This is a genomic window from Bacillus sp. FSL P4-0248 (assembly GCF_038593305.1).
In the GTDB taxonomy this organism is placed as follows: Bacteria; Bacillota; Bacilli; order Bacillales; family Bacillaceae; genus Bacillus; species Bacillus safensis.
This window is the reverse complement of the sequence record NZ_CP151983.1, coordinates 920,751-1,036,093: the sequence shown is the minus strand read 5'-3', so window position 1 is coordinate 1,036,093 and position 115,343 is coordinate 920,751. Positions and strand designations below refer to the sequence as shown.

At 40.9% G+C, this 115,343-nt stretch carries 117 protein-coding genes (2 of these 117 cut by a window edge); 53 read left to right on the top strand and 64 right to left on the bottom strand.

The window, feature by feature from the left end; translation table 11 throughout:
* Positions 1-733 carry the 5' portion of a helicase-exonuclease AddAB subunit AddB gene (gene addB / locus NST65_RS05190; RefSeq protein ID WP_342489343.1) on the bottom strand. It extends 2,777 nt beyond the left edge of the window, so 733 of the gene's 3,510 nt are visible here — the first part of the coding sequence; the start codon lies at positions 731-733; its stop codon lies off the left edge, out of view.
* 152 nt (positions 734-885) lie between these two features.
* Here addB and NST65_RS05185 point away from each other — a divergent pair, with 152 nt between their 5' ends.
* Positions 886-1,332 (top strand): ferritin-like domain-containing protein, encoded by a 447-nt coding sequence (locus NST65_RS05185; protein ID WP_342489342.1) that lies wholly within the window; start codon positions 886-888, stop codon positions 1,330-1,332.
* Positions 1,333-1,528: 196 nt separating this feature from the next.
* Here NST65_RS05185 and NST65_RS05180 read toward each other — a convergent pair whose 3' ends face one another.
* Genes NST65_RS05180 through NST65_RS05170 form a run of 3 tightly spaced genes read right to left on the bottom strand, consistent with a single transcriptional unit; the run spans position 1,529 to position 3,250 of the window.
* Entirely contained in the window at positions 1,529-1,939 is a 411-nt protein-coding gene (locus tag NST65_RS05180) for a DoxX family protein (RefSeq protein ID WP_034282155.1), read from the bottom strand.
* A gap of 56 nt (positions 1,940-1,995) precedes the next feature.
* Positions 1,996-2,835, bottom strand: coding sequence for a M56 family metallopeptidase (locus NST65_RS05175; protein WP_342489341.1), 840 nt, complete (start codon positions 2,833-2,835; stop codon positions 1,996-1,998).
* A complete protein-coding gene (locus NST65_RS05170) occupies positions 2,828-3,250 on the bottom strand; it encodes a BlaI/MecI/CopY family transcriptional regulator (protein WP_034282159.1) in 423 nt (140 codons plus the stop codon). Before NST65_RS05170 ends, NST65_RS05175 begins: the two co-directional genes overlap by 8 nt.
* Before the next feature lie 266 nt (positions 3,251-3,516).
* Between NST65_RS05170 and NST65_RS05165 the strand changes: the two genes are divergently transcribed.
* Entirely contained in the window at positions 3,517-4,662 is a 1,146-nt protein-coding gene (locus NST65_RS05165; protein WP_034282161.1) for an AbrB family transcriptional regulator, read from the top strand.
* Between the two features lie 38 nt (positions 4,663-4,700).
* Here the strand turns inward: NST65_RS05165 and lepB are convergent, their stop codons facing one another.
* Positions 4,701-5,213: a signal peptidase I gene (gene lepB / locus NST65_RS05160; protein WP_034282162.1), complete on the bottom strand. Its 513-nt coding sequence runs from the start codon at positions 5,211-5,213 to the stop codon at positions 4,701-4,703.
* Positions 5,213-5,830 carry a TVP38/TMEM64 family protein gene (locus NST65_RS05155; RefSeq protein ID WP_252050322.1) on the bottom strand — a complete coding sequence of 206 codons (618 nt, stop codon included), beginning with the start codon at positions 5,828-5,830 and terminating at the stop codon, positions 5,213-5,215. Before NST65_RS05155 ends, lepB begins: the two co-directional genes overlap by 1 nt.
* Positions 5,831-5,986: 156 nt before the next feature.
* Here NST65_RS05155 and NST65_RS05150 point away from each other — a divergent pair, with 156 nt between their 5' ends.
* Positions 5,987-6,349, top strand: coding sequence for a hypothetical protein (locus NST65_RS05150; protein ID WP_342489340.1), 363 nt, complete (start codon positions 5,987-5,989; stop codon positions 6,347-6,349).
* 68 nt (positions 6,350-6,417) lie between these two features.
* Here NST65_RS05150 and NST65_RS05145 read toward each other — a convergent pair whose 3' ends face one another.
* The 7 genes from NST65_RS05145 to NST65_RS05115 all read right to left on the bottom strand — a co-directional run bounded on the left by NST65_RS05145 (position 6,418) and on the right by NST65_RS05115 (position 12,790).
* On the bottom strand, positions 6,418-7,371 hold the full coding sequence (locus tag NST65_RS05145; RefSeq protein ID WP_034282168.1) for an LCP family protein: 954 nt from the start codon (positions 7,369-7,371) through the stop codon (positions 6,418-6,420).
* A 138-nt stretch (positions 7,372-7,509) separates the two neighbouring features.
* Positions 7,510-8,454, bottom strand: a complete 945-nt coding sequence (locus NST65_RS05140) for a siderophore ABC transporter substrate-binding protein (RefSeq protein ID WP_342489339.1) — start codon at positions 8,452-8,454, stop codon at positions 7,510-7,512.
* A gap of 22 nt (positions 8,455-8,476) precedes the next feature.
* A complete protein-coding gene (locus tag NST65_RS05135; RefSeq protein WP_041117050.1) occupies positions 8,477-9,235 on the bottom strand; it encodes an ATP-binding cassette domain-containing protein in 759 nt (252 codons plus the stop codon).
* Complete coding sequence (locus tag NST65_RS05130; RefSeq protein WP_041117048.1) at positions 9,226-10,176, bottom strand: iron chelate uptake ABC transporter family permease subunit; 951 nt, start codon at positions 10,174-10,176, stop codon at positions 9,226-9,228. The genes NST65_RS05135 and NST65_RS05130 overlap by 10 nt, the downstream gene beginning before the upstream one ends.
* Entirely contained in the window at positions 10,169-11,119 is a 951-nt protein-coding gene (locus NST65_RS05125) for an ABC transporter permease (RefSeq protein WP_041117046.1), read from the bottom strand. Before NST65_RS05125 ends, NST65_RS05130 begins: the two co-directional genes overlap by 8 nt.
* Before the next feature lie 160 nt (positions 11,120-11,279).
* Positions 11,280-11,555 carry a barstar family protein gene (locus NST65_RS05120; protein ID WP_065214458.1) on the bottom strand — a complete coding sequence of 92 codons (276 nt, stop codon included), beginning with the start codon at positions 11,553-11,555 and terminating at the stop codon, positions 11,280-11,282.
* 65 nt (positions 11,556-11,620) lie between these two features.
* Positions 11,621-12,790 (bottom strand): MFS transporter, encoded by a 1,170-nt coding sequence (locus NST65_RS05115; RefSeq protein ID WP_342489338.1) that lies wholly within the window; start codon positions 12,788-12,790, stop codon positions 11,621-11,623.
* 145 nt (positions 12,791-12,935) lie between these two features.
* Between NST65_RS05115 and NST65_RS05110 the strand changes: the two genes are divergently transcribed.
* A complete protein-coding gene (locus NST65_RS05110) occupies positions 12,936-14,375 on the top strand; it encodes a PLP-dependent aminotransferase family protein (RefSeq protein ID WP_034282181.1) in 1,440 nt (479 codons plus the stop codon).
* 31 nt (positions 14,376-14,406) lie between these two features.
* Here NST65_RS05110 and NST65_RS05105 read toward each other — a convergent pair whose 3' ends face one another.
* The gene (locus tag NST65_RS05105; RefSeq protein ID WP_034282182.1) at positions 14,407-14,889 is read right to left on the bottom strand and encodes a hypothetical protein; all 483 of its coding nucleotides are present in this window, start codon (positions 14,887-14,889) and stop codon (positions 14,407-14,409) included.
* Positions 14,890-15,187: 298 nt separating this feature from the next.
* Complete coding sequence (locus NST65_RS05100; RefSeq protein WP_034282183.1) at positions 15,188-15,766, bottom strand: competence protein ComK; 579 nt, start codon at positions 15,764-15,766, stop codon at positions 15,188-15,190.
* A gap of 289 nt (positions 15,767-16,055) precedes the next feature.
* On the opposite strand from NST65_RS05100, the gene NST65_RS05095 reads away from it, so the two are divergent.
* Positions 16,056-16,292: an IDEAL domain-containing protein gene (locus NST65_RS05095; protein ID WP_008348804.1), complete on the top strand. Its 237-nt coding sequence runs from the start codon at positions 16,056-16,058 to the stop codon at positions 16,290-16,292.
* A 56-nt stretch (positions 16,293-16,348) separates the two neighbouring features.
* On the opposite strand, the gene NST65_RS05090 is transcribed toward NST65_RS05095, so the two are convergent.
* Positions 16,349-17,209, bottom strand: coding sequence for an SDR family oxidoreductase (locus NST65_RS05090; RefSeq protein ID WP_034282185.1), 861 nt, complete (start codon positions 17,207-17,209; stop codon positions 16,349-16,351).
* Positions 17,210-17,350: 141 nt separating this feature from the next.
* On the opposite strand from NST65_RS05090, the gene NST65_RS05085 reads away from it, so the two are divergent.
* The 4 genes from NST65_RS05085 (at position 17,351) to NST65_RS05070 (ending at position 22,450) form a co-directional block, all read left to right on the top strand.
* Positions 17,351-18,883 (top strand): FAD-dependent oxidoreductase, encoded by a 1,533-nt coding sequence (locus NST65_RS05085; protein ID WP_041117038.1) that lies wholly within the window; start codon positions 17,351-17,353, stop codon positions 18,881-18,883.
* A gap of 92 nt (positions 18,884-18,975) precedes the next feature.
* The gene (locus NST65_RS05080) at positions 18,976-20,271 is read left to right on the top strand and encodes a globin-coupled sensor protein (RefSeq protein WP_342489337.1); all 1,296 of its coding nucleotides are present in this window, start codon (positions 18,976-18,978) and stop codon (positions 20,269-20,271) included.
* A gap of 61 nt (positions 20,272-20,332) precedes the next feature.
* The gene (locus NST65_RS05075; protein WP_024426547.1) at positions 20,333-20,917 is read left to right on the top strand and encodes a histidine phosphatase family protein; all 585 of its coding nucleotides are present in this window, start codon (positions 20,333-20,335) and stop codon (positions 20,915-20,917) included.
* A 387-nt stretch (positions 20,918-21,304) separates the two neighbouring features.
* Positions 21,305-22,450, top strand: a complete 1,146-nt coding sequence (locus NST65_RS05070) for a S8 family peptidase (RefSeq protein WP_342489336.1) — start codon at positions 21,305-21,307, stop codon at positions 22,448-22,450.
* 45 nt (positions 22,451-22,495) lie between these two features.
* On the opposite strand, the gene NST65_RS05065 is transcribed toward NST65_RS05070, so the two are convergent.
* Positions 22,496-23,782, bottom strand: a complete 1,287-nt coding sequence (locus tag NST65_RS05065; RefSeq protein WP_342489335.1) for a M48 family metallopeptidase — start codon at positions 23,780-23,782, stop codon at positions 22,496-22,498.
* A gap of 177 nt (positions 23,783-23,959) precedes the next feature.
* Here NST65_RS05065 and NST65_RS05060 point away from each other — a divergent pair, with 177 nt between their 5' ends.
* On the top strand, positions 23,960-24,367 hold the full coding sequence (locus NST65_RS05060) for a sporulation protein (protein WP_342489334.1): 408 nt from the start codon (positions 23,960-23,962) through the stop codon (positions 24,365-24,367).
* 71 nt (positions 24,368-24,438) lie between these two features.
* On the opposite strand, the gene NST65_RS05055 is transcribed toward NST65_RS05060, so the two are convergent.
* The 3 genes from NST65_RS05055 to NST65_RS05045 all read right to left on the bottom strand — a co-directional run bounded on the left by NST65_RS05055 (position 24,439) and on the right by NST65_RS05045 (position 27,900).
* Positions 24,439-25,992: a fatty acid--CoA ligase family protein gene (locus NST65_RS05055; protein ID WP_342489333.1), complete on the bottom strand. Its 1,554-nt coding sequence runs from the start codon at positions 25,990-25,992 to the stop codon at positions 24,439-24,441.
* A 172-nt stretch (positions 25,993-26,164) separates the two neighbouring features.
* Complete coding sequence (locus NST65_RS05050; RefSeq protein WP_024425472.1) at positions 26,165-27,154, bottom strand: lipoate--protein ligase; 990 nt, start codon at positions 27,152-27,154, stop codon at positions 26,165-26,167.
* 2 nt (positions 27,155-27,156) lie between these two features.
* The gene (locus NST65_RS05045; RefSeq protein ID WP_211043018.1) at positions 27,157-27,900 is read right to left on the bottom strand and encodes an MBL fold metallo-hydrolase; all 744 of its coding nucleotides are present in this window, start codon (positions 27,898-27,900) and stop codon (positions 27,157-27,159) included.
* Between the two features lie 156 nt (positions 27,901-28,056).
* On the opposite strand from NST65_RS05045, the gene yhfH reads away from it, so the two are divergent.
* Positions 28,057-28,194 (top strand): protein YhfH, encoded by a 138-nt coding sequence (gene yhfH, locus NST65_RS05040; protein ID WP_008359029.1) that lies wholly within the window; start codon positions 28,057-28,059, stop codon positions 28,192-28,194.
* Between the two features lie 339 nt (positions 28,195-28,533).
* Entirely contained in the window at positions 28,534-29,823 is a 1,290-nt protein-coding gene (locus NST65_RS05035; RefSeq protein WP_034282190.1) for a cation:dicarboxylase symporter family transporter, read from the top strand.
* A gap of 34 nt (positions 29,824-29,857) precedes the next feature.
* On the opposite strand, the gene NST65_RS05030 is transcribed toward NST65_RS05035, so the two are convergent.
* The 7 genes from NST65_RS05030 to NST65_RS05000 form a co-directional block, all read right to left on the bottom strand.
* On the bottom strand, positions 29,858-30,907 hold the full coding sequence (locus tag NST65_RS05030; RefSeq protein WP_211042956.1) for a M42 family metallopeptidase: 1,050 nt from the start codon (positions 30,905-30,907) through the stop codon (positions 29,858-29,860).
* A gap of 143 nt (positions 30,908-31,050) precedes the next feature.
* Positions 31,051-33,360: a YhgE/Pip domain-containing protein gene (locus tag NST65_RS05025; RefSeq protein WP_342489332.1), complete on the bottom strand. Its 2,310-nt coding sequence runs from the start codon at positions 33,358-33,360 to the stop codon at positions 31,051-31,053.
* A gap of 64 nt (positions 33,361-33,424) precedes the next feature.
* Positions 33,425-34,003, bottom strand: coding sequence for a TetR/AcrR family transcriptional regulator (locus tag NST65_RS05020; RefSeq protein ID WP_169510857.1), 579 nt, complete (start codon positions 34,001-34,003; stop codon positions 33,425-33,427).
* A gap of 175 nt (positions 34,004-34,178) precedes the next feature.
* Positions 34,179-35,591 carry a protoporphyrinogen oxidase gene (gene hemY / locus NST65_RS05015; RefSeq protein WP_211042960.1) on the bottom strand — a complete coding sequence of 471 codons (1,413 nt, stop codon included), beginning with the start codon at positions 35,589-35,591 and terminating at the stop codon, positions 34,179-34,181.
* 22 nt (positions 35,592-35,613) lie between these two features.
* Positions 35,614-36,552, bottom strand: coding sequence for a ferrochelatase (gene hemH / locus NST65_RS05010; protein ID WP_024426557.1), 939 nt, complete (start codon positions 36,550-36,552; stop codon positions 35,614-35,616).
* 32 nt (positions 36,553-36,584) lie between these two features.
* Positions 36,585-37,643 (bottom strand): uroporphyrinogen decarboxylase, encoded by a 1,059-nt coding sequence (hemE, locus tag NST65_RS05005; protein ID WP_041117026.1) that lies wholly within the window; start codon positions 37,641-37,643, stop codon positions 36,585-36,587.
* A 125-nt stretch (positions 37,644-37,768) separates the two neighbouring features.
* Positions 37,769-39,904 carry a PBP1A family penicillin-binding protein gene (locus tag NST65_RS05000; RefSeq protein ID WP_041117024.1) on the bottom strand — a complete coding sequence of 712 codons (2,136 nt, stop codon included), beginning with the start codon at positions 39,902-39,904 and terminating at the stop codon, positions 37,769-37,771.
* A gap of 127 nt (positions 39,905-40,031) precedes the next feature.
* Here NST65_RS05000 and NST65_RS04995 point away from each other — a divergent pair, with 127 nt between their 5' ends.
* Entirely contained in the window at positions 40,032-40,517 is a 486-nt protein-coding gene (locus NST65_RS04995; RefSeq protein WP_034282197.1) for an antibiotic biosynthesis monooxygenase, read from the top strand.
* Positions 40,518-40,581: 64 nt separating this feature from the next.
* Here NST65_RS04995 and NST65_RS04990 read toward each other — a convergent pair whose 3' ends face one another.
* Positions 40,582-40,734: a hypothetical protein gene (locus NST65_RS04990; protein WP_224426392.1), complete on the bottom strand. Its 153-nt coding sequence runs from the start codon at positions 40,732-40,734 to the stop codon at positions 40,582-40,584.
* A 283-nt stretch (positions 40,735-41,017) separates the two neighbouring features.
* On the opposite strand from NST65_RS04990, the gene NST65_RS04985 reads away from it, so the two are divergent.
* Positions 41,018-42,205 carry a M20 family metallopeptidase gene (locus NST65_RS04985; RefSeq protein ID WP_046310442.1) on the top strand — a complete coding sequence of 396 codons (1,188 nt, stop codon included), beginning with the start codon at positions 41,018-41,020 and terminating at the stop codon, positions 42,203-42,205.
* Between the two features lie 27 nt (positions 42,206-42,232).
* On the opposite strand, the gene NST65_RS04980 is transcribed toward NST65_RS04985, so the two are convergent.
* From NST65_RS04980 to NST65_RS04970, 3 genes are read right to left on the bottom strand one after another with little or no spacing between them, the layout of a single operon-like run.
* Entirely contained in the window at positions 42,233-42,940 is a 708-nt protein-coding gene (locus NST65_RS04980) for an EcsC family protein (RefSeq protein WP_046310440.1), read from the bottom strand.
* 45 nt (positions 42,941-42,985) lie between these two features.
* Positions 42,986-44,206, bottom strand: coding sequence for an ABC transporter permease (locus tag NST65_RS04975; RefSeq protein WP_046310437.1), 1,221 nt, complete (start codon positions 44,204-44,206; stop codon positions 42,986-42,988).
* Complete coding sequence (locus NST65_RS04970) at positions 44,199-44,939, bottom strand: ABC transporter ATP-binding protein (protein ID WP_046310435.1); 741 nt, start codon at positions 44,937-44,939, stop codon at positions 44,199-44,201. Before NST65_RS04970 ends, NST65_RS04975 begins: the two co-directional genes overlap by 8 nt.
* Before the next feature lie 486 nt (positions 44,940-45,425).
* Here NST65_RS04970 and NST65_RS04965 point away from each other — a divergent pair, with 486 nt between their 5' ends.
* The 3 genes from NST65_RS04965 (at position 45,426) to NST65_RS04955 (ending at position 47,739) form a co-directional block, all read left to right on the top strand.
* A complete protein-coding gene (locus NST65_RS04965; RefSeq protein WP_024425457.1) occupies positions 45,426-45,854 on the top strand; it encodes an HIT family protein in 429 nt (142 codons plus the stop codon).
* Positions 45,855-46,013: 159 nt separating this feature from the next.
* Entirely contained in the window at positions 46,014-47,093 is a 1,080-nt protein-coding gene (gene serC / locus NST65_RS04960) for a 3-phosphoserine/phosphohydroxythreonine transaminase (protein WP_034282206.1), read from the top strand.
* A gap of 127 nt (positions 47,094-47,220) precedes the next feature.
* Entirely contained in the window at positions 47,221-47,739 is a 519-nt protein-coding gene (locus NST65_RS04955) for a tryptophan transporter (RefSeq protein WP_024425455.1), read from the top strand.
* A 49-nt stretch (positions 47,740-47,788) separates the two neighbouring features.
* Here NST65_RS04955 and NST65_RS04950 read toward each other — a convergent pair whose 3' ends face one another.
* Positions 47,789-47,980, bottom strand: coding sequence for a hypothetical protein (locus tag NST65_RS04950; RefSeq protein ID WP_041117013.1), 192 nt, complete (start codon positions 47,978-47,980; stop codon positions 47,789-47,791).
* Between the two features lie 128 nt (positions 47,981-48,108).
* On the opposite strand from NST65_RS04950, the gene NST65_RS04945 reads away from it, so the two are divergent.
* Positions 48,109-48,465 carry a YtxH domain-containing protein gene (locus NST65_RS04945; protein WP_024425453.1) on the top strand — a complete coding sequence of 119 codons (357 nt, stop codon included), beginning with the start codon at positions 48,109-48,111 and terminating at the stop codon, positions 48,463-48,465.
* Positions 48,466-48,652: 187 nt separating this feature from the next.
* Positions 48,653-49,273 (top strand): HTH-type transcriptional regulator Hpr, encoded by a 621-nt coding sequence (locus tag NST65_RS04940; protein ID WP_034282207.1) that lies wholly within the window; start codon positions 48,653-48,655, stop codon positions 49,271-49,273.
* On the opposite strand, the gene NST65_RS04935 is transcribed toward NST65_RS04940, so the two are convergent.
* Positions 49,251-49,595: a YhaI family protein gene (locus NST65_RS04935; protein ID WP_041117011.1), complete on the bottom strand. Its 345-nt coding sequence runs from the start codon at positions 49,593-49,595 to the stop codon at positions 49,251-49,253. The two genes, NST65_RS04940 and NST65_RS04935, sit on opposite strands and share 23 nt — an antisense overlap.
* Before the next feature lie 232 nt (positions 49,596-49,827).
* Between NST65_RS04935 and NST65_RS04930 the strand changes: the two genes are divergently transcribed.
* Together NST65_RS04930 and NST65_RS04925 are read left to right on the top strand one after the other, a co-directional pair.
* On the top strand, positions 49,828-50,349 hold the full coding sequence (locus NST65_RS04930) for a DUF3267 domain-containing protein (RefSeq protein WP_034282208.1): 522 nt from the start codon (positions 49,828-49,830) through the stop codon (positions 50,347-50,349).
* 82 nt (positions 50,350-50,431) lie between these two features.
* The gene (locus tag NST65_RS04925) at positions 50,432-50,617 is read left to right on the top strand and encodes a hypothetical protein (RefSeq protein ID WP_072368131.1); all 186 of its coding nucleotides are present in this window, start codon (positions 50,432-50,434) and stop codon (positions 50,615-50,617) included.
* Positions 50,618-50,668: 51 nt separating this feature from the next.
* On the opposite strand, the gene NST65_RS04920 is transcribed toward NST65_RS04925, so the two are convergent.
* Both NST65_RS04920 and NST65_RS04915 read right to left on the bottom strand, forming a co-directional pair.
* Positions 50,669-50,758, bottom strand: a complete 90-nt coding sequence (locus tag NST65_RS04920; RefSeq protein WP_017360317.1) for a YjcZ family sporulation protein — start codon at positions 50,756-50,758, stop codon at positions 50,669-50,671.
* Positions 50,759-50,903: 145 nt separating this feature from the next.
* Entirely contained in the window at positions 50,904-50,990 is an 87-nt protein-coding gene (locus NST65_RS04915) for a YjcZ family sporulation protein (protein WP_008361129.1), read from the bottom strand.
* 161 nt (positions 50,991-51,151) lie between these two features.
* Between NST65_RS04915 and NST65_RS04910 the strand changes: the two genes are divergently transcribed.
* Entirely contained in the window at positions 51,152-52,036 is an 885-nt protein-coding gene (locus NST65_RS04910; protein ID WP_041117009.1) for a peptidylprolyl isomerase, read from the top strand.
* Positions 52,037-52,089: 53 nt separating this feature from the next.
* Here the strand turns inward: NST65_RS04910 and NST65_RS04905 are convergent, their stop codons facing one another.
* The 4 genes from NST65_RS04905 to NST65_RS04890 all read right to left on the bottom strand — a co-directional run bounded on the left by NST65_RS04905 (position 52,090) and on the right by NST65_RS04890 (position 57,465).
* Entirely contained in the window at positions 52,090-52,320 is a 231-nt protein-coding gene (locus NST65_RS04905; protein ID WP_041089925.1) for a sporulation YhaL family protein, read from the bottom strand.
* 117 nt (positions 52,321-52,437) lie between these two features.
* On the bottom strand, positions 52,438-53,385 hold the full coding sequence (yhaM, locus tag NST65_RS04900) for a 3'-5' exoribonuclease YhaM (RefSeq protein WP_024425447.1): 948 nt from the start codon (positions 53,383-53,385) through the stop codon (positions 52,438-52,440).
* Positions 53,386-53,447: 62 nt separating this feature from the next.
* Complete coding sequence (locus tag NST65_RS04895) at positions 53,448-56,234, bottom strand: AAA family ATPase (RefSeq protein WP_342489331.1); 2,787 nt, start codon at positions 56,232-56,234, stop codon at positions 53,448-53,450.
* A 16-nt stretch (positions 56,235-56,250) separates the two neighbouring features.
* Complete coding sequence (locus NST65_RS04890) at positions 56,251-57,465, bottom strand: DNA repair exonuclease (RefSeq protein WP_081124169.1); 1,215 nt, start codon at positions 57,463-57,465, stop codon at positions 56,251-56,253.
* A gap of 171 nt (positions 57,466-57,636) precedes the next feature.
* On the opposite strand from NST65_RS04890, the gene NST65_RS04885 reads away from it, so the two are divergent.
* Positions 57,637-57,825: a YhzD family protein gene (locus tag NST65_RS04885; protein ID WP_041117003.1), complete on the top strand. Its 189-nt coding sequence runs from the start codon at positions 57,637-57,639 to the stop codon at positions 57,823-57,825.
* Positions 57,826-57,856: 31 nt separating this feature from the next.
* On the opposite strand, the gene NST65_RS04880 is transcribed toward NST65_RS04885, so the two are convergent.
* The gene (locus NST65_RS04880) at positions 57,857-58,630 is read right to left on the bottom strand and encodes an enoyl-CoA hydratase (RefSeq protein WP_081124168.1); all 774 of its coding nucleotides are present in this window, start codon (positions 58,628-58,630) and stop codon (positions 57,857-57,859) included.
* Positions 58,631-58,811: 181 nt separating this feature from the next.
* Here NST65_RS04880 and NST65_RS04875 point away from each other — a divergent pair, with 181 nt between their 5' ends.
* The 3 genes from NST65_RS04875 (at position 58,812) to NST65_RS04865 (ending at position 60,927) form a co-directional block, all read left to right on the top strand.
* Entirely contained in the window at positions 58,812-59,138 is a 327-nt protein-coding gene (locus NST65_RS04875; protein ID WP_235362175.1) for a potassium:proton antiporter, read from the top strand.
* 64 nt (positions 59,139-59,202) lie between these two features.
* Positions 59,203-59,700: a cation:proton antiporter regulatory subunit gene (locus NST65_RS04870; protein ID WP_024425442.1), complete on the top strand. Its 498-nt coding sequence runs from the start codon at positions 59,203-59,205 to the stop codon at positions 59,698-59,700.
* A 3-nt stretch (positions 59,701-59,703) separates the two neighbouring features.
* On the top strand, positions 59,704-60,927 hold the full coding sequence (locus NST65_RS04865) for a cation:proton antiporter (RefSeq protein ID WP_034282218.1): 1,224 nt from the start codon (positions 59,704-59,706) through the stop codon (positions 60,925-60,927).
* Positions 60,928-60,964: 37 nt separating this feature from the next.
* Here the strand turns inward: NST65_RS04865 and NST65_RS04860 are convergent, their stop codons facing one another.
* From NST65_RS04860 to NST65_RS04840, 5 genes are all read right to left on the bottom strand, one after another.
* Entirely contained in the window at positions 60,965-62,239 is a 1,275-nt protein-coding gene (locus tag NST65_RS04860) for a SidA/IucD/PvdA family monooxygenase (RefSeq protein ID WP_065214185.1), read from the bottom strand.
* A gap of 75 nt (positions 62,240-62,314) precedes the next feature.
* Positions 62,315-63,814 (bottom strand): coproporphyrinogen III oxidase, encoded by a 1,500-nt coding sequence (locus NST65_RS04855; RefSeq protein ID WP_046310416.1) that lies wholly within the window; start codon positions 63,812-63,814, stop codon positions 62,315-62,317.
* Between the two features lie 113 nt (positions 63,815-63,927).
* On the bottom strand, positions 63,928-64,794 hold the full coding sequence (locus NST65_RS04850; RefSeq protein ID WP_039177545.1) for a Cof-type HAD-IIB family hydrolase: 867 nt from the start codon (positions 64,792-64,794) through the stop codon (positions 63,928-63,930).
* A 451-nt stretch (positions 64,795-65,245) separates the two neighbouring features.
* Complete coding sequence (locus tag NST65_RS04845) at positions 65,246-65,602, bottom strand: YlbF family regulator (RefSeq protein WP_024425750.1); 357 nt, start codon at positions 65,600-65,602, stop codon at positions 65,246-65,248.
* Positions 65,603-65,723: 121 nt separating this feature from the next.
* Entirely contained in the window at positions 65,724-66,857 is a 1,134-nt protein-coding gene (locus NST65_RS04840; protein WP_065214184.1) for a DUF445 family protein, read from the bottom strand.
* 215 nt (positions 66,858-67,072) lie between these two features.
* Between NST65_RS04840 and NST65_RS04835 the strand changes: the two genes are divergently transcribed.
* The 7 genes from NST65_RS04835 (at position 67,073) to NST65_RS04805 (ending at position 73,351) form a co-directional block, all read left to right on the top strand.
* Complete coding sequence (locus NST65_RS04835) at positions 67,073-68,185, top strand: YheC/YheD family protein (RefSeq protein ID WP_111927072.1); 1,113 nt, start codon at positions 67,073-67,075, stop codon at positions 68,183-68,185.
* Positions 68,142-69,500: a YheC/YheD family protein gene (locus NST65_RS04830; protein ID WP_111927070.1), complete on the top strand. Its 1,359-nt coding sequence runs from the start codon at positions 68,142-68,144 to the stop codon at positions 69,498-69,500. Before NST65_RS04835 ends, NST65_RS04830 begins: the two co-directional genes overlap by 44 nt.
* A gap of 152 nt (positions 69,501-69,652) precedes the next feature.
* Positions 69,653-69,862, top strand: a complete 210-nt coding sequence (locus tag NST65_RS04825) for a YheE family protein (RefSeq protein ID WP_003211787.1) — start codon at positions 69,653-69,655, stop codon at positions 69,860-69,862.
* Positions 69,863-69,882: 20 nt separating this feature from the next.
* Complete coding sequence (locus tag NST65_RS04820) at positions 69,883-70,758, top strand: helix-turn-helix domain-containing protein (RefSeq protein WP_111927068.1); 876 nt, start codon at positions 69,883-69,885, stop codon at positions 70,756-70,758.
* Between the two features lie 143 nt (positions 70,759-70,901).
* Positions 70,902-72,008 (top strand): sn-glycerol-3-phosphate ABC transporter ATP-binding protein UgpC, encoded by a 1,107-nt coding sequence (ugpC, locus tag NST65_RS04815; protein ID WP_024425745.1) that lies wholly within the window; start codon positions 70,902-70,904, stop codon positions 72,006-72,008.
* Between the two features lie 236 nt (positions 72,009-72,244).
* Positions 72,245-72,448, top strand: coding sequence for an alpha/beta-type small acid-soluble spore protein (locus tag NST65_RS04810; protein ID WP_024425744.1), 204 nt, complete (start codon positions 72,245-72,247; stop codon positions 72,446-72,448).
* 285 nt (positions 72,449-72,733) lie between these two features.
* Complete coding sequence (locus tag NST65_RS04805) at positions 72,734-73,351, top strand: NAD(P)H-binding protein (RefSeq protein WP_024425743.1); 618 nt, start codon at positions 72,734-72,736, stop codon at positions 73,349-73,351.
* A gap of 116 nt (positions 73,352-73,467) precedes the next feature.
* Here NST65_RS04805 and NST65_RS04800 read toward each other — a convergent pair whose 3' ends face one another.
* Both NST65_RS04800 and NST65_RS04795 read right to left on the bottom strand, forming a co-directional pair.
* The gene (locus NST65_RS04800; RefSeq protein ID WP_111927066.1) at positions 73,468-75,483 is read right to left on the bottom strand and encodes an ABC transporter ATP-binding protein; all 2,016 of its coding nucleotides are present in this window, start codon (positions 75,481-75,483) and stop codon (positions 73,468-73,470) included.
* The gene (locus NST65_RS04795; protein ID WP_111927064.1) at positions 75,480-77,237 is read right to left on the bottom strand and encodes an ABC transporter transmembrane domain-containing protein; all 1,758 of its coding nucleotides are present in this window, start codon (positions 77,235-77,237) and stop codon (positions 75,480-75,482) included. Before NST65_RS04795 ends, NST65_RS04800 begins: the two co-directional genes overlap by 4 nt.
* A 556-nt stretch (positions 77,238-77,793) precedes the next feature.
* Between NST65_RS04795 and NST65_RS04790 the strand changes: the two genes are divergently transcribed.
* Entirely contained in the window at positions 77,794-78,300 is a 507-nt protein-coding gene (locus NST65_RS04790; RefSeq protein WP_034282233.1) for a universal stress protein, read from the top strand.
* A 45-nt stretch (positions 78,301-78,345) separates the two neighbouring features.
* Here NST65_RS04790 and dat read toward each other — a convergent pair whose 3' ends face one another.
* Entirely contained in the window at positions 78,346-79,203 is an 858-nt protein-coding gene (gene dat / locus NST65_RS04785; protein ID WP_111927062.1) for a D-amino-acid transaminase, read from the bottom strand.
* Positions 79,204-79,499: 296 nt separating this feature from the next.
* Between dat and NST65_RS04780 the strand changes: the two genes are divergently transcribed.
* On the top strand, positions 79,500-80,354 hold the full coding sequence (locus NST65_RS04780) for a polysaccharide deacetylase family protein (RefSeq protein WP_342489330.1): 855 nt from the start codon (positions 79,500-79,502) through the stop codon (positions 80,352-80,354).
* Between the two features lie 40 nt (positions 80,355-80,394).
* On the opposite strand, the gene NST65_RS04775 is transcribed toward NST65_RS04780, so the two are convergent.
* From NST65_RS04775 to NST65_RS04765, 3 genes are all read right to left on the bottom strand, one after another.
* Positions 80,395-81,141, bottom strand: a complete 747-nt coding sequence (locus tag NST65_RS04775; RefSeq protein ID WP_111927060.1) for an NAD-dependent protein deacylase — start codon at positions 81,139-81,141, stop codon at positions 80,395-80,397.
* Between the two features lie 14 nt (positions 81,142-81,155).
* Entirely contained in the window at positions 81,156-82,244 is a 1,089-nt protein-coding gene (locus tag NST65_RS04770) for a mechanosensitive ion channel family protein (RefSeq protein WP_111927058.1), read from the bottom strand.
* A 164-nt stretch (positions 82,245-82,408) separates the two neighbouring features.
* A complete protein-coding gene (locus NST65_RS04765) occupies positions 82,409-82,510 on the bottom strand; it encodes a YhdX family protein (protein ID WP_017360338.1) in 102 nt (33 codons plus the stop codon).
* 305 nt (positions 82,511-82,815) lie between these two features.
* On the opposite strand from NST65_RS04765, the gene NST65_RS04760 reads away from it, so the two are divergent.
* From NST65_RS04760 to crcB (NST65_RS04750), 3 genes are read left to right on the top strand one after another with little or no spacing between them, the layout of a single operon-like run.
* Positions 82,816-83,532, top strand: coding sequence for a glycerophosphodiester phosphodiesterase family protein (locus tag NST65_RS04760; protein WP_046310396.1), 717 nt, complete (start codon positions 82,816-82,818; stop codon positions 83,530-83,532).
* Positions 83,533-83,536: 4 nt separating this feature from the next.
* Positions 83,537-83,932, top strand: coding sequence for a fluoride efflux transporter CrcB (gene crcB, locus NST65_RS04755; protein ID WP_046310394.1), 396 nt, complete (start codon positions 83,537-83,539; stop codon positions 83,930-83,932).
* The gene (gene crcB / locus NST65_RS04750; RefSeq protein WP_034282241.1) at positions 83,933-84,298 is read left to right on the top strand and encodes a fluoride efflux transporter CrcB; all 366 of its coding nucleotides are present in this window, start codon (positions 83,933-83,935) and stop codon (positions 84,296-84,298) included.
* Here crcB (NST65_RS04750) and NST65_RS04745 read toward each other — a convergent pair.
* The gene (locus NST65_RS04745) at positions 84,295-84,687 is read right to left on the bottom strand and encodes a hypothetical protein (protein ID WP_046310392.1); all 393 of its coding nucleotides are present in this window, start codon (positions 84,685-84,687) and stop codon (positions 84,295-84,297) included. The genes crcB (NST65_RS04750) and NST65_RS04745 overlap by 4 nt on opposite strands.
* Before the next feature lie 90 nt (positions 84,688-84,777).
* Positions 84,778-86,160, bottom strand: coding sequence for a hemolysin family protein (locus NST65_RS04740; RefSeq protein WP_041116973.1), 1,383 nt, complete (start codon positions 86,158-86,160; stop codon positions 84,778-84,780).
* A gap of 337 nt (positions 86,161-86,497) precedes the next feature.
* Between NST65_RS04740 and NST65_RS04735 the strand changes: the two genes are divergently transcribed.
* The gene (locus tag NST65_RS04735) at positions 86,498-86,938 is read left to right on the top strand and encodes a MerR family transcriptional regulator (RefSeq protein WP_111927056.1); all 441 of its coding nucleotides are present in this window, start codon (positions 86,498-86,500) and stop codon (positions 86,936-86,938) included.
* A gap of 58 nt (positions 86,939-86,996) precedes the next feature.
* On the top strand, positions 86,997-88,328 hold the full coding sequence (locus NST65_RS04730; protein ID WP_034282244.1) for a hemolysin family protein: 1,332 nt from the start codon (positions 86,997-86,999) through the stop codon (positions 88,326-88,328).
* A 39-nt stretch (positions 88,329-88,367) separates the two neighbouring features.
* On the opposite strand, the gene NST65_RS04725 is transcribed toward NST65_RS04730, so the two are convergent.
* Positions 88,368-88,970, bottom strand: coding sequence for a 1-acyl-sn-glycerol-3-phosphate acyltransferase (locus tag NST65_RS04725; protein ID WP_024425286.1), 603 nt, complete (start codon positions 88,968-88,970; stop codon positions 88,368-88,370).
* Between the two features lie 370 nt (positions 88,971-89,340).
* Between NST65_RS04725 and NST65_RS04720 the strand changes: the two genes are divergently transcribed.
* The 3 genes from NST65_RS04720 to NST65_RS04710 are packed head-to-tail and all read left to right on the top strand — an operon-like array spanning position 89,341 to position 91,161.
* Entirely contained in the window at positions 89,341-89,832 is a 492-nt protein-coding gene (locus tag NST65_RS04720) for a sigma-70 family RNA polymerase sigma factor (protein ID WP_024425287.1), read from the top strand.
* Positions 89,825-90,883, top strand: coding sequence for an anti-sigma factor (locus NST65_RS04715; RefSeq protein WP_046310389.1), 1,059 nt, complete (start codon positions 89,825-89,827; stop codon positions 90,881-90,883). The genes NST65_RS04720 and NST65_RS04715 overlap by 8 nt, the downstream gene beginning before the upstream one ends.
* Entirely contained in the window at positions 90,871-91,161 is a 291-nt protein-coding gene (locus tag NST65_RS04710) for a hypothetical protein (protein WP_024425288.1), read from the top strand. The genes NST65_RS04715 and NST65_RS04710 overlap by 13 nt, the downstream gene beginning before the upstream one ends.
* Before the next feature lie 64 nt (positions 91,162-91,225).
* Here NST65_RS04710 and NST65_RS04705 read toward each other — a convergent pair whose 3' ends face one another.
* Together NST65_RS04705 and NST65_RS04700 are read right to left on the bottom strand one after the other, a co-directional pair.
* On the bottom strand, positions 91,226-92,626 hold the full coding sequence (locus NST65_RS04705) for an amino acid permease (RefSeq protein WP_024425289.1): 1,401 nt from the start codon (positions 92,624-92,626) through the stop codon (positions 91,226-91,228).
* Between the two features lie 452 nt (positions 92,627-93,078).
* Positions 93,079-93,909 (bottom strand): C40 family peptidase, encoded by an 831-nt coding sequence (locus NST65_RS04700; protein WP_041116968.1) that lies wholly within the window; start codon positions 93,907-93,909, stop codon positions 93,079-93,081.
* 353 nt (positions 93,910-94,262) lie between these two features.
* Between NST65_RS04700 and NST65_RS04695 the strand changes: the two genes are divergently transcribed.
* The 7 genes from NST65_RS04695 to garD all read left to right on the top strand — a co-directional run bounded on the left by NST65_RS04695 (position 94,263) and on the right by garD (position 103,420).
* A complete protein-coding gene (locus tag NST65_RS04695) occupies positions 94,263-95,624 on the top strand; it encodes an alkaline phosphatase (RefSeq protein WP_046310387.1) in 1,362 nt (453 codons plus the stop codon).
* A gap of 180 nt (positions 95,625-95,804) precedes the next feature.
* Complete coding sequence (gene kdgD / locus NST65_RS04690; RefSeq protein WP_046310385.1) at positions 95,805-96,731, top strand: 5-dehydro-4-deoxyglucarate dehydratase; 927 nt, start codon at positions 95,805-95,807, stop codon at positions 96,729-96,731.
* Between the two features lie 21 nt (positions 96,732-96,752).
* Complete coding sequence (gene gucD, locus NST65_RS04685; RefSeq protein ID WP_034282252.1) at positions 96,753-98,219, top strand: alpha-ketoglutaric semialdehyde dehydrogenase GucD; 1,467 nt, start codon at positions 96,753-96,755, stop codon at positions 98,217-98,219.
* A gap of 65 nt (positions 98,220-98,284) precedes the next feature.
* Positions 98,285-99,661, top strand: coding sequence for an MFS transporter (locus tag NST65_RS04680; RefSeq protein ID WP_046310382.1), 1,377 nt, complete (start codon positions 98,285-98,287; stop codon positions 99,659-99,661).
* Between the two features lie 27 nt (positions 99,662-99,688).
* Positions 99,689-101,053, top strand: a complete 1,365-nt coding sequence (locus tag NST65_RS04675) for an enolase C-terminal domain-like protein (protein WP_061109608.1) — start codon at positions 99,689-99,691, stop codon at positions 101,051-101,053.
* A gap of 71 nt (positions 101,054-101,124) precedes the next feature.
* The gene (locus tag NST65_RS04670) at positions 101,125-101,829 is read left to right on the top strand and encodes a FadR/GntR family transcriptional regulator (protein ID WP_034282256.1); all 705 of its coding nucleotides are present in this window, start codon (positions 101,125-101,127) and stop codon (positions 101,827-101,829) included.
* Positions 101,830-101,842: 13 nt separating this feature from the next.
* Complete coding sequence (gene garD / locus NST65_RS04665; protein ID WP_342489329.1) at positions 101,843-103,420, top strand: galactarate dehydratase; 1,578 nt, start codon at positions 101,843-101,845, stop codon at positions 103,418-103,420.
* Between the two features lie 38 nt (positions 103,421-103,458).
* On the opposite strand, the gene NST65_RS04660 is transcribed toward garD, so the two are convergent.
* Together NST65_RS04660 and NST65_RS04655 are read right to left on the bottom strand one after the other, a co-directional pair.
* Positions 103,459-104,871 carry a SpoVR family protein gene (locus tag NST65_RS04660; RefSeq protein WP_041116958.1) on the bottom strand — a complete coding sequence of 471 codons (1,413 nt, stop codon included), beginning with the start codon at positions 104,869-104,871 and terminating at the stop codon, positions 103,459-103,461.
* A 76-nt stretch (positions 104,872-104,947) separates the two neighbouring features.
* Positions 104,948-106,147: a globin domain-containing protein gene (locus tag NST65_RS04655; RefSeq protein WP_046310376.1), complete on the bottom strand. Its 1,200-nt coding sequence runs from the start codon at positions 106,145-106,147 to the stop codon at positions 104,948-104,950.
* A gap of 183 nt (positions 106,148-106,330) precedes the next feature.
* On the opposite strand from NST65_RS04655, the gene NST65_RS04650 reads away from it, so the two are divergent.
* Positions 106,331-106,762 (top strand): Rrf2 family transcriptional regulator, encoded by a 432-nt coding sequence (locus tag NST65_RS04650; RefSeq protein WP_024425294.1) that lies wholly within the window; start codon positions 106,331-106,333, stop codon positions 106,760-106,762.
* Between the two features lie 159 nt (positions 106,763-106,921).
* A complete protein-coding gene (locus NST65_RS04645; RefSeq protein ID WP_024426596.1) occupies positions 106,922-108,397 on the top strand; it encodes a catalase in 1,476 nt (491 codons plus the stop codon).
* 110 nt (positions 108,398-108,507) lie between these two features.
* Here NST65_RS04645 and NST65_RS04640 read toward each other — a convergent pair whose 3' ends face one another.
* On the bottom strand, positions 108,508-108,771 hold the full coding sequence (locus NST65_RS04640; protein WP_224426432.1) for a YqzG/YhdC family protein: 264 nt from the start codon (positions 108,769-108,771) through the stop codon (positions 108,508-108,510).
* A gap of 248 nt (positions 108,772-109,019) precedes the next feature.
* Here NST65_RS04640 and NST65_RS04635 point away from each other — a divergent pair, with 248 nt between their 5' ends.
* A complete protein-coding gene (locus NST65_RS04635) occupies positions 109,020-109,268 on the top strand; it encodes a YhdB family protein (protein WP_046310373.1) in 249 nt (82 codons plus the stop codon).
* A gap of 366 nt (positions 109,269-109,634) precedes the next feature.
* Here NST65_RS04635 and NST65_RS04630 read toward each other — a convergent pair whose 3' ends face one another.
* The 5 genes from NST65_RS04630 to glpK form a co-directional block, all read right to left on the bottom strand.
* On the bottom strand, positions 109,635-110,285 hold the full coding sequence (locus NST65_RS04630; RefSeq protein WP_024425298.1) for a response regulator transcription factor: 651 nt from the start codon (positions 110,283-110,285) through the stop codon (positions 109,635-109,637).
* Complete coding sequence (locus tag NST65_RS04625) at positions 110,282-111,427, bottom strand: GAF domain-containing sensor histidine kinase (protein WP_041116952.1); 1,146 nt, start codon at positions 111,425-111,427, stop codon at positions 110,282-110,284. The genes NST65_RS04630 and NST65_RS04625 overlap by 4 nt, the downstream gene beginning before the upstream one ends.
* 155 nt (positions 111,428-111,582) lie before the next feature.
* Entirely contained in the window at positions 111,583-113,328 is a 1,746-nt protein-coding gene (locus NST65_RS04620) for a phospho-sugar mutase (RefSeq protein ID WP_081124152.1), read from the bottom strand.
* Between the two features lie 194 nt (positions 113,329-113,522).
* Complete coding sequence (glpD, locus tag NST65_RS04615) at positions 113,523-115,184, bottom strand: glycerol-3-phosphate dehydrogenase (protein ID WP_034282271.1); 1,662 nt, start codon at positions 115,182-115,184, stop codon at positions 113,523-113,525.
* Between the two features lie 139 nt (positions 115,185-115,323).
* Positions 115,324-115,343 carry the end of a glycerol kinase GlpK gene (gene glpK, locus NST65_RS04610; protein WP_034282273.1) on the bottom strand. Its footprint extends 1,477 nt past the window's final position, so only the last 20 of its 1,497 coding nucleotides appear in the window; its start codon lies off the right edge, out of view — the gene reads right to left on this strand; it ends in the stop codon at positions 115,324-115,326.

Sequence of the window (115,343 nt, the reverse complement as noted above, 5' to 3'; positions counted from 1 at the left end):
GTTTATCATGATAGGAACGATCCACTGTGAAAGCAGCCGTTATTTTCTCAGCATGCAGCAGAAGCTGTTCAATGACGAGAAGCTGCTGCGGTGTAAATTGATAAAAACCATCTATATAAATGTGTGCTCCTTTTATTTCATCAGATAAAGGAATTTGCTCCGTGAGAAGCGTCAAATAGTCTTCTGAGTGCACATATTCATCTTGTAAATGCTGCTCCATCTGCTGATAAAGAACATGCAGATCATGCAATTTCTCGGCTGCCCGTCTTTCTTCTGTATACTCTGAATGCATGCTCGATAATGAAATTTTTTCAATATCCTCAGGCAGCATGCAATATCTCTTGAACTCAGCCATCGTCTTTTCGATTTGCTCGACAAACCCCGGCTTATCACTCGCTTTTTTGAATACCTTAAACTTTTCTTTCTCCTCTTCAATCACTTTTCTTAAAAGCATTTGAATTCCTGTGCTTGTCACAAATTGCCGGTTCGCTCCGCCAGTCTGCTGTAAAATAGACCAAGCAAGACGCGTGAAACTAAATACTTTGGCCCTGATCATCCCGCCAGCTTCAGACGTTTTTGCAAGCTCGTATTCCATTAAGAATGTCATTTGATCCGGGACTAAAAAAATGATTGGCGGACCCAACGGATCAAGCCGAAGCTGTTCTTTGATTTCCTCTAAGATTGCAGTCGTTTTTCCACTCCCCGATCTGCCTGCTAAAAACTGAATCTCCACGCTCCACAACACCTTTCTTATGTACTCATATTCTAGCGAAAATAAAAGTAAATAGCTATTTTCCCCTTCTCCTTCCTAAAAAGATATAGGCACCTTTCCTTACTCTTCTCATATCATAAACCATCATGAACTCAAAGGAGGCTGGCAATATCATGTATTACGGTTATTACGACTACCCGCCATATGACATGCGCCAAAACACAAGAATCATTTCAGACCTTGAAAAAGCAATCAATGGTGAATATTCTGCGATCCAATGCTACGAAAAACTTGCTCAAAGAGCAAAAACTCCTGAGGCAAAAAAAATCATTCAAGAAATACGCCAGGATGAAGTCAGACACTATCAACTATTTTCAAAGCTGTATTATTCTTTAACAGGTAAAAATCACAAACCAAGCGTAACAGAACCTTGTCCAGATCAATTTAGAGAAGGGCTTCTTTTCGCATTTAAAGATGAACAAAGAACGGTCGATTTTTACGTAACGATATCAGATTATGTCCGGGATCAAGGAACAAAAGAGCTGATGAAACGTATCGCTCAAGATGAACAGCAGCATGCGGTATGGTTTTTATATCTTTTAACGCACCATGTGTCTTAGATAGTCCTATTTTAATAGGAGATCGTATGTTCCGTCAAAAAATGAAATCGGCTTTTTGTTCATTCAATCTATCAAATAAAATACTATTCTCAATAAATCCCTCATCTCTTTCACTTTTTCAAACGTGAAAACGACAATTTGAGAAATAAAAAAACTCCTCTGCCACAAATAGCAGAAGGAGTTTTTTCATGATCGTTTAATGAAATTTTGCTTCATTGCTTTGCTGCTGATGTTTTAGCAACCCATCAATGGACAGCATCTTACTGCCGCTGAGTGTTAAATAAAGGGCCATGACAAGCAGCGATAGTTCAAATTCATAACCGCCAACAAATCCTTTAGAAAAACCAACCGTAATAATCGCCACAGCCATAATTGGTACAAATAATGCTGCGAAAATACGTGTTCCTAGACCTAAAATCAAGGCGATACCACCGACCAGCTCAATTGTCTTTACAATATAGGCCATAAATTCCGGTACACCGATTTGTCCAAAGAATGCCGCTGTTCCCCCCAGACCTCCTTGATATGCCTGAAGTCCGTGTAGAAAGAAGATAATACCTAAAATAACACGTACAAAAAGTGTTCCTATTTCTTGATTCGTTTTCATATAGTGATTTCCTCCTGTTTTTACACTACATAATGTAATGTTAATAAGTAAAAAAATTAGTAATTTAGGTTAAGCATAATAATTAAGGCCACCATGAGAATGGTTGATGTGACAATGGGAATGATGGGTACATTGAAAGGAATATTGTATGTTGGATTTAAGATCTTCTGTATTCTTAAATTCAATGCCCGATCTCCAAAGGATACCGCAAACTTCGTTTGTTTTTGAAACTGCGTTCTCTTTTTAATCAGCTTCAAAAGGGCTTGCCCTACTCCAAGCTCAGTGCCTGTCTGCCGAATCGCATAGTCATCTGCGATCACTTCACGAAAAACGGAATAGCTTTGTCTCATATGCTTTAACACTGGAATGTACCAAATAACTTTTGTGAGCATTGAGAATGTGAAAGCCTTTAAAGGATCATAGCTGTATTTGTGGTGTAATTCATGATAAACAACAGCGTCAATCTCCTCTTCATCCAGCACGTCCATGAGAGACGTTGATAAGTAAACCTTTGGGTGAAGCATCCCCATGGCAAAAGCAAGCGGTTCATGACAATGAAACACAATGATGTCATTTGCATATTTCTCAGATAAAGATTCGGTCGAGTTGTAATCGACTGCAAGCATCAGATTTTGCTTGAATTGAATGTACGTTTTGATTTGCTTCGTCATATAGAAAATCGCAAATCCCAGTGTGTAGAGGACTAAAGCATCTAGAAAATATTTCAAAGGAGTGAATCCATAGAATTCGAGAACAGACTGGCATACATGAATAAGATTATATGCTTGATTCCAGCCAAAAAAGCTTGAAAGCACGTAATAACCCATCTGATAAAAAATCGTTAAACCAATCAATATACCGCCTAAAAACAGCAGGCTCGATTTCATTTTATTCATTTTGCTGCTCCTCTTTTTTGGATGCCAGCCTTGCTTCAAGCACTTTGAGTAATTCAGGGTCAGCACTTTCAATTGCATCCACCATATGATTCACTGCCAGTGGACCAAAATCGTCCATCAGCCCTTGGGTAATCCATTTTGTCTGCTCATTTAGAAATTCTTCTTTTGTTAAAATGGGATTATAAATAGATGAACGCCCTTTTGTTTTCTTCTCGACAATTCCCTTTTCGGTTAAGCGGTTCAGCACAGTCATCACCGTGTTGAAATTAATCGGCTTCTCATCTGACAGCTTCTGCTGCACTTCTTTAATCGGCATACCCTCACCTTGATAAAGGATCTCCATAATCCTTCCCTCTAAAGGACCGAAAAAGCGATTCAATCCCTTTTCATTATATTTAAAAGAAGGAATTTTCATGTCATCACCTCACACTAAGGATTGTAGTGTAATTGAAAATGATAGTCAACAGATAACCAAAATAGGGGAAAATCGTTGCATATTACCTTGCTTCTTGGTAAAAATTACGAACCTATTTATATCAATAGGCAATCTGATTCTCGATAAGATAATCTTATGAAATTGGTAAAAAAATTCGTATTTTATTTATAGAGACTTTTGTATTATAGTGAAGATAACAACATTTCACTTACTGAACAAATTTATAGGAAGAAGGTTTACATGTGATGAAACAAGGAAACAGCCTTCGAACCGATCTCATTTTGATCGCGATAAGCGGTTTAGGTGGATTTCTTTTGTCTTTAACAGGAATGTCTATTGGCTGGATGATCGGAACATTAATCACGGCTGCATTTATTGCCATGCGACGCCCCGCCCTGTTTCAGCGTAAAGGAAACAACACCTTGCGTATCCACAGCAGATGGCTACTCCTTGGTCAATTTATTCTCGGAATCGAACTCGGACAGAAAATGAACATGAAAGTTCTTCATATTTTCACTGAACATTGGCTCCCTGTGAGTTTCATGCTCGTTTTTTCTATTCTACTGGCGATGCTCTCTGGCTTTGCCTTATGGAAGCTGAGTAAAACAGATATGCTGACCAGCTTTGTCGGAACAGCACCAGGCGGTTTATCTGCTATGCCAGGGATTGCCCAAGAGGTTGGAGCAAATACAGCCGTTGTCAGTCTCGTACAAACAACACGTGTATTAATGGTGGTACTCACCATCCCATTTACGGTGTTCTATTTAAATACAAAAAATCCAGCGGATGCAGCTGCAACCGTGCAAGGGAGCGCCTTTTCATCCGGCGTTTTCACCCTGTCAAATATCTCGTGGAGTATCGCACTTATTTTAGGTGCCTGGCTTATGTCACGCCTCGCGGTTCGTCTTCATTTCCCTGCCCCTTGGCTGATTGGCAGTATGTTAGGAGTTGCAGCTCTTCAAGTAGGTGCAGGTGCTCTCATAGGTCATGATTTGATTCCTTACTGGCCAGCACAAGCGAATATCGCGTCACAGGTATTTCTAGGTGCAACCATCGGTTCAAAAATGAATAAACAGATGTTTGTCGGGCTAAAAAACACGTTAATTGTGGCCGTCGTCAGCTCAGCTGGACTGATTGCTGCAACGGTTCTCAGTTCAATTGCCATTGCAGAGGTCACAGGCATTTCTGTCATTACAGCCATTCTTGCCTTTTCGCCTGGCGGTATTGCAGAAATGGCAACAACAGCAGTCACACTCCATGAGGACTCAACCTTTGTAGTAGCTGTACAAGTCGTTAGAATCATTCTTGTCATTGCGATGCTGCCACCGTTTTTTCGATTCTTACATCATGTCTGGGCAAAAAGACATCCTGAATATAAAGCCGCAAAATAAAAAAAGAGACGCTTTGCATGTGCAGAGCGCCTCTTCTTTTATTCATTCTGATTTCTTTTGACACCAACTACTTGATCCTTTGAAATCGTTCCAAAATGCCGGCTGTCGAAGCTATGTATTCGGTTATCTCCGATCACGAAGTAATGGTTTTTTTTGATTTTATCTTGTCCTGTGATAGCTTTCAGCTGAAAATCTCCTGTCAGGACATTCCCCATTTTATGTTTTTTCTGCTCTTTTAAATAGGGTTCTTTCCATTTTTCCCCATCGACAAATAACTGATCATCTACATACTTGATCGATTCTCCTGGGAGCCCAATGACCCGTTTGATCAAAATTTGATTTTTGGGTCCGTGAAATAACACATAATCAAACCGGCTAATTTTCGTGAGTTTTGGCGAGAACTTGTTGATTAATAATTCTGTTCCATCTGTAAATGTAGGGTCCATACTAACCCCTTCTACTTTATACTTCACAAACATGAAATTCTTTACCTGGAACAATAAGACGATGCATGTAATAATCATCAACCACAGCAATGGCTTCTTTTTCATTAAGAGCCTCCTTTGTCCTCACGCTTGCTCATTCGAATATTCAACCTATTTTCTACTCTCTTTCCAACATACCATAATAAAACGATAACTAGAACCGCAAAAACACTTCTTAACGGATTCTTTACTAAAGCAGAAAGATCATAACCGATAAAACTAATGATAAAGAGCATGACACACTTACCAGCTAAAGCAGCTAATGAAAATTGCCACATGCTAATTCTTGATAAGCCTGCGACAACATTGACAGCCGCAGAAGGTGTAAAAGGAAAGCAGAGTAAAATAAATAACGGACCAAATCCCCGCTTCTCTACCCAAAGCATCAATTTCTTAATGGAAGGGTGTCTGCTGATAAAGTTCAGCATTCTCATCTGTCCAAATTTTCTGATCAGTAAAAAGACAAGAATAGACCCTGCACTTGCACCGATCCAGGTTAATAAAAAGCCTTCCCAAAGGCCGAATGCATTTGCATTGGCCACCGCAAACGCCACAAGTGGTAAAAACGGAAGAAATGCTTCAATCAGAGGAAGCAATATAGCGACAATTGGTCCAAAAGCCTTGTAGCTTTCAAAAAATGATGTGATATTTTCATGAGTAAATAGAAAAAGAAATGATGTCAACTTGTTTGACTCCTTCAAGGTTTGTCTACATTTCATTTTACATGGAAAACATAAAAATATACAAATGAATCCCACTCGCCCCCTTGAGATTGTTTGACTCATTCGATATAATAAACAAGAACATTTGTTCTATTCATAAAGAAAGCAGGCTTGGACATGACAAGACTATCAAGAATACAGCTTAAGATGATGGAACAGGCCATCTTTCTTCCAATGGTCATCTCCATCCTCAATCGTGACCTGACACACTTAAAACAACATCAAACATTTAAACTAAATGAACCATACATTCAGCTTGTGACCTCTGTGTTAAAGGAAGCACAGAAAGCACTTTACGAACTGAAGCAGCATTTACGTAAAGAAAATATGAAAGTACAGCAAATTGAACACGATGAAGGATTTACAACGTATCTATTTATCATAAATGGCTATGAAGAAAAGCATAAATACTTTAATCCGCGTATACGTCACCGGGTAGAGGAACTGCTGACTGCATATTTTCTGCATCAAGCAAATTAACTTCTTGCTGAAATGCGGCGCGGTACCCATGCAAAAAAAGCCTGCCGCGGCGGCAGGCTCCTTCTTATTTATGATAATTCAAGCTGTTTTCTCAGCTCTGTTCTAACTTCTTCTAATCCTGGTCCATCTAACTCAAAGTAATACACATTCCCAGGCTGATAATCATGGCCCTTTAGCTGAATCGTATCCACTGATTTCAATGAGCTCAGTAATGGAAAAAGACCGATGAACTGTTTCATGGAAAGGTTGGTTGAGACATTATCACCAAGCGTATCAATGATGTTGTCGTATGACGGGATCGAAGAAATCGATTTAGATTTTTCAAAGATGGCTTGAAGTGCTTCCATTTGGCGCTTTCCGCGCATGAGATCACTATCAGCCTTTCTCGTTCTCACAAAGGCCAAAGCTTCTTCGCCATTCAGTCTATGAGTGCCTGTTTGCACTTGAACTTTTCCCTTTGAATCCTTTTCCATCTGTTTTGCGATGCTTTCATCTTCAATCGTTACGTCAATTCCATTTAGCTCATCCACAATGTCTTGAAACGCCTTAAAGTTCCCTGAAATCACATAGTCTACAGGAATGTTCAACAAGTTTTCGACCGTTTTGACTGACAAATCTGCACTCCCAAACGCATGGGCGTGAGCAATTTTATCATATCCTCTTCCCGGTATATCTACATAAGAATCACGAGGAATACTGAGAAGCTTAATGGTTTTGTCTGTTCGGTTCACCGCCGCCAGTAAGACCGCATCACTTCTTGCTTCATCTACCGTTTCACCTGGACGGCTGTCAATTCCAAGCAGCAGCACCGAAAAGCTGTCCTTTCCTGGATCAAAAGCTTTCACACGCTTTTGCGAGGTGTCTCCTCTTTCTAATGATACTTGCGCCTTATTCGACGCTTTTGAAATTTTATAGTATGCGTATCCAGTCACGGACACTGCCATCACCATGACAAATGCCATGATAAACAGCACGGCTTTTACCCAAGGCCTTAGTCTTCTTTTTGATCTTTTTTCCTTCATCCTTTCCGAACCCTCACTCTATCTTAGTCTATCAATGTAGGTTCCACTATAACATATTTTGATGAAAGTTTCCTGCACGCAACATATTTTTATGAATCCACAATAAAAAAGCCGCTCAAGATGAGCAGCTTTCGTTCATTATTTTTGGCTAATACCTTGTTTTACTTCACCAATCATGGCAGATAATGATTCAAGCCCGCCGCCGGATAGATACCACATGTCAGAGTTCAAATACACCACATGGTTGTTTTTGATCGCTTTGACTGATTTCACGTAATCATTCTCAACAAGCTGTTTCGCAGACGTTTCTTCTCCGATCGCTGCGCCTCGATCAACGACAAATAGATAGTCTGGGTTCGTTTTGACCATGTATTCATACGAAATGCTTTGACCGTGTTTATCAGATGGCTCAAGCTTTTGATCTGCCGGTGTGATACCAAACACATCGTGGATGAGACCGTATCTTGACTTAGGTCCGAACGCTGTCATTTTGCTGTCGTTCGCCATGATCACCAGCCCATTTTTCTTTAACTCTTTTGCTTCTTTCTTTAAAGCATCCACTTTTTGATCAATGGCTGCAAGTTCTTCTTTAACTTTGTCTTCTTTATCAAAAACCTTGCCTAAAGTTTTGGCATTCTTTTTAAATGATTCCATATAATTGGCATTGTCTACATCCATATAAATCGTAGGGGCAATATTAGAAAATTCATCGAATGCATCTGCTTGACGGTGCTGGATAATGATTAAATCCGGCTTAATTTCTGCAATTTTTTCAAAGTTCGGCTCTTTTAATCCGCCGACATTTTCATATTTGTCTCCTTCATATTTTGATAAATATTTAGGCACCGCTTGTTTCGGTAAAGCTGTTACATTCACACCTATTTTGTCTAAAGTATCAAGACTTCCCATATCAAACACGACCACTTTTTTCGGGTTTTTCTTGATCTTTACACCATCTTTATTCAGTATGTCTTTTACCGTGACGGTTTCCCCTTTTGTGCCTTCAGTTTTCCCTTGGTTCCCGCAGGCAGCGAGTACCACGATTGCTATTAATATAGTCATCATCCAAGTCCATTTTTTCATACGTAATCACCTCTTCATTTTTTTAAGAAAAATATAAGCAAATGCGCTCACCACGAATAACTTCAATCGGTATGCGCATGTCATAAATTTGTTCAAGTGCATCTGTTTGAATCACTTCGTCCACTCCACCTTCTTTAATGACCTGTCCATCTTTTAAGGCGACGATATGATCGGAATACACAGAGGCAAAGTTAATATCATGAAGAACCACAACAATTGTTTTCCCAAGATCTTTGACGAGCTGCTGAAAGAGCTTCATCATCTCGACAGAATGATTCATATCCAAATTGTTTAAAGGCTCATCTAAGAAAATATAATCTGTATCCTGCGCCAGCACCATTGCAATAAAAGCTCTTTGTCTTTGTCCACCGCTCAGTTCATCTACATATTGATGCTGGATATCGGCAAGCTTCATGTATTGGAGGGACACATCAATCATCTTCTCATCCTCTTTTGTCAGATGACCCTGCGAGTAAGGGAAACGGCCAAAGCTGACAAGCTCCCGAACGGTCAGCCGCACATTCATATGATTGGCCTGCTTTAAAATACTCATCTTCTTTGCAAGTTCCTGCGGAGGGTATGCACTATATGGCTTGTCTTCTAAATAAGCTGCACCTGAGTCTGGCTGAATCAGCCGGCTCATGATGGATAAAAGCGTGCTTTTTCCCGCACCATTCGGACCAATGAGAGACGTCAGCTGTCCCTTTTTCACACTGATCGTTGTGTCGTGAAGCACTGTTTTTCCGTTATACGCCTTACTGACGCCCTTCATCAAGACCATGAACGACTCTCCTTTAACAGTAAATAAATAAAATACAGTCCGCCGACTAAATCAATCAACACACTAAGCGGCGTTTGAAAAGTAAATACCTTTTCTACAAGAAATTCCCCGCCTACAAGGGCAATCACGCTGATAAAAAAAGAGCCTAATAGCAAGTATGTATGCCGGTATGTCCGAAAAAGCTCTCGTGCGACGTTTACGGCGAGTAAGCCGAGGAACGTAATTGGTCCGACAAGTGCCGTTGCGATAGACACAAGGACAGCTATCACGATCAGCATTTTTTTTGTGATGCTGTCGTAGTCAATGCCTAGATTCACCGCATGTTCCTTGCCAAGAGACATGACATCTAATTTGGAGCGGAATGTCCAAATGTAAACACACAGCGCCGCAAATAAAACAGAAGCGATCAGTAAGATGTCCGTGTTCATGTGATTAAAGCTTGCAAAGGATTTATCCTGTACGACCTGATATTCATTCGGATCGATCAGCATTTCCATAAACGAAGAAAGACTTTTGAATAATGTCCCAAACACAATTCCAACAAGCAGAAGTAAGAAAATGTGTTTATTTTTGCGTTTGAACATGACTGTATACAGCAATACAGAAAATAGAATCATCAGCCCAACGCAAAGGAAAAAATTAAGATTCTTATTGACGATCATTAAATGAGTCGACCCAAACACATAAATAATCGCTGTTTGCAAAAACAAGTACAGTGCGTCTAAGCCCAATATGCTCGGCGTTAAGATTCGATTGTTGGTCAAAGTTTGAAAGACAACAGATGAAAAGGCAATCGCGCCTCCCGTTAATGTCATCGCAAGCACTTTCTTTAAACGGCTTGGGACTGTGTACGGCCAGTAGCCCATTTGAAAGGTAATAAAAATTACGATCAACACGGCTGCAATGGCTGCAATCAGACATAATATACGTTTCTTATGCATAGCGTTTCCTCCTTAATAACATGTACAGGAAGATCGCACTCCCGATGATGCCTACCATGAGCCCAACTGATATTTCATATGGATAAATGATCACCCTTCCGAGCACATCACAAATCAGAACAAAAATAGCTCCTAGTAAAGCTGTATGCGGGAGGCTTTTTTTCAAGTGATCGCCGCGGTAGATCGAAACAATATTCGGAATGATTAATCCAAGGAATGGCAGCATCCCGACAGTTAAAATGGTGACAGACGTAATCATTGAAACGATCACCAAACCAACTGCCATCACACGTTTATACGTTAAACCTAAGTTGACAGCAAAGCTCTCGCCCATGCCTGCCACTGTAAAGCGGTCAGCATATAAATACGCAATGATCAATAGTGGAACGCTCACATAGAGCAGTTCATAACGCCCTTGGACAATAAGAGAAAAATCCCCTTGAAGCCATGCTGATACGTTTTGGATCAAATCATATTTATAGGCTATAAACGTAGATATTGAACTGACAATCCCCCCAAACATTAAGCCGACTAATGGTACATAAATCGTATCATTCACCTTGATATGCCGCAGGATTTTTAAGAAAAGAAGATTCCCAGCTAAAGTAAATAGAAACGCAATCCCCATTTTCATAAGCGGATTCGCATGTGTAAAAACAAGCATTGCTGCTAAAATACCAAGCTTCGCCCAATCCATCGTTCCTGCAGTGGTTGGTGAAACAAATTTATTCCTCGTCATGCTTTGCATAATAAAGCCGCATAAACTAAGGCTCATACCAGCAAGCACAATACTCACGAGACGCGGGAGGCGGCTTGAAACTAACGTGTGCACTTGTTCATCTGTTAAATGAAACAGTTCTAAAATGGACAGATCCTGTACACCGACAAACAGAGATATACATGCCAAACATACAAATAACAAACTTAATTGATACAACTTCATACAGGTTTCTCACTTTCTATCAAGCTCTATCCGCCATAAATGATTATCATTATCAATTAAGCGACAGTTCATATATTATCACATCTAGTGAAATATTCAATAGCGGTATAAAAAAGACGAAAACTCAAAAAACAGCCTGCGGCAGCGGCTGCTTTTTCTCTTATTGAATATTCAATTGAAATTGTCCATTCAGTTCTTCTTCTGCTTCTTGAAATAACTGACGCAAGTTCTCAGCATAATCACCAAGAGCGTCTTTGCTCGTTTGAAAATTCACCCATGTCAGTTCAACTGGAAGAGTCACCTCGCCTGTCAAACAGTCCCAAAGGGCATCAAGATTTTTTCCGTAATAGTCAGGAAGGTGTAAAACTGTTTTTAGCTGGTCATGAAGCTCTTCTTGCGACCTGCACGCTGCGCCATCAAGCTGCACTTTTTTCATGTTCATCTTCCCCTCTCTTGCCTATATTTTAAACGAATTGGAAGAGAAAGAGAAAGATGGACATCTTACTTTTGTTTCTGCCTGACCCCTGAGATCAAGAGAATGAGGCAGGCAGCCAAAACGATCAAGAGAAAGAGGGTTAACACGATCTGAGTACCGTATATATCAGCAAAGAGTCCAACAAAAACACTCGGAATACCAAGTCCTAAATAGGCAAACAAGTAATACCCTGCAACGGCTCTAGCCGCCTCCTTTTTCCCTCGCTCAACAATGAGCTGAAGGCCACCTAAATAAGTAAATCCATAGCAGGCAGTACCCGCCAGCATCGTTCCGGCAAGTACAAGGAAAATAGACCCGCTGCTTGCACCGTATAGTAAGAGGCCATATCCGCACGGAAGACAGATAACCCCCAAAAGGAGCGCTGTGCTGCTATTCATCTTGCGCACAAAGGGCTGCATCAGGACACCTGCCATATTAATTAAAAAGAGCGCTGGCCCTACCCACAATTCATAACCATTTAGTTTAAGCTGTGCTGGCAAAATTGAAATGACAAGGCCGCACACCGACCATGCGATAGCAATGGCTGCATTCGCCGGCATTGTTCCTTTTGGAAATCTTGGCATGTTCATCATCGGTTTACCTGAATCTCCTTGGACAGGCGGCACGAAAAAGAAGACACCCACAATGGTTAAGATCAAAAAAGCCAGCACAATCCAATAGCTAAGCGGCGTGAGGGACACACGCTGAAAAGAAAGAAGTGCCGTAAAAAGAGCACCGCCCCCAAATCCAACCGAACTGCATAGTGCAATAAAAGTTGGAATCCAGCCTGACTTCTCTGGATATAAAGCAATCAAATATGCGGTGCATGTTCCAACACTAAGACCAAGTCCGACACCTTGCAAGAGCCGGGCAGCAAAGAGCATCTGTATGGAAGGGTGGATAATCATCAACAAGGTGGCACATAACGAAAAGCTAAGCGCAACCAATAAAATCGGTTTGCGTCCAACCCGGTCAGAAATGCCGCCAAGAAAAAGCAAAACTGGAATAAGTCCGAAGACATACGCGGCAAATACAAGTGCTGTTGCCGCCTTTCCGTACCCTGCGTGTTCTGCATACGCCGTATAAAGGGGCACTTGCAGATTCACAGCAATCGTAATCATAAAAAGACCAAGTAAAACGAAAATAAACGGGATGATGGATAAGTGTGCCGTTTCCTCTTTGGATGCTGGGATCATTTGACTCTCTCCTCTATGTCATTGCATATGAGAACAGTGTACACACCATTTGGCTTACTTCCTACATCCAAAAATGACACTATTGACCAGTCCATAATTCAGTGTCATCATCAACTTATGATGTGAAAACGAGAGAAGGTGCACGATGTATATTCATTTAGACCGTTCAAGCGCTACTCCGCTCTGGCAGCAAATCGTGACTGAGATCATTCAAAAAATTCATACACAAAAACTGCATCCTGACGATCAGTTAACACCGACAAGAGTGTTAGCACAGGAGCTTAATGTATCAAGATCAACCGTACAGCTTGCCTATGATGAGCTGCTGGCAAGAGGTTACGTGAGCACATCTAGAAGAGGCGGTACCAAGGTCATTTCAAGCGATCAATATACAGCTTCCCCTCCCTATCAAAGTGAACCGCCTTTTTCACCTCCGACAAGACCTCACTTTGAAGAAGCCGAAAAACAAATGGATCATTGGCTGTCAGCCAATCAATTTCATGAGAAGCTTGATATTGATTTTCGTCATCAGGAGCCAGCCATCGATGCACACTTTCAAAACATATGGAAGCGCTCGCTCATGAAAGCATTACAGCGATTAGATATGAAGGATTGGGGCTATTCCTCACCGCATGGATTATGGGAGGTGCGTTCAGAAATACGCCAATATTTATCTGTTGAACGCGGGATTGATGTAGAAGAAGATCAAATGGTGTTAACAGGTGGTACGCAGCAAGCCATTGATTTGATTTCACAGGTATTGCTTAAAAAAGGTGATACAGTGGCTGTTGAAGATCCAGGTTTCCCTGGGGCAAGGCTGTCGTTTATGCATCGCGAAATGAACATTCACCCCGCACCAGTTGATGAAGAAGGAATGGTGGTGAACACATTGCCCCGGCGAACAAAACTGATTGCTGTGACGCCCTCCCATCAGCGTCCAACTGGAGTATGTATGAGTGTAAACAGAAGGCAGCTGCTGCTGAAGTTTGCTGTCAGCCATCAGTCTTATATATTAGAGGATGATTTTGATGGGGATTATCGTTACCATGGCGGGCCGCTCCCTTCCCTATTTTCAGAAGCACCCGAGCATGTGATTTACATCTTAAGCTTCTCAAAAGTGCTGGCACCTGGCATCCGCCTGGCTGCCATTGTCGGCTCCAAAGCAGTCATGAAAGAAATTGCCGCACTGCAATCACTCATTCAAAGGCAGCTGCCCATTATGGAACAAATCACACTCGCTTCTTTTTTCAAAGAAGGAGAATTCACGCGGTATGTCAGGCGAATGAGACAGTTGTATAAAAAAAGACAGGCAGCCATGATGGAAGCCCTTTTGACACATCACTTTGACAAACACTTCCGTATCTACGGAACCGATACGGGCCTTCATGTCTTTTTAGAAGGAGCGCAAGACTTTGATGAAAAAGGAAGCATTGAGGCAGCAAAAGCAGCTGGCGTTGGCATTTATCCATTAAGTCCTTATTGTTTTGAAAGCAATCGAAAGGGATTACTGCTAGGATTCGCCTGTACGGACGAAAGCATGATTCAAGAGGGCGTTCGCCGTTTAAAGAAAATCCTTCACATCTAAAAAAGTCTGGAAGGTTTACTTCCAGGCTTTTTTAGGATGATTGCTGAATCTGACCTACTTCTTCCATAAATGCGGCTGTCTGCTGCAAGCCATCCTGAAAATGATGGGTAGCGGAAATAAACAGCTTTTCTTGATCGGGATGCTTCAAGAGCTTTTCCACCTTACTGATCCCTTTTTCAAATGAAGCAAGGCCTGTCTTTAATTGTTGATCGGCCTTTTGGTAAGCAGCTGGAACTTCTTGATGATCAAGCCCTTTTTGAATCACACGATCAAATGCTTTCGTCGCTTCTGTCAATTTTTTATTTGTTTGGATCTTTCCATGTCCATCTGAGATAAACTGACCGGTCATATTTTCATATGCTTTATTTAACTCATCCATATAAGACTGCACCCATTGTTCATAAGCAGCTTCTTTTGTGTCTTGCTTTGAAGGCGGCTGACCTGCTTGCTGACAGGCTGCTAGTAATGTCAAAGTTAGGATAAATAGCAGCACCAAATGTGATTGTTTTTTCATACAGAGCCTCCATTTCTTCATCCCATTCGTTCATATCGGTCAAATATAAGCATCCTTTACCACATAAGATTTCTTTTATTGTAACAGACAAGCTCGTGTCTCTTCTGTGATTTATGGATAAATGAATGAAAATATGTCTAAGGATTCACATTTCCCTGTCATTTCCCAAACAACCAATAGACGACGAGACATACGTATTTGGTTTCAATGAATTCTTCTTTATGATGTAGCGGCGCCTTTTTGCATTTCATTCATGCTGGATAAGAGGTCCAGCGGCTGCTCTGCCGCTGGCTTTTGACTAATATTTGTTTCGAAGCTCCCTTAATATAAAATCGTATACGAGATTGAGCTGCTGTTCTTTTGGATACAGCATAAATTCTTGTTTCTTCGGAAGACCTCCATCGAGACGATCTTGAAATTTCGTTCGGAGATATGCTGTCCGGTGCACCTGACTCTCAAATGATTTATATGAGACATCAAGTTTGACGGTTTGCTCGTTTGTAAAGGTGACCACCGTGTCTCCGAGGGATGATTCTTGGAAGGTATGAATGTATTTGTGGGAGATCCAGCCGCACTGAGGACGGTTGGATGAATAGGTTGGGAAAAAATACAGATGATTGGATGAGTCAATCACAATTGGGGGTTTGTGAGAAATTCCTGTTACTTCGTATGTTCCCGCCTTTCTGCCTGCATAGCTTGAGCCGAAGAATCTGCAGCTGCGTTCAATAATTTGCAGGGGCTTTAATTCAACGTAAAAGCTTGTCTCTCTTTCTATAACTTTTGAATATACTCTTTTTCCTTCTTCAACTGGAAGGACCGCCATTGTTGTTTGATTAATGACGTATGAATCTAAAGGTGTTTCACTAATTCCTGACACTTCATTTCCTCCTGTGTTAATATTTGGTTATTTGAGATACTATTAATCTATCACCAACATATAAGAAACGACAGGATTTTTTCAAAATTTATTAAAAATCATCTTTTTATCATATTTTTTAGTCCATTCGATCTATCGAAAAGCCATTTTTAAAGATATATCACATCCTGTCGATTGGACAAGAGGTGTCGATTCTGCTCAAAAATAAATTGTCTAAAAATTATAAATTCTTGTTGATTTTTTCTCCGCCAATCCATATACTATAAAAAAGGCATCGGGGGGATTCTTTATGAAAGAGAAAAAAACGTATGCTGAGCTCATGAAGTCCCGCAACACCCAAAAAACCGAAGAAAACGGCGTCACCATTTTAGACATCTATATTCAAATGGTTTTAGATGAGGCGCTTTATAAACAGCGCTTAACCTTCCTAAGAGAAGAGATTGATAAGGCACTGGATCAGCGTGATGAAAAGCGATTCAATGACTTGTCAGCTCAATATGCAGAACACTGCTTACATCAATCATGATGATTTTACTTGCGGCAGAGAGACAGTAACTCGTCTCTTTACCGCAAGTTTTTTGTTTATCCATTTAAAATGGTCCCGCCATTCACATGCAGCATTTGTCCATTCATATAAGATGAGTCTTCGCTCGCTAAAAATAAATAACTTGGCGCAAGCTCTACTGGCTCACCAGGACGTTCCATTGGGACATCTCCGCCAAATTCAGAGACTTCTTTTTCCGTAAAGGTTGAGGGAATCAGCGGTGTCCAAATAGGACCGGGAGCTACTCCATTCACTCTAATCCCTTGTTTAATGAGCGATAAAGATAATGATCTCGTAAAGGTGACGACCGCCCCTTTTGTGGATGAATAATCGATCAATGTTTCATGCCCTTTATAGGCGGTGACAGAGGCTGTATTAATGATACTGCTTCCTTTTTTTAAATGAGGAAGAACAGCCTTTGTTAAATAAAACATGGCAAAAATATTCGTTTGAAACGTCCGAAGAAGCTGATGCGAGGTAATTTGCTCAATGCTTTTTTGTGGATGCTGTTCCCCGGCGTTATTCACCAAAATATCAATGGAACCGAAGGCATCTTTTGTTTTTTTGACGACCTCATTAGAAAAAGCCTCATCCCCTAAATCACCTGCAATTAAGATGACACGGCCTCCCGCTTTCTCAATATAGTCCTTCGTCTCCTCGGCATCACGATGTTCACTTAAGTAAACAATGGCGACATTGGCACCTTCCTTCGCAAATAAAACAGAGACTGCTCTTCCAATCCCGCTGTCTCCACCTGTCACAATGGCTGTTTTTCCTGCTAACTTTTTATTCTGCACCTCACGATCAAAGACAGGTCTAGGGTTCATTTTATATTCAAGACCCGGACGTTCATTTTGGTGCTGAGGCGGTAATGTTTTCTTCGGCTGCTTTGTTGACACGTTAGTCCACTCCTTCCTTTTATCTTGTTTATTTTTATGTGCTGGCTGCTTTTTTATGTATGACGCCCCTGTTTCCTTTCAGATGTATGATTTTCAGCATTGTGGAAAAATTATACACAACAAATCATTGGAGGCGACAACATGGAACAAGAACATAAAGGAATGGAACAGGCAAAATCGTTATGGCTGGCGGATAGTCAGAAGCATTCTTTTCCTGCTGTCAGTGAAGATCTCACAGCAGATGTGATCATTGTCGGCGGCGGTATTACCGGTATCGCTGCGGCGTTTGAAATGACAGAGCGAGGACTAGATGTGATCATCATTGATGCCGAACAATTGCTGCAAGGCACGACCGGACACACAACGGCTAAAATCACCTCACAGCATGATGTGTACTATTATGAGCTGATTCAACAAATTGGGATGCCAAAAGCACGTTTGTATGTAGAAGCAAATGAGAAAGCAAAAGACCTCATTCAAGCTCGTATCAAAGAGCACGACATCGATTGTCAGCTAGAGATAAAAGATGCTTACCTTTATACAAAGGAAGAAAGCGGTGTAAAAAAGTTAAAGAAGGAATTAGATGCCTACAAACAGCTTGGTATTGACCGGGAATGGAAAACAAAGCTTCCTTTTGACGCTGACATTAAAGCAGCCCTTGCGATGACCAATCAGGCACAGTTTCATCCCCTTCATTATCTCAATGCGCTAATCGACAAGCTCCTAGAGCGAGGTGTACGTATCTTTGAACAAACAACCGCTGTTGATGTAAAAGAAGGGAACCGCCCTGCTGTCGTCACAAAAAGCGGATATCATCTGACAGGGCGCTATGTCATTTCATGCTCACACTTTCCTTTTTATGATGGAAAAGGACTTTATTTCACCCGTATTCATCCAGAGCAATCCTATGTCGTAGCAGCTAAAACAACCAAACCACTCACAGACGGAATGTACCTAGGAATTGACCAGCCTGCTCACTCTTTAAGAACGGCAGAATGGGACGGAGAAGAAGTAGTCCTCATCGGAGGAGAAGGCCATAAAACAGGACAAGGCGGAGATGAATCCGCTCACTATGAAGGACTAGAAACGTTTGGAGACGCCACCCTTGGAATAGAAGAAGTGCTGTATCGCTGGTCAACCCACGATATGGTCACAATGGATCAAATCCCTTACATTGGCCGCCTGACCAAACACCACCAGAATATCTTTGTAGCAACCGGCTTTAGAAAATGGGGCATGACCACAAGCCACGTCGCAGCCACTCTTATCGGTGATTTAATTGAAGGAAAATCGAATCCATACGAATCAATCTTTACGCCATCAAGACCTGTTACTGACTCTTTCGTCAAAGATTTCGTTAAAGAAAATGCCAATGTCGCTGCCAAGCTGATCAGTGGTAAATTCAAACGAACTGATCAAACAATCGATGATTTAAAACCAGGCGAGGGCGGCATTATCTCGTATGAACATAAAAAGTGCGGCGCCTATAAATCAGAGGATGGGAATGTCTTTCTAGTCGATACAACATGTACTCACCTAGGCTGTGAAGTGGCTTGGAATAATAGTGACCGCACTTGGGATTGCCCGTGTCACGGTTCACGTTTTTCCATTACTGGAGAAGTAGTAGAAGGCCCTGCTAAAAAACCACTAAAAAGGTCATATAAAGAACAGTAAAATTTCACTCGTCCCCCCTTTAAAAAATCCAATATTATCCGATAAAAAACATAAAGTCTGATATTTTTGATGATTATGGGGGGACAAACACATTGTTATTTAAAAAAGAACCGAAAAGAAAAAACACTGCTTTTTTCACACAGCAGGATGATGGGATAAAACGAATCAACTTCTCGAACAATACGGACATCGCGAAACAAATCAAAATGATTGACCTGACGCAGCATGACCTATTGATATTAAAGCAGCTCAATCCAATTGTTCAGGATGATATTGCACATATTGTTGATAAGTTTTATAAAAATTTAGAAGTCGAGTCTTCCTTGATGCATATCATTCAAGACAATAGTTCTGTCGATCGTTTGAAAAAAACACTCCGCATTCATATTAGCGAAATGTTTGCAGGCGTGATTGACGAAGCCTATGTGGCAAAACGCGTTAAAATTGCGCAAGTTCATTTACGGATTGGACTCCAGCCTAAATGGTACATGGCAGCATTCCAAGACCTTCTGCTATCAATTATGGATTTATTCGCTAACCATATCCAAGATTTCAAAGAATATCAGACAGCGGTCAAAGCGACGACGAAAATTTTAAATTTAGAGCAGCAGCTTGTCCTAGATACATTCCAAAATGAATATTCTAAAATTCGTGATGAAGCAGAAGAGCAGCAGCAAGAGCTTCATACAAAAATCACAGAGACTTCAAATTCGCTTGCTTCGCTCTTCTCAAACACAACAAGTGCGGTCGACAAGCTTGTCTCAAAATCGGATGAGATGGCGGACATGTCACAAGCTGGAACACAAATTTCAGCACAGGTCGAAGAAAAATCAATCGGCGGTAAAAAAGAATTAGAAATTCAGCAAACACAAATGAATCAGATTGATGGCAGCATGACGAAGATTGAAACAGAAATTAAGCGTCTTGAGGAAATCGCCAAACAAATTGAACAAATCTTTGGGATTGTCACAGGCATTGCAGAGCAGACGAACTTGTTATCTTTAAATGCTTCAATCGAATCTGCACGAGCAGGAGAACATGGAAAAGGCTTTGCTGTCGTTGCAAACGAGGTGCGCAAATTATCAGAGGACACAAAGAAAACGGTTTCAACTGTATCTGAACTTGTCAACAATACCAATTCACAAATCGCCATTGTCTCTCAGCACATTGCGGACGTGAATTTACTTGTGACAGACAGTAAAGAAAAAATGACACAAATCAATTCACTCTTCGATGATATCGTCAGCAGCATGAACTTAAGCAAAAACCAAAACGGAAAAATTGAAATTGACCTTCAGACTTTCCTTAACGAATTGAAGGAAGTCAAACAAACGGTGTCTCAAGTCGCAAGCTCCGTCGAATCCTTAACAAGCCTGACAAATCGCTAATACAGTCTTTTTTCTTCTGCTTTAGTATAATAGAAGAAAAGATAGAAAAGGCGGGATTTGATTGACAACAATTTGCCTAGTCAGACACGGGGAAACAGATTGGAATGCAGCGAAACGAATTCAAGGACGAACAGATATCCCTTTAAACGACACAGGTAAATGGCAGGCTGAACAAACTGGACTTTACTTAAAGGATGTCCATTGGGATGTTGTCATTTCCAGTCCACTAACAAGGGCAAAAGAAACGGCACACTTGATTTTAAATCATGTCCATGCTCCACTTGTCATCATGGATGATTTTATAGAACGAGATTATGGTGACGCTGAAGGCATGTCGTTTGAGGAGCGTCAGAAGCTGTTTCCAGATAAACAGTATCCAAATATGGAACCAATTGAGACGATTCAAAACCGAATGCTAGAAGGTATTGAGAAAGTCAGAGCCGCCTATCCAGATCAACATGTCCTGATCGTGGCTCACGGAGCTGCTATCCATGCTTTACTCACCACTTTGGCAGATGAACATATGGGTCTACAGAACACGAGACTTGTTAATGCTTGCTTAAATTATGTGGAATGGTCAGATGGTAAATGGAAGGTCCGTGATTACAACGTGGTCAGCCATTTAACTCAATCCGCCCCTTCTTAAAGAGCCTGTTATCTTAGCAGGTTCTTTTTTATGGCAAAAACAATGATAAAATAATATTTTTTTATATCGAAATTCGAAATAGATGCTAGACGATTCTACCTATTTTATGGCTTTTCGGGTATCGAATATTTAACCGGAAATGGATCATGAGAAAAAAAGCACACTCCCTTTTTAATAGAACATCGCTGAAATGATAGAATAAACATATTTTACCACCAGTTCCAAGTGACTTAATTCCCCAATTTTCGCTAGGACTTTCACAAAAATTCGGGTCTACTCTTATTTGCCTACTTCCCTTAAACTGAATATACAGAATAATCAAACGGTTCATTCTTATAGACTACGGATGATTATTCTGAAATAAGAAAAAAGGGATGTGGAATGTGCGTGAAAAAGAAAAATGTGATGACAAGTGTTTTATTGGCTGTCCCTCTTCTGTTTTCAGCAGGGTTTGGAGGATCCATGGCAAATGCCGAAACGGTCTCCAAAACAGATAGTGAAAAAAGCTATATTGTTGGTTTTAAAGCCTCTGCCACCACAAACAGCTCTAAGAAACAAGCTGTCATTCAAAATGGTGGAAAACTAGAAAAACAATACCGCCTCATTAATGCTGCACAAGTGAAAATGTCCGAACCAGCCGCCAAGAAACTTGAACATGACCCTAGCATTGCTTACGTAGAAGAAGACCATAAAGCAGAAGCATATGCACAAACCGTCCCTTATGGAATCCCTCAAATCAAAGCTCCAGCTGTACACGCTCAAGGTTATAAAGGTGCTAATGTCAAAGTAGCTGTCCTTGATACTGGAATCCACGCTGCACACCCTGACTTAAATGTTGCAGGCGGTGCGAGCTTCGTCCCTTCAGAGCCAAATGCCACCCAAGACTTTCAATCACATGGAACTCACGTAGCAGGAACCATTGCTGCCCTTGATAACACAATTGGTGTTCTTGGGGTCGCTCCAAGCGCTTCCCTATATGCTGTGAAAGTATTAGACCGTAATGGCGACGGACAATACAGCTGGATTATTAGCGGTATTGAATGGGCTGTAGCGAATAACATGGATGTCATCAATATGAGCTTAGGCGGACCAAACGGCTCCACAGCGCTTAAAAATGCTGTTGACACAGCGAATAACCGCGGAGTAGTTGTCGTTGCCGCAGCAGGAAATTCAGGTTCATTTGGCTCTACTAGCACCGTTGGCTATCCAGCAAAATACGATTCTACAATTGCTGTTGCCAATGTAAACAGTAACAATGTCAGAAACTCATCTTCTAGCGCAGGTCCTGAATTAGATGTTTCTGCACCTGGTACTTCTATTTTAAGTACGGTGCCAAGCAGTGGATACACTTCTTATACTGGAACATCTATGGCGTCTCCTCATGTAGCAGGAGCAGCAGCGCTTATCCTTTCTAAGTATCCGAATCTATCAACTTCTCAGGTTCGCCAGCGCTTAGAAAACACGGCAACACCGCTTGGTGACTCATTCTATTACGGAAAAGGGTTAATCAACGTTCAAGCGGCTTCTAACTAATCCAAATGTGATAATAAAAATCCGGCTGATCCAGCCGGATTTTATTTATTCCTGCTTTTTCGGCGTTTTCTCTTTTTCCGCTGCTTTTTCCATATCCATAATTCTTTCCATCATGGTCGGGTGTCCATAGCGGAAAATCTTCACTAGAAATGGTGGATTCACCTGGGAGAGCCCTGATTTTGCAAGCTTTTGAAAAGACGTTACGCCTGCATTCCCGTCTTTTGTCATGTTCACCGCATATTCGTCGGCTGCCCGTTCTTGATGCCTTGACACTGCATTTGTAAAAGGTGAAGCTGCAAATGACAGCATGGATACGATGATTAAAAGAAGCGGAAGAGCAGCGATGTCGTTAGACACCTTGAGTCGAAATGAGGCTGCTCCTTTTTGATAAAGATAAAAATAAAGACGGTCGATTACAAAAAATCCGGCCAGTGACAGCACTAAATATCCTGCTAGACCGATATACACATGCTTCATCACGTAATGCCCCATTTCATGCGCCATGATAAATAAAATTTCGCGGTCTTTCAGCTTTTGAAGTGTTGTATCCCATAAAACAATACGCTTATTTTCACCTATTCCGGTGACATATGCGTTCATCGTGTTCGTTTTCTCAGACATATTGACCTCATATACATGATCTGCTGGAATATGCGCTTTGTCTGCCAGCGTTAATATCTTCTTCTCTAGGGCTTGATCCTTTAGTGGATAAAAATTGTTATATAACGGATCAATGACGACCGGCTGTATAAAGAAGAGAAACAGCGTAACTGGGACTGTCAAACACCACGCATACAGCCACCAGCGCTTTCTTCTCTTTTGAATCAGCCAAAAGAACACAATAGCACAAAGGGCAAGGAGCGGATATTGAATCCAAAAATCCAGTGTTTGATCTTTCAACCAGCTTGCCGTACTTTGTGAAGATACTCCGTAGTGTAAAGACAGCTGATAGCCAATCCATTTAATTGGGAATGAAATGATCATTGTTAAAAGTGACAGCACAAACACATACACAAGTTTGCTTAAAAACTTGAAACGGGCTGCTGCCAAGCTCCAGTCTGCTATTTTCCGTGAAAACCCTGAAATGAGCAAAAGAAAAAAGACATACCAATCTAATGGGATGGTTATGAAATACAGCAGGTTCCGTATGTTCGAGAAATTCTCACTGATCACAAGCTCATGGCTTGACATAAAAGTATGCGGATCTGCACTTGTCTCTTTTATACTTTCAGGTACCGATGAATCCCCCATTAGAAACAAATACGAATAAATAAAAAGACCGTACAATATGTATGCTAAAGTTACAAGAGCTATCCATTTACGTACTCGCACAGGTCAGCCTCCTTTCCATCCCTCTCTCTATTCTAGTCGCGCATTTTTTCGTTTAGAACCTGTCTCATGTGGCTCCATCATAGCATGCCCCATCTGAAAAAGCTTTCGCGAAAAAAATGATTATGCGGCTCAAAAATCGGAGAAGCTACATGTAAAACAGTAAGTTGGAGGATCAAAATGAAGAAAATCCTTGCAGGAGTTGTGATTTTTGGACTTTTATTAATCACTTTCTTTTATGTGTTCAGCCGGACGAGCGAAATCTTTGATGAGAATCGAGCAGAAAAATTGCTGCTCTCACCTGCGAATGAATCAATCTCTTATGAAATAGATGATAAGGACACAGCAGAAGATTTAATTGAAGAATTAAATAAAGGCAAACAAACAAGCAATCATTTCAAGAAAAATTTAAAAAAGCCTGATTATATCGCCAAGGTGATGTTCGGACGAACAAACGGCACCACCTTCCAGCTTTGGACCAACCGATCACAGGTCGTTTTTTTAGTTGATGGAACGTTTTATGAACTGAATCAAAAACAGTCGAATTCTTTTCAGAGACAGTTAAAAGAAGCCATTCAAAAGAGCTAAAATGTCTTTGAGAGAAAACCTTGAAGTGCGGGGATTTGTAAGGGAGCCTCCTCATCAGAGACTCCCTTTTTTTATTTACTTTCTTCTGCTTGATACTTTTCTCTTAGCGCTCTTCTTAAAATTTTACCTGTTGTGTTTTTAGGAATATCATCTATGAAATGGATCGTTTGGGGCTGCTTATATTTTGCTAAATAGCGTGAACAATGTGTGATGATGTCTTCTTGATTGATGTGAGCATGTTTCTTAGGGGAAATGTAACAGACGACTGCCTCTCCTGTGTTTGGGTCTGGCACACCGATGACAACGGCTTCTGCTACACCTTCATGTTGATATAGTACTTCTTCTACTTCTCTTGGATATACATTATAACCGCCAACAAGAATCATATCCTTTTTCCGATCGACAATGTAAATATATCCGTCTTCATCTCTTCTCGCCAAATCGCCAGTATACAGCCAGCCGTCTCTTAGTGCAGCTTCCGTATCTTCTGGCATTTGATAATAGCCTTTCATGATGTTTGGCCCTTTTGCTATCAGCTCTCCGACTTCATTAGGACCGACTTCTTCTCCAAGTTCATTCACAATTTTATTCTTCACATTCATAATGTCAGTTCCGACAGAACCCGGTTTTCTTTTTCCGTCAAGAGGATTGAATGCAGTCACTGGAGATGCCTCTGATAACCCATAGCCCTCAAGGACCGTAACTCCGAACTTTTTCTCAAAGCCATGCAGTAAGGCAACAGGCATTGAGGCACCGCCTGATATACAGATCCTCACAGATGACATCGCTTCATTATGCCCCTCCTGTCGGTACAAATAGTTATACATGGTGGGCACACCAACAAATAGCGTTGGCTTCTCTTTTTCCATCATGCGCAAAAGCTCTGACGGGCTGAAATGCGGCAAGACATAAATCGTCGCACCATGAATCAACGGCGCATTCATACAGACTGTTAAACAAAATACATGGAACATTGGCAAAGCGGCAATGACCTTGTCCTTTTTATCAATCGATAAATACTCAGCGACATCTCTGGCATTTGAATAAAGGTTGAAATGAGTCAGCATGGCACCTTTTGGTTTTCCTGTCGTGCCAGATGTAAATAAAATAACAGCGGTATCATCTGACTGAATGGAAGGGTGTACGTTTTCATTCGCAGCACCTGTCACAAGCTTTCCAAAGAAAACAAGCCGATCAGATACTTCCTTGAAGCTTGATCTGCACGCCGCTTCATTTTCTGCACAAATAATGACTCTTTCAATGGAAGGAAGCTGCTCATACACCTGCTCGTACACTGGCAGAAGCTGTTCAGGCGCAACAATACCTTTAACATCACCTGTGATGAGCATATATCCAATTTCACTAGGTGTGTATGTTGGGTTAATAGGCACAACGACAAGCCCTGCCTTTAATGCGCCAAAAAAAGAAATGACGAAATGCGGTGAATTTCCTAAAATAAGCGCGATATGATCCCCGGCTTGAAACCCTTCGCTCACTAATCCATCTGCAAAACGCTCGATACTTGTCATCAGCTCTCGATAGGTCCACTTCTTTCCTTCAAAGATCAATGCGATATTTTCTCCCTTCGTCATCGCCGTCTGCTGAAGATTTTTGATCAAATCCATTCTCCCACCCCTTACATGTCATCAATGAATGAATGGCCATTCATTTTATGGCCGAACATTCCTCCTTTCTATTATAATCGACAATCGAAAAAATCCACAAGATCAAATGTAAATCGCTTTCATTTCCTTCAATCAAAAAAGCACTGCTATGCCTAGCAGTGCTTTCCCGCGATTAATAAATCAAATCAAGAAAATCCTCTTTTGATACGTTGCCGAAATAGTGACGCATGTCCATATCTTCTAAGACGTCACTGATCGTTTTACGATCATATTGCTGGCCAATGAGCCGCTTCTCAATATCGGCAATATCTCCTACGCCAAAGAAATCACCAAAGATTTTGCAATCCTGGATCATCCCTTTTTTCACTTCTAATCGCAAATCAATGGAGCCTGCAGGGAATCTCTTAGAATGCTGCAAATTAAATTTCGGTGAACGGCCATAGTTCCATTCCCATTTTTGATAGCGATCTCGGGAAATCTCGTGAATCTTTTCCCAATCCTTTTCAGTCAGACGATATTGAGGCACGTCCCCATTTGTATCAAAAATGTAGCTTAAAAGAATTTTTCTAAACTCTTCTGTTGTCATTTTTTGATCCATCAGTTCACTAATATTGGCAACCCTGCTTCTAATTGATTTGATGCCTTTTGATTCAATCTTTTCTTTTTTCACATTTAAAGCCGAAACGACATGTTCAATTTCTGAATCAAATAGCAGTGTGCCGTGGCTGAAAATACGTCCTCTTGTTGCGAACTGGGCATTTCCAGAAATTTTACGTCCATCTGCCATGATGTCATTTCTGCCGCTCAATTCAGCTTTAACGCCTAGCTTTTCAAGCGCTTTGATAACTGGCTCTGTGAACTTTTTAAAGTTATGAAAGCTGTCTCCATCATCTTTTGTGATAAAGCTGAAGTTTAAGTTCCCTTTGTCATGGTAAACTGCACCACCGCCGGATAAGCGGCGCACGACTTTGATTCCATTGTCTTCCACATACTTTGTGTTGATTTCTTCTATTGTATTTTGGTTCTTTCCAATAATGATCGACGGCTGATTGATGTAAAACAGCAAATATGTTTCTTCTGGATCTAAATATTTTAAGCAATATTCTTCAATTGCCAAATTAATCATTGGATCATAATGTTGTTCGTTATCGATAAACAGCATCTCTATCTTCCTTCCTTGTTCCATCTAAGCCCTGAATGGGCAAGCTGTATACTGCCAGTATATAACGCCTGTGCTTCATTGACTAGGTCTTTATGACGTCCAAAATGGGGCAGATGGGTGATGATAAGTTCCCCAACATTTGCTTCCTTTGCAATTTTCCCTACTTCCGTACTGTTCATATGTCCGGCACCTGATCCATCTTGTCCAGCGTAAAAATTGCTTTCGGCAATGAGCAGATCTGCCCCCTTGCTAAATGGAATAAATGCCTCCTGATAGCTTGAGTCTGCAGTATACACGACCACAGCATCTTCTGCCTGAATTCTCATCGCATAGCATTCTGCCGGATGAACCGTTTTCAAAAAATCAATTTGAAAGGGTCCGAGTTCAATCCTTTCTTCTGGCTGGTAAGGCTTTGCCTTTGTATGTACATCATCAGAAAGCCGCCCAAATGCTTCTTGATCACCAGTATGTCCATAGATCGGAAGCGGGCCGCTGCTTTTTCCTAAATGATATCCCACTAGCTTTGCATATTGGAGTGGTCCGATATCAGCAATATGATCGTGGTGATAATGAGAAAGGAGAACAGCATCTAGTTCTTCTATATCAATGTATTGCTGCAGCTTTGAAAGAACACCGCTTCCGCAGTCTACAAGAAGACGAAAGCCATTTGATTCAAAAAGGTAGCCTGATGTCGCTTCACCAGCTGCCGGAAACCCTCCATAGCATCCAATCACGGTTAAGTTCAACGTCATTTTTCCCTCCTTTTCTAAAAATCCCCTTCTTACAATATACCCATTTTTCAAGGAAAAAGCATTCTTCCTGCCTATTGTTACAAAACAGATTGACAATTATTAATCTGTTATAATACAATAATAGCAACAAATCGTATTGGAGGATGACAAATGCTAGGAAAAATCACAGAGTTTTTTAGAAATTTGCCCTCAAAGAAATGCACAAAATGTGGAAATGATTTAATGGAACAGCACGAGTGTTACGGTAATGAATGTGAGGAATGCTCACAAGTAAGTTATCTTAAATAAGGGAATAAATTGAATAAAAAAGCACTTTTTTCCTCCGTCATCAGTTGGAGTCAAAGGTGCTTTTTATTTTTTCTGAAAAATAGGTAAAAAGGTAAAACCCTCGTCACAAAAGGTTTTTTTAGTATTTTCATATGATGACTTTTAGTTCTGAAGGCACTTTTTATTGACTCGAAACAATGGAGGGGGTTCTAAATGTCTATTTTTTCTAATAATTTTGTATTTTCTTAATATAATTTAATCGTGGACGAACCTCTTTAAATTTAGTTATACTTTAATTCATATATTAAAACTTAATATGGTGGGAATATTCCTTTAATGAATATGTTAGGGAGGAAATCTATGAAAAAATTAAAATTTGGATTGGCTACTCAAATCCTAATCGGTCTTATTCTCGGTGTTGTTGTTGGGGCAATCTTTTTCGGTAACCCAGGTGTCGAGACATACTTAAAACCAATTGGAGACTTCTTCTTAAGGCTCATAAAGATGATTGTCATACCAATTGTCGTATCCAGCTTAATTTTAGGTGTTGCAGGTGCGGGTGATGGTAAAAAAGTAGGGAAACTAGGTTTTAGAACCATTCTTTATTTTGAAATTATCACAACATTTGCGATTGTCCTTGGTCTTGTGCTTGCAAACTTTGTACAGCCTGGTGCAGGCGTTGACTTTGGAAATACGGAAAAGCAAGATATTAGCCAGTATGTTGAAACGGAAAAAGAGCAAAGCAGCAAATCAGTTGCTGATACGTTCCTTCATATCGTTCCAACGAACTTCTTCCAATCATTGGCGGAAGGTGATTTGCTTGCGATTATTTTCTTCACTGTGCTATTTGCACTTGGCGTTTCAGCGATTGGCGAACGCGGTAAACCAGTGCTCGCCTTCTTCGAGGGTGTATCACATGCCATGTTCCATGTCGTCAATGTTGTGATGAAAGCTGCACCATTTGGTGTATTTGCACTCATTGGTGTAACCGTATCAAAATTTGGTCTTGAATCTCTCATTTCATTAGGTAAGCTTGTAGGTCTTGTTTATTTTGCGCTCGCTCTCTTCCTTATCGTTGTATTCGGAATTATCGGAAAGATGATTGGCGTCAATATTTTCAGATTTCTTGCTTACATGAAAGACGAAATGCTTCTTGCCTTTAGTACATCCAGCTCTGAAACAGTTTTACCAAGAGTCATGGATAAAATGGAGCGCATCGGATGTCCAAAAGGAATTGTTTCGTTCGTTATCCCAATCGGTTATACGTTTAATCTGGACGGCTCCGTCTTGTATCAAGCCATTGCTGCGCTTTTCCTTGCACAGGTATATGGCATTGACCTCACGATCGTCCAGCAGCTTACACTAGTTCTTGTGCTGATGGTAACATCTAAAGGAATGGCTGCCGTTCCTGGTACTTCATTTGTTGTATTACTCGCGACATTAGGAACGATCGGTGTACCTGCTGAAGGTCTTGCATTTATTGCAGGTGTGGACCGTATCATGGATATGGCGCGGACTGTTGTCAACTTAACAGGAAATGCACTTGCAGCTGTTGTCATGTCTAAATGGGAAGGGCAGTATGACCCTGAAAAAGGACATCGTGTGATGACTGGACAAGAGGCACCTGAGCCAACACAGCTTTCAAGCTAACCAAAAAGAACCCCATCTATCAGGGGTTCTTTTTTTATGCTGTGATTAATGGTGATTGAACATAGTAGTAAAGGAGATCCGCTGTATGGACAAGTGAATCTTCATGTGTTCTTTCAAAAGCATGCGAGGAATCTATACCAGGACCAATCAGTCCATGAATGATATCATGCCCTGCTCTAATGGCTGCTGATGCATCAGAGCCATAATAAGGGTAAATATCAAGGCGGTAATCAATGTTGTTCTCTTCTGCTAATGCAGCTAAATGCTTGCGTAATCCATAGTGATAAGGGCCGCTCGAATCCTTTACACAAATCGATACACTATATTCATCTGTTGATTGACCGTCACCGATGGCACCCATATCTACAGCGAGATATTCCACTGTTTCTTCTGGAATATTCGAGTTTCCGCCGTAGCCAATCTCTTCATTATTGGAAATTAAAAAATGCGTTGTATGCGGCAATGTGATGTTTTCCTTTTGAATCCGCTGGATGAGCCGCAAAAGCAGCGCAACACTTGCCTTATCATCAAGATGTCTAGATTTAATAAACCCTGAAGATGTCACTTCCACTCTCGGATCAAATGAAATAAAGTCCCCTACTTGAATGCCAAGTGCTTTGACATCGTCTGCATTTTTCACTTTTTCATCGAGACGAATCTCCATATTTTCTTGGTTTCGTTTCGCTTTTCCAGCATCCGCATAAACATGAACGGATGTTTGATGCATAAGAATGGTCCCTGTGTATGTATGGCCTGATGCTGTTTCAATTTCACAATATTCGCCTTCAATTGAGTTATATTGAAAGCCTCCAATGAGTGCAAGACGAAGCCGTCCATTTGATTTAATTTCCTTAACCATCGCACCGAGCGTATCGACATGCGCTGTCAGCATGCGGTGTTCTTTGTCATCTGTCCCTTTGATTGTGGCAATTAATCCGCCTTTTCGATTTCGTTTTGTCTCAATATTTAAATCTTGTAAAAAACGTTCAACAAAGCCGATCACTTTTTCCGTATTTCCTGATGGACTTGGGATTGATACGAGCTTTTGAATCAGCTGAACGGTTTCGTTTACTTCAGTTGTCATTCGGCATTTCCTCCTTTGTCTGAAAGCAATTCTTTCCATGTATGCCTTTTTCAGCATCTCTTCTTAAAATATATCGCTTCAGGTTCGAGATGTCTAATTTCAAATGAAAAATCCTTCCTCTATAAAGAGAAAGGATTCATGAATTAAGCTTCGTCCTGTTTCATTTTTCTTACGTTCCAAGCAAAGTATGCTGTTGTTGCCGCCATCATGATGATCGCAACTGTTCCAAGGATCGCTGCTTGGTGCCATAAATAGCTGTCATCACCGCTTGCAATGATCGTTCTAAATCCGTTGATTGTATACGTCATTGGAAGCAGACTATGAATGACTTGGAAGAATTTCGGCACAAGCTCAAGCGGGAATGTACCAGCACTTGCTGCGAGCTGAAGAACCAAGATAATAACGGCAATGAAGCGTCCTGGGTTCCCCATAGTTGTCGCCAGCAGCTGAATGATCGCTAAGAATGTCAGACTGACGATAATCGCAAAGAGATAGAAGCGCCAGAGGCTTTCCACCTCAAGACCAAGCCCAAAGATGAGCATGGAGCTTGCAATGACTGCTTGCAGGATACCGACAAAGAGGAGTACGCTATATTTGCTGAAAAACCATTCAAACGCGTTTCTAGGGCGTCCAGCAGGGTCTTTCATTGGGAATACAACGGTGAGCATGAGAGCCCCTACAAAGAGTCCCATCGATAAAATATAAGGTGTGAGCCCTGTACCATAATTATCGATCTTTTTCGCTGTATCATTTTCTGTTTTCACGGGACTCGCAATCATATTGTAATTGTCTTGACCCGCATCAATTTCTCCTGTTTCATCAGCGGCACTTTTTAATTTATCGGACAGCTTACCTGTACCGCTCTTTAAATCTCCCAATCCTTTATCGAGTGATTTTGAGCCTTCAGCAAGCTTAGATGTGTTGCTTTGGATATTCGTTGAACCACTTTCCAGCTTATTTAACGCTGCACTCAGCTGGCTTGAACCATTCGCAAGCTTATCTGCACCGCTTTTCGCTGTATCCAGCTTTCCATTTGCTGTTTGCAGACCATCTTGTAATTGGCCTTGACCTGCTTGGAGCTTAAGTGCACCTTGATACAATTTATTCGTACCAGATGTCATTTGATCAATCGCATTTTGTATCGCGACTGTAGATGTGTACAGCTGTTCCGTTTTCTTTGGCAGCTGTTTGACTTGCTGCAGCTGAGCTTTTGCAGAAGCAACCGCAGATTGAACCTCACTTGCATCAGGCAGTTCCTGCAAGGCCGCTAAGCTTTGTTCTAGTCCAGACAGATCTGGCAGTTCGATTTTAGGCAGACTGTCAAGCTGATCCATTGCCGCCTTTTTCTCTTCATCTGTCATTGAGCTGTTTTGGATGATGCTTTTTACTTTAGCATCTCGATTCGATAGCGCTTCTTTTAATGAAGCAAGTTTTGTACTAAACGTTTTTGCGTCTTTTTTCACCTGATCGAGTTTAGGCGCCATCTTTTCAAGATTCGCTAATTCTGGTGACGACAAGACTTTTTCTACTGCTTCAATTTTTTCTGAAAAAGATTGTGCTTTGTTGTTTAGCTGCTCAATACCCGCTGTGAATTGCGGCATTTTAGAAGCGAGCTGCTGATGACCTTCACGGCTTGTGTTTAACCCTTCAGTCAATGTATCAATTCCTGTACCAAGCTCTCCAAATTTCTGATCGATGGTTTGATAGCCTGTTAAGAGCTGGCCAAGTCCGCTGTCAAGAGATTGTATCCCTGTGTTCAGTTCACCCATTTTACCAGCAAATTGATGAACACCTTCGCTATAGGTTAACGTTCCTTCAGCCAATTTTGCTAAATTGTCCTTTAACTTGTTACTGCCATCTTTTGCACTTTTTGTTCCGTCATCAATTTTCTTCGCACCATCGCTTGCTTGATCTAAGCCTTTTGCAATCGTTTTGAAGTTATCAAAAATGACCTCTGCGTAATTTTTTGTGACTTCCTTTGAAACCGAATCTTTTAATTTGATAATGGCATTATTCGCAATTTGTGACGCCGCATAGTTGGCGCCTGGATTCGTATAATATTTCAGATTCGATTTTTTTGGATGTTTATCAAGGACTGTACTTGCATTTTTCGAGAAATCCTTTGGTATTTCCACGACGAGATAATAATCCTCATTATTTAATCCCTTCACTGCCTTTTCTTCACTATCGACAAAGTTCCATTTGAAATTATCGTTTTTCTTTAATTCCTTCACTAAATCATCGCCGACATGCAGTGTCTTCCCGTCATATTGACTGCCTTCATCCAAGTTGACAACCGCTACAGGCAACTGATCGACTGTACCATATGGATCCCAGTACGCTTTTAAAAATACACCGCTGTAAATCAGCGGAATAAATAAGACAGCTAAAATCGGGATCAGTAGTTTTTTGCTCGTCACAATGTCTTTCCATTGATTCCGAATTAAATTCATTGCTGTTTTCCTCCCATAGATGAATGACTAAATTTAGAATTTGGTCATTTGAACTTAAAAAAAATTATGGTGCTACTAAAAGTCCTTTGAGAACATAAAGTTCCAGCGACTCGGCCACCTCTTCTTTTGTTAAAGGCTCGTATCGCTTTTCCCAATCAAAAATAAGTGCAATATATAGTTTCACCATCACAAATGCAGTCAATTCAGGATCACATGGCTTAATGTCGCCTTTATCAATCGCTTCTTTTACTTTCGTTTTGATATAGCGAATGATCATTTGCTCCATCTTCTCAATCATTTCCTTGACCGCTGACGTGCCAAGCTCCGCACTTTCCTGAAAGATTTTGATTGTGAGCTGGTGGTTTTTTCGAAATTCCAATATTGCAAAGAGTGCTAAGTGAAGGTTTTCAGAGAAACTTTTTTCCTCATCCATTGCTTCATCCGCAATTTTCCTCATCTCCATTAAAAGGGATGTGAAAATTTCATCGAACAGCTCTTCTTTGTTTTTGAAAAAGGTATAAATGGTTCCTTTTCCGACGTTGGCAAGCTTCGCCACAAGGTCCATTGTGGTGGCTTTATACCCGAATTGAGTAAATGCCTTCGTAGCCCCGTCTAAAATCATTTGTCTCCTATCAACACTCATGATCTCACTCCCAAAATGACTATTTGAACGTTTTGGTCATTAAGTACAGAAAGTAATATACCACACCCTTTTCCCCGGATGCAACAACTTTGTTCACATTTATGATTCCCAACTCTTTTCGATTGATTCGAACATGAAAAACTCCCTTTCCATGACAGAAAAGGGAATTGTTTTTTTATGAAAATAGGTAAGATAAAGCTTCTGAAATAGCAGCTTTTCCTTGATCAATACAATCAGGGATTCCGACACCTTCAAAAGCAGCACCTGTGATATAAACACCAGGATATGATTGCTTAAACGTTTCTCGCATGTTCGAAATAGCTTTTTGATGACCGACGTGATATTGCGGCATGCTCGTCTTCCAGCGAGTCACTGTCGTCAGTTCTGGATCTGCTTTAATATCCATGATTTTTTTCAAATCCTCCAGCACGATGCTGACGATTTGATGGTCTGACTGCTCGACAATTGATTCGTCGCCAGCTTTCCCTACATAGGCACGCAATAGCGTTTTTCCTTTAGGAGCTGTATGCGGCCATTTTTTGTTCGTCCACGTACAGGCTGTAATAGAGAAATCACTGTTTCTTGAGATGACAAAACCAGTACCGTCATATTCATTATGAACATCCTCTTCTTTAAAACCGAGTGCCACCGTTGCAACAGAAGTAGATGTCATATCATGCAAGTACTCAAGCCCTGCTTCTTTTGGAAACATGGAATAGATCGATTGATGCGGAGTTGTCACAATGGCTGAATCAGCAAAAAGCGTTTGACCGCTGTCTAACTGCACACCGTAGCCCCCATCTGTTTTTTCAATCTGCTTCACTTTTGTCCCTTTATAAATCGTTGTCAGCTTGAGCTTGCTTTCTACTGCTTCAACAAGCGCTTGCAGTCCTTGATTGATCGTTTGGAACTGCCCTTGTCTTTTCGCTGTCACTTGCTGCGCTTTCGCATGCTGCTGTGATTTTTTCATCCCAAGAATCAAACTGCGATGCTTTTGTTCTGTTTGATAAAACTGCGGGAAGGTGGACATTAAGCTGAGACGGTCAATGTCACCTGCATAAATGCCTGATAGAAGAGGTTCGATTAAATTCTCAACTACTTCATCACCGACACGTCTTCTAAAAAATTCACCGAGCGACTGATCTTCTGTTTGCTTGCTTTTTGGCAAGACGAAATCCATTGCGGCTCTCGCTTTTCCTGCAACTGAAAAAAGACCGGTTGTGATGAATGGGCTGATTTGAGTTGGAATACCCATGACAGCGCCTTTTGGCATCGGGTGAAGGGTTTCATTGACTAGTACATATGCCTGCCCTGTTTCATTATTGACGAGCTGATCTGCGAGACCCACATCCTTCGCCAGCTGCGGTCCACTGACCTTTCTTTCTAAAAATGAATCAGGTCCACGTTCAATGATGTAGCCGTCTTTATATAATGTTTGTATTTTTCCACCTAGCCTAGGGCTCGCTTCAATAAGAGATATTTGAATGGGAAGACCTTTTTCTTCGACTTCCTTTTCCAAATAGAAGGCGGCGGCTAAACCAGTGATGCCACCGCCAATGATGACAAGGTGTTTTTGATTGTCATGCATAGGATCGCCTTCTTTTATATAATTACTTGCTTTCGTCAAGCTTCTTTAATACGACAGTTGCGAGAGCATCAATAAATGCTGGTTTCGCATTTGGCATTTCTGGACGATAGTAGGCTGCACCGATTTCATCTGTCACGACTTTACATTCATAATCGTTGTCGTATAACACTTCAAGATGGTCAGCGACAAATCCAACAGGCACATATACGAACGTTTTATAGCCTTTTTGTTCGAATAGGTCACGTGTTAAGTCTTGAACGTCTGGTCCAAGCCATGGATCAGGCGTGTTGCCTTCACTTTGCCAGCCAATTTCATAATGTTCAATTCCTGCACCTTCTGCAATCATTTTGGCAGATTGTGCGAGCTGATCAGGATATGGATCTCCTGCTGCAATAATCTTTTCAGGAAGGCTGTGTGCAGACACAATGAGTACGGCTGATTCTCTTTCCTCTTCACTCATCGATGCATACGTATCCTTCACTTGTTTCACCCAATAGTCCACAAACTTCGGCTCATCGTACCAGCTTTCCACAGACGTAATCTTCAGATTGCCAAGCTTGTCTGCCTCATCTTGTGCACGCTTGTTATACGATTTCACGCTAAAGGTTGAAAAATGCGGCGCAAGAACAATACTCACTGCTTCTGTGATGCCGTCCTTGTGCATCTCTGCAACTGCATCCTCAATGAACGGCTCAATATGCTTTAAGCCAATGTAGACATGAAATTCAATGTCGTCTTGGATGTCGTTCAAATGATCACACAAACCATTTGCCTGCTGTTCGGTAATTTTTGATAAAGGAGAAATACCGCCGATTGCCTTGTAGCGATCCTTCAAATCTTGCAGCATCTCTGGCTCCGGCTTTCTGCCTCTGCGGATATGTGTATAATAACGCTCAATATCTTCTTCTTTATATGGGGTGCCATATGCCATGACAAGAAGTCCCATTTTCTTTTTCTCCACAACCAACACTCCTTCAGATCATTTGAAATAGTTTAGATGGATGATTTTTTATGTTTCGCTGAATAATCGTGAATAAAATCTGTCAGCTTCTTTAACGTATCTGGTGAAACATCTGGAAATACCCCATGACCTAAGTTAAAGATAAAGTGATCTGATTTCATTCCTTGATCTAAAATAGCTTTTGCTCTCTCTTCAATGACTTCCCAAGGAGCAAGTAAAATGGTTGGATCAAGGTTCCCCTGTAACGTTTTTGTGAGCCCTTCTTTTCTTGCTTCGTCTACACTCATACGCCAATCCAGTCCAACCACATCAAGCGGCAGGTCATGCCAGTCTTTCGCTAAATGGCTTGCTCCAACTCCATACATGATCATTGGGACGTTTTCAGACTTCAGCTCTGTGAAAATTCGCTGCATGACAGGCTTAATGAATGTCCGGTAATCTGCTGCATTTAAAGCACCAACCCATGAGTCGAAAATTTGAAATGCACTGACCCCGGCTTTTACCTGCGCGCGTATGTACGTAATCGTCATATCAGCTAACTTGTTCATAAGCAGCATCCACGCCTCAGGATCACTGTACATCAGTGCCTTTGTTTTATGATAATTTTTAGATGGGCCGCCTTCAATCATATAGCTTGCCATCGTAAATGGTGCGCCAGCAAAACCGATAAGCGGAACATTCAGCTGCTCCTTCGTTAAAAGCTGAATGGTATCAAGCACATATGGCAGGTCTTCTTCAGGATGAAGTTCCCCAAGACGTTCGATATCTGCTTTAGATCGAATCGGTGCATCAATCACAGGTCCAATTCCATTTTTAATTTCTACGTCCACTCCAATAGCCGGAAGCGGGGTCATAATATCTTTATATAAAATAGCGGCATCTACACCATATTGTTCTACAGGAAGTCTCGTTACATAAGCACATAGCTCTGGCTGATGCGTAATTTCAAATAGCCCGTATTTTTCTTTAAGGGCACGATATTCAGGCTGTGAGCGTCCTGCCTGTCTCATATACCAAACTGGTACATGGTCTGTTTTTTCCCCTTTACACGCCTTTAAGAACGTGTCATTAAAAACCTTCGTTTTTCCCATTACCTTTCATTCCACCTTTCGCCTTATACTCTCTTTTTGTACAAGGCTCAAACCTGCTTTTACTATACCGTTTTTTCAAGGCACGGTATACTAAAGCGGCTCAATGTTCAAAAAATCGCCGAATATTAACGTCCAAAAGCCTCTGGCTTGACATATGGACTGCCTTCGCCTTCTTCTTGCGTTTGGGTATTATATGGAACAACCTTATACTCTGCATTTGAAAATACATTGGCATACGGCATTGTATAGCTGCCCACGCCTGTCACTGTGTCGATCAGCGTCTCGCTTCCATTTCTCTTTTCATAAATGCGGTATTCAACGCGTTTATCCTCTTGATTGTCCCAAGACAGCTCTAATGTAAACAATCCTTTGATTTTAAACGCATAGCGGGCTTCAAATCCTGATAGTCCCTCTAAATGGATAGGCGACTCGAGCTCTTTTATCCCCTCTGGTTTTTCAAACGTTTCATTGGTGATTTGAGCTGCTGTTAAAATATCTTTAAACAGCTGCACCGGGAATTGACTGCCGCCGGTTAAATAGTGACTGTTATCGGTTTTGTCATACCCCATCCAAATCGCACCCGTTGTACTAGGCGTATAGCCGGCAAACCAAGCATCCTTTGTTGCACCTTTCACACCTGAATATGTGGTCGTACCTGTCTTACCTGCTAAATCTCCAGCGTATGAACCGCTCTGGGCTGTCCCGCCTTTGACGACTTGCTGAAGCATTCTTGTCATATTCCAAGCATTCTGCACGCTAAACACTCGTTCTTGCTTACCACGATTCTTTTCTACAGTTTCTCCTTCATCATTGGTGATTTTCTGAATGAAGAAAGGCTTTTTATATACGCCTTCATTTGCAAATGTATGGAAGGCTCCAGCGATCTGTAATGGAGAAACTCCTTTTTCTAAACCGCCAAGCGCCATGGCTAGTCCTTTATCCGAGATATCTATCCCCATTTTCTCAAGATATGATTTCGACGTGTCAATGCCCAGCTGGCTTAACGTCCACACAGCAGCGGTATTTTTACTTTTCATGAGGGCATCCACCATTGTGACCCTTCCTTCATACTGCCCATCGTAATTCTTTGGTGAATAGCCGTCATAGCTTTTTTCTTTGTCTTCAAGCAATGAATAAGGTCTGAATTTTTTCTCCTGCATTGCCGGACCGTAGACCGCGATCGGCTTAAAAACAGATCCAGGCTGCCTAACAGCTGTCACCCTGTTGTAGCCTCTCGCCTGATATTCTCGTCCACCGATGGCTGCTTTCACTCCGCCAGACTCGTTATCAATGAATACGGCGCTGCCTTCCGGAGAACCGCTTTTTCCCGGGAAATAACGGTTGTTCTTCATCGCATCATATGCGGTTTTTTGCAGATTCATATCAATCGGAACTGTAATGGTATAGCCGCCTTGAAGCAATTGTTCATGTGAAATGGCATACTCTGACTCTGCTTCTTTAATGATGAGATCAACATAGCTGTCCACCCAAGGCGTTTCTGATTTCTTTTTCAAATGAATGCCTAGTGTTCTCCCTTTTGCTTCTACTGTTTCTGTTGAAGACAAATATCCTTGTTCGTTCATTAAATTCAGGATGGTGTCCCGCCTTTGTTTATTTTTATCAGGGTGTAAAACAGGCGAATAAGAAGATGGTGCCTTTGGCATCGCAGCGAGTGTGGCACCTTCGCTGACCGTTAAATCTTTGACATCCTTACTAAAGTAATAATTGGCTGCTGCCTGAATACCATAAACACCATGGCCAAAGTATAGCTGATTCAAATACATCTCAAGCAGCTTATCCTTTGAATAATCTCTTTCTAAGTTAATGGCAATAATGACTTCTTTTGTTTTTCGAAGAAAGGTTTTGTCATTTGTGAGAAAAATATTTTTTGCGAGCTGCTGGGTGATTGTACTGCCGCCCTCTACCTTCCCTCCTGCTAATATATCTCGATAAACCGCCCTTGAAATAGACTGTGCATCAATGCCGTGATGCTCATAAAAACGCTTGTCCTCAACAGCCACAAAAGCTTTTGCTACTTTATCAGGCACCTCTTTTAATGACACAGGATCCCGATTTTCTGAATACATGCTTGTGAGTTCTTTTCCATTCTGATCAATGATTTTGGAGGAAGCGTGAAAAACAAGCTTCTTTTCATCTATGACATAATGTCCTAAAAATAAAATCGTCAGATAGCCAATAAATGAGAGTACGATTGTACTTCCTGCAATGACTAATGGAATGATTATCTTCTTTTTCTTCAAATTAGGTCACCTCATTCCTTTATACGGATAGTATGGGATGTATTGCTTCATAATATGTTTTATGGATTGACTGCCAAAGAATTATATATCATTCTTTTGTTATACTATCAAGCAGGAGGCGGTTTAGATGAATTTCTATATTACATATGGAACAGCAGATTTTTTGCATAAAATCGCAAAGAAACACCATCTGGAAAATCTGCTTTATATGGTCGGAAAAGAACAAGCAGCTCTTTTTCATGAAACGGAGGGTGAGACTGTATTTAAAGCCCCTCATGCCTATGATGTGATTTATGCGAAAGGCGCGCTTGTCCAATCTGGTTTCGTCACCTTGAATCATATCCCTGTTAAGCTTGAAAGCAGAGCACTGTTTGAATCCACCTTTCAGAAAAAGACGAACATCTCAGAACATCAGCGCGGCTTCCAGGCTATTCGCGTTTTAAGACCGCAAAAAGATGAAGAAGTTTATTTGATTTTGACACTTTGGGAATCAGAGGACTTATTTCAAGACTTTCAAGAATCAGAAGCATTCTTTCAGCCACACGAGGATACAGGCTCCATTTTCTCTCGTCCAGCTTACCTCACATCCTATCATGCCGTCACAGACAATTAAGGAAGTGCTGCTCTCAGCACTTCTTTTTTTCATCAAAAAAAGCCCAGTCGATGGGCTCTTCATTTTATGAGCTTGATTTCAGCTCGTACCGATGAATGATCGGCTGAAGCACATAGAAATTCAGCAATATCCAACCTAATAAGACCGGCCACTTCAACATAGGTGAAGCACCTTTCAATTGAATCAGCAGCACCAATAGTGGAATCAAGCAGATCATGAAAAAACTCATTTTTGAGAGAAATGTTTCTTTAATTTGATGCCGGCAGCTTGGACACATCATCATTTTCGTATGTGATAAATGAAATTTTTCGACGAAAGAAAATGTTTTTGAACAATTTGGACAGCTTCCCAACGCTACTCCTCCCTTTCCCTGCTTCATATCAACTTCGACTTTTATGTAAAATGACCTTTTGCTACTGACCACGAAATCCTCTTCTGTTGAAAGATTCTAACAATTACCATACAATCAGTAAAAGAGCATGAAGGAGGTTTTCGATTCAATGACAATATCCACTTTACAAAAAAGCATCAATGAACGTCTTGATGAACATTATGAGGAAATGGTTGAAATTAGACGCCATCTCCATATGAATCCTGAACTTTCTTTTCAGGAAGAAGAAACAGCCGCTTTCATCGCCAGCTACTATGATACATTACAAATACCTACGCGCACCAAGGTGGGCGGTCATGGCGTACTCGCTTTTATTGAAGGAGCTTCTCCGGGACCAACCATTGCCCTCAGAGCTGATTTTGATGCACTTCCCATCCACGATGAAAAAGATGTACCTTACAAATCAACAAAGCCTGGTGTGATGCATGCGTGCGGTCACGATGGGCATACTGCGACACTTCTTGTATTAGCAAAAGTCTTGCATACGCATCGTGATCAATTAAAAGGAAAGATCGTCCTCATTCATCAGCATGCAGAAGAATATGCTCCCGGCGGTGCAAAACCAATGATTGAAGACGGCTGTTTAGACGGTGTCGATGTGATATTCGGTACGCACCTTTGGTCTTCAGAGCCTTGTGGCACGATTCTTTATAAAAGCGGGAACTTTATGGCAGCGGCCGATCGTTTCTCCATTCAAGTCCAAGGGAAAGGCGGACACGGCGCTCAGCCTCATTTAACAAAAGATGCCGTACTCATCGGTTCACAAATCGTCGCAAACCTGCAGCAAGTCGTTGCACGTAAAGTCAATCCGATTGATTCTGCTGTTGTTTCTGTTGGAGGTTTTGTAGCAGAGAATGCCTTTAACGTTATTGCAGATTCAGCTGTTTTAACTGGTACTGCACGATCCTTTGAAGAAAGTGCACGGCATATTATCGAACGAGAAATTGAACAGGTGGTAAAAGGGGTATGCCAGATGCATGATGCTTCCTACACATATGAGTACGTCAGAGGATACCCTGCTGTCAAAAACCATCCAAAGCCGACGGAATATATTGCTGGCATCGCAAACCAGACAGAAGGTGTCACAGAAGTAAAAGAAGCGGAAACCCAAATGGGCGGAGAAGACTTTGCTTACTACCTTCAGCATGTCCCTGGTACCTTCTTCTACACAGGCGCCATGCCGGAAAACAGCCAGGACGTGTATCCACATCATCATCCAAAGTTTGATATCAACGAAAAAGCAATGCCTATTGCAGCAAAGGTACTCGCGAACGCCGTTCTTTCCTACAATGAATAAAAAAAGCCGCTGTCCTCAGCGGCTTTTCTATTTCATTTCTTTCAATATTCGCAAGTGAAACACATGGCGTGCGACCTCTCCGAGCTGTCCTGTCAGCTGATGATTCGCCACCCCGCCAACAGCGGCTCCGACGACCGGCATTAATTGAAACAGCTTTACAAGATCAATGTAATCTCGATACTCTTGCTGAAAGCTGTACCAATCCATTTCCTCGCGGCTCGTTTCCCAATCATCTATGATCTTCATCATTTTTTGACGATGGGCACTGCTGGAAAAGGCGAGCTGAAATATACAGAGCAAAAAGAGTCTTTCCTCCTTTTGAGATAAATCAAAGCCATAAATACACGCCAGCTCATAAAGGCATTTCATCTTTATGCTTAACAGCAGCGGAAAGTCTGCCATTCCGAGGAATAAACCGCCTGCACCTGTTCCAACCCCTTCGATGGCAGCCGCCTTTTGGTAATACTTCACTTTATCCTTAGCCAGTTCATTTCGTTCTACAATAGATAATTGTTCATCAATCACTGAAAATGAAGTGAAGTGTGATCCTGATACGGTGGATTCAACCATTGTTTTGACTGCACTTGTGATGACTTGATGAAACCTGGCAGGAATTCGGCGGTTCACATGCTGCTGAACTCCTTTTGAAAACCGTTCGATCTTTGAAGGTTTTCTTAAAAAACGTGTTTGAAAAAGAATGGCTTCTTCATACAACTCTCGTTCAGCTGCATTCATCCGGTTCCCTCCTTGATGTCATCATACGCTCGCTGTAATCTCCACTTATCTCATCTTTTTTAACCTGCTTTGTACGTAAGGCTTAAAGAGGACAAGCACAAATGCTAAAGAAATAAGAAAGGCAAGTCCGCTTCCCTGCCAGCCTCCCGCTGGAAGTACCGCACAGCTCAGCAAGATTGATTGGATGATCAGCACATTACGGACGAGAACAAAAAAGCTTCGATCCTTTTCTTTTTGAGAAACTGGATAAAGTGCCTGTAATGAAAGATGAGCAAAGTGCTTCGTTAACGGCACAAGCTGTACACCTGTGATAAATACTGTGAACAAGACAAGTAACGCACCCACCCAGCCTGCTGCACCTGTATACAAAATAATCAGGACAAACACGGCCGTTAATCTAAACACCAGACCAAAATAATCATTTGAGCGTACAAACGCCCTCACATACATATAAGAAAAAGTTTTACGCTGATCGTAAGGAACAAACTTCAAAATCCAGTCCATATATGCTCTTCTTTTCACCTGTTTCTTTAAGTGAGGCACATCTGTAAATAAGTTTGCCAAACGATAAAAGCGCTGCTTACGTTTTAATTCATCAGAAATATGCATTTCCCATTGAAAGGGCTGTTTTTTCACTGCATTTGTTAAGTAGACGAGATATACACCATAGATAAGATAAAAAACGATTGCAATCGCATAGGCTGCCTGTAAGACGGTGTAGATCAACATCACATTTAACAGAAAACGAAGAGCTGCATCGAGCCATCTCACGTGTTTTCCTTGAAAATATGTGATTCTCCATTGAATGGCTGTATTCAGGCCCTTTATTAAGATCATTTGCGCCAGTATCAGCATATATCCCGTGATGCCTCCTGAAGACACCGCCGAATAAAGCGGAAGTGCGACAATGGATACAGCAATGAGAGGAAACAGCTGAGAAATGAAGCTAAAGTTAAACGCTTGTTTTAGGTAAGGCTCCATCTTCCCTTCCAAAGGAAGCAAAAACACGAGATCGGCTTCTTTAATCAACGTACGTACGTATGAGCTTGTGAGTACCAATGAGAAAACAACTGCCATCACCCAGTAGGATGGGAAGTGAGCCGGAATATGTTTAAGCCAGCTGCTGTACCAGCTTGCTCCGCCTGCAAGGAAAAAAATGAGCACAATGACAAGATGATCGTTGAACATGTATTTTAAGTATTTTCTTGTTTCTTGTACGTGTTCCTCTAGTCTTGATTTCCAAATGGTTTGTGTTGTTTTACTCATAGCTTTCTTCCTTTGTTAATTCCAAATAAAGATCATCGAGTGTCGCATCTCTCATATTGAACTGTTCTCTCAGCTCTGCCAGCGTTCCTTTCGCTCTGATTTCCCCTTCGTGCAAAATAATAAAGGAATCACAATAGCGTTCAGCTGTCGCCAAAATATGCGTTGACATCAGGACACTAGCGCCATTTTTCTTCGCAGCATTCATCCGTTCAAGCAGTGCATTGATCGCAAGAGGATCAAGCCCTAAAAACGGTTCATCGATGATATACAGCTCTGGTTCCACAAGGAATGCACACATAATCATGACCTTCTGCTTCATTCCTTTTGAAAAATGAGCAGGGAACCATTTCAGCCGTTTCTCCATTCGAAATTCTTTCAGCAATGATGGCAGGCGTTCGTCTAATTGTTCCTTTGATAGACCGTAAGCCATCGCTGTCAGCTCTAAATGCTCTTTTAGCGTTAATTCTTCATATAAAACAGGTGTTTCAGGAATAAATGTAAATTGTGAACGATACGCCTCTTGGTCGTCTTGAAGAGTTCGTCCATTCAATTCAATGACACCTTTATGCGGTTTCATGAGCCCGATAATATGGCGGATGGTTGTACTTTTCCCCGCCCCGTTTAAGCCAATGAGACCGACGATTTGATTTCTTTCTAATTCAAATGAAATATTTTTTAGAACGGGATTCTTCGTATATCCACCCGTTACATCTTTTACAGTGAGAAGGGACATGAATTCGTTCCTTTCTTTCTTTTTTCCTTTATAGTAACAAAAACGAATGATAATTTGAAATGTTTACCTATAGACGAGTCATGAATAAAAAATAGGCGCTTTGGTCATCATAATGTATGTAGAAGAAATGAACTTGATGACCAATAAGTAAATGAGGTGTTTGTTAAAGGCAAAGAACCGCATGACAAGTTGGTTTTTCATCTAAAAACCTTAGCTTCTGTTTTGCTTCACTGATTCTTGATTTTTGTGTCCTATACAATATGTATACGACAAACCAAAACGTCAAATGAGGTGTTTACGGCAGAAATAGCAGGCATATGAATTCTTTATTTCAGTAAATAGAGAATTCAAAAGGCATTCGAATGAAAGCATCAGCATTTCTTCTGCAGGAGCAGGATGAGCGACCAAAGGAGTTCGCTTGTCCTGTTTTCTTTTTTGCTTCTTTTTGTGATACGATAAAGGAAAAATAATGAGGAGTGACATGGCGTGAGCGACTGCATTTTTTGCAAGATCATTGATGGAGACATTCCATGTGCAAAAGTATATGAAGACGAGCATGTATTGGCTTTTCTTGATATCAGCCAAGTAACAAAAGGACATACCCTTGTAATCCCGAAAATACATAAAGAAAACATCTATGAGATGACACCAGAAGTGTCTAACCACTACTTCCAAGCGATTCCGAAAATTGCAAGGGCGATCAAACAGGAATTTGAACCAATCGGGTTAAACCTCCTGAACAACAACGGTGAAAAAGCCGGACAATCGGTATTCCATTACCATATGCACATCATTCCGCGCTACGGAAAAGGTGATGGCTTTGGTGCCGTATGGAAATCACATCAAGATCAATACACGTCAGAGGATTTAAAAGACATTTCTTCTGCCATCCACACGCGGCTTACCTCATCTTAACAGATGAGGTTTTTCTTATTTTCACCCCTTTTCATCGCTTCCGCCTTTTAATAGTAAGATATTTTGAACGATTCAATTTTTTTGTCCAAATGCTTCAAATTTGTGATAGGATGGTTTTATCTTTTGATCCATTAACGCGAGAAATAGGGAGAGATTGTGATGAAGCGAACGACGAATTTTAATGCTGGTCCGGCGGCATTGCCGCTAGAAGTGCTTCAAAAAGCACAGGAAGAACTTGTTGATTTTAAACAAACTGGGATGTCTGTGATGGAGCTTTCTCATCGCAGCGGTGAATATGAAGCAGTCCACAATAAAGCAAAAGCGCTTTTAGTGGAACTGATGGACATTCCAGAAGATTATGAAGTCCTCTTTTTACAAGGCGGAGCTAGTCTTCAATTTGCGATGATTCCAATGAACTTCTTACATGAAGGCGAAACAGCTCATTTCATTCAAACAGGCGCTTGGTCAGAAAAAGCATTGTCAGAAGCAAAAGGGTTTGGGCAGACATCTGTGCTTGCTTCAAGTGAAGATGACAACTACTCGTATATTCCAGAAGTAGATGCATCCGGTTTAACAGACGGCGCTTACTTACATATCACATCGAACAATACGATCTTCGGCACTCAGTGGAAAACGTTCCCGAACACGTCACTCCCGCTCATTGCGGATATGTCCAGTGATATTCTCAGCAAAAAAATAGACGTTTCTTCATTTGATCTCATCTATGCCGGGGCACAAAAAAACCTAGGGCCTTCAGGTATCACGATTGTGATTGCGCGCAAACGTTTATTAGAGAAAGAGAAAAGCAGCACGCCAAAAATATTAAAATATTCAACACACGCAAAAGCCAATTCTCTTTATCATACACCACCGACTTTTGCGATTTATATGCTGTCACTTGTCCTTGAGCATGTCAAACATGCTGGCGGTGTAGAAGCAGCGGAAAAACGCAATGAACAAAAAGCAGGCATTCTCTATGATACCATTGATCAAAGCGGCGGTTTTTATCAAGGACATGCGCGTGCTGACAGCCGTTCTCATATGAACGTCACCTTTACTCTTCGTGATGATGCACTTACTTCTTCCTTTGTGGAAAAAGCAAAGCAAGAGCAAATGGTTGGACTTGCCGGCCACCGTTCTGTCGGCGGATGCAGAGCATCTATTTACAATGCGGTCTCAATAGAAGACTGCCAAAAGCTTGCGGACTTTATGAAAAAGTTCCAGCAAGAAAATGAGTAAAAAGGCTTTTCTATAGGGAAATAAATTTGTTATAATAACGAGAAATATAAAGTCATGACTCTTGCAATAAATGATGAGCCATATTATTGGAGAGTCCTATAAGAGCTTAGCAGAGGAGAGCATAGAAATGAAAACAAAAGAATTAGTGATTATGTCATTGCTTGCAGCAATGGGAGCTGTTTTGCATACGATTTTCCCGCCCATCTTTTTCGGAATGAAACCTGATATGATGCTGGTCATGATGTTTTTAAGCATCATCCTTTTCCCAAAGGTTCAGCATGTTGTCGTGATTGCGCTAGTGACTGGCGTGATTTCTGCATTAACAACGGGATTCCCAGGCGGACAAATTCCGAATATGATTGATAAACCAGTGACAGCCTTTATCTTCCTAGCCCTTTTCTTATCTTGCTTAAAGATAAAGAACAAAGTGGTGCTGACCGCTGTGTTAACTGCGATTGGAACCATCGTATCCGGCGTGATTTTCCTATCTGCCGCTTTACTGATCACTGGACTGCCAGCTGCATTACCGGCACTTCTTGTGGGCGTGGTCCTGCCAGCAGCCGTGATTAATACCATTGCTATGGTATTTGTCTTCCCAATTGCTCAGTCCATTTTGAGACGTGCAAGAATGATAGAAGTTGCTTAACGAATAACTGAACCTCTTCATGATAGATGAAGAGGTTTTTTTCATGCTTTTATAAAAGAAAAAGGGTCAGCAGCAAAATGAGGAGTGAAATCCCTGCACCAGCCGCACACACAAGTGCTTTTTGCTTTAAGACATGTTTTGGCGGATAAGACCCTGCATACCCAAGCTGTCTTGCATAATGAATAGAACCAACTGTAAAAACGATGCCGATACACATAAAAACGAACAGAAAGACAGACAACCTTCTCCCCTCCCTTTTCTTCAAAAGTATGCTAAAATAAAGCAAGCTATGTATGGAAGTTCAATGAAGCTGATCGTCAGCTCAGAGAGAACATGCGAATGTGTAAAATTTGACTAGAGGTGATTTGAATGGCTAGTGGACGTTCTTTATTAACAGGATTATTTGTAGGCGGTCTCCTTGGAGGTGCGGCAGTGCTCCTGACGACTCCCTCTTCTGGCAGAGATGTGCGCGGAAAAGTGAAAGACGGCTATGACAAATTCGAAGATACGCTGACAAAATTAAAAAGAGATGGACAAGCTTTAAAAGAGCAAATTGTGGAAACAGCAAAAGAAAGCGCAGAGGTGATTAAAGAAGTCGGGTCTGAATTGCAAACATCGATTCAGCAATGGCGCGAAGAAATCAAACCTCATCAGCAGGACTTACAAAAGGAAATTCAAGAGATTGAGGAAAAGCTCAAACAACTGGAGAAAACCTTACAAAACTAATATACTCACAAAAAAATATTCGTTTACAAAAGTGTGCGGGGTGCGTATCCCGCACTTTTTTTGTTGAAAAAAGGTTATTTTGTCAATGTTTTTCATGACTTTTAAAAATTCTTGAATTTTCAGCTTTATTAATCTTTATTTTATTGGCATAATAGAATTACAAGAAAAAGAGAAGTAGGTGAAATGGATGAATCATTCGGAACAGCCTTTCGATGTAAAAGAAGCACTTTTATTCAGTCAAAGAATGGCCCAATTGAGCAAAGCTCTTTGGAAATCCATTGAAAAGGACTGGCAGCAGTGGATCAAACCGTATAACCTAAATATCAATGAACATCATATTTTGTGGATTGCGTATCAATTAAAAGGAGCTTCAATATCAGAAATTGCAAAGTTTGGCGTCATGCATGTATCAACGGCGTTTAACTTCTCCAAGAAACTGGAGGAACGAGGATTTTTAAAATTTTCTAAAAAGTTAAACGATAAGCGCAATACGTATATTGAGCTAACGCCAAAAGGCGAAGAGACATTCCATAAACTACTCGAAGATTATGACCCGGCACGAACTGGTATTGTCAAAGGCGCACAGCCGCTTCATGACATTTACGGAAAGTTCCCTGAGATTTTAGAAATGATGTGTATTATCCGAAACATTTATGGTGAGGATTTCATGGAGATTTTTGAGAAATCGTTTTCAAACATTGAGAAGGACTTTTTGAATGAGCGAGGAAAAGTCACAAAAAAGACTGAGGAACTTGAAAACTCAGCTGAGGCAGCAGAAAAAGCGGCTAAAACAAATCAAATTGTTTAATGATCTTTATAAATTCATTCATTAGCGGCTGAAACAGCCCCTGATCATGCAAAGCAAATATCGTCTCATGAACATCCAGCTTTTCAATTAACTGTCCCGCAAAGAGCGCAAGGAGATCGTCAAACATGACGTAGCCTTGTGCTTTTTGCTTATCCATTTCCTCTGAAAGCTCAGCACAAATACGCTCAATTTCCTCTGCCTCTTCTTTCGATACACGCTGCCTGATCAATAACGCATAATATGGATAACGGGTCATATCGGCTGCCGTCAATAAAAGTTCCATGTAATATTCAAGCTGGCTCATTCGTTCCTCAATACTCATGTACGTTCCCTCTTTCTCTTAGTCCTTCTATTTTAGCCGAAATTACTCATTGACGAAAGAGACGAACCTCCCCCTTCTGTTCTTTTTTCTTGAAAAATCCAAAGTTTCCTCTCTTTATTCCATATGAAGGCACCATTTTATTTTTTTTCATCAAAACCATTGATTTTTATCCTCAGGAAGAGTAAATTATCTTGAGATATTCAATTCGATTTTTAGATTGGAAGGATGAAAAATGAATTGTTGGAAGACCATTAATCTTGAAAAGGATTATGGTTATACGAGAATGATGATTTCAGCCATAAGTCTTGCTATCCTTTTTTTCATTATGGCATTTTTATGTTTTCAACTGACTCATCCTGAAACGCGGCTAAGCAGCCATAACGCACCACTTTTTGCCGTACTCTTACTTGTGACATTGCTTGTCCACCGTGTGGTTCACTTGATCCCAGTGATGAAAAATAAGAAAAAAATGACGCTATTGATGAAACGAAATTGCTGGCAGCGCGTGCCTAAGAAAGTGATGCTTTTTTCACTTCTCAGCCCGTTTTGTGTCATCTCTCCGGTTTACTTTTTGTTAGGCGTGGCGTTTCCTATGTACGCACACTATTTTATCATCATCGCAAGTATACATGCAGGCTATTGTTTGCCTGACTTTTTATTTGCATGGAAGCTGCTCAAAGCACCTAAATCCTGCATCATCGATCAAGCTCAAGACGAGTTTGATATTTTAGTTGACCAAACTTCCTCATCATGAGGTTTTTAAAGCCAACTTCTATCTTTTTCATAAAAAATTTGGTAATGTAGTATGGGAATAGCATAGAGAGGGGGGATCTCCGATAGTTTTATTTTACTTCATCGTCTTTGCCGCGTTTATTGTGTATTCAATAAACAGGCTTACTAATACATTATGCCTTGTCAGAGAGATTCCTGAAGAACGGCAAGATAAGGTGTTTCGCTTTATCAATGTATCGATACTGATCTTACTTATCTCATCATTTGTTGAAATTACCATTTCCATTTAAGATCAAAGCAAAAGCTGCCAGTTTGAGGGCAGCTTTTTGTGTATATTTTCATTAGCAAATCCAAGATGCACCGATGATGATCAATAAAATAAATAATACGACGACTAGTGCAAAACCGCCAGCAAAGACTTCTCCTCCCATGTGAAAACACCTCCTGCCAGTTCTTCCTCTGTTCTAAGCTCAGTGTATGCAGAAAAATAAAAAACGTTTAGGCACCTGTCATCGTTTGAAAAAAGAACCGCCCTCACGCACGGCAGGACGGCTCCCTTCTGTCACAGCGATTTAATTAGTAAAGATATGCTGCACCAACGATGATCAGCAAAATGAATAGCACGACCAATAAAGCAAACCCATTAGAATATCCTGCTCCCATATAATTCAGCCTCCTTTTTGTGATCACTATATGTGTATGTCGCGCGCAATTTTTTGACTAGACGAATGCCCTTCCATTTGCATTTCTTTTTACAGCGTGTCACAATATGTTATGATACAAGCAATGATAAATAAATTGGAAAGATTAGGAGTGTTTTTTGAATGAAAAAAATGGCTTTAGCAGCTGTAACAGCAGTAAGTGTTTTAACTCTTGGCGCATGCAGTAGCGGTGATAAAGATGTGATCGCCACAACAAAATCAGGAGATGTCACAAAAGGAGAACTTTATACTACTCTTAAGAAACAAGCAGGTGGAGATGCTTTAAACCTACTTGTTCAACAAAAGGTTCTTGCTGACAAATACAAAGTATCTGATAAAGAAATTGATAAGAAATTGGAAGAATATAAAAAGACACTTGGTGAAGATCGTTTAAAACAGCTTCAAGATGAATTCGGTAAAGATTACATCAAAGATCAAGTGAAATATGAGCTGCTGACTCAAAAGGCTGCCAAAGCTAACATCAAAATCACTGATAAAGAAGTAAAATCGTATTACGATGACCTTAAAGGAAAAATCCGCGCAAGTCACATTTTAGTAGCTGATAAGAAAACAGCTGACGAAGTGGAAAAGAAATTAGATAAAGGTGAAAAATGGGATGCCCTTGTCTCTGAATATTCAACTGATACTGCTTCAGCAGCACAAGGCGGCGATGTAGGCTGGTTCGCAAAAGAAGGCCAAATGGACGAGAACTTCAGCAAAGCTGCTTTCAAACTAAAAGTAAATGAAATCAGCAAGCCAGTAAAATCCCAATTCGGCTACCATATCATTAAAAAGACTGAAGAACGCGGTAAATATGATGACATGAAAGCGGACTTGAAAAAAGAACTGCTTGACCAAAAACAAGCAGACACAAATGAAATCCAAAACATCTTAAACAAATTAGTAAAAGATGCTGATGTGAAAGTAAAAGATAAAGAGCTTCAAAAAACGTTCAAAGAAAAATCTGAACAGCCTGCACAAAATCAGCAGCCTCAACAAGGCCAGTAATCACAAAAAACCCCTCTGCCGTCATCGTGCAGAGGGGTTTTTGTATGACGAGATTAAGCAATCGAATGATCTTCATGTGCCGCAGTATCCTGCGATCTTTTCACCTGCTGATCCTGACGTCTGCGCTCTCTTTCCTGTTCCATTCGCTCGATAAAAATTTCTCCTTCCTTTTCAATAAAGGATTGATCAATCTCTTGCTCCTCTTTGGCTGTTGTCATTAATTTATACGCACAGAAAATAATGCCGATGATACATGCATACACCCACCACGGAAAAAACAACATTTTTTCATCGCCTCCTTTTCTTAAGGACATTCCTCTCTTCCTTTGTGTTACATGCTTATGCGAAAAGAAGACAAGTTATGAAAAAAAACGCCCGCATAAACGGACGTTTTGACATGATTATTCGTGATGGAAGGTTGGTTTATAAAACGAACGATTCTCAAGTGCAAAAATACGTTCTGTATATTCTCCTGGTTTCACATGCTCAAGCGCACGATCCATCATGTTCATTTTCGCATCTAAATTATCAATATAGTGGAGAATTTCAGCTTCTTTTACCATTGGTGGTTTCGGGCTGCCCCATTCTCCTTTTCCATGATGACTCAGGACTAAGTGCTGTAAAATAAGAATTTCCTCTGAATCAATGCTAAGCTCTTCCGCAGCTTTCGCAATCTCTGTCACCATAATGGAAATGTGGCCAATTAAATTCCCTTCCACAGTATATGTCGTGGAGACTGGACCCGAAAGCTCTTTGACTTTCCCTAAATCATGAAGAATGATGCCTGAATATAAAAGATCTCGATCTAGTGATGGATATAGGTCAACAATGGATTTTGCTAAATGCAGCATAGACACGACGTGGTAGGCGAGTCCAGAGACAAATTCGTGATGATTTTTTGTCGCTGCTGGATAATCAGCAAATTCCTGTCCATATTTCTTCAGCAAATGCCTTGTAACACGCTGAATATTAGGGTTTTTCATATCAAAGATATATTGCATAATCGTATCCATCATATCGTGTTTTGGAATAGGAGCTGTTTCGAGAAAGTCATCAATTCGAATTTGCTCGTTTTCAGCAACAGGGCGTATATTCCTAAGCTTCAGCTGATTCCTCCCGCGATAATGATGAATGTCGCCTACTACCTTCACGATGGTTTGCGGTCCATAGGTGATTTCATCATTCTGCTTTGCATCCCATAGTTTCGCCTCAATATCTCCACTTTGATCTTGAAGAATGAGCGTTAAAAATGGTTTGCCATTACTTGCAATTCCTTTAGTAGATGATTTAATTAATAAATGCAGGTCAACTTGTTCGCCGACATCATAGGTCATGATCCCTTTAGCCATTCAATAAAAGCTCCTTCCATGTTTCTGCTCATATAAGTATAACATAAGTCATTATTTGTCAATCATTCAACTGCTAAACTCGTAATCTGTCCATCTTTTGCAGCCTGCGCCATATGCTGATGACAGGTAAAATAAAACAGCTGTGTTTCAAAACGCGTGAGTTCATTCATCAACTCCAGCACTCTTCCTAGACGAACATGATCAAAATGAACGAAGCTGTCATCCATCATAAACGGAAGCTGACATTCCTGCTGATGAGACAAGGCGAGTGCAAAACGAATGGCCAGATAGACTTGTTCACATGTTGCTTGCGAGAGCTCGTCTGGGCGGAATATTCGTCCGTCCATCCTTTTCACGATCAGCCGGTCATCCTCTGGTGAAAATAAAATGGCTTCATATCGATCATTCGTTAACGGCTGAATAAAGCGGGAAGCTGTTTGCAGCAGTTCTGGCAGCCTTTTTTCTTTATGTTCATTCAATTTTTCTCGAATGACGGAGCGGACAAGCTGAATCGCCGCCCATTTTTTCGCAAGGTGCTTTGCATGCTCCTGCTCAGCTGAAAGCTGATGAGTCAAATCAGACACCGTACCTGAAGCTTCTATTTGCCGGATTTCCACTGCTCGTTCTGCCAGACGTTTTTCCATATTCGCCGCATTCGATTGTATGTTATTCAGGTGCTGCTTTGCTTCCGCACACTCTTCTTCAAGAAGACGCAATCCTTTACGAACAATCGATTCTTCCTCATCAAAGCAGCCGCTTCTATGCAGCTCTTGATTCAGCTGCTGCAAATGGGAAAGCCGTTCCCGATATTCTTTCGACAGATGGGAAAGAATTTGGTAATCTTTTTTGGACTCTGCCTCTACTTGACGAAAAAGCACGTCCATTTGTTTTTCGTAATAGTCAATTTCCCCTTCCAGTGTCGTGATCTGCTGTTTCACATGTTGAATCGATACATCCAATGTCTGACGTTCTTTTTCTCTTTTCGCCTCATCTTTCAATATCTCTTGAAAGGCCGAGATGCTCTCTTGAATGGTGCCTTCCTTTCGCTGCAGAAGACTGCTTAACGCTTCCACCCTTTGCTCATAATTGGACTGCTGGCCGGCAAGCTCGTCTATTTCCCGGCTAAGCTCCTCATATCCCGCTGTATTCGTTTTTAACTGCTTCAGGATAAGGAAGGCTTCTACTAGGAAAGAAAGCTCTGAGGACAAGCCCAGCTGTTTTTTCTTTTCCTCTACTTGCTGCTGGACAGGTTCCAGCTCCTGCTCCCAGTCTTCATATTGCCGGATGATCCTTTCGTACAAAAGCTCCTTCTGCCTCACAAGCGTTTCAGCTGAAGCTGCCTGTACTTGGAAGGAATCGAATGTTCCCCCGCCGCTTCCCTGTTTCACCTGTGTCGATTTCAAAAATGGGTAAATAGCAAAGAAGACAAAAACAGAAAACCCTGCAAATAAGAAAGTAACCCACCACTCTGTTAAAAAGAAAAGGACAAGCAGAAATGCAGCATCAAATATCACCATCACAGGGAATAACCACGCCCGGGAATGAACCTGTTTCTCTTTTGCTCTTGTTTCCCCAGCTTCCACTGAACTGTCCGATCTGGCCTGCTGTTCCTTTAATCCTTTTAAAGCGGTTTCCGCTTCTTCCAGCTCATGTCTTGCATGATCAAACCGGTCATCCAGCTGTGCCTTTCTGTCCATTAAACGAACGTAGTGGCTGACAGCCTCCTTTAATTCCCACTCAAATTCAAGGGAGTCGTCAATCTGATCAAGCTTGACTGAACGCTGCCACTTCAGCTTCGCTGCGGCTTCGTCCATTTTTTGTTTCAATGAATCACGTTCTGCTTTACATTCTGCTAAGCGGTTTTTGATACGTTCAGCATGAGATGATTCATCAATGACACGTGTCATCTCCAGTAATGTATCCTTGTCATGAAGCGGTTGAACTTGTGCCAGCGAGGTTTGCAAATGGTCTAATTTTTGCTTTAGTGCAGTCATTTGAGCCTTTTTCGGATGAAGGTGTGATTCTAATTTATCCAATTCATGCTCTGTTTCTGCTCTAAAGCGTTTGACTCGTTCTGGATAACGGGCTAATTCTTTTTTTAACTCCATCTTCTTCTCTATCATGGGATAAAGTCGAATGTGTTCATTTAATTGCTGAATCTGTTCTTCTGTCTGCTTCATTTCCTTTTGAAGCGCTGCGATACTCTCTATTAATTCAGAATGCTCCCGTTTTTTTTCTGTATAACGGCCTTCTGCCAATCTAGCTTGTTTCAGCTGGCCAGTCAGCTCTTTTAAACGATCAAGCTGCTGGTTTAATTCCGGCTTGCGTCCATTTGGTTTAAACAGCTGCTCCTGCTGCTTAAGCAGCCTGCTATCCATCTTGGAGGCAGCATCTGAGCCAAATAAACTTGAGAAAAGGAGAAATTCACCGATTTGATCTTCGTTTAAGGCTTGGACATTTTGCAGTCCAAACACATCAAATGAATAGATTGATTGGAATAATCTGCGATCTGTTCTCTTTAAAAGAGTTCGTAGAAATGCTTCATCTTTCACTTCACCATTCGGTAAAAACACCTGTGCTTGACCGCCTCGATCGGACGATCTCTCAATGTGAATGACACCTAACTCCTCATCTAAGCAAGTGAGGGAGCCGCCATAGAAAGATCCTTGTTTCGGCTTGTATATCTTGTTTTTTGAAAAACCAAATAACATCGACTCAATAAATGCCTTCAATGTCGTTTTCCCCGATTCATTCAGGCCGTAAACTAGCTGAAAACCGTCATCAGAAAAGTGAAAGGTTCGATTTGAAAATTTCCCGAAATTCGCTATATGGAGTGAACGTATTTTCATCATACCTCTCCTTTTCTCATAATTGCTTCAGCTGTTCCGTCAACAGCCTTTGTGCCTCTTCTTTTATATCCACTTCATCCTCTTTTGTGAGCGCTTTTCCTGACTTCCTGTAGGTTGGGTGACGCTTGATCGGTGAAAGCAGTTCTTCATATGACTCAAACTGTGCAATTTCTGCCGTTAGTTCCTTCAAAAAGGAATCTTCTGGATAAATGACATCCTCGTTTGTTCGGCAATCAATTGACATCACCCAAACAAACACATCTTCATCTTCCTCCTGCTCATGAAAAACAGTCATCAGCTCTTCGAGGACCTCAAGCTGCGTGTGCTCAAAGTAAGAAGGCGCATCACCTGTCAATTCAATTCTCACAAAATGAGGAATACCTTCCTCTTTCAGCTCATTGATTTTGCCTTCCACAAGTGTGACAAGATCCGTCATATGAGTTGTTTCTGTGATGTCTATTGCCAGTTTCTCAAAGATGATATCTGCACAGCTGATAAAATCCGCTGCCCGTGAATCTTCGGAGAGGTGAATCAAGTAACAGCCTTTTTCTCCCGTTTCTTTTATATGTCTGCCCTGCACGTTACCAGGGTAAATTATATATGGGTCTTCATGCAGAAGGGCTCTTTTATGTATATGTCCAAGCGCCCAATAATCAAAATCCCGCGCTATGAGCTGCTGCAGCTGAAATGGGGCATATGCATCATGTCCTTCTTGTCCGGCTAATGTGCCGTGAAGCATCGCAATGTGATAGGCAGCATCTGTTGTTTTGACATAATGAGATGTCATATTTTCATAGACAGCCCGCTCTTTGTAGCTAAACCCATAAATACTCGCGACAAGCTGATCCCCTCGATAATAGGAGTGCTCACTTGGTGTACTGCTCGAAAAGACATGTACATTCTCGGGCCACTCAATCGGTGTCCATTCACCGCCTAAATGATCATGATTCCCATAAATAATAAAGACTTCAATCCCGTGCGTTTGCAGTCTTACAAACTGATTTCTTAAAAACAGCTGTGCTTTTAAGCTGCGATTGGATTCATCAAATAAATCTCCGCTCAGCAGCACAAAGTCTACTGCCCGCACAATGGCGAGATCAAAGATGTTCTTAGCGCTTTGAAATGTACTTTCTTTGAGCCGCTTAAATATGGAACTAGGTATAGTCGACATTCCTGCAAATGGACTGTCTAAATGTAAATCTGCGGCATGAATAAAGGTGAGCTTAGTCAAACGTCTATCTCCTTGTCCGATACTGTCATTGTCCATATTTTATCATGCCATTTTTACGAATGCACGTTCTATCACTCTCATTCTAAAAAACACATTTTTAAGGGCTAAAAAAGAGGTTTTGTCTTATTCCATGTTTAATTACATTAAAAACAGAGGAAAGGAAGATGAGGAATGGAGAAGACATACTTTTTAACCGTATTTGACCGGTCGGGTGAGACTTTATTAAATGAAAAAATCACAGCGGATAGTGACGAGAAAGCAAAGGAATTAGGACGTCATCGCTTAATGGAACAGCAATACACAAAGCATTCTCATCGACTCGTTGATCAAGCAGGAAAACTGCTTTTATTTGAACGTTAAAAAAGCCGGCTTTCGCCGGCCTCATGTTCATTTATGCTTTTTGAAAGACAGGACGTCTTTTTTCTAAAAAGGCCTGTATACCTTCCTTGTGATCATGACTTTTTCTCAGTCTTGCCTGTGCTGCTCTCTCTTTTTGAAGAACTGCTAAGAGCTTTGATTCTGACTGGTGGAAATAGATCATCTTTGTTTCGATAAAGGCTTGAAGCGGCATGTTCATAAATGGCTTCACACACACTTTTTGGTACGTATCGACCTCATCCTGGAACACCCCGTCTGCAAGGCGCAGCTTTAACGCTTCTTCAGCCGGCAGCTTTTGTCCGCTCCAAATCAATTGTTTAGCGGTTTGCTCACTCACTCTTTTTGTGAGGAAAAAATGCCCCCCGCCATCTGGAATTAATCCTACTCCATTAAAATTCATGGCGAGTTTTGCATCCTGATGCATAAACAAGTAGTCACAGCTTAGGGCAAAGCTAAAAGCGAGGCCTGCTGCTGACCCGTGAACAAGCGCAATCGTCACTTTTTTCATACTAGCTAGAGAAAGTGTAATTCCCTCGATCAAATCCATCACACGATGGAAATCTTCTTCACTTTCCTGCTTGAGCATCATCCCAATATCTCCGCCTGCTGAGAATCCTTTTCCCGCTCCCTTGATGACAACGACTTTTGCACTGCTTTCCTCCGCTGCATCACATGCTTCTTTGAATTCAGCAAACATGTCCACATGAAAAGAATTATAAGCTTCAGGCCTATTGAAAACGATTTCAAAAACATCCCCGTCTAACTGACAATTGATATATGTCATCATCCATCCCCCTCTTCTTTTAAAAGCTCATCACTTACTTCCATTTCCATCATGTAAAACCTTTTTCTCTAAATAAAAAATTTCAAGATCAATTGATACTAAAATAAGCATAATGATTGAAACAAGAAATATATTTTTATATAGTAAAAAAAGAAAGAAAATAAATTTGAAAGGAGGAGGATGATTGATCAGATGTTCCATCATGATATTGGTTAGCTTCATCGTCATGTTTTCTCCTTTTTCAAATGTCGTTTTTGCTTCACAGGCAGAAGCGAGTATACCTAGCCTGATTTCTCCATCCATTTATGATGAAGAAATCAATGCTGTGAAGACACCATCGTTTTCAAAAAAACATGCTTCATCCATTCTGTTGAAGGACAGATTATCAAGGGCGGATGCCAAGACTTTTCTGCCAAAGCCTGCCCCATCAGCTGCATTGTCCATTGATCTATGTTTTTTGGAAATGAAGTGTGCGATCCCCGTTATGTATCAATCTAATTACCTCTACTGATTCATTTTATTTCATCCGCATTTACTATATGAAAAACACAGACTATCAAATTCGGAGGGATAAAATGAACATTAAAGAAAATGATCTTCCTGGGATCGGAAAGAAATTTGAAATTGAAACGAGAAATAGAGAAAAGATGACGATTGTGATTCATGATGATGGCAGACGGGAAATTTATCGTTTTGACGATGATGATCCAGATGAAGTGCTGTCTACCATTTCACTCGATGATGCTGAATCCCGGCAAATCGCTGCTATTATCGGCGGTATGGTGTATAAACCGCAGGCACTAGAAACCATTGAAATGGCCTTCAACGACTTGATCATTGAATGGTTTAAAGTGGAAAAAGGTGCAAAAGCGGTTGGACATACACTCGGTGATTTAGATGTGAGACAAAATTATGAAGTCACCGTGATTGCGATCATTAAACATACAAATGAAAAATTACTCAACCCTGGTGCCGATTCGATTATTCAAGCAAATGATACGATGGTCATTTCGGGCGAAAGAAAACACTTGAAGCGATTGGTACGTGATTTTCTTTCTAGAGGGGGAGAGTGATGAATGGATCATTTAGTCTTTGAAGTTGGGACGGCGCTAATTCTTATCGCCATCGCCAGCTTAATCGCCAATAAAATTAAATTTTCTATCATCCCTTTTCTCATTGTCCTCGGAATGATTGTTGGGCCGCATGCTCCAACTATCGGGATCATTGATTTGAAATTTATCGAAAGCACGGAGATTATTTCGTTTTTTGGCAGAATGGGCGTCCTGTTCCTTCTTTTCTATCTTGGACTTGAGTTCTCTGTCGGAAAACTCATTAAATCGGGTAAATCTATTGCAGTCGGCGGATCTATTTATATTTTGATCAACTTCAGCTTAGGTCTGCTCTACGGTTTTATCACAGGGTTTGGATTCCTTGAGGTTCTCATTATGGCAGGGGTGATCACCATTTCATCCAGTGCCATTGTGGCCAAAGTCCTTGTCGATTTGAAACGAACGGCGAATCCTGAAACAGAGTTAATTCTAGGGATTATTATGTTTGAGGACATTTTCCTCGCCGTTTATTTATCCGTCGTATCAGGTCTTGTCCTTGGAGATGCCACTACTGTTGGCGGTGCCTTATTATCGATTTTAATCGCTTTTGGTTATATGATGCTTTTCTTTATCATTGCGCGGAAGCTGCCAAAACTATTAAATAAGTTGTTTGATATCCGTTCGAACGAAGTGTTCATCATTGTGATTTTTGCCGCTTTGTTCTTTGTCGCTGGCTTTTCAGAAACGATTCATGTAGCAGAGGCTATTGGAGCTCTCTTACTTGGTCTTGTTTTCTCAGAAACAGAGCACTCAGACCGCATCGAGCATCTCGTGGTTCCGTTTAGAGATTTCTTTGGAGCGATGTTCTTTTTCAGCTTTGGTCTCAGTATCGATCCGTTTACATTGGGTGATGCCTTCTGGCTTGCGATCGGCGCTGTGATTCTTACCTTAATTGGGAACTTCACTGCCGGAATGTTCGCTGGACGGAGAGCTGGATTTTCTCATAAAGCCTCTTCTAATATTGGATTAACCATCGTATCGAGAGGAGAGTTTTCAATCATTGTTGCCGAGCTTGGCATTGCCGGCGGACTTGCCGCTACTTTGAAGCCCTTTGCTGCATTGTATGTCTTAATCCTTGCGATCTTAGGACCGCTCGTAACGAAAGAATCTAAGAAAATCTATCAAATCCTAAACAAAATCTTCAAATGGAAACCTGAAAAACCAAAAGTAAAAAAAGAAACGACGATCTAATAAAAAAGGGCCCTATGCTTGGGCCCTTTTTTATGTCTTATTCAAATTGCTGAAATGCAGTTTCTTGTTTGACTGGCGCTTCCTCGACACCTCGAATGGTTCGAATGACTTTCTGGTTGCGGTAAATCGATAGTTTCAAATTGGTCGCCGCTGTTCCATGAGAATGATCAAGATTCGTGAATGTAAATAAATGATTTGAACGCTTGTCTTTGAACACAAGCCTGAAGTCGTCTGTCACTTTAAAATGCTCATCACTTTCCCATTCAATCAAAGGTTCATATGCGCTAAACCATTCAGGAATATTCGGTGTGTATCCTGTAGCCAATACAGCGTGATCTACAGTTATGCTTTTTTCTTTCTTCAGCTGCCACTGCATGAGATGCAGCTCCAAAGGCTGATGCTCTCCTCTTTGAATCGCTTCAAGCTCGGTCATCGGCTGAATGAGCACAGATGGCTCTTCACCTGAAACGGAGCGATGATACAACTCCTGATAAATGCGCGAAAGCGTTGATGCATCGATGCCATTTCTTAATCCTGTCAGCCTGGGCAATGTGTTCATACGTTCTTCATAAGGAAGCGAATGAAAATACTCGACATACTTTGGTGTAAAAAGCTCTTGGCCAAGCTCTGCCGTCTCCAGCTCTCTAAATTCACTAGAACGCGTAAACCACGAAAGCTGCTGCCCTTTCTTTTGATGCTGAAGCAGGTCTAAGAAAATTTCAGCTGCACTCTGCCCTGAGCCGATTACCGCCACCGACTCAGCTTCATGAAGTGCTTTCTGCTGATCTAAATAACGGCTGCTATGGGTCACATATGGGTAAGCTGCTTCAGGCACATCGACTGGAATCATCGGTTTGCTTCCTGTGCCTAACACGACATGCTTTGCACGATATTCAGAAAGCGATCCATCGTTCAGCCGTCTGACTTTCACAAGGTAGCCTTCTTGGCAGTCCGTCACTTCTTCTACCTTCATCCCGAACTGACAGCTGTCTAATTCTCTTGCCACCCATGATAAATACTCATTGAATTCTCTCCGCGGGATATCAAACTGTTCAAAAGTATAGAACCGGTGAAGTCTATTTGCTTCATGTAAATAATTTAAAAATGTATACCTGCTCCTTGGATTCGCCATTGTGACAAGGTCTGCTAAAAAGGAAACTTGCAAATCCGTTCCTTTGATCAGCATACCAGGATGCCAAGCAAACTCAGACTCTTGTTCAAAAAAACAGCATGAGACATCCTCATACTCCTCTAACAAAGCGGCCAACCCTAAATTTGCGGGCCCAATCCCAATTCCGATCACATCTATCATATGTACACCTGCTTTAACTTTTTATCACTTATATACCCTTTTACAAATGAAAAAAACACTGCGTCATCGCAGTGTTTAAACGTGAGAAACAAATAATGATTCAAGGAATTGAATTTTCTCTTCTGTATAGTGTTCATAGCGGTCATTATACGATTTTGGATCTTTTGGATTGGCATACTGCGTAATTTTTCCTGATCGTGGATCAATGAATTTACTTGCTGCACCGCATCCAATGCCAATGATTGTCTGTACTTCTTCCATGATAATAATATTATACAAACTTTCCTGTCCATCTAATGAATACCCGACATTTTCAAGATTCCCCAAAATATTTTTTTGTCTATATAAATAATATGGGTGATAATGATGTGCTTTCGTCCAAGTGATCGCTTCATCCATCATACGTGTGATTTCTTCTCGGTCGGCTACTTGATATTTCTCCTTATTGCGCGTCATTTCAGATGCTCTTTTAAAGGAGAGTGTATGCACGGTTAAAGATTCAGGCTTGAGCTCTTCAGTCTGCTGCAAGGAGTGCTGAAATTCTTTGAGCCCTTCTCCCGGCAATCCAATGATTAAGTCCATATTGATATTATTCATGCCGTACTGTCTTGATAAGTGATACTTTTCAATCGTTTCTTCGACACTATGATGCCGGCCAATAGCCTTTAGTGTTTCATTCTCATACGATTGCGGGTTAATGCTAATCCGGTCAATATTGTAGCGGTTTAGCACCTCTAGCTTATCAGGCGAAATCGTATCAGGACGCCCTGCTTCGACAGTCACTTCCCGTATATGCTTCACATCTGGGAACGAGCGGTACATTTCTTCATACAGCAAATCCATTTCTTCCGCTGTAATGCTCGTTGGCGTGCCTCCGCCAAAGTAAACGGTCGTCACTTTGATCCCGTGTTCTTTTAGCCATGCGCCCATTTTTTGCATTTCATAATGCAGACCAAACAAAAACGTTCCCACTCTGCCAGCTTGTCCTTTAATGGCGTAAGCAGGGAACGTGCAGTAAGCACATTTTGTGGGGCAGAAAGGAATACCAATATAAATACTCACTTCCTGCTGAAGGTCATACAGATCTGGAATGGCTTGAAGCTGACGATCGACAATCTCCTGCATCAAATTGATTTTTTCATCATGAATCAAGTAATCACGCTTTAATGCCGCATGTGCATCTTCCTTTGACATGCCTTCTCTCAGCATCTTATGAAGCAATTTCGTAGGACGTATTCCTGTGAGAATGCCCCACTTTTGTGTCATTCCTGTGTGCTCCTGAAGCAAGTGTAAATAAACAGACAGCACTGTGTTTTTGATTTGTTTCCAGCGCTCCTTATCGTTCAAGCTCTCTGGGACATCCCGCGAAAAACGACTGGTGATGTCTGATCCATCGATATGACCAGATGCTTCCACCATGCCATTTTCTTCCTTCCAGTTAAATACCATGACCAAACCATCATCCAATTCACTTGGATCAAACATCACTTCACTATCTTCTTCAAATAAATTGGCTATATTGACAAGCGGGCGATGAAATCGTTCATCTGACAGCCCTTTAATTAAAATTCGCATCATATCACCTTTATCTTCAAACTTGTTTCATTTTACAAAATTCATGTAGGAAAAGCAATGAAGGGAACAGACGAAGGCCTTGTCATTTCTTGATTGACAGGGCCTTCACTATATTATCTCTTAATATCGAATTGATGCAAAAATCCTTCTCTTTGCTGCATTCTAAAGTATTCCTTGATCATATAAGCCACACCCTGTTCATCATGCGAGCGCGTCACCCAATCGGCTTTACGCTTGACATCATTGGGGGCATTTCCCATAGCAACACCTAAACCAGCCAATTCAAGCATTGGAATGTCATCTGTTCCATGACCAATGACGACTGTATCTTCTAAAGTAAAACCGAGTGCAGAGGTTAAAAGAGAAAGTCCCGCTTCCTTCGAAACCCCTTTGCATACAATATTCATTTTCTCATCACTGATCCTAATAAGGTCAACAGATGGGAATGCTTGTTGAATGGTCCTGTGAATCTCAGGCTGAAGCTCCGCGGTCGAATATACTTCAATCACTGGAGTACTGACTGGTTCATCCATCAGCATATCACTTAACGATTCAACAAATTGAACGGGATAGAAAATTGGATCAGACGGATGAATAAGCGTCTTTCCCATCAGCTGAGACTGCGTTTTTTTCCGGTTGCCGATCGAGAATTTTTCATGCAGCAAGCGGACATTACAATCGAAGCTTTCAAGGATTTGCACAAGATTAAATGTCTTTTCTTCCGTTAATTTTTTCACATGAAGCGGCTCATCGAGTTTATCGGCGATAAATGCACCACTATGCGTCACAAGGGTTGATGTTGGAATCTTCAACGCCTTGGCAATTTTTTGAGCGGAACGAAAATGCCGGTTGGTGACAATCGTCACGTAAACCCCTTTTTTCTTTACATATTCCACAGCTTCTTTTGTAGCAGAATGGATTTTACCATTGGAACGAAGTAACGTCCCATCTATATTGAGTGCAAGTAGTTTTTTTGACACTGAGGCATCCCCCTTCTTGATGACTGTACTTACGATGAGGATATGCCCTAGCTTGGTGCTTTAGAACATGCAGTTGAAAGAGCCCCAGGTTATGAATAGATGGATAAATAAAAAAAGCCTACCCCTAGGCTTTTTTTTATGTATGGTTTGGATGCGTTACAATGGAGTGATGAAGCTCCCCATGATCCCCTTATCATTTACACACCAAAGCATTGCTTATATCAGATCCCCTTATGATGCTTTGCGTTTCTCCCAGAAGCGCTTCTCTCTCGTTTGGCTCACCGCCATAAATCCCAAGTGAAACGCACCCAATTGTCCCTTGAGAGCGCCTTTTGAAAGCACTTTCAATATAAGTATTATCGCAGAATTTATGTGCTTCGACAACCTTTTTTTAAAAGATATTGAGGAGAAAAGATAAAACAAAAAAGGGCGAATGACATCGCCCTTTCCATTAGTTTTCTTCTGGATTCCCATAAAGCTCTTCAAGTGGCTTCATGATAATTTTATTTAATTCACCGATAAGAACACTCACACGTTGTTCTGCTTCCATCAACTGAGAGATTTTATCGTGCTGCTGAACAAGCGCAACTGTTTTTTGAGCTTGCTCCACTTCTTCTTGTGTGATCTCTTGACCAGTCATTTGTTTTTGTTGAAGGTTTACTTGAATGTCACGGAAGTTCTCAAACATTCTTTTAGAGGACTCATCCGCGTTTACCTCATCATAAAGATTTCTTAAAGTTGAATATTCTTCGCTATGACGCAATGCTTTTTCAAGGTCATATGCAACATCATAAAGATTTACAGACATGTTATGTCTCCTTTCTATCCGTTATCACCGATATGATCGGCGGACACCACTCCACTATAACAAACTATGGCTTTCGTTTCACATATATACAATGAATTCATTAAAATTTCTATAGCTTGTCTTAGAATAGCGCCACAAAAACAGCCTGGATAGCACCAATCATCCCGCCTAAAAGACCGCCTAGAAATGTTATCATCTTCAGCTCCTTATTAGAGATGCTGACTACAAGCTCTTCCATTTTTTCAAGCGGGAAAAGTTCAATTTGTTCACGAATGATATCTTCAAATTGCAGCTTTGCAAGCAGACTCTCTAAAGCATTTGAAGCCGCTTCGATCCCCTTATCAATCAACACTGGCGCAAAATGTGTTTTAAGGTCATCCGCTACAGCACTGACATATGTTCCAACTGGTTTGTCTAATATCAGCTTTGTAGAGAAATGAGAAAGCAATTGATTTTTCACACTAAAAATAAGTTCCTTCACATTCCATTTTTCATCAAGCTCATGAAGAGAAAATAGCTTCACCTTGTCCCATTCTTGAACAAGTAAATCTGATAAAAATCTTTTTGTTTCTGCATTTCTTAAGAACTTGATAATTTCTGGATGCACACGGTCAATTAAGCTTGAATTCCCTAGAAACATTTGGACCATACTGCCAAGCATTCCCCGTTCTTTTAAGAAATCATCAATCATATTGCCAAGCCTGGCTTTGCCTTCATCACTTTCAAAATAATGAATGCCTCTCTTTAAAATATAATCTGCTGCATCTGGAATTTTTGATGATATTTTGGTTTCCACTTCTACCGGGAGCAATTCAGATAAAGTTTGCTCGTTATATGTTTCAAGCAATGAAGCGAGCTTCTGGTCAGACCACTGATGGAGCCATCTATCTGCTTTGACATCAGCCTGTGAAACGCCGAATTTTTCTAGCAGGGAGAATACGGTGATCTGCATATTTGCGCCTTTGTCAATATATTGATGGACTGTACGCAGGATCTCCTGCTTTGCCTCCGATGATTCAAATCGCTTTTGAATACCTTCTGGCGTGAGCAAATGCTCCATAACCATGACACCAACCTGCTTGGCTACTTCGTCTCTTCTTTTAGGGATAAGCCCTGGTGTAAATGGAAGCTGTTTTCCGAATAAGTAATATGGCTTATAAGGCCGAAAAAGCATTTTAATTGCAAGATGGTTTGTCGCTGCTCCTATGACTGCGCCGATAACAATCATAAAGATAAACGTTGTGAATATATTCAAAGTCGTCATCTACCTTTCAAACAACACCCGAGGTTTATTGTTTTGATCTATACGTATTATAGTTGTTGTCAAGTTCCCAAGCAAATGAAGCATGCAGCGAGACATATGATCAAGCGATCTGTCGTAATGATAAAGGAGCGCAAGCTTTATGTAAAATCATAAAAAAATGTTTTTGTGATGGTAAAAAAAAGAAGTTGAAAAGAAGGTGTTTTTTAATGACAACATTAGGTATTGTGAGCCTTTCTCCGCAGTATGAAGAGGCATTCACACGGCAGCTCGCCAAAGCTGCCTCTTCTTATCGTTTAGTGGTTGTTCGTTTTACACCATTTGATTTAAAGCCGGCTTCAAATTTGATACAAGGCCAAACATATACGAATGGCCAAGGGTTTGCCGACGCACAATTTCCGATTCCCGACTTGATTTATGACCGATGTCTTTACCGGCATGACGCACTATCTAAAAAAGCAAAACCCATCATGGAATGGCTAAAAAAATATCCAAAAACAAATTTTTTGAATACCGGCATTTCAAATAAAATGGTGCTATTTGAGCAGCTCCGTCTCCGCTCTGCTTTACAGCCATATTTACCTGGCTGCTTTATATTAAAAGAACCCTCAGACCTGATCAATATGGTAAGGGAGTGCGGGGCTGGCGGTTATTGTAGAATGCAGCCTCTCTCCCATCAGCATGCAGCATCTACTTACTTCATTTCCTTTGATGGCAAATCAACATTTACCGTTCAGCTAAGTTCCAATCAAACCATTACATTTTCTCGTACGTCAGAGCTGGAGCGCTGGTGCAAAAAATATGCAGGCCGGTATTTTCTTCAATTTTTCAACACGAATGATCAAAAAGAACTTTTATTCAATGAAATCAAGATTTTTCTTATGAAAGATTCACAAAATCAATGGAAACGCATGGGAATTCACACAAAATCACCTGCAGAAAATAGTCTTTTGAGTCATACACAAAAATCAGCTCCTGTGATATGCTTTGAACACTATCTAAATACATTGCAGCCACACATCAAGGAGCTCCTTTTAGATGATATTGCATCCATTCAGGCATCAATCCCAGCTTATATAGATAAAACTTACTCTCCTTGCTTTGAATTCGCAGTAGACTTACTTCATTCAAGTGAAGGCAGACTTTTCATATCAAATATCAGATCAAAGCCAGGGCGGTCCGCTTTTTTAAAAGCTTACCCTGAGAAGGAACACCAATTGATTCGTACCATTCTTGAACATGCGCAAACGATAAAGTCTCAACCGAAGGAGGTTTCTTATGAACAGAAATCGCTGCATCATCGCCCCACACCTCACAAGTGAAAAAACAATTCATCTTCCCGTCCATTATAAACAGAAAGATGCCATCTATTCTCTTGCTCTAGGGTCCCGTTTAGTAGATGCCTTCAACATTTCCTATCATCTGCATCCAAATAAAATTTTATTATCTGAAGATCTATACAGAGGATTACTGATTCCTTACCAATCAAAAGCTGATGTGATCATCATTGACCATACACTTTTTATAGGGCCGTTGATGGGCATTTTCACTGCGGGTTTTGAGCAAAGTACACAGCCATTAGGAACGAGATCAGAATTTTTTATCAAACTGCTGCACTCTTTCAGGCAGCATCCTGGTTTTGCCTATCTTTTTGGGTCACATTCGATTGATTGGGAAAAAGGAATTGTAGAAGGACTGTTGTACCAGCAAGATTCATGGGTTAAAAAACAGCTTCCCCTGCCGTCAGTTATTTATGACCGGCTTCCAAATAGAAAAGCTGCTCAGTCGGCACTCATTCAAGAAACGAAGCGAAAACTCACCCAAGACTATGATATCCCTTGGTTCAATCCTTACTTTTTTAATAAATGGGAGATTCATGAACAGCTATTAACAGATGAAAAAACATGGTCCTTTCTCCCACATTCTGTACAATTAGATCCCGTGGACGCTCTAATTAAAATTGAAACACTTCTCCACCTGCATCAAATTATATACTTAAAACCGACAAACGGAAGTCATGGAGACGGGATTTATCAGTTAAAGAAGAAAAACGACGGAATTACTGTATTCTCAAATTTTGGAAAGTCCATTCCATATGATTCAATAGATCAGTTTGTTCAAAGACTGCGAAAGGATCATGCAATTCATGATTTTATTGCACAACAAGGCATTGAGCTTCTTCAAATAGACAATCAACCGATGGATTTCAGAGTTCATACGAATAAAAATAAAGAAGGTGATTGGACAGTCACAGCAGCAGTAGCAAAGGTTTCTGGAGATCATACCATCACGACTCACCAGTTACACGGGGGAAAGGTGAAAACACTTTATGCTGTCTTTCCAGAAGAAAAGAAACGTTTGCAGATTTTACAGCAGCTTTCTCATACTGCCATCATACTCAGCCAGGTGATAGATAAAAAAATGTCCGGGCATATCGGTGAAATCGGTTTTGACTTAGGCATTGATCAAACAGGTGCAATTTGGATGTTCGAAGCTAATTCTCGCCCTGGCCGAGAGATTTTCCAGCATGTCTCTTTGAAAAAATCAGAATGGATGATTGGGAAAAGTATCATGGATTACGCATCTTACCTTTCAAAAACGGCACTCACAACTTCAGATCACGCGAACGTCTACTGACGCTTTTTTGTCACATGTCAGTGCTCTTAAATCTATGCTTTTTCTATGCTCTTTTCATGAGATGAGATACAATAAAATCAAGTTCAAGGTTGTTTCCGTGTTGTCGTGTTTGTTTATTGTTACATCAATAAAAGCAAGGAGGCAATGATGATATGATTTCTCATTTTCAATGGAAACCCCTTTTTAAGAAAGCACAATTGCCAGGCTGGAAAATATCCTTTTTCCACAACGGTGCGCACTATGAAGGCATCTACCACAAAACAGGTGACATTGAATGGGGCTCTCAGCTTCCGCCCCATGAAGTAGAACCAACTTTAAAAGAAGAAATCCACGAATTAATGCTGTTCCATGTCTATGATTAAACTGATTAAGGAGCCCCGCCATGTTAGAAAAATTAAAACTGGTTTACGGAGACCATATCATCAGCACACCTACTCATGACAAACAAATTCTTTGGTATCAAACAGAAGAAGGTGAAATATTTGGAGTAAACAAATCGGAGCTTTCAGAAAGAGAAACACTTCTTCTCAACTCTTTTCTTACACCAATTGATCTATTTCAAAAAGCGCAGACCGAGGATGAACAAAAATGGTTCAGCTATCTTTTTGAAAACAAACCACTAACTGTCCAACATCCCGTCCGTGTTTATTATTTTCAAATGATCCATCAAGAAGAACAAAGACAGCAAATAAAAGAGGCTGTGAATAACAGCCTCGAACATACTCATTTCATATGGACAGGCCCTGAAACAGCTATGCTGATTCAACCAAACGCCACATCAGAAAACAGTCAATTAGATCAGTTAAATGATTTGTCTCTGGCTATTACAAGTGATTTTTTAACAGACTCAGTCTTTATGCAAGGACAGCTGCATTTGCCTAATGACCATTTACAGATGAGGTTATTAAATGAACAACAGCTCTTTTTATGCCATCTGCAGCGAGAAAAGCTTAGATCAGGGGCTTCCACATTTTATCAATGCCTGCCATCGTTCATTTGTTATGATGCATCTGCACTCTCTCACGCTATTTCAGATGCTTTTAAAGAAGCGGTCTTTGACCGGGATGTTTATCGCACTCTCATGACCTATATGCAATGTAATTTAAACGCATCCAAGGCAGCAAAAGCGTTATATATTCACAGAAACAGTCTTCAATATCGAATTGATAAATTTATTGAGCGCACTGGTCTAGATATACGACATTTTCCAGAAGCATCAGCTGCTTATTTGATGATGATTCTACTCGATCTTTCATAAAGAACGAAGACATGAGCACCCTGCCCAAAAATGAAAATAGGATGTTGTGCACGTTGTCCATTTACAGACTCTTCCTCATTTTATACACTTTATTTACTAGTAAAGCGCTTTCAAAAAAGAGGGACTGGGGAGGCTGACAGCTAATGGCTGAAATGATGCTGAATCAAATTTACAAAGTGTACGATAACAAGGTAACAGCAGTAGACAACTTTAATCTACATATAGAAGATAAAGAATTTATTGTGTTTGTTGGTCCATCAGGCTGCGGAAAATCAACAACCCTTCGCATGATTGCAGGTCTAGAAGAAATATCACAAGGAGACTTTCTGTTAGATGGAAAACGGATGAATGATGTAGCACCGAAAGACCGGGATATCGCAATGGTTTTCCAAAACTATGCATTATATCCTCATATGAATGTGTACGATAATATGGCTTTTGGATTAAAGCTTCGGAAGTTTCCGAAAGCAGAAATTGATGAGCGGGTTCGAAATGCCGCTAAAATATTAGGGCTTGAGCAATATTTAGACAGGAAACCAAAAGCACTGTCTGGCGGTCAAAGGCAGCGTGTTGCACTTGGCAGAGCAATTGTACGTGATGCAAAGGTTTTTCTTTTGGATGAGCCGCTTTCTAATTTAGATGCAAAACTCCGTGTTCAGATGCGTGCTGAAATTTCTAAGCTTCATCAGCGTCTGCAAACGACATTTATCTATGTGACACATGATCAGACTGAAGCCATGACAATGGCAACCCGCCTTGTTGTCATGAAAGATGGATTTATTCAACAGGTTGGAGCGCCGAAAGATGTATATGAAAACCCAGAGAATGTGTTTGTAGGTGGATTTATCGGCTCACCTGCGATGAACTTTTTCACAGGAAAGCTCTCTGACGGTGCCATTGCGGTTGGAAAAACTCATATTCGTGTACCAGAAGGAAAAATGAAAGTATTACGCAGCCAAGGCTATATTGGAAAGGATGTCATTTTAGGCATCAGACCAGAAGATTTTCACGATGAACCAGTATTTATAGAGGCGTCTGAAGGCACAAAAATTCATGCTGACGTAGAAGTAGCTGAATTAATGGGGGCAGAAACGATGCTTTATTCTTCTATCGATGGTCAATCGTTTATTGCACGTGTTGATTCTCGTACCGATGTACAGGCCGGACAGTCTATCCCTCTTGCGATTAATATGAACAAAGCCCATTTCTTTGATTCGGATACGGAGCTGCGCATCCGCTCAGCAGAATAAAAAGATATATAAGCAGCACCATCACTCATCATTGGGTGATGGTTTTTTGTATGTTAACACAACATTTACCATGTTCTTTTTTCGTATGTTTTTTTCGGAAATAACCATAATACTTAGTACAAAGCAGTTACTGCATTGGGTTTCGCCAAGTGGCAAATGACTTGATCATTTCGCTGGTGCGATTCCAGCAAACCCAACCAAAAAAACAAATCATATACAAAAAGGAGAATCACATCATGGCTAATTCTAATAGTTCAAACCAATTACTAGTTCCTGGAGCAGAGCAAGCGATCGATCAAATGAAATACGAAATCGCTTCTGAATTTGGTGTAAATCTTGGAGCAGAAACAACATCTCGTGCTAACGGTTCAGTTGGTGGAGAAATTACAAAACGTCTTGTGTCTTTCGCTCAACAAAACCTTGGCGGAACAAAAGCTTAATTTCATATCTGGATCATAGAAGGCACCTCTTATGGTGTCTTCTTTTTTTGTTTTTATCCCTCACCAAACTCCTTTCAGCTCATATCATGTAGTAGAAAGGAGCGGATCTTCATGGACATTTTTTCTGGTATGAACTTTGAACTTTTACAATTTGTAGGGATCTCTCTATTATGTGAATATGCTCATAGTATTCGGTCCTTTCATCTTTATAAAAAAAGCATCACATAAAAGTTGTACCAATTTGGGTTCTTTTCACTTATAGTATGTAGTGGAGGGATCGAACAGATGAAAATAGCTCTTTTCGGTGCTCATGGACGTGTAGGACAAGCATTTCTTCGTTTCGTTCAAGTAGATGAGCGTTACATGGTTCGTTCATTGATTCGGACAAACCGAGAAGAAATGCTTGCGGGTATGTTTCAAGTCACCGGCAATTCAAGAAATCGAGAAGATGTGCTTGAGACAATCAAAGGAGCAGATATTGTTGTGAGCTGTCTATCAACAGATGGTGATGATACATTATCTGTTTCAATGGAGCATATCGTACAAGCCATGAAGCAAACGAATACATCAAGAATTATTACAATTGGTACAGCAGGCATTTTAAAAGCAAGGCAGCAGCCGGAGCTCTACCGTTTTGAAACAAATGAATCAAGACGGACCACTTCCCGAGCAGCTAAAGAGCATGCGAAAGCGTTTGAAATCCTTCAATCGACTGATCTAGATTGGACCATTATTTGTCCAACCTATTTACCAGATGGAGAAGTGACACGGTCATATCGCTATGAGAAAGATTTTCTCCCTATAGATGGAAAGAAAATTTCAGTTGAAGATACCGCACACTTTTTATATCAGCAGTTAAATTCGAAGGAGTTTGTACATCAACGCGTCGGCATCGCTTATTGATGATGATGCCTGTCCAAACAATATAACCAGTAAAAGTCGAGGACAGAACCCTCGACTTTTTCATGCAAAGGAAAGAGCCTCTTCCAATTGAATGAGGCTCTTTTTTCTACTATTCATCAGCTGTTTGCAACAGCACCTTTTTGCAGTTCATACATTTGTGCATACAGCCCTTCTTGCTGCATGAGTTGTTCATGACTGCCACGCTCGACGATTTCACCTTTTTCTAACACCAAGATCATATCGGCTTTTTTAATAGTGGATAATCGGTGAGCGATCACAAAAGTCGTTCGTCCTTCTTTAACTACATCAAGCGCCCGCTGAATGATCGCTTCTGTTTCTGTATCAATGTTCGCGGTGGCTTCATCTAAAATTAAAATCGCTGGATCGTACGCCAATGCGCGCGCAAATGAAATCAACTGACGTTCCCCTGAGGAAAGGGTGCTTCCCTTTTCAACGACTGGTTCATCAAAGCCTTCTGGCAGGTGCTTCAATAACTCTGCGGCACCTACTTGCTTTAATGAGGATTCAATCGTTTCTCTTTTGATGTCTTCATTCCCTAAGCTCACATTGGAAGCAATCGTTCCAGAAAATAAATACGGGTCTTGCAGCACAATGCCCATTTGTTTACGGAGCGTTTGGCGCGACTGATCATAAATGCTTTCGCCATCTATGAGAATGTCTCCTTGCTGAATGTCATAAAAACGCAGCAGCAAGTTCATGATCGAGCTTTTCCCAGAACCAGTATGCCCCACAAGTGCAACCGTTTGACCTTTCTTCGCTTCAAACGTAATGTTCTTTAAGACATTTTTCCCTTCATTATAAGCAAAGGTGACATCTTTGAACTGAACGTGTCCCTCCAGCTTCTTCTGAACAGGTTCTTCCACTTCTGTTCCTGGTTCATCTAATAACCGGAAAACCCTTTCTGATGAAACCCTTGCTAATTCCAACCTAGAGAACTGATTCACAATGCCTGTAATCGGCTGGAACAATCGATTTAAATAATCGACAAACGCATAGAGCACACCAATGGACACAATGCCTGTCGCACTTAGCGACGCACCGCCAAAATACCAAATGAGTGCCACATATGCTAAATTTCGCAGCAAGTTAACCAAGTTATGTGAAAGAAGTGAATTTAAATGCAGCATCTTTCGCTGATATCGAAAGTGATTGTTGTTCAGCTCATCAAATTCCTCTTGCGTCGCTTTTTCATGACGAAAGGCTTGAATGATTGTCATCCCTTGAATGGCTTCATTTAGTTTGGCATTAATTTCACTGATGATCGAACGAATGCGGTGATTGTACACTGATGCAAACTTTCTGTAAGTCATCGACCATAGGAAAATAATCGGTACTGCTACCAAACAAATGAGTGCCAGCTTTACATTTAACAAAAACATGGCAATGTAAATCCCAATCATGTAAATGGCACTCGTCACGAAATTAGCAAGGACTGTTACATATAAATCACGAATGGTTTCCGTGTCATTTGTGATTCTCGCGACAACCTTTCCAGCCGGTAAATTATCAAAATATCGGATCGGCAGTGTTTGGATGTGCTCAAATACGTCTACCCTCATTTTTTGAATAATTCGATTTGCAATCCTCTGGAGCAAATAATGCTGCCCATACTGAAAGAAAATCGCAACGATGAGCAGTCCTAAATAAAATAGAACAAGCTGCACCAAACCACTGATTTCTGGCTGATAAAAAGCGAAAATCTCCTCTTTTGATAAACGCTGTACCTCATAGGTCTCACGCTCGTTTCCATTATCAATGGTGAGCTGATCTCCCGATATTTTTCTGTTTCCATCAAAACGAATCGGCTCATTCACAAAATAGTAACCGAACCCGACTTGCACTACATTGATTTGCTTTCCAGAATCCATTCCATTATTTAATCGATCGCTTCGTATATAGTTATTTCCCTGGTAATAAACGGTTTTGTCTGTCTTTTCATTGACCTCGACATACGGTTTTTCTACACCTAAAATATGATCATCAATCATTTTCTTCCCAATAAACGGTCCTGTCAGCTCAGCACCAACTGCAATCATTAGAAAGATTAAGGCAACAGACAATACTTTCTTATATAGGAGTGCGTAGGCAAGGAGTCTTCTTCCTGTTGTCATGCCTCATCCCCTCCTTCCAGCTGATTTGTCAGCTGCTGACGCAAAAATTGTTCTTTGTACCACCCATCCTGCTGGATGAGCTCGTTGTGTGTGCCCTTTTGGACAATGCGTCCCTCTTCCATGACAAGAATGAGATCCGCATGTTCAACAGCTGATAGGCGATGAGTTGTAATAAACGTCGTTTTGCCATGACGGTTTTGTCTTAGATTTTCTAAAATAGCGGTTTCTGTTTTTGCATCTACCGCAGATAATGAGTCATCCAGAATTAAAATGTCTGGATCAATTAATAAAGCACGTGCAATGGATATTCGCTGTTTTTGTCCGCCTGACAGCGCCACACCTTTTTCCCCAACCATGGTTTCCAGACCCTCTGGCAAAAGGCGTAAATCCTTTTCAAAATAAGCATCTTTGATTGCTTGTGCTAACTCATCTTGTTTCGCGTCACGATGACCAAAGCGCATATTCTGTTCCACGCTTTTTGAGAAAAGTATATGATCCTGCGGTACATATCCGATCCATTGAAATAACTGATCTAATTCAATGTTTTGGATCGGAACACCTGATAGCAAGATTTGCCCATCACCTGCCGGGTACTGGCGCAGAAGCTGTTTGACAATGGTCGTTTTACCGCTTCCTGTTTTGCCTGTAATCCCAATCGTCTGTCCTTTTCGAACGGTAAAGGACACATCAATGAGATTATCTTTAGATGAAGTTGGATACCTGAATGTCACATGATCGAACTCAATATCTCCAGGCTCTTGTAACGTTTTCGGCTGAGCAGCATCTGTTACGTCCGGCTTGTAGCTGAGTGTATGATTTAACCGGTCTAACGACGCATTTCCTCTTTGCATAATATTAATCAATTCGCCGATCGCAAACATTGGCCAGATCATCATGCCAAGATAGACGTTAAATGCAACAAGCTCCCCAATGGTTAAATCACTTTGGAACACGAGATAGGCTCCGTAGCCAATCCCTATTAAGTAGCTGATCCCCACAAGTAATTTCACTGTCGGTTCAAATAAAGAATCAATGGTCGCCACTCGCATGTTTTTTTGGAATACATCATCTGTCATTTCGCGAAAGCGTTCGACATCTTGTTTCTCCTGTACAAAAGAGCGAATGACCCGGACGCCTGCCACTGATTCAAGAACGCGATCGTTCATATCACCAAATGCATCTTGAGCGACTGTAAAGCGATCATGGATTTTGCTGCCATAAAATGCAATCAAGAGCGCCATCAGCGGCATAGGGATAATCGCCATTAAGGTTAATTTCCAGCTAATCGTCAGCCCCATCGTGAAGAAGATCATCAGCATATAAGCAGTGGAATCAACCAAGGTCAGAACGCCAAAACCTGTCGTTAAGGCCACAGCATTCAAATCGTTTGTACCTAGTGCCATTAAGTTGCCTGTTTTTTTCTTTTCATAAAAGGTAGGCGTCATCTTAAGCAAGTGGCGCATCAGTTTCCCGCGCATCACACGCTCCATGACATTTGCGCCGCCAAATAACTGATACATCCAAAAATATGTAAGTGTATAGACGACGACACCTAGTAAGCAAAAAATGGTCACATAAAACACAATACTGGATGTTGTAAATTGACCAGAACGAATGTCATCAACTGCCTGGCCAAGGTATCTTGGCGGCAGCATTTCAAGCACATTCACAATGAGCAGGAGCGTAATAGCAATCGTATAACGCCTCCACTCTTGTTTAAAGAACCAGCCTAATTTCGCAAATACTGAAAACATGTTTGTCTCTCCTTTTCAAGCTAGCCGCTTTCTAAATTTTCCTGCAAGTCACCTTGTTTCGTTTTTTGAGTTTTTGTCATTTGTCTTGATTTTGGCATGTTCACATGCTTTCACTCCTCTTCATTTATTCGTTGATCTCCATCCCATTATTTCGAAATGCGAAATGAATTCAACAAAAAAAGAGGCCACCAGCTTGCTGGTACGCCTCTTTTCGTCATGTAAAAAGGCGCATGTTGACAAATACGCAACATACGCCTTGATTCATCCGATCAATTGGAACAGACGAGTTCCTTTTCAATGACCAATGAAGGTGTAATTGTCACGTGAATCAACCCATTCATGCAGTTTGATTTCATTCTTCCAATGTTGCACATGACATTTCCTCCTTTTGGCTCTTGAATCTTTTTTTATCTTATAGTGGCTGTCACTATTTTGTCAATAAAAATTTTTCAATAAATGAAATTTTCTAACAAAAATCATTCTCCTTCATGTGTATCTTTTTCTATTAACGGGTATACCATGAGTGTAAAGACTCCTTTTGAAAGGAATGAGGACATTGTTTCAAGCTGATCGGATGGTCGTAGCGTTTGATGGACATGAAGACAGTAAGAAAGCATTAAAAAAGGCAATCGCTTTAGCTAAAACCTTACATGCCAAGCTGACCGTTACCTATGCACATGATGGCAAAACAGACAGACAGGTGTTTGATGCACCGCGCCCAATGACTGGCGGAGCTTATATCGGCGGCGGTACGGCAGATCTTCAAACTCCCCCTGTATATGTACCTCACGATGAACAGCAAAGTCCCTTGATTTTTGAAGACCATACAGAAGAGGTCGTTGCGGAAGCACGAATGCTTTTAAATGAGGAGCAGTTTGAGGCTGCCATTGAAATTGTAGAAGGAGAACCAGCAGAAGCGATTATCGAATATGCGGAGGAAATATCAGCAGACCTCATCGTCATGGGAGCACGTGACCAAAGCAGATTGAAAAAAATGCTGTTTGGCAGTGTGAGTGAAAAGTTATCAGCAAAATCAGATATACCTGTGCTTATTGTGAAATAAATGCATCACAAAAGGCTGTAAACATTGGTTTACAGCCTTTTTTATTTATGAAGAGATGGATGCTTCACTTTCATGTTTAATTTTTTGCTGGAAGCCTTCCTGTACGCGCTTTGTCAGCTCTCCTGGAACGCCTTCCCCTACGGGCTCGCCATCTATTTCAACAATCGGAATAACTTCAGCTGTCGTCGAGCTGATGAAGATTTCCTGAGCGCTCAGCAGTTCTTCTTTGCTTATACGAGTTTCTTCAACCGTACATCCTTCTTCCTCACATACCTCCAGCAGCTTTCTACGAGTAATGCCGTTTAAAATGAGATTGTTTGCAGGATGAGTACGAATCACGCCATCAATCACGGCATATACATTCGAGGAGGTTCCCTCGGTCACAAAACCGTTTCTCACAAGGATTGCTTCAAACGCACCAGCTTCAGATGCTTTCTGCTTTTCCATGATGTTATATAAAAGATTTAAGCTTTTGATATCACACCTTAACCAGCGAAGATCCTCAGATAAAATGGCTTTTGCCCCAGCTTTCTGCTCTTGAACAGGCTTTTTCACCTGGAACGTATATGCCGTGATTTGAGGAGTAAGAGAATCACTATATTGATGTTTACGAGGGGCGACACCCCGCGTGACTTGAATATACACACCGCCATCTGTTAATTGATTGTGAGCGACGAGCTGTTGTAACTTTTCTTCCATATCTGATACTGTACCTTGCAGATGAATGCCAATTTCCTTTGCACTCTTGAACAGACGCTCTGTATGTTCCTTTAACGTAAACAAAGTACCATTGTATACACGGATGACCTCATAGACTCCGTCACCAAATTGATAGCCTCTGTCCTCAATATCAACATGTGCATCCTTTTTTTCAATGAAATCTCCATTGTACAATATTTTCATATGGAATCTCCCCTTCGCTTTGCAATAATGGTTGAATCTGATGCTATCTTAGCGGATAAATGGGTTCGTTTCAATGATTATTCAGAATTATTTCACATCATATGAAATGGATAACCTTTCATTGTAACAAATATAGATTGATAACCAAAAAGATTCCAGTTTTTTAGCATCTTCTATATTCATAGGCTCTTTTTTCCTGTATACTTACTCCATATAAACACGACAAAAAACAGCGAAATAAGACAGAATCCACTACATGATTCGACACAAATTTTTGATTTATTGGAGCGATTGTAATGCAACGGGTTAAAAAAAAACAGACACCTTCAAACACAATGCTGCTCTCAAAGGCGATTGGTTTTGTCATCCTGACACTAATCCTCTTTTTTATTTGGGATATGTCCAAAACCAATATGCAGGCAGCAGATCAGCCGGCTAAATTGTCTGCGAGCAGTCAATTTAGGGACACAAGTACTAGTATGAAAGCAAAAGATGCTTCTCGGAAAACATTAGATGCACATTTTAAGATCAATTCAAATAAACATATAACGGATCAAACGATCTTTTTAACCTTCGATGATGGTCCATCAGCGACTTCAAATCAGCTGTTAGATGTGCTAAAAGCGCATCAAGTGAAAGCCACATTCTTTATGCTCGGACCGCAGATTAAAGAACACCCGGCAGCAGTGAAAAGACTCCATCAAGAAGGTCATCAATTAGGGCTTCATGGTATTACCCATGATGTGAAACGCTTTTATCAAAAAAGTGATTCTCCTGTTAACGAGATGAAGGAAGATCAGCGCATTTTGGCTTCTGTCACAGGTGAGTATACCCATCTTGTAAGAACACCTTATGGCAGCACCCCAAATTTAACCGATCAGCAAAAAGCACGTTTAAAACAAAAAGGCTTTGTCTACTGGGACTGGACCACTGACAGTCTTGACTGGAAATATAAAAGCTCAAAATATGTACCAGAGGTATTAAATCAGCTGCAAGTGCTGGAGACAAAATATCCAAAAGAACCAAAAATCATCTTAATGCATGATCAGCCGGCGACGGCAAAATACTTAAGCAGCTTAATTACGCAGCTAAAGGCAAAGGGCTATACATTTGAAGTCCTTGATGAAACAATGAAGCCGCTGCAGCAATAAAGTAAAACCCGCACCTTTAGGATGCGGGTTTTTTAATGATTTATAAAGCTTTCACGAGATCGCCAATTCGCTCATGAAAGACAAGATCAAAAAGCGGATCGAATTCTGTTTCACTCAAATTCATCATCACCATGAAGATGGAAGGATCATGAGCTGCATCTTCTGGAATATATCTTGCTGGCGCTACCTCCAGGGAAGTCCCCATGACGAGGAGCATGTCCGTTTTCTGAAGTGATGTCTCCACTTGGTCTAAATGTTTGACCATATCGCCAAATAGGACAACATCTGTTTTTAGCACACGTCCACACGTACTGCCGTCTGAGGAAACCTTTTGACAGACCGGCACCTCTTCTTTTAATAAATAAGGCAGATCATATACCGCGTGGCACGATGGACAAGTAGCCGTTTGAATGGAGCCATGGAGTTCATATACATGCTGGCTTCCCGCCTTTTTATGAAGACCGTCAATATTTTGGGTAAAAATATCCACATGCTTCCCTTGTTGCTCAAGGCTGGCTAAAAAGGTATGCCCGCTATTTGGTTCGTATTCTCCACTCATTTTCATTTGAAACAAATCCTTAAATTTCGGCCAGAATTGATGAGGGTTTGATAAAAAGTAGGACCGGCTCATCGCCTCCATGCGGGAAGTATCTTCTGTCCACAGACCACCCGTTGATCTAAAATCAGGAATACCCGATTCTGTACTCATACCTGCACCTGAGAGTACTGTGATATGTGAAGCCTGCGATAATTTCTCTCTTAGTGCTTCCACTTTTGTTTGATCCACGCACCATTCCTCCTTTATTCACCCAGCTGCTTCTCACCTTTTTGTTTCATATAAATGGCCTGACCAGGGAAAGCAAATTCTACGCCTTCCTCGTGGAAAATATCTATGATGCGATAGTTAATATCCTGCTTAATATCAAGGTTTTCAGACCAAGCTGTCGTATTTGTGTAAAAGTTGAAAAACAAGTTCAAATAGCTGTCTGCCAGTACATCGAGATTTACCATAATCGTCTCTTTATGCACCCCATCATGTTCGTGAAGCATCTGTTTGAGACGCTTAATACACTGATCAATATTTTCCTTTGGTGTATTGTAGGAAACGCGAACAGAGAACGTAATCTGACGTTTATTCATTCTTGTCCAGTTTGTGATTGGCTCCTTAGAAAGCGTAGAATTCGGAACGGTCACGACGGCTTCAGCAGGTGTTCGAAACCTTGTGCTTCGAAATGTAATGTCCTCCACAGTCCCAAGTACACTTGGTGTCTCCACAAAGTCGCCCATCGTAAAAGGCTTCTCCGTAATGATGACTATCCCTCCAAAAAAGTTAGCCACTGTATCCTGAGCAGCGAGCGCAAATGCTAAACCACCTAGACCAAGCCCTGCCACAAGTCCATTTACGTCATAATTAAATTCTTGAGCAATGACGCTAATACTCAGTGCAATAATAATGAAACGAAGTACCTTTGATAAAAATGGTGCTAAAATATCATCCATATCTAATTCAAATTTCGAATTGACCTTTTGAAACAAGAAAGAAGATGCAGCGGTTAAATTACAAAGCCCCCACGTCAGCATTAATATAATAGAAGATCTATACAATTTAATGATGATATCCATATGATGCTCAAAGTATGGTGCCTGTCTTAACGCAAAATATAAACCAAGTGCCACGAAAAACAGCCTGGCTGGTTTTTCAAATGCCACAACAATTTGGTTAATGACCTCCGTTTTAGACCGATTCGTCAGCCTAAACAGAAGCTGAAATAAATACTTCGTAAATACTTTCCGAAGCAATAAAAAAAGCAATAAAATACAAAGGCTAATACCAATTTGGATCGCAATATCTATTGTAAAATATGTATCCATCCATTTTTGTGTAAACATGTCTGTCTCTCTCCTTTAAAACAATCCTCTCTAGTTTATAATATAACCTTCGTTCATGTCCTCTCTTAAATGTCTGACCTCTACATAAAAAGCCTCGGGACTGATCCCGAGGCATGAAGTTCAAATATGAAATTTTGGCTAGAGACATATCGACGGGCAGCAAACTACTTTTTCTTCTGAGCCTGATCAAGGAGAGTCGCTTTAAACATTTCAGCATCCGTTTCAGCCTTAATACGTTCTTCCACTCTAATTCTCCCTTTACCCAATCATCTCGCCTCCTTTTCATCATTATAAAACATCAGAATTTTCAGTCAACATGACGAAAGCACTAATATTTTGACGAACGCTGACGATTTGGACAAAATTGATCGAAGAAAAAATGATGTAGTTCAGATTTACTCAATAAGAGCTTGGGATATTCCTGCAACTTTTCACCTTTTATACACGATGCTTTCTCACCACACGCCATGTTCCATTACATACAGCTCTCCCTCGTTCCATATAGTAAAGAAGGAAAAACAGCAAAAATTTGATATGATAAGACCAGAACTTATGTCAGGAGCTGGAGCATGTGTATATTATCGCGCATAGAGGGTCTTCAAGCGCTGCCCCAGAAAATACAATCGCCGCATTTGATTTAGCTGTTCAGCAAGGTGCGGATTATATTGAGTTAGACGTCCAGCTGACAATGGATCAGCACGTAGCCGTCATCCATGATGATACCGTTAATCGAACAACTAACGGAAGCGGCTTAGTGAAAAGTTATACACTTGATCGGCTGAAGAAACTGGATGCAGGAAGCTGGTTTGATTCACAGTACGCCAACGAACGAATTCCCACCTTACAGGAAATTCTTAAAAGGTACACTCATCGTGTCGGGATACTGATTGAGATCAAGCATCCAAAACGGCAGATTGGGATTGAAAAGGCAGTTGTCGACATCATCAACCGGTTTGCCTATTCCCGTCACATCATGGTTCAATCTTTTGATGCCAATGCACTTCAAAGAGTCAAAGCTTACGCCCCTTCTCTTCGAACAGCTTTTATTATAAAACCCTCTGCCTTTAAACTGACGAAAAGGAAATTAGCGGAGTACAGCTCCTTTGCGAATTGCCTTAATATGAAGAAAACGATGATCAACAGATGGTGGATTGACCGCATCCACTCATTTGGAATGGATGTCTTTATATGGACAGTGAAAGATCAAAAAACAGCCGACAGGATGAAAACATACCTCATTAATGGAGTGGTGACGGATCACCCGCCATTTTTTCTAAAGGAGAAATGATTAAATGAAAGCATATCTCGCCGTATTTATCGGTGGATTGGTTGGTACCCTTTGCAGATATGAACTTAGCCAATCCGTTGTCAGCCAGACATTCCCCTATGCAACACTGATTGAAAACATGACAGGCAGTCTGTTTCTTGGCTTTTCAACAGGATATTTTATGTTTCGGAAAGGAAAAAAATATCTTGCTGCATTGATCGGAACAGGATTTTGCGGTGGTTTTACGACAATGTCCACTTTTTCTAAAGAAACGGTTCTCTTATTACAGGATGGACTGTTCACATCAAGTATCATGTACATTCTACTCTCAGTGATTGCTGGAGTGGGCGCTGCCTTATGTGGACTGATCACCGCTCAGCGCCTCTTTCAACAAAATGAGCAGCCGAAAGGAAGCAGATAAATGATTGTATTTTATACAGCTGTTGCCGGCGGGATGGGCAGTGCCCTTCGTTTTTTCCTCAGTCAATCGATTCAGAAAACCAAGTTTCATACTCGTTTTCCGTATAGTATTATTCTCATCAACTTACTCGGCGCTGCCGGTTTAGGTTTACTGACAGGTGCAGTGTCTGACAATGATCCGCTGCTTATGATCATTGGTACTGGGTTTTTCGGTGGTTTTACAACATTCTCTACATTTAGTGTAGAAGCTGCGTCCATGCTGCATGAGCGGCAAATTGGACTTCTTGCTGTCTACTTGCTGGTCACAATCATCGGGTCTTTATGTCTCTTTGCTGCGTTTTATCAAATAGGACAGCATCTTTTTTAAATATTGGTAATGGCGGCTAAGCTGATGAGCAGCTGATCCATGAGCTGGCGCTTCATCAAAAAGAGTGTTTTTTCACTATAGCCAATTTCCATTGCACACTTTGCCATCCGCCAATCTCGAAAATATTTGTAATCGATGAGCTGCTGCTCTATTTCGTCCAACTCTTTTAATGCCGTTTCAATACAAGCAACGATGAGTTCATACTGACTTTTTTGTTCTTCTAACTTTTTCCGTGTTATGTGGTCGAGATGATGCGGGCTTCTTTTTTCAAGCTGCCTTTCGATATTTAAGATTGCTGCTTGATAATTTTTGAAATTCTTTAAATGAAACTCAATTCGTTTCATTGAGGTTTTTTTCTCCGTGATACTTGCTGTTTCATACCAAAGCATGTCCGTCCCCCTCTATCGAACGTTTGTTCTTATTATATACCGAACACATATTCGTATAAAAGAGACTAAATACCTAAAAAAACCTTGAGCTTATTTTTCGCTCAAGGTCATTTCGTTTACTAAAAGCGGCTCCTTTATATCAAGCCCAGTGCGTGCGCTGCCTTTTTCTGACGATGTGACGCCTTTTTTCAAATCGATCTTTTTAACGTAGCGTCCATCCATTTCCAGCACTTTCATTCGAATATCATCAAGATAGACGGATTGTCCTTCTCTGATATCAATATTCTCTTTTAAGATGAGTCCGCCGATTGTATCAATTTCCTCATCATGATAAGAGATCTCGATCAAATCTTGAACTTCATCTAATCTCACTTTGCCATCTAAAACATAATGATGATCGGCTCTTTTTTGAATAACTGGCTGCTCATCTTCATCGAATTCATCTCGAATATCTCCGACAATCTCTTCTAAAATATCTTCCGTTGTGACAAGTCCAGACGTTCCGCCATATTCGTCAGTTAAGATCGCCATATGCATTCTATCACGCTGCATCTTAACGAGAAGCTCTTGAATAGGAATCGTGTCGATGACCTCAATCACTGGATATATATAATCTTGAATTTTCAGTTGATCTTTTTCTCCTTGATACACAAGATCTGCAAAGAGCTGCTTTTTGTTCAGCATGCCGATGACATGGTCTTTATCTCCTGAAAAAACAGGGAAACGTGTATACTTTTCCTGCGTCATGATGGCGAGGATATCATCTAACGGCATATCTTCTGGAATCGCACAAATTTCTCTCCGCGGTATCATGATCTCTCTGGCAATTCGATTATCGAAATCGAAAATCTTGTTCATATAATTATATTCTGATGGGTTGATTTCCCCATTTTTTAAGCTCTCAGATAATAAAATCTTCAATTCCTCTTCAGAATGGGAATGTTCTTTTTCAGACCCCATATCGATGCCCATCATTTTAGTTAGCAAACGGGCTGATCCGTTTAACACATAAATGAAAGGGAACATAAGGATATAAAATGCATGCAGCGGGCCAGACAGCCATAGCGTCATTTTTTCCGCCTTTTGAATGGCAAGCGTTTTTGGTGCAAGCTCACCTACAACTACATGCAAAAAGGTAATAATAGAGAACGCAAGTGTTGCTGAGATCAGGCTGATTGCTGAATCAGGAATGTTTGTCAAACCAAAACCTCGAACCAAAAGTTCTTTCACAGCCGGCTTACCAATCCACCCTAAACCAAGGGATGTCACTGTAATACCGAGCTGACAGGCTGACAAATATTCATCTAGCCTTGATGTCACCTTTTTCGCCATGATGGCCTTTTTGGACCCTTCGGCAACAAGCTGATTAATTCTTGAACTTCTCACCTTTACTATGGCAAATTCAGATGCAACAAAGAAAGCTGTTAAAGCAATCAAAACACCGACTATACTCAGATTAACAATATCGTCCATTTAACCTTGCTCTTTCTTAGAAGAACAAGGAGTCACCTCCTGATTGATGATGTTATGTTTTGCAAAACGGTTAACTGATTAAATAAGACTACATTGAGGGCCCCACTTAACCACCTCCGGTTCACGTAAAATTCCGCCTCTCTACATATATATGAAACGGTATTCATTTTATCTTACCATAAATAATCTGAAAATTCCTGTATCATCATGCTGTTTTTGACATGACTGACTAAATTGAGGGAAATCCTCCTCTGTTTCTTCTTATTGGCAGGAAATATGAACAATTAACTTGTGTTTCAGACTAGAATTATATTAAACTATTTTCATAAACTATAACGTGACGGTTAGGAGGAGATGTTCAGATGGGGCTGAGAAAAAGTATCGTATTGGTGAACTAGCACAGATTGCACAGGTGACGAAACGAACTGTAGATTATTATACAAATCTAGGTTTGCTTGCGCCTGTTAGATCTTGCTCAAATTATCGTTATTACGATGAATATGCTTTAAAACGATTACAATTAATCGTTCTTTGCAAACAGCAGAGATTGGCTCTTGCTGACATCAAATCCAGATTAGATGAACAATTCCCTTCTCAAAAGGAAGATCATGATGAACTTGTCCATTTAACCTCTGATATCGATCGGATGAATGAGCATATGGACCGCATTTTGGCACGTTGTAAGCAGCTTCAGCCAGAACAACGTGAAAAACTAAAAGAGCAGCTTACTCCTGAAAAAATGACGGCTGTCCAATCATTTTTACTGCTGTTAAGTTAAAATTTTTACTAAACAGGAGGTGTTACCTTCGTTCTCAAAGTCAGAACGAAGGCCTTAATTGGACATAGTTAATTTACTCATAGTCGCTTTACTTATAGCTTTAACCGCGTTTTTCGTTGCATCAGAGTTTGCGATCATTCGCTTAAGAAGCTCAAGAATTGATCAGTTAATCGCAGAAGGTAATAAAACAGCAGTTGCTGTCAAGCATGTAACGACTCATCTTGATGAGTACCTATCAGCCTGTCAGCTTGGTATTACCATTACCGCCCTTGGTATTGGTTGGTTAGGGGAAGAAACAATTGCGCATATGCTTGCGCCGCTCTTTGCAGAGCTGTCCATTCCTCAATCAGCTAGTTCTATTGTCACTTTTATTATTGCGTTTAGTATCATGACGTTTTTACACGTTGTCGTTGGAGAACTTGCACCGAAAACACTCGCCATTCAAAAGGCTGAGCAAGTATCCCTTCTTTTTGCTAGACCACTGATGATCTTTTACAAAGTGATGTTCCCGTTTATTTGGGTATTAAATGGATCTGCTCGTTTGTTAACGAAAGCGTTCGGTCTTCAGCAAGTATCTGAGCATGACATGGCGCACTCTGAGGAAGAATTGCGGATTATTTTATCAGAGAGCTATAAGAGCGGCGAGATTAACCAGTCTGAATTCAAATATGTAAATAAAATTTTCGAATTTGATGACCGTCTGGCGAAAGAAATTATGATTCCTCGTACCGAAGTTGTCAGCTTCCCATATGATATTACCATTGAGGAAATGCTGAAGGTAACAAAGGTAGAGAAATATACACGTTATCCAATTGAAGATGGCGACAAAGACAACATTATCGGTGTTCTTAACATTAAAGAGGTTCTCACTGCCTGCATTAGCGGTGAGTGCTCTACAAGCGATACGATCGAAAAGTTTGTAAATCCGATTATTCATGTGATTGAAACGGTTCCTGTTCATGATTTACTGCTCAAAATGCAGCGTGAACGTGTACACATGGCCATTTTATCAGATGAATATGGCGGTACAGCAGGTCTTGTCACTGTTGAAGACATCCTTGAAGAAATCGTTGGTGAAATTCGTGATGAGTTCGACATTGATGAAATCAACGAAGTGCGTAAACTTGGAGAAGACCATTACATCTTTGATGGCAAGGTTCTTGTTGATCAAGTCAACCTGCTATTAGGTATACAGCTTGATAATGAAGAGGTCGACACAATCGGCGGCTGGTTCCTTACTCAGAAATATGAAGTAGAGAAAAATGACGCCATTCGTGAACAAGGCTATGAATTTATTATTAATGAAGTCGATGGACACCATGTGGCATACATCGAAGTAAAAAAGTTAAATGAACAGTTATTAGAAGCAGCTGAAGAAGGCGCTTCTTAAGACAAAAACGACCCTTGCCTAAGCAAGCGGTCGTTTTTCTTATGCCTTTTCCATTAATTGAGCTTCTAGCTCTTTGATTCTTGTGTTTAATACTTCTGTCATGGCACCTAATCTTTCTTTTGGCGGCAGATGGTCAAATTCAGACAGCTCAATCGGTTCACCGATGATTAAGCGCATTTTCCCTTTTTTGAAAAGGCTTTTCGCATTTGAAGGTCCTTTGTATGCGGCTGGAACAATTGGCGCTTTACCGAGCTGCGCAATGGTAACCGCTCCTCTTTTTAAAGGAACATCCTCTGTAGTACGTGTGCCGCTTGGAAAAATCCCAACGATCTTTCCCTCTTTTAATAATTTAATGGGCGTTTTAATACTGCTTGGCCCAGGATTCTCTCGATCAACTGGAAAGGCATGAATCTTTTTTAAAAATCCACCGATCCATTTATTTGCAAACAATTCTTTTTTCGCCATGTAGTGGATCTCAAACGGAAGAATTCCTGCGCCTAATGCAAGAACATCCACAAAACCCTCATGTGTACAAGCAATGACAAAACCCCGATCAGTTGGCAGATTCTCTTTTTGATATACTTTGATTCCACCTCGGAGACCAAATAATAATTTGACGGTATAGCCTGAAAATTTATACATAGTGCACTTCCTTTGTTTGAAGAATGAAGGATTTGTCTCTATTATAACAAATTTTTTATTACCTGGTACTAAAAATTTGTACGCAGTCCAATCCTCCCTATTTTTTTCGTTTAAAATGAACGTTCTGACTGTATTCAAGCACAAGGTTTTAGGGGAGAATAGAATAGGAATTGTGTCCAATTTTGTCGTTTTTCGATGTTTTTTCCTGATTTGTTCTATTGAAAATACTTTATAAATGATGCAAATTTCGCTATGATAAGGAGAAATGATTTTGATTCGGCGAAAGAAATGAGTAATGTACGGTAATGAGAAGTTTCGTGCAACTTTATGCCTTTCTTATGCGTGTATAACATAGAGGGGAGAAAAATCAGTGACGATCGATGAAATTTATCAAATGTATATGAACGATGTTTACAGGTTTCTGCTCTCCATGACAAAAGACAAACATTTGGCAGAAGACTTATTGCAGGAAACCTTTATGCGTGCGTATATACATATTCATTCCTACGACCATAGCAAAGTGAAACCTTGGTTATTTCAGGTGGCACGAAATGCTTTTATTGATTATGTCAGGAAACATAAAAAAGAAGTGACCATATCGGATGACCTCATTGGCGGTCTTTTACAAACGTCTGTACAAAGCCCTGCTGAACAGGTTGAAATAAAGGAAGTTCTCACCATGTATTTGGAGCAGCTTCCAGATAACTACAAGGAAGCGTTGACATTGTATTATTTAAAAGAGCTAAATTACAAGGAAGCATCCAAGGTCATGAATATTACTGAAGCAAATTTTAAAAGTGTTTTATTTCGTGCAAGGCAGCGCCTAAAAGCACTTTACAACAGAGGTGTTAATGATGAATGAAGAGTTTAACAAGCGATGGGAACAATATAATAATGGTGAGATGAATGAGGAAGAAATGATAGCGTTTGAAGAAGAACTTGAAGAAAACGAAAAACGCTTAAGCCAGGAACTGAACGACTCAGATTGGACAGATTTTTCCATCAGTCCTGAGAAGCAAAAAGCCATTTTACAATACGGAAAAAGAAAGTCATATTTACGTATTTCCGTACTTGCTGTCATATCGACACTCATTATTTTACCGCTTTGTACATTAGGAAGTTATTTATACTACGGCGTTGGCGGCGCCGAGAGCAAAGGCAATCACTTCATGGAAACAGCAGCTGTCACCGTCGCTTTAACCAAACCAAACGTGGCCATTGATATGAAGGATTTAAAAGGTCAGGTCAAACTTTTTGGGATGAACACCGAATTGAAGCTGCAAAAGCAAATTGGCAATAAAACAGAAGCTATTGGCAGCGAACAAATCGAGATGTTTTTCGATAAATTAAAGCAGCCTACCATCTCTTATTATGGTGACAGCGCACGCGAAACGGAGGGTTTCTTTACCCATCCTTCGGCGCAGGCAGATGCCTCAAAAAAACAAACACTCACTACGTTAGACAAGCTTCCTGAAGGAACAGTAAGTGAAGTGTATGTATCCTATGACAGAGCTTACACACCAAAGGATGTTTATTCCTTTGCTAAAAAATACGATATGAAAGTGCTGTGGAATGCGATTAAAACAGAGGATTCATTAAGTGGAAATCAGCGGCCAATCGGCTTTCCTGGGAAGGACTCTGAATTTTTAAAAGAGCTTCAGCACACATCAAAAACTGAGGTAGATCAATTCAAAGATGCCCTTGCTTATGTTAATCAGCACCCGACATGGGCAACAACGATCTCTGGCAGACCTGATCTTGACCTGTCTAATCGTATACGCTATATCGATCAAAATGGCGTCACGGTTTATGGCTCTGTGGTCACTGGGCCTTCAAAAGAGATTGAGAAATTTGTAAAGACAAAACGCATTAAAACGGCAAAAGTGAGCGAGGTGGAATTATGGAATTGGTAAGAATTTTTAAAGAGCATAATGTATTTGGCTGGATTTCTGTCGGCACAGCGATATTATCCCTGCTCATGCTAAACCTCGCCATTATCAGCAACGTGACATTTTATTCTTTTCAAATGCTTCCTTTTGCAATGGCCGCAGTTCCATTTGGCATTATTGAACTGTTCATTAAAAAAGGCCGTACGGGTCCAGGTTTCCTCGGTGTCGTACTGAATATCTTTGTCATTGTTTGTGTCTATGCCATCGTATCAATCGATGTCGATCTTCAATTAGGTTTTTAATCAGCACTCAAAAGCAAAAGCCCGTGTTACTTGACTAATGCCAAGCATCACGGGCTTTTTTCATTTATTTTTTATTCAATTCTGAATGCTTTCTTGAATATAAGAAATACACAACCAGCCCAATGGCAAGCCAGATTAAGAAACGTACAAAGGTGATTGCACCAAGCTTATAAATGAGCAATCCGCAAGATAGAATAGCTAAGATCGGAATAAGCGGAACTGCCGGGCATCTGAAGGCTCTCGGTAAGTCCGGCTGCGTTTTTCTCATCACAATGACCGCCACTGATATCAAAATGAATGCTGAAAGTGTCCCGATGTTCACTAAACTTGCCAGCTCATCAAGTGGAATAAATCCACCCATTAATGCTGACAATGTACCGAAGAACAATGTATTGATGTAAGGAGTTTTATGCTTTGGGTGAACTTTTGATAATACCTTTGGCACCAAGCCATCACGAGACATAGCAAACATCACGCGTGTCTGGCCGTACAGCATGACAAGCATCACGGTTGTCATCCCTAGAATCGCTCCGACATCCACAATACCAGCCACCCAGTTTTGTCCGGCTACTTGTAAAACGAGAGACACTGGATGTGATACTCCTTCAAAATTCATAAAAGGAACGATGCCCGTCATAATCGCACTGACAACGACATAAAGCAGCGTACAAATCAATAAAGAAGTAATAATTCCTCTAGGCAGGTTGCGTGATGGATTTTTTGTCTCCTCTGCCGCAGAAGCAACTGCATCAAACCCGATAAATGCAAAGAATACTAGGGCTGCTGCACTTAAGACCCCTGATGTCCCAAATGGAACGAATGGTGTCCAGTTTTCAGGTTTTACATATTTCACAGCGACTAAAATAAAGAGCAGAATCACAGCAATTTTCATAATAACCATGATGTTATTTACTCGTTTTGATTCTTTAATACCAAAGTACAGCAGGAAGGTGATGACCATTAAAATAATAAATGCTGGAAGATTAAAATATGTCACTTGCCCCTTTAAACCACCTGGAGCTGCTGTTAACTCAACTGGTATATGAATCCCTATCCCATTTAAAAAAGACACAAAATAGCCTGACCAGCCCGCTGAAACGGCACTAGCGGCCAGCATATATTCTAATATTAAATCCCAGCCAATGATGAATGCTAGAAATTCCCCCATTGATGCGTACGTAAATGTATACACAGACCCTGATACAGGCACTGTTGAAGCAAATTCCGCATATGACAGTGCTGCAAACAAACAAGCAAGACCTGCGATGACAAATGATAGCACAAGTCCTGGCCCCGCAGTGACGGCTCCTGTACCTGTTAGAACAAATATCCCTGTCCCGATAATGGCTCCAATGCCCAGCATGGTTAAATCAAATGAACCCAATTCCTTTTTTAATGCTTTTTCCCCTTGTGTTGCCGCAATGAGCTCTGAAATGCTCTTTTTTCTAAACAACGAATTGCTCATACCATCACTCCCAAAACTTAGTATCAGTCTAAAGACGCCACATTCATATAATTCACAATATTTTCTGAATATTTAGATTAAATTTAGCGCAATAAATTGGTGGCGTAAAATTATTATATATGAAAATTAAAAAATGAAAACACTTTTTTAAAAAATAGAGTGGAAATTCTTATATATCAACGAAAATATTGTCAATAAAACGGTTAGATTTTCTTCAATCCTTATTCAATTGATAGTTTGTCTCCCTCTATTTATGATACAACATGGAAGATTATATTTTTTTCATATACTTATTATTCAACAAAAATAAGACCCTTTTTTTAAAAGCGGGGTCACAATTATGTTATTTTAAAGCCTTTAGACCGATAGTGATCTATGAGAAAAAGACCAGTTCTGCGGCACAAATGATATATGAAAAAAGAGACTGCTTCATAGCAGTCTCTTAAAATGAATTAGTTTACAAATGTTTTCGCTCCAAGATAAATAGGCTTCCAATAGCTTGATGTCATATCACTGATCGTTACACCGTCAGAAGCAGCATGGATAAACTTATTGTTCCCAAGGTAGACACCCATGTGAGATGGACCCGATTTATACGTTGTAAAGAAGACAAAATCTCCAGCCTTTGGTTTGGATACACTTTTCATCGATCCCCAGAAACCTTCAGTTGTTTGTCTTGAAATCTTTTTTTGTTTGTTAATGATATACCACATAAATCCGCTGCAATCAAAGCCCTTCGGTGTCGTTCCACCCCATCTATATGGAGTACCGTTTTGCGCTTTAGCATCTGCTATGAGCTTAGACGTGTTTAAGGAAGAAGTAGAGACTGTTTTTTCTTTCACAGGTTTCGCCTTTACTTTAGACGTCTTTTTCACCTTTAGCTTTTGCCCGATTTTAATGAGGTCTGTTTTAAGTTTATTTAACGATTTCAACTCTTTCACAGTCATCCCGTATTTTTTGCCGATCTTAGATAATGTATCACCTTTGACAACTTTATGAGTGGCAGTTGCTGAAGCCGTTTTTACTTTTGTTGTTGTTTTTGATGTCTTCACTGCTTTTTTCGAAGAAGTGCCATTCACTTTTAAGGTTTGTCCAACATAAATCACGTTAGATTTCAGCTTATTGTCTGATTTAATTTTGCTCACGCTTGTTTTGTATCTTTTCGCTAGAACAGAAAGAGAGTCACCTTTTTGAACTTTTACTGATTGTGCTGAGGCAGCGCCGGCAAATAATGTCGTCCCAAGTAGAACTGCACTTGCAGCTGTGATCAATTGTTTTTTCATTTGTTCCTCCTGTATGTATCTATCTGATCCGAATTTTTATCTACTCCCTATTATAAGGATCAAATACCAGAAGAAATAGTCTTGACTTCCTACGACATTATGCTTATTAATTCGGCAAAATTTATTTTTTTTTAGGGTTCTTTTTATTTCATTTTTATTACACAATCATGACAAAATAATCGCATCTTGTCATGGATAAATGATACATTCATTTCTCTTTTTGGTTCATTCTATGTAAAGTGGACCTTTACAATTTTAAAGTGAACTTTACGGTGCTGTAAAGAGGAATCCACACTTCTGCTCTACCATTGTAAACGTAAGAGCGATACATAAACAATGAGGAGGCAAAATGAATGAGTGTGTTGAAAAGCTCGAAAACGAAAATTGCTGCAGTGGCAGCAGCATCTGTGCTATCGATTGGCATTTTTTCAGGGATTGAATTTGGACAAGCTGACAAAGCTGAGGCTAAAAAGAAGCCGAAAAATGACGTGCAAAATGTGATCGTGCTGATTGGAGATGGCATGGGAACACCTTATCTTTCAACTTACCGCTCATTTAAACACAACGGTGACCTTTCAAAGCAAACAGCGTTTGACCCTTACCTCACTGGCATGCATAAAACATACCCTGACGACTCTAAAAGTAACATTACCGATTCAGCAGCAGCTGGTACAGCCATGGCCACTGGTAAAAAGACATACAACAATGCCATTGGTGTAAACAAAAACGGCAAAAAACTAAAAACCGTTTTAGAAGAAGCCAAACGAAAGGGAAAATCGACGGGTCTTGTCGTGACATCTGAATTAACAAATGCTACGCCTGCTGCGTATGCCGCTCACGATGTGTCTAGGAAAAACACTGCAGCCATCGCTGATGACTTCTTCGATGAGAAAATCGGAAAACAGCATACAGTCGATGTCATGCTTGGCGGAGGACTTGTCGATTTTGTCCGAAAGGATCGTGATCTGACGAAGGAATTCAGACAAGCCGGTTATGATTATGTCACCAATAAAGCCGCCTTACAAAAAAACAAAAATGAAAAAGTGTTAGGCATTTTTGCTGATGGAGGTCTCGATAAAGCCATTGATCGTGATCAAACGACCCCTTCCCTGCAAGATATGACATCCTCAGCTATCAAACAGCTGTCTAAAAACAAAAAAGGATTTTTCCTTATGGTCGAAGGCAGTCAAATTGACTGGGCTGGTCATGATCATGATATTGTCAGTGCAATGAGCGAAATGAAGGATTTTGAAAAAGCATTTGAAGAAGCGATTCGTTTTGCGAAAAAGGATAAAAACACGTTAGTCATCACGACCGCAGATCATTCAACTGGCGGACTTTCCTTCGGAGCAGACGGTTCAGGCAGCTGGGATTACAAACCGGTAAAAGCAGCGAAAAAAACGCCTGACTTTATCGCAAACAAAATTGTCAGCGGCATGACTGTTGAGTCAGCGCTGAAAAAATATATCAATCTTGATTTCACAAAAGAAGAAACAGCATCTATTCAAAAGGCCGCTGAAACAAAGGATACTGTTAAAATTGATGATGCGATTGAAGAAGTGATCAACACGAGATCACATACAGGCTGGACAACATCTGGTCATACCGGTGACGAAGTGCCATTCTTTGCGTATGGCCCAACAAGCCAGCAGCTAAAAGGTCTGATGGAAAATACAGATCAAGCGAAACATATCTTTAAATTACTTCATCAATAAAACGAAGAACATTGTAAGAGCAGGTGTAGAAAATGCCTGCTCTTTTTATTGTTCAATCTTCCAGTTGAAATTTCTGAAAATAAAGATATTGACAAATTGTTTATTTGTCTTACAATTAAACAAAAGAGTTTTTGGTAGCGCTTACCTTTCTTTTTAACAAATTACAGGAGGTTTTTAGCTATGATTCAAGGTAGAAGAGCACCAGAAGGCATATTAGGTTTTCCTATCGCTCCTTTTCAAGCAAATGGTCAGCTTTCTGAGGAAGCACTATTTCAAAACATTCAATTCTTACTAGACGAAGGGCTCGATGCCATTTTTATTGCATGTGGGTCGGGAGAATTTCAGTCTATAAGTCAAAAAGAGTACGAGCAAATGATTGATGTGGCACTTGCAGCTGCCGGTGGTCAAGTTCCTGTTTATTCAGGAGTTGGCGGAAATTTAAATACTGCACTGGAGTGGGCGAAAATTTCCGAGGAAAAAGGCGTTGACGGTTACTTATTACTCCCTCCTTATTTAATTCATGGTGAACAAGAAGGACTATATGAATACGCCAAAACCATTATAGAAAGTACAAACCTAAATGCCATCTTATATCAACGAGATAATGCTGTTCTTTCTGTGCAGCAAATCAAACGGCTCACTTCTTTTGAACAGCTTGTTGGTGTAAAAGATGGGGTCGGTGATATGGATTTAAACGTGAATCTTTCCTATACAATAGGCAGCAGGCTCAGCTATATAAATGGATTGCCTATGGCAGAGGTCACAATGCCGGCTTACTTACCGATTGGTTTTCATTCTTATTCCTCCGCAATTTCTAATTATATCCCGCACATCTCAAGAATGTTTTATCACGCACTAAAAACGGGTGATCAAGAAACGGTCAAGGACATTTACACAACTGTTATTCTACCGATTAACCGGATTCGCCAACAGAGAAAGGGCTATGCCGTCTCACTCATTAAAGCCGGCATGAACATCATGGGACATTCTGTCCGCAATTCAGCAAGACCGCCTGTTGTTCCTGTAGAAAAAGAACACTATCAAGAACTAGAGAACATTTTACAGCACGCAATGGAACGCTTCCCGAAAAAAGCGGCTGTGAATTAACGAAAGAAAGGAGCTCATATTATGTCCACTTCAGTGAAACAAAAAACGTACTTCAATTATATCAATGGTGAATGGGTAAAGGCTTCCACAGGAGAAGTGATCCCCATTCAAAATCCTGCCGACAAAGAGGAGGCTGCTGGATATGTGCAGCGCTCAAGTCTCGAAGATGTAAACGCAGCCATCACTGCAGCTCATGAAGCAAAGACGATGTGGCGAGATTTATCAGGTGCAGAACGAGGACAATATCTTTATAAAGCAGCTGATTTGCTGGAAGAACGTCTCGATGACATTGCCATTACTGCTGTAAAAGAAATGGGTAAAACTCTGCCTGAGGCAAAAGGAGAAGCGGCACGCGGTGTAGCCATTCTCCGCTACTATGCCGGCGAAGGAATGCGCAAAGAAGGCGATGTCATCCCTTCTACTGACCGAGAGGCACTCATGTTCACTAAAAGAGTTCCATTAGGTGTTGTAGGCATCATCTCTCCTTGGAATTTCCCTATTGCCATCCCTATTTGGAAAATGGCTCCTGCACTCATTTATGGGAACACGGTCGTCATTAAACCTGCGACAGAAACTGCCGTTACTTGCGCAAAAATCATGGCCTGCTTTGCAGATGCCCACCTTCCAAAAGGAGTAGTCAATATGGTCACAGGATCGGGAGCTGTCGTAGGTCAAGGAATGATTGAACATCCAAATATCCAAGGAATTACATTTACTGGATCAAATGCAACGGGTAAAGCCATCGGTCAAAAAGCCTTTGATCGCGGGATTAAGTATCAGCTTGAAATGGGAGGAAAAAACCCCGTTATCGTAGCCAATGATGCGGATCTTGATCTTGCGGTAGAAGCAGCCATTACAGGAGCCTTCCGGTCAACTGGACAAAAATGTACAGCAACGAGCCGAGTCATTGTCCAAGAAGACATCTATGATGCCTTTAAAGAAAAACTCGTTCAAAAAACGCAAGAGATCACTATTGGGGACAGTTTAAAAAAAGACGTATGGATGGGTCCGATCGCAAGCAAACAGCAGCTTGATCAATGCCTTTCCTATATTGAAACTGGAAAAAAAGAAGGTGCCACCCTCCTTTTTGGCGGGGAACCATTAACAGATGGTGATTATCAGAATGGTTATTTTATTGAGCCTGCTATTTTCGAACATGTCACCTCAGACATGACCATCGCTCAAGAAGAAATATTTGGTCCTGTCATTGCTTTAATCAAAGTGCAAGATATCAATGAAGCATTTCACATTGCCAATGATGTGGTTTTTGGCTTAAGCGCTTCTATTTTCACACAAAATATCGGTCGTATGCTGTCCTTTATTCAGAATATCCAAGCTGGGCTCATTAGAATTAATGCAGAAAGTGCTGGTGTAGAGTTACAGGCACCATTTGGTGGAATGAAACAATCAAGCTCTCATTCTCGTGAACAAGGAGAAGCGGCAAAGGAATTCTTTACAGCCATTCAAACCGTTTTCATTAAATCGTAAAATTGAAGCATTTGAGAGGGCATCTGCCCTCCTCAATTCTCTATTTTAGAAAAGGAGAAGAAATGATGATAAATAACCTCTTCCATGCTTCACAAACTGATAAAAAAACGTCTGTCCGCTGGTTTATCGTCTTCATGCTGTTTCTTGTCACTTCTGTCAATTATGCAGATCGTGCTACCCTCTCTATTGCTGGAGATTCTGTTCAACATGACCTTGGTCTTAGCTCTGTATCAATGGGTTATGTCTTTTCTGCTTTTGGCTGGGCATATGTCATTGGCCAATTGCCTGGCGGTTATTTATTGGATAAATTCGGTTCTAAAATGGTGATTGCCTGCAGTATTTTCTTTTGGTCTTTGTTTACATTGTTTCAAGGTGCCATAGGTTTTTTTACAGCGGGTACTGCGATTATTCTCCTTTTTACCCTGCGATTTTTAGTAGGGCTGGCGGAAGCTCCTTCCTTTCCAGGCAATAGCCGTGTAGTGGCTGCATGGTTTCCTAGTTCTGAACGTGGAACAGCTTCTGCTTTCTTTAATTCAGCTCAGTATTTTGCGCTTGTCATTTTCTCTCCAATTATGGGCTGGCTTACACATTCTTTAGGATGGCATTCTGTTTTTGTTGTTATGGGAATCCTCGGTATTTTGCTGTCTTTTCTTTGGATAAAAACCGTCTATAATCCAAAACAACACCCGAAAATTAACGCAGCAGAGCTCGATTACATATCAAAAGGCGGGGCTTTGACCTCAATGGACGATGAAAAGAGCCAGCAAAACAAAGAATCCAAATGGCCATACGTGAAACAATTACTTTCAAATCGGATGTTAATTGGGGTTTATATTGCTCAATATTGCATTACCACCCTCACTTATTTTTTCTTGACGTGGTTTCCTGTGTATCTTGTTCAAGCAAAAGGAATGTCCATTCTCGAAGCAGGTTTTGTTGCTTCCCTGCCAGCTCTCTGCGGTTTTTTAGGCGGAATCCTTGGCGGCTTGTTATCCGATTTTTTATTAAAAAGCGGGAAATCGCTTACTTTCGCACGAAAGACACCCATTATTATCGGCATGCTTCTTTCATGCAGTATGATCATCTGCAACTATACAGAATCTTCATGGATTGTTGTTGCGATTATGTCGCTTGCTTTCTTTGGAAAAGGATTCGGTGCACTTGGCTGGGCCGTTGTATCAGATACCTCCCCAAAGGAATGTGCCGGGTTAAGCGGCGGTTTATTTAATACCTTTGGCAACATTGCATCCATTACAACACCCATTATCATTGGATATATTGTCAATGCGACAGGCTCTTTCAGTGGTGCGCTCGTCTTTGTCGGCAGTAATGCCGTTATTGCAATCTTAAGTTATTTATTCCTTGTGGGTCCCATTAAACGTGTGAAGTTAAAAGAACCCCCTTCAACACCTCCGGCCCAAGTCCCATCCAGCTCTATTTGAAAGCGCTTTATATAAAGGAGGATTTATATGAATCAATACTTAAAAGAAGTCAAAAAGGAACGAGCAAACAATCTCCCTTACATTACTGACATGAAGGTGATTCCTGTTGCCGGCTATGACAGTATGCTTTTGAATCTAAGCGGAGCGCATGGACCTTTTTTCACAAGAAATGTTGTCATACTAACAGACAGCAGCGGCCGTCAAGGAGTCGGAGAAGTTCCCGGCGGTGAAAACATTCGACAAACACTTGAAAAAGCCGCCAGACTTGTCCTCCAAAAACCAATTGGGCAATATCATGCCATCCTGCAATCGGTGCAGCAAACATATCAAGACCTCGATAGAAGCGGGAGAGGCAATCAAACCTTTGACTTACGGACAACAATACATGCTGTTACAGCGATAGAGGCGGCTCTCTTGGATTTATTAGGTCAATTTTTAGAAGAACCGGTTGCCTCTTTATTAGGAACAGGTCAACAAAGACAGGTCGTTGACATGCTTGGGTATTTATTTTACATAGGGGATCAAATGAAAACCCCTCTCCCCTATTTGAAAGAAGATCATTCATCTTGCAGCTGGTTCCGGCTAAGGCGTCAAAAAGCACTAACACCGATGGACATTGTCCGTTTGGCTGAAGCGGCTTATGAACGCTATGGATTTCAGGATTTCAAGTTAAAAGGCGGTGTCTTTTCCGGGGAAGCAGAGATGGAAGCTGTAGAATCTCTTTCAAAACGTTTTCCAAATGCGCGCATCACACTTGATCCTAATGGAGCGTGGTCTCTTGATGAAGCCATTCAGCTTTGCAAAGGAAAACAACATGTGCTTGCATATGCAGAGGATCCATGTGGAGCAGAAGACGGATTCTCGTCAAGAGAAATTATGGCCGAATTCAAACGAGCTACCGGCATTCAAGTGGCTACAAATATGATCGCAACTGATTTCCGTCAATTGTCACACGCCATCCAATTACATGCAGTTGATATTCCACTGGCGGACCCGCACTTTTGGACAATGGAAGGTTCAGTTAGAGTCGCTCAAACGTGTCATGATAACGGCTTGACTTGGGGATCGCACTCAAACAACCATTTTGATATTTCCCTGGCCATGTTTACACACGTTGCCGCTGCTGCACCAGGTCATATAACAGCGATTGATACCCACTGGATATGGCAAGATGGCCAGCATTTAACCAAGAACCCACTCTCAATCAAAGAAGGTCGTGTCAAAGTGCCACAAGAACCCGGGCTGGGTATTCAAATTGATCTAGAAAAGATAGAGGAAGCCAACCGTTTATATAAACAAATGAAGCTTGGTGCAAGAAATGATGCCATTCAGATGCAATATCTCATGAATGGCTGGACATTCGACCCGAAAAAACCGTGTTTGATTCGGTAGTTTGACTGTAAATGATTGTATTCCCCTTCATTTTGTCTTACAATTGAACAACTGAAGGGAGAGAATGACTCGTGAATGAAAGTATGGATGAACTTAAATTTGAAACAGTGAATCGAAAAACATTAGCAAAACAAGTCATAGAACGTATCGTTCATTTATTGTCTAGCGGACAATTAAAAGCTGGTGACAAACTGCCAACAGAAATGGAACTCATGGATATTTTATCGGTAAGCCGCCCTGTGTTGCGCGAAGCTTTAAGTTCTCTTGAAACATTAGGCGTTATCACTAGAAAAACACGAGGCGGTACATATTTTAATGATAAAATTAGCAATCAGCCATTTTCAGTTATGCTCGCACTGGCTCAAGATAATTTACCAGCCATTCTAGAAGCTCGTATGGTACTAGAACTAGGCCTTGTCACCGTTGCTGCTGAGAAAATTAGTGATGAAGAATTAAAAAAATTAGAAAGAACCATTGAAATGATTGAGGAAAGTACAGATAACAACTATGGTGAAGCCGATAAAGAATTCCACCGGATTATTGCCTTAAGTGCAAACAATCCAGTTGTTGAAGGCATGATTCAGGCGCTTTTAGTATCACACGCCAAGATTGACAGCCAAATTCCTTATCGAGAAAAAAACGTGACCGTTAATTATCATCAGAAAATTTATGAAGCTCTTCAGCTTAGAGACCCATATCAAGCACACTTCCATATGCATGAACATTTGAAGTTTGTACGTGATAAGATTTTAAAAGGATTAAATCAAACGCCATGATACGGAAGCGGATATGCTTCCTCTCCCCTTAAAAAGACAACGCTTTCAAAGGAGTGATCTCTTGAATCAAAAAGCAAAGGAAGCACCCCTATATATTCAGGTAAGTTCAAAGGATAATGTAGCAATCATCGTAAATGATGGCGGACTACCAGCTGGCACCAGCTTTTCAAGTGGATTGACGTTAACTGAACGCATCCCTCAAGGGCATAAAGTTGCACTTAAGACAATTGAACAGCATGCACCAATTGTGCGATATGGTGAAATCATTGGATACGCTAACGAAACCATCATACAGGGAAGCTGGGTGAAAGAAGAGCTCGTTCAAATGCCAGCTCCTCCTCCTTTAGACAAATTATCATGCCTAACATACAGCGATCCTCCGCTTAAAAAGCTTGATGGTTATGAATTTCAGGGATACCGAAATCCAGATCATTCTGTTGGTACTAAAAATATTCTCGGGATTACAACAAGCGTGCAATGTGTCGTTGGGGTTCTTGACTATGCGGTCAAAAAAATCAAGGAAGATCTGCTGCCGAAATATCCAAATGTGGATGACGTAATTCCCCTCCACCACCAATACGGCTGCGGTGTGGCCATTCATGCACCAGATGCGGTCATTCCGATCAGAACCATCCAAAACTTAGCCACACATCCGAACTTTGGCGGAGAAGTGCTCGTCATTGGATTAGGCTGTGAAAAACTCATACCATCACGCATTGTGTCAGAAGAGCGGCAAGACGATATTTTAACATTACAGGAGGAATCAGGCTTTTCTTCAATGATTACCTCCATTCTGAAGGCTGCAGAGCACAAACTAAAGAAACTCAATAGGCGGACACGCGTCCCATGTCCTGTATCGGATTTAGTGGTAGGCTTACAATGCGGTGGAAGCGATGCATTCTCAGGTGTAACAGCAAACCCCGCCGTTGGATATGCAGCAGACCTCCTTGTCAAAGCAGGAGCAACGGTTCTTTTTTCAGAAGTGACAGAAGTGCGTGATGCCATTCACCTATTAACTCCAAGAACTTTGAATGAAGAAACGAGGCAGGCACTTATACGGGAAATGAAATGGTACGATGACTATTTAAGCAGAGGTCAAGCAGATAGAAGTGCAAATCCTTCCCCAGGAAATAAAAAAGGCGGTTTATCCAATGTCGTAGAAAAGGCGCTTGGTTCTATCGCCAAATCTGGCACAAGTCCAATATCTAGTGTGATTGGGCCTGGTGAGAAAGCGGCCACCAAAGGGCTGATATTTGCTGCAACGCCGGCAAGCGATTTTGTTTGCGGAACACTGCAGCTCGCCTCTGGTATGAATGTACAAATTTTCACAACAGGACGAGGAAGTCCATACAGCCTAGCAGCAGCACCTGTAATAAAAGTTTCTACGAAAACCAGCTTACAGACACAATGGCCGGATCTTATTGATTTTGATGCCGGCCGTATTGCAACCGGAGAAGCAACAATCGAGGAAGTCGGTACAGACCTGTTTCATTATATACTAGATATCGCCAGCGGCCGGAAAGAAACATGGGCCGATCATTGGGGGATTCATAACGATTTGTGTCTATTTAATCCAGCCCCAGTCACATAAAAGAGATGTCCGTTTGAGGACATCTTTTTTTATGATCATTAAGCGAGATATTTCCTATGAACCCCTTTTCCATCATAAGAAAACATCACTTCTTTTCCTTCAAGAACTGACTCGATATGCACACTTCTTCCCCACAGCTGATATAAATACGGAAGGACTTTTTCTAAGTATTTCAGATCAAGTTCAATGCCTTCATACCAATGCTTGATATAAAGTTCGTTATTTTTTAAATAGTCGCCATCGATCACGGTCAAATACGGAAAGCCGCCATTCACTCTCATACTGACTAACTGATCACGAACCGCCTTCCATTCTTTATCAATGACTTTATAATCTCTCCCCTGCTTTTGAAACAAGTACAAGTCTTCTCTCATCACAAGGTCTTTCGTTAAGTAGTTTCGAATAAAAGAAATATCCGATTCAATTTCCCTGACTTCAAACATTTTACTGCGGCCAGATCCTTCTGTGACCCCTGCTTTTTTTAATTCTTCACATGGGTTGTTATAGCGTTCTTCAATATCTTCAAAAATTTTCAGCCCTAAATAGTAAGGATTGATGCCTGTTTTAGATGGCTGCACCACACCTGCATTTAATTTCGCAAATTCTATCGATTCACTTGAATCCAAATCAAGCTCCCGCATAATCCGCTGGTGCCAATACGATGCCCAGCCTTCATTCATAATCTTTGTTTCCAGCTGCGGCCAAAAATAGAGCATTTCTTCTCTCAGCATGGTAAGAACATCCCGCTGCCATGGCTCCAGCTCCCGGGAATGCGCTTCAATAAAGAGTAAAAGATCCTTTTCAGGCTTTGGCGGAAACTGCTTAACGGTTTTCTTTTTCTCACGCATTTTCGGCTCATCCATTCCCCACAAATCATCATAAGGCGTTTGACGTTTTGGTTTATCATCTTCACTTTCTTCATCGTCCATATTCCAGCTTAATTTTGATCGAACAAGAGACGGATCAATATGCTCCTGGATAGCCAATACGGCATCTAAAAAGGCTTCGACTTCTTTTGTTCCGTAGATATGCTCATATTCTTTGATCCGCTCTGCCGCTGCTGACATGCTTTCGACCATATCTCGTTTTGTGTTTTGGAAACGGCAATTATTTTTGAAGAAATCACAGTGTGCCAATACATGAGCCACAATTAATTTATTTTGAACGAGCGTATTGTTATCTAGTAGAAAGGCGTAGCAAGGATTTGAATTGATCACCAGTTCATAAATTTTGCTTAATCCTAAATCATAATGAAGCTTCATTTTATGAAATTGCTTCCCAAAGCTCCAGTGGCTGAATCGTGTTGGCATTCCATATGCACCGAACGTATAAATAATTTCCGCGGGACAGATTTCATACCTCATCGGATAAAAATCTAGACCAAATCCTTCTGCAATTTCTGTAATTTCATCAATCGCTCTTTGTAAAAGACGTTTTTCAGATACGCTCAAGGAAACCATCCCTCCTCATCGGACTTATCCCTACTATATGAGCGTATGTAAAAAAACATGATGTTCCGCCAACCGTTTAGACGACTTCCATTTCTTTTGTGGATTGCCCGCCAAATGCTTCGAAATGAATATTGCGCGATGGAATTCCAAGCTCTTTTAAAATATGAATGATCTCCTGTGTAAACACCGGGGAACCGCATAGATAAAATTGGCCTTTCCCTTCTCCGATCACCGATTGAAGAAATGGACGGTCAATGCGGGAAGACGCTTTCTCAACAAGCTCACCCTTTCCAGACTGCGCAAATTGTTCGTTACATAGGATGATGCGCCCATGGGAAGCTGAAGCTAGAACGCGTTCAAACTCATTTTCAAAAGCATTTACATCCTCTAATCGATCTGCATGAATCATCGTGAATGTCTGACTGTTTTGTGCGGCAGTTTTCACTAAACCAATCATTGGTGTGACACCAGACCCAGCACTGATGAAATAAACAGGCTCTTTTGTGTCTCCTTGCAAGCAGAACATTCCCTGCGGCATACTCACTTGAAGAACGTCCCCTTCTTCCATTTCATCATGCAAAAATGTAGACACATGACCGTCACGCTTCACTGTAATACGGTAATAAGATGGATGATGCTCGTCTGATAAGCTATATTGTCTGCTGCACATATAGGCTTCTCCTGGCATATCTGCCTGAACCGTAATGTATTGGCCTGCTTGATACAATGGCAGCTCTGATTCATCTTCTGGTACTAAATAAAAAGAGATAAGCGATGGAGATTCTTGCTTCTTTTTCTTAATCACAAACGGCTTCACATCTGCCCATCCGCCTGTCTGTTTCACATTTTCATCCATCATTTCTGCTTCTATGGTAATGAAAATATTCGCAATGATGTCATATGCAGCTTTCCAAGCTAATAAAGTGGCATCTTCTTCTCTTAAGCCAAACACATCTTTCATCGCTTCAATCAGGTGATATCCGACAATTGGGTATTGTTCTTTTTTGACCATGACACTGACATGCTTATGGGCAATTTGTTTGACCGCAGGAAGTAATTCTTCTAATCGATCAATGTGCAGTGCAGCTTGATATAGTGTCGCAGCAAGTGCCTCTGGCTGACTTCCGTTCATCAGATTTGTTTTATTAAATTGATTGAGCAGCTCTGGGTGCTGGCGAATCATATTTTGATAAAAAACAGTGACAAGTTTGGTTCCCTCGGCTTTTAGTAGAGGAGCTGATTGCTTTATTGCATTCATTTGATCTTTAGATAACATCGTCATTCCTTCTTTCAAAAGAAGTATTTTAAATACATCTTTATCGTAATGGATGACAGTCTCTAAAAGCAATATTTATAATACATGTTTTAAATGTTGTCACATTTTACACTTTCTCGAACAGTTTTTGTCTAAAATGTGTTACGATGATACAAAACTCTATTAGGTTTAGAGGTCGTCAAAATGAAACTTACGAATTACACAGATTTCTCATTAAGGGTACTCATTTATTTAGCTTCGAGAGAAAATAATGAACTGTCAAATATTCAGCAGATCGCCGATGTTTATGGCATTTCTAAAAATCATCTGACAAAGGTGATTTATCATCTTGGAAAACGCGGGTATGTGGAAACGATTCGCGGAAGAAATGGCGGGATCAGGCTTGGAAAAAGCCCAGAAAGCATTAATATTGGAGAGGTTGTCCGTTATACAGAGGATGATTTAGTCATGGTTGAATGCTTTGATCCAAAGAAAAACAGCTGCATCATCTCCCCAATTTGTTCATTAAAGCATGTACTTCATGAAGCACTCACTGCTTATTTAAGCGTTCTAGACCGATACACACTAAACGATTTAACACAAAACAAAGATGCTCTTAGAGAGCTCCTGCTTTAAGGCGAAAGAATTTATTCTTTCGTCTTTTTCTTTACCTTCTTGTAATAATAATTTATTTAAAATTATTATAAATAAATATTGACTATCATGTTTGATTCAATATAATTAGGGTATATAGATTGCTAGAAAACACTTTTTTGTTTACAGGAGGAGAAAAGAATGACAAATTCAAATCATAAAAATTTGACAACGAACCAAGGCGTGCCTGTTGGCGATAACCAAAACTCAAGAACAGCTGGTCACCGCGGACCTACCTTTCTTGATGATTACCATTTGATTGAAAAACTCGCACACTTTGATCGTGAACGTATTCCAGAGCGCGTCGTTCATGCAAGAGGCGCCGGCGCTTACGGTGTGTTTGAAGTAGAAAACAGCATGGAGAAACATACAAAAGCAGCCTTCTTAAGTGAAGAAGGAAAACAAACAGACGTTTTTGTTCGCTTCTCCACCGTTATTCATCCGAAAGGTTCACCTGAAACATTGCGTGACCCGCGCGGCTTTGCTGTCAAATTTTATACAGAAGAAGGCAACTATGATCTCGTTGGTAACAACTTGCCGATCTTCTTTATTCGTGATGCATTGAAATTCCCTGATATGGTTCACTCTCTCAAGCCAGATCCTGTAACCAATATTCAAGATCCTGACCGTTATTGGGATTTTATGACCTTAACGCCTGAATCCACTCATATGCTCACATGGCTTTTCTCTGATGAAGGAATCCCTGCAAGCTATGCTGAAATGCGCGGTTCTGGTGTGCATACATTTAGATGGGTGAATAAATACGGCGAAGCAAAATATGTAAAATATCACTGGAGACCTTCTGAAGGTATTCGCAACTTATCTATGGAAGAAGCAGCGGAAATTCAAGCAAACGATTTCCAGCATGCGACAAGAGATTTATATGACCGCATTGAAAAAGGCAACTTCCCAGCATGGGACTTATATGTTCAGCTTATGCCGCTTAGCGATTATGATGAACTTGATTATGATCCATGTGACCCAACAAAAACGTGGAGCGAGGAAGATTACCCGCTTCAAAAAGTAGGACGCATGACACTCAACCGCAATCCTGAAAACTTCTTTGCTGAAACAGAACAGTCTGCTTTCACGCCAAGTGCATTTGTTCCAGGAATTGAGGCATCTGAAGATAAACTGCTTCAAGGCCGTCTGTTCTCATATCCTGATACGCAGCGCCACCGACTTGGTGCGAACTACATGCGCATTCCGGTTAACTGCCCTTATGCACCTGTACACAATAACCAGCAGGATGGCTTTATGACAACGACTCGTCCAAGCGGTCATATTAACTATGAACCAAACCGTTATGCCGATCAGCCAAAAGAAAACCCTCACTACAAAGAAAGTGAGCCAGTTCTTCACGGTGACCGTATGGTGAGACAAAAAATTGAAAAACCGAACGATTTCAAACAAGCTGGAGAAAAATATCGAAGCTACTCTGAAGAAGAGAAACAAGCATTGATTAAAAACCTAACAGCTGATTTGAAAGATGTGAATGACCAAACAAAATTACTTGCAATCTGCAACTTCTATCGTGCCGATGAAGATTACGGCCAGCGATTAGCAGATTCACTTGGTGTGGATATTCGCGCTTATCTTCAAGGTAGCATGAAATAATTCCATTTCGAAAAAAATTGTTGGACAAAGGGCTAAAATGATCTTTATTTTAGCCCCTTGTCTTTTTTGACTGAACGCCTCGAGCACCCTTTACAAAAAAAGGTACTTCTTTATAGTCGAAACACGTTAATACTAATCAAATGACCAGTCACCGGATGAAAATAAATTTCTGCATGTGCGGCAAAGCGAGTTGATCCTTCCTTTACAGTGACGCGAAACACATCTTTTGTCTGCTCATCATTCACTTCTGTCCGGCCAATGTAATGATAATCATTTAAAGCGGCACCTTTATATTCATCTTTAAACGCTGTGTACGCAAGTCTTTCCCAATTTTCAAACGGCTGCACTGCTGCTTTTGATGCAGGATGAATCATCAAACTGCCAAGCAAAACGATTCCTGCTGCAATAAGCATCCACCATTTCGGCTGCATGATATCATTGAACTCACTTTCATATATGTTTTGTTTAGGTTTAGCTGGCCGGTCCTTTTTCATACATGAAGCAATTATTCAGCCTATAATTCCCGGTACACGATTGATGCGGACACCAACTTTTCCCCTGAAAAAGTCGATATGATCCGCGCAAACTAATGAAGACTTCTCAAGGGAAAGGAGAAGGTTTAATGAATGTGGCGGATTATGATAAAGCACTTTATTATACGCATCGCTCGCAATGGGATAATTTACTTATTCTTATGGTACGTACGCAAGATGATTTGCTCTCGAAACGTATTGAGCATTTCTTACATGCGTATCAATTTAACCGGAACAATGCAGATGTTGAAAAATGTTTATATGGGCTCCTGCAGTACATTGATCATGCTTCAGAGGCTGCTGCTTCTGAAGTTTATTCACAACCGATGTACACATAAAGAAAAAGGGCTAAAATGAATTTTTTTTAGCCCTTCCCTTTTATATACAATTAGCAGTGCGCTGTAATGGGAAGCGTTAGAGATAATGTATGGATCGCAAGCTTATTCAAGTTCTCTTTTAATTTGTCATCATGACGAAAATCACTTACTAATTCATATGCCTCCACTAGATCCCCTCCTATTTTACATTCACCTGTGATTGACCGGTTCATCACCTCCTTTAAAATAAAAAAGACTTGATGAGCATACACTCATCAAGTCTTTTATCTATTAGAAATTAGACTGTTCATGCTTCTCTTTTTTATTCAATTCATTGAATTGAATGTGCGCTTAAAAGTTTTAGCATGACGCCTAGATCTCCTTTTGTCATAGCAGCTCTTTCGGCTGATTTTTTTGATAATCCACTGCATACAGAGCCGCTTGGGTTCGATCTGCCAGCTCTAATTTTGATAATACATGAGATACGTGCGTTTTGACAGTTTTTTCAGAAATAAACAGCGATGAGGCAATTTCTTTGTTGCTTTTGCCTTTTGCAATCTCAAATAAGACATCTCGCTCTCTATTGGTGAGCTCTTTCATCAATGCCCATTTCTGCTCTTTTGGCTCTGTCAGATGCTGCACGAGAAAGGTCGTGATATGACCATCTAACTGGTAGGTGCCATTTTGAACTTCAATCATGGTCGAAAGCAGCTTTTCTGGTGCTACATCCTTTAATTGATAGGCTTTCGCCCCTGCTTGAATGGCGGGAATGACATAATCTTTATCCGCATAGCTTGTCAGGATCACAATGCGGGAGTCCGGCATTTCCAGCGTCATTTGTTTCGTTGCCTCAATGCCATTCATTACAGGCATAGACAAATCCATTAAGACAATGTCAGGCCGGGTTTCTCTGACAACCTCTAATGCCTCTTGCCCATTGGACGCCTCACCAACGATGTCCACATCAGACTGTGTCTGCAAGAAAAACACAAGCCCTTTTCTCACAATATGATGATCATCTGCAATGACAACTCTCATGACGATCCCTTCCTTTCTTGTGAAAATGGCACTTTTACATGAATCGTAGTTCCTTTACCTAACTCTGAATGGATACAAAATGTACCACCTGCTCTTCGGATGCGGTCAGACATCCCTTTCAGCCCAAGTGAAGGAAGGCTCATCTGCTCGTCATATTGAAAACCTTTTCCGTGGTCAATGATTTTCATCTCCAACGTGTCTTTTGATTGCTCAAGCTTGACCTCGACTTCTTCTACTTCCGCATGTTTTTGACAGTTATTGAGCGCTTCTTGACATACCCGAAAGAAAGTTTCATTGTGAGAATGGTCCATTTCTATACAGCCTGATAAAGATAAAGTGCAGCGTAATCCTAAAAGCTGTGCATACTCTTCAATTGCTGTCGTAAACCCTTTTTCAAGGCCTCTTGGTCTCAGCTGCCAAATGAGTGACCGCATTTCAATCAGAGCGTCTTGAGACAAATGCTGAATAAAATCAATCATTTCCCCTAGATGTTGATCGCTTGTCATTTGCCGTGCAGCCTTAGCAGTCAGACTCACAGAGAACAGCATTTGGTTGACAGAATCATGCAAGTCCTGTGCGAGCCGGTTTCTTTCTTCCAGAAGTGCGTGCTGCTGTTCATTTTGCACAAGCTTCATCCGCTGAATGGCGGTGCCAATTTGAAGTGCAATGCTTTCAAGCAAATTCAGCTCTTCTTGCGTAAATGTGACTTTTCCTTTTGCCGCCACATTTAATAAGCCGAACGTACGCTTACACGCTTTTAGCGGTACGGTCGCATGATGAGTAATTCCTTCTGTATCCCCGAGCTTTTCTTCAATTGCCGTTTCAATCCGTTTGCAGTTAATAATATTGGTGGCTGATTGCAGCGAGCCTTTTGTGTATCGGTTGATGCAATAACAATCATTTTGACACATGAGCTGCTTTTGATGCTTTGCAAGTGCTTCAGGTAAGGAAACCTCTGCCATCAGTTCATATGATCCGTCTTTTTCTATAAAATAAATCCATGCTGAATGAAAGCCTGTGACATCCATCAGCATATGGAGCACTTCATGGAGCGTTTCTTTCATTTCCATGCCTTCATTTAGCTTTTCAGCAATTTCTTTTAACGTTTTTAATGTTTCAACCTTCTCTTGGTATTCTCCCATACTGTTTACCCCCGGCATTTGCAGCCTTCACTTATCATTACGCTCATTATACCATGAGCCCCCTCGTCGCTCTTTCTCCAAAAGAATGATTTCTTCTCATCCTTTTGGCTGAGAAAAGGCCATCATGCATTCATACACGATGGCCTTGTCTTTCGTTATTTCGCTGTTTCTTCCACAATATCATAAACGACTTTCATCACTTCTTCTGACAAATGCTTTAACTTTTCTTCACTATCTGTTAAAGACGTGCCTTTGACTGCAATATAAAATTTCACTTTAGGCTCAGTGCCGGAAGGTCTTAAGCAGAACCACGAACCATCCTCAAGGAAATATTTCAGCACATTTGATGCTGGCAGGTGAATGGTTTCCTCTTTCTTTTCAGCCACAAGTTGTCTTTGACTTGATTGATAATCCTCAATCACTGTGATGCGCTGCCCTGCGATGGCAGCTGGCGGATTTGTTCTAAAGGTATGAAGGATCGCTGAAATCTGCTCTGCTCCTTCTTTTCCTTTTAAGGTTAACGACTTTAATCCTTCCCGGTAAAATCCAAACTGCTTAAAAATATCGACAAGCGCATCGTACAAGGACTTGCCCTGCTTTTTATAGAAAGCAGCAACTTCAACGGCTAAAAGTGCCGCTTGCACCGCATCTTTATCTCGGGCAAAATCACCGATTAAATAGCCATAGCTCTCTTCATAACCGAATTGAAACGTGTATTCTCCGCTCTTTTCAAACTGCTTAATTTTTTCTCCAATAAATTTAAAGCCTGTGAGTGTGTCTATCGTGTCGGCACCAAAAGCTGATGCTACAGCGCGCCCAAGCTCACTTGTGACAATGGTTTTCATCACAACGGGACGAGGCGGCAATTGACCCAGCTTTTGTTTTTCAGACAATAAATAATGAAGCAGCAGGGCGCCTGTCTGGTTGCCTGTTAAGACAGTAAATTCTCCTTCGTGATCTCTGACCGCAATGCCTAACCTGTCAGCGTCTGGGTCTGTGGCAATGAGGATATCTGCATTTTGTTTTTCACCAAGCTTGATGGCGTACTCAAATGCTGCATGCTCCTCTGGATTCGGCGAGGTCACTGTTGAGAATTGTGGATCTGGTTTTTCCTGCTCAGGCACAACAGTGACATGCTGATATCCAAGAGCCTGCAGCCCGTTTCTGACAGGGTGATTGGCTGTCCCATGAAGCGGAGTAAACACGACTTTGACATCGACCTCATGTGCCAGCTCAGGGTGCACACTAATGGTTTTTAATTTTTCAATATAAGCATGGTCGATTTCTTCTCCGATTATTTTGATCAGCCCTTGCTGTTTCAACGTTTCTTCAGAATCAACTGAAATCGACAGTTCATTTTCAATTGCATCTACTTCTTGAATGACTTGATCTGCTTCAAATGGAGGCAGCTGCCCGCCATCTTCACCATACACTTTATAGCCATTATATTCTGGTGGATTATGACTTGCTGTCACGACGATTCCAGCAAATGCATGCAGCTCACGAACCGCAAAGGAGAGCTCTGGTGTCGGACGCAATTCATTAAATACGTACGTTTGAATGCCCTGTGTAGCAAGTGTTCTGGCTGCTTCCATTGCAAATTCAGGCGATTTATGGCGTGAATCATATGCAATGGCGACGCCTCTATTTTTTGCATCCTCTCCATGTTTCGCAATATACGCAGCAAGACCTGCTGATGCTTTACGAACAGTGTACACATTCATTCGGTTCGTGCCTGCACCAATCTCACCGCGCATTCCTCCAGTGCCGAACTCAAGGTTTTTGTAGAAACAGTCTTCAAGGGCCTGGTGGTCATCTTGATGCGTCTCCAGCCATTCCTTCAGTTCAGTATCCAGGTGCTTCTCATTGATCCATCGCTCATAATTCGTCTTCCAACTCATGGTCGTCCTCCCCAGCTCTTATCATCAATAAAATAACATCTACTGTTATTTTATATGGAATCATCCTTTATGTCATGCTATATCATTAGCAGTTGGAAAAAATGTTGCACAAATAAAAAAAGCCGATACATGATCGGCTTTCAGATTGTTGACAAAGGGCTAAAATGATCTTGCTTTAGCCCTTTGTCTTCTTTTTATTCAGCATCAAGCGGTACGACTGCTTCATGGAATAGTTGATCTAATTCTGTTTGATATTTCTGTTTTGCTGCTTCATCCCAGCCAAAACGTTCTGCCATATAATCGATGACTGGCTGTGCATATTTTTTTGCCCAATTGATATTAAATAATAGGCTTCCTGTTCTTCTTAAGAAGAAGTCAACAGGAGTAACGGCTAATTCTTCTTCAATCGCATAGACAAGCTCTGCCAGTACATACGCTGGAATATTTCGTTTGTCTGCTTCCCCTTGAAGCTGCTCGACACGTTTGAAGAGACTGCTGACATTTGAGCCATATTTTTCAGCTAGTTTTTGTGCAATCGGTTCTGTTAAACCAACAGATGCTCCTTCTGCTGTTTTCGCTTGAACAAAGGCTGCCATGTTTTTAGATCCGCCTACATGGCCGCCTGAGATTGGCATATGCTTTGTTTTACATGGTCCATAATCTTTGCCCGTTTCCTGTTTCAGTCCATCACGTACTAGATCGACAATATGCTCAGCCATTTTACGGTAGCCTGTTAATTTACCGCCAGCAATGGTGATTAAGCCTGAAGATGATGTCCACACTTCATCCTTACGAGAAATTTCTGAAGGATCCTTGCCCTCTTCATGAATGAGCGGACGAAGACCGGCCCAATTGGATTCTACATCTTTTTCTGTAATATTGAGATCAGGGAACATGTACTGAATCGCTTGGATGACATAGTCACGATCGGCCTTTGTCATACGCGGGTGCTCCAGCTGTTTTTTGTACACTGTATCTGTTGTTCCAACGTACGTTTTGCCTTCTCTTGGAATGGCAAAGACCATACGTTTATCAGGTGTGTCAAAGTAAATCGCTTGTTTTAATGGAAAGACCGATTGGTCAAATACTAAGTGAATTCCTTTTGTATGCTGTAAGTGTTTTCCTTCTTTTGAGTGGTCCTTGTCTCTCAGCTGATCTACCCATGGACCTGTCGCATTGACGATCTTCTTCGCATACACATCGTATGTTTTCTGCGTCATGACATCTTCAATGACAACACCAACCACTTTGCCTTTATCATAAATAAATTCTTTTACTTTCGCATAGTTGACCGCCTCCGCTCCAAATTTCACAGCCTCTTTCATGACTTCGATTGTGAGGCGTGCATCATCTGTACGGTATTCAACATAGTAGCCGCCGCCTTTTAAGCCGTCCTTTTTGACAAGCGGTTCTTTTTCAAGTGTTTCTTTTGCACTTAGCATGCTTCTGCGTTCACTATGCTTTACGCCAGCTAAAAAGTCATACACTCTAAGTCCAATAGAGGTTGAAAACTTACCAAATGTCCCGCCTTTATGCATCGGAAGAAGCATCCATTCTGGCGTTGTGACATGAGGACCATTTTCGTATACAATGGCACGCTCTTTACCGACCTCTGCGACCATTTTCACTTCAAATTGTTTTAAATAACGAAGTCCGCCGTGCACTAGTTTCGTTGAGCGGCTAGACGTACCTGCTGCGAAATCCTGCATTTCTGCAAGACCGACACGCATTCCGCGTGAAGCCGCGTCAAGTGCTGTACCAGCGCCTGTTATACCCCCACCAATGATAAACACATCATATGGTTTTTTTGTCATTTCCTGCAGCATTTGTTCTCTTTCTAAGCTAGAAAAAGTCATCTCTTGTTCCTCCCATGTTGTACGGTAAAGAAAAAGAGACCGCAAACACCCAAAGCGTATTTCTACACTTCGGTGCCTGCGGTCTCTCCAGTTCTCCAACCGTTCTATTAACTTACTTGAAGTATACCATACTTTTGGTTTATTTGAAAGCTTGAGCTG

Bases quoted from the DNA above. Each gene is read 5' to 3' on its own strand.
- NST65_RS05185 (WP_342489342.1), top strand. From the start codon at position 886: ATGTATTACGGTTATTACGACTACCCGCCATATGACATGCGCCAAAAC.
- NST65_RS05180 (WP_034282155.1), bottom strand. From the start codon at position 1,939: ATGAAAACGAATCAAGAAATAGGAACACTTTTTGTACGTGTTATTTTA.
- NST65_RS05175 (WP_342489341.1), bottom strand. From the start codon at position 2,835: ATGAATAAAATGAAATCGAGCCTGCTGTTTTTAGGCGGTATATTGATT.
- NST65_RS05170 (WP_034282159.1), bottom strand. From the start codon at position 3,250: ATGAAAATTCCTTCTTTTAAATATAATGAAAAGGGATTGAATCGCTTT.
- NST65_RS05165 (WP_034282161.1), top strand. From the start codon at position 3,517: ATGAAACAAGGAAACAGCCTTCGAACCGATCTCATTTTGATCGCGATA.
- lepB (WP_034282162.1), bottom strand. From the start codon at position 5,213: ATGAAAAAGAAGCCATTGCTGTGGTTGATGATTATTACATGCATCGTC.
- NST65_RS05150 (WP_342489340.1), top strand. From the start codon at position 5,987: ATGACAAGACTATCAAGAATACAGCTTAAGATGATGGAACAGGCCATC.
- NST65_RS05145 (WP_034282168.1), bottom strand. From the start codon at position 7,371: ATGAAGGAAAAAAGATCAAAAAGAAGACTAAGGCCTTGGGTAAAAGCC.
- NST65_RS05140 (WP_342489339.1), bottom strand. From the start codon at position 8,454: ATGAAAAAATGGACTTGGATGATGACTATATTAATAGCAATCGTGGTA.
- NST65_RS05135 (WP_041117050.1), bottom strand. From the start codon at position 9,235: ATGGTCTTGATGAAGGGCGTCAGTAAGGCGTATAACGGAAAAACAGTG.
- NST65_RS05130 (WP_041117048.1), bottom strand. From the start codon at position 10,176: ATGCATAAGAAACGTATATTATGTCTGATTGCAGCCATTGCAGCCGTG.
- NST65_RS05125 (WP_041117046.1), bottom strand. From the start codon at position 11,119: ATGAAGTTGTATCAATTAAGTTTGTTATTTGTATGTTTGGCATGTATA.
- NST65_RS05120 (WP_065214458.1), bottom strand. From the start codon at position 11,555: ATGAAAAAAGTGCAGCTTGATGGCGCAGCGTGCAGGTCGCAAGAAGAG.
- NST65_RS05115 (WP_342489338.1), bottom strand. From the start codon at position 12,790: ATGATCCCAGCATCCAAAGAGGAAACGGCACACTTATCCATCATCCCG.
- NST65_RS05110 (WP_034282181.1), top strand. From the start codon at position 12,936: ATGTATATTCATTTAGACCGTTCAAGCGCTACTCCGCTCTGGCAGCAA.
- NST65_RS05105 (WP_034282182.1), bottom strand. From the start codon at position 14,889: ATGAAAAAACAATCACATTTGGTGCTGCTATTTATCCTAACTTTGACA.
- NST65_RS05095 (WP_008348804.1), top strand. From the start codon at position 16,056: ATGAAAGAGAAAAAAACGTATGCTGAGCTCATGAAGTCCCGCAACACC.
- NST65_RS05085 (WP_041117038.1), top strand. From the start codon at position 17,351: ATGGAACAAGAACATAAAGGAATGGAACAGGCAAAATCGTTATGGCTG.
- NST65_RS05060 (WP_342489334.1), top strand. From the start codon at position 23,960: ATGAAGAAAATCCTTGCAGGAGTTGTGATTTTTGGACTTTTATTAATC.
- NST65_RS05055 (WP_342489333.1), bottom strand. From the start codon at position 25,992: ATGGATTTGATCAAAAATCTTCAGCAGACGGCGATGACGAAGGGAGAA.
- NST65_RS05050 (WP_024425472.1), bottom strand. From the start codon at position 27,154: ATGCTGTTTATCGATAACGAACAACATTATGATCCAATGATTAATTTG.
- yhfH (WP_008359029.1), top strand. From the start codon at position 28,057: ATGCTAGGAAAAATCACAGAGTTTTTTAGAAATTTGCCCTCAAAGAAA.
- NST65_RS05035 (WP_034282190.1), top strand. From the start codon at position 28,534: ATGAAAAAATTAAAATTTGGATTGGCTACTCAAATCCTAATCGGTCTT.
- NST65_RS05030 (WP_211042956.1), bottom strand. From the start codon at position 30,907: ATGACAACTGAAGTAAACGAAACCGTTCAGCTGATTCAAAAGCTCGTA.
- NST65_RS05025 (WP_342489332.1), bottom strand. From the start codon at position 33,360: ATGAATTTAATTCGGAATCAATGGAAAGACATTGTGACGAGCAAAAAA.
- NST65_RS05020 (WP_169510857.1), bottom strand. From the start codon at position 34,003: ATGAGTGTTGATAGGAGACAAATGATTTTAGACGGGGCTACGAAGGCA.
- hemY (WP_211042960.1), bottom strand. From the start codon at position 35,591: ATGCATGACAATCAAAAACACCTTGTCATCATTGGCGGTGGCATCACT.
- hemE (WP_041117026.1), bottom strand. From the start codon at position 37,643: ATGGGAAAAACGAAGGTTTTTAATGACACGTTCTTAAAGGCGTGTAAA.
- NST65_RS04995 (WP_034282197.1), top strand. From the start codon at position 40,032: ATGAATTTCTATATTACATATGGAACAGCAGATTTTTTGCATAAAATC.
- NST65_RS04990 (WP_224426392.1), bottom strand. From the start codon at position 40,734: ATGATCTGCTTGATTCCACTATTGGTGCTGCTGATTCAATTGAAAGGT.
- NST65_RS04985 (WP_046310442.1), top strand. From the start codon at position 41,018: ATGACAATATCCACTTTACAAAAAAGCATCAATGAACGTCTTGATGAA.
- NST65_RS04980 (WP_046310440.1), bottom strand. From the start codon at position 42,940: ATGAATGCAGCTGAACGAGAGTTGTATGAAGAAGCCATTCTTTTTCAA.
- NST65_RS04975 (WP_046310437.1), bottom strand. From the start codon at position 44,206: ATGAGTAAAACAACACAAACCATTTGGAAATCAAGACTAGAGGAACAC.
- NST65_RS04970 (WP_046310435.1), bottom strand. From the start codon at position 44,939: ATGTCCCTTCTCACTGTAAAAGATGTAACGGGTGGATATACGAAGAAT.
- serC (WP_034282206.1), top strand. From the start codon at position 46,014: ATGAAGCGAACGACGAATTTTAATGCTGGTCCGGCGGCATTGCCGCTA.
- NST65_RS04955 (WP_024425455.1), top strand. From the start codon at position 47,221: ATGAAAACAAAAGAATTAGTGATTATGTCATTGCTTGCAGCAATGGGA.
- NST65_RS04945 (WP_024425453.1), top strand. From the start codon at position 48,109: ATGGCTAGTGGACGTTCTTTATTAACAGGATTATTTGTAGGCGGTCTC.
- NST65_RS04940 (WP_034282207.1), top strand. From the start codon at position 48,653: ATGAATCATTCGGAACAGCCTTTCGATGTAAAAGAAGCACTTTTATTC.
- NST65_RS04935 (WP_041117011.1), bottom strand. From the start codon at position 49,595: ATGAGTATTGAGGAACGAATGAGCCAGCTTGAATATTACATGGAACTT.
- NST65_RS04930 (WP_034282208.1), top strand. From the start codon at position 49,828: ATGAATTGTTGGAAGACCATTAATCTTGAAAAGGATTATGGTTATACG.
- NST65_RS04920 (WP_017360317.1), bottom strand. From the start codon at position 50,758: ATGGGAGGAGAAGTCTTTGCTGGCGGTTTTGCACTAGTCGTCGTATTA.
- NST65_RS04915 (WP_008361129.1), bottom strand. From the start codon at position 50,990: ATGGGAGCAGGATATTCTAATGGGTTTGCTTTATTGGTCGTGCTATTC.
- NST65_RS04910 (WP_041117009.1), top strand. From the start codon at position 51,152: ATGAAAAAAATGGCTTTAGCAGCTGTAACAGCAGTAAGTGTTTTAACT.
- NST65_RS04905 (WP_041089925.1), bottom strand. From the start codon at position 52,320: ATGTTGTTTTTTCCGTGGTGGGTGTATGCATGTATCATCGGCATTATT.
- yhaM (WP_024425447.1), bottom strand. From the start codon at position 53,385: ATGGCTAAAGGGATCATGACCTATGATGTCGGCGAACAAGTTGACCTG.
- NST65_RS04895 (WP_342489331.1), bottom strand. From the start codon at position 56,234: ATGAAAATACGTTCACTCCATATAGCGAATTTCGGGAAATTTTCAAAT.
- NST65_RS04885 (WP_041117003.1), top strand. From the start codon at position 57,637: ATGGAGAAGACATACTTTTTAACCGTATTTGACCGGTCGGGTGAGACT.
- NST65_RS04880 (WP_081124168.1), bottom strand. From the start codon at position 58,630: ATGATGACATATATCAATTGTCAGTTAGACGGGGATGTTTTTGAAATC.
- NST65_RS04870 (WP_024425442.1), top strand. From the start codon at position 59,203: ATGAACATTAAAGAAAATGATCTTCCTGGGATCGGAAAGAAATTTGAA.
- NST65_RS04865 (WP_034282218.1), top strand. From the start codon at position 59,704: ATGGATCATTTAGTCTTTGAAGTTGGGACGGCGCTAATTCTTATCGCC.
- NST65_RS04860 (WP_065214185.1), bottom strand. From the start codon at position 62,239: ATGATAGATGTGATCGGAATTGGGATTGGGCCCGCAAATTTAGGGTTG.
- NST65_RS04855 (WP_046310416.1), bottom strand. From the start codon at position 63,814: ATGCGAATTTTAATTAAAGGGCTGTCAGATGAACGATTTCATCGCCCG.
- NST65_RS04845 (WP_024425750.1), bottom strand. From the start codon at position 65,602: ATGTCTGTAAATCTTTATGATGTTGCATATGACCTTGAAAAAGCATTG.
- NST65_RS04835 (WP_111927072.1), top strand. From the start codon at position 67,073: ATGACAACATTAGGTATTGTGAGCCTTTCTCCGCAGTATGAAGAGGCA.
- NST65_RS04830 (WP_111927070.1), top strand. From the start codon at position 68,142: ATGAACAGAAATCGCTGCATCATCGCCCCACACCTCACAAGTGAAAAA.
- NST65_RS04825 (WP_003211787.1), top strand. From the start codon at position 69,653: ATGATTTCTCATTTTCAATGGAAACCCCTTTTTAAGAAAGCACAATTG.
- NST65_RS04820 (WP_111927068.1), top strand. From the start codon at position 69,883: ATGTTAGAAAAATTAAAACTGGTTTACGGAGACCATATCATCAGCACA.
- ugpC (WP_024425745.1), top strand. From the start codon at position 70,902: ATGGCTGAAATGATGCTGAATCAAATTTACAAAGTGTACGATAACAAG.
- NST65_RS04810 (WP_024425744.1), top strand. From the start codon at position 72,245: ATGGCTAATTCTAATAGTTCAAACCAATTACTAGTTCCTGGAGCAGAG.
- NST65_RS04805 (WP_024425743.1), top strand. From the start codon at position 72,734: ATGAAAATAGCTCTTTTCGGTGCTCATGGACGTGTAGGACAAGCATTT.
- NST65_RS04800 (WP_111927066.1), bottom strand. From the start codon at position 75,483: ATGACAACAGGAAGAAGACTCCTTGCCTACGCACTCCTATATAAGAAA.
- NST65_RS04795 (WP_111927064.1), bottom strand. From the start codon at position 77,237: ATGTTTTCAGTATTTGCGAAATTAGGCTGGTTCTTTAAACAAGAGTGG.
- dat (WP_111927062.1), bottom strand. From the start codon at position 79,203: ATGAAAATATTGTACAATGGAGATTTCATTGAAAAAAAGGATGCACAT.
- NST65_RS04780 (WP_342489330.1), top strand. From the start codon at position 79,500: ATGCAACGGGTTAAAAAAAAACAGACACCTTCAAACACAATGCTGCTC.
- NST65_RS04770 (WP_111927058.1), bottom strand. From the start codon at position 82,244: ATGTTTACACAAAAATGGATGGATACATATTTTACAATAGATATTGCG.
- crcB (WP_046310394.1), top strand. From the start codon at position 83,537: ATGAAAGCATATCTCGCCGTATTTATCGGTGGATTGGTTGGTACCCTT.
- crcB (WP_034282241.1), top strand. From the start codon at position 83,933: ATGATTGTATTTTATACAGCTGTTGCCGGCGGGATGGGCAGTGCCCTT.
- NST65_RS04745 (WP_046310392.1), bottom strand. From the start codon at position 84,687: ATGCTTTGGTATGAAACAGCAAGTATCACGGAGAAAAAAACCTCAATG.
- NST65_RS04740 (WP_041116973.1), bottom strand. From the start codon at position 86,160: ATGGACGATATTGTTAATCTGAGTATAGTCGGTGTTTTGATTGCTTTA.
- NST65_RS04725 (WP_024425286.1), bottom strand. From the start codon at position 88,970: ATGTATAAATTTTCAGGCTATACCGTCAAATTATTATTTGGTCTCCGA.
- NST65_RS04715 (WP_046310389.1), top strand. From the start codon at position 89,825: ATGAATGAAGAGTTTAACAAGCGATGGGAACAATATAATAATGGTGAG.
- NST65_RS04710 (WP_024425288.1), top strand. From the start codon at position 90,871: ATGGAATTGGTAAGAATTTTTAAAGAGCATAATGTATTTGGCTGGATT.
- NST65_RS04705 (WP_024425289.1), bottom strand. From the start codon at position 92,626: ATGAGCAATTCGTTGTTTAGAAAAAAGAGCATTTCAGAGCTCATTGCG.
- NST65_RS04700 (WP_041116968.1), bottom strand. From the start codon at position 93,909: ATGAAAAAACAATTGATCACAGCTGCAAGTGCAGTTCTACTTGGGACG.
- NST65_RS04695 (WP_046310387.1), top strand. From the start codon at position 94,263: ATGAGTGTGTTGAAAAGCTCGAAAACGAAAATTGCTGCAGTGGCAGCA.
- kdgD (WP_046310385.1), top strand. From the start codon at position 95,805: ATGATTCAAGGTAGAAGAGCACCAGAAGGCATATTAGGTTTTCCTATC.
- gucD (WP_034282252.1), top strand. From the start codon at position 96,753: ATGTCCACTTCAGTGAAACAAAAAACGTACTTCAATTATATCAATGGT.
- NST65_RS04680 (WP_046310382.1), top strand. From the start codon at position 98,285: ATGATAAATAACCTCTTCCATGCTTCACAAACTGATAAAAAAACGTCT.
- NST65_RS04675 (WP_061109608.1), top strand. From the start codon at position 99,689: ATGAATCAATACTTAAAAGAAGTCAAAAAGGAACGAGCAAACAATCTC.
- garD (WP_342489329.1), top strand. From the start codon at position 101,843: ATGCTTCCTCTCCCCTTAAAAAGACAACGCTTTCAAAGGAGTGATCTC.
- NST65_RS04655 (WP_046310376.1), bottom strand. From the start codon at position 106,147: ATGTTATCTAAAGATCAAATGAATGCAATAAAGCAATCAGCTCCTCTA.
- NST65_RS04650 (WP_024425294.1), top strand. From the start codon at position 106,331: ATGAAACTTACGAATTACACAGATTTCTCATTAAGGGTACTCATTTAT.
- NST65_RS04645 (WP_024426596.1), top strand. From the start codon at position 106,922: ATGACAAATTCAAATCATAAAAATTTGACAACGAACCAAGGCGTGCCT.
- NST65_RS04640 (WP_224426432.1), bottom strand. From the start codon at position 108,771: ATGATTCATCCTGCATCAAAAGCAGCAGTGCAGCCGTTTGAAAATTGG.
- NST65_RS04635 (WP_046310373.1), top strand. From the start codon at position 109,020: ATGAATGTGGCGGATTATGATAAAGCACTTTATTATACGCATCGCTCG.
- NST65_RS04630 (WP_024425298.1), bottom strand. From the start codon at position 110,285: ATGAGAGTTGTCATTGCAGATGATCATCATATTGTGAGAAAAGGGCTT.
- NST65_RS04625 (WP_041116952.1), bottom strand. From the start codon at position 111,427: ATGGGAGAATACCAAGAGAAGGTTGAAACATTAAAAACGTTAAAAGAA.
- NST65_RS04620 (WP_081124152.1), bottom strand. From the start codon at position 113,328: ATGAGTTGGAAGACGAATTATGAGCGATGGATCAATGAGAAGCACCTG.
- glpD (WP_034282271.1), bottom strand. From the start codon at position 115,184: ATGACTTTTTCTAGCTTAGAAAGAGAACAAATGCTGCAGGAAATGACA.